Consider the following 115,343-nt stretch of genomic DNA (forward strand, 5'->3'; position numbering starts at 1 on the left):
AAGGCCGGTTCGATTCCATGGGCGAGCCGGCCAACGACGCCGACCCGCACCGAGCCATGGCGGCCGAGTCGGCGCCCGACCAGCCCGCGCCCGACCAGCCCGCGTCCGGCGTGGACCGGCCCGGCGCCGACCCATGGAGCACAGCCGACACACCGCAAACGCCCCCGGGGCGTGAGTTGTTCGGCGGGGTACCCGAAGCGGCCGGCGAGGTCGGAAGAATCGACGTGGCCGGATCGGTTGGGCTTGGGTCCCGGGGCGGGTCGGCGGCGGGCGAGGTCGGGGCGCCGCGCTCGGGGCAGGCTCCGTTCGGCTCGGCGGGTGGGTCACCCGGCGACGTCGGCGGCGACGCAGGTGGATGGATCGCGCTCGGGTCCGGAAGCGACTCGGCCGGCGAGGCCCACCGGACGCGCGAAGCCGAGCAGGCCGGCGCGGCGCACGAGGCCGACGACCCCACCGACGCGGGCTCCATCCGTCCTGCCGAACCGACACCACGGTGGCGGCGCGGCGGCCGAAAGGCTCCGGCGCGGCGCCGGCACAGTGCCGGGCCCTATGGCGGTGGGCTGCGGGCCGGGCGGGGGCTTTTGGTCGGGCTGTTTCGGGAGCGGCGGGGGGCGCTCGGGTGGGTTCTCGGGTGGTCGGTGGTGGAGGGCGTACCGGCCCTGTTGTCGGGGGCGTTGCTGGCCGCCGCGCTTGATCGGGGGTTCTTGGCCGGGCGGACCGGGGTCGGGTTCGTGTTGCTCGGGGTGCTCGCGCTGGCGATGTTGATTCGGGCCGCCGCGACCTACGCGATGTTTCCGCATCTCGCGGCGGTCGTGGAGCCGATTCGGGACACGTTGGTGCGGCGTGTGGTGTCGTCGGCGATGGTCGACGCGACCGCCGGGCGCCCCGGCGCGGACGCGGCGGTGGCCAGGCTGACCGAGCAGGTGGAGAGCGTCCGCAATCTGACCGCGTCGCTGCTGCGTACGCTGCGCCAGCTCGGTGTGACCATCGTCGCCGCGCTGTTCGGCATCGCGCTGCTCGCGCCCGCGTTGCTCCCGCTCGTACTGATCCCACTCGGCCTCGCCGCGTGGTTGTTCGTCCGCCTGCTGCCCCCGCTGGCCCGTCGCCGGCGCGCTCTCGTGCTGGCCGACGAGGAGATCGCCACCCGCACCGGCCGGGTCGTCGCCGGACTCCGGGACGTGGTGGCGTGCGGTGCACAGGACCGGGTCGTGGCCGAACTCGGCGCCGCCGCCGACGCCCAGGCGCGCGCGGCCGGGCTGCTCGCGCGCGCCTCCTCGGTACGCCTGCTCGTGGTCGCCCTCGGCGGCCAACTCCCCCTGCTCGCCGTGCTGATCGCGGCCCCATGGCTGGTCCGGCACGGCACGCTGAGCACCGGCGAGGTGGCCGGCGCCGCGCTGTACCTGGCCCAGCACCTCGAGCCCGCGGTACGCGCCGCGACCGCGACCGTCGGCGGCTGGTTCCTGGAGCTGCTCGTGGTCGCCGGCCGGCTCGCCCAGGCCGGCGCGGCGACCCCGGCCCCGGTACCGGCGCCCCGCCGCGCGCCCGCCCCCGATGGGGCCGGCGGTCTGGTTCTGGACCGGGTCGGCTTCGGCTACGGCCCGTTCGCCGAGCCGGTGGTACGCGACCTGTCGATGACCGTCACCGCCGGTTCGCACCTGGCCGTGGTCGGCCCGAGCGGCATCGGCAAGTCCACCCTCGCCGCCCTCCTGGCCGGCCTGCTCACCCCGGACCACGGCACCGTGCGGCTCGCCGACACCCCGCTCACCGCCTGGCCCGAGCCCGCCCTCCGGGCCGCCGTCGCGGTCGTCCCGCAGGAGGCGTACGTCTTCGCCGGCTCCGTACGCGAGAACCTGAGCTACCTCGCCCCGAACGCCACCCGCGCCGAACTCGACCGCGCCGTACGGCTGGTCGGCGCCGCCGAACTGGTCACCCGGCTCGGCGGCCCCGACGCGCCGATCACCGACCCGGGCGCGCTGTCGGCCGGCGAGCGCCAACTGATCGCGCTGGCCCGGACGTACCTCTCCCCCGCCCGCTTCGTGATCCTCGACGAGGCCACGTGCCATCTGGATCCGCCGACCGAGGCGCTCGCCGAGGCCGCGTTCGCGACCCGGGCGGGCGCCCTGGTGGTGATCGCACACCGGATCGACTCGGCCCGCCGGGCGGACCACATCCTGCTCATGGACGGCAACCGGCCGACCCTGGGCACCCACCACGAACTGCTCGCCGGTTCACCGCTGTACCGCGACCTGGTCGGCGCGTGGGAGCAACGACCGGCCGAACCGGCCGACTGGTTCGAGAAGCCCGCGCCGGACCGGGTCTGATACCTCCGGCGCTCCTGGCGCCCCTGGCACTCCGGGCACCTCTGATACCGACCCGTCCGCCCCCACCCGACCGCCTAACGCGACCGCCTCACGCGCCGTCCAGGATCTCCTTGAACCCGTACGGCTCGTGCGGCCCGAAGAACAGTTGCTCGACCACACCCACGCCGACCCGTCCCGCGCCGGTCAGTTCGGTCACCCGGATCACCTGCTGCTGGTGCTGCCGGTCGAACGCGAGCGGGTCCACCGTGGCCAACTCCCAGCTCTCGTAGCCGACTTTCAGCTCGCCCTGCCATACCGCGTGCCCCCACTCGGAGTGCAGATAGCCGAGCCCGGCGAGCAGCCCGCGCGTACCGACCGGCTCGATCCGGTACCCGAACGGCTCGCCCGCATCGTCCGTCATGTGGAACTCGCCGCCCGCGATCCGCCGGGTGCCGGGCACCCAGGTGAGCGCGTGGTGATGCGGCGTCAGTTTCGCGAACGCGGGCTCGTCCTCGGGGACCGGTACGGCCGCCGGATCGGGCAGTTCGCCGAGCGGCGTGGCGGCCACCCGTTTGCCGTCGACGTGGTACATGTGCCCGTCCGCGCGCTCGAACGAGGCCCACAGGCTGACCTCGTCCGCCCAGTGGATCGGCGTCCACAACCAGAGGAGCGGGTTGACCGGCTTGGGCGCGCCGGCCTCGCGCTCCCCGACCGGGCGCACGCCCCACGAGCGGTCCCGGGTGCCGAGTGTGGTCGCCGGGTCGATGGCCAGGACCCGGCCGCCCGGCAGGGTCACCGTGCCGGACCAGACGCCGAGTTGGGTCAATCGGGTCGAGTCCATGATCACGTGATGCCCGTTGCGGGTGGTGGTGCGTTCCTCCTCGATCGCGGCGGCGCGCGCGGTGAAGGTCAGGTCGCAGCCCAGGCCGTGCTCGTTCGGCTCGACGTATACCCGGAGCACCTTGAGCGGGGTGAGCACCTCGATGCCGACCGGACCGACGGTGAGGTCGAACCGGTCCAGCGGGGCCCGGCGGGACGCGTGCAGGCTGTGCTGGACGCCGTCCACGCTGATCGTGAAGTGCGCGTCGGCGACGAACCGGTTCGGGTAGAGCCCGTGCGAGAAGGCGAAGTAGAACGCGCCGTCGCGGTCGTAGCCGTTGAACCAGTAGCGGTCGTACGCGTTGCGGTCCGAGGTGGCGGGCGTGGCCACCGGTTCCGGGGTCTGGTGGATCGGGAAGTCGTCGGCGGAGGTCAGCACGGGGAGCCCTTCTCGATGCGGATGCGGGACGAGGGACGGCCCCTCGTGGCCGCGACACTCGACACGTGTCGACGGCGCGGGTGAAAGAGGCGGGACCGGGGACGATTCCGCCCGCCGGCCCCGCGCTCGTCGATCAGCCTGAACGAGTACGGATCAGCGCAGATTTATGCCGATCACCGCTAGTCGGCACCAATCCGCGCCAATAAGCGCAGATCGGTGCAGATCAGCACAGCTCAGCGCGGGTCGCGCTTGAGGAAGAGCAGGTCGTCGGCGGTGTAGCCGGCGCCCAGCTTCTTGTCCGCGTAGTGCGCCGAGAGCACCGAATCCAGCTCGTCCGGCGTGAAGGTGGCCTGCTTCGAGTCGAACTTGGCCTGGAGCGTGGGTCGTTCGATCACCGCGACGAAACCGCCGTGGACCACGAACGCCTGCCCGGTGACCTGCTCGGCGGCCGGGCTGGCCAGGTAGGCCACCAGCGGCGCGACATGCTCGGGCGCCAGCGGGTCCAGCTCACCCTCGGCGAGGTTGTTCGCGCTCTCCCCGAATACGTGCGTGGTCATGCTCGTGCGCGCCCGCGGGCAGATCACGTTGGCCCGTACGCCGTACTTGACCAGCGCATTCGCGGTGGACATGGTCAGGCCCACGATCGCCGACTTGGCCGCCGCGTAGTTGGGCTGCCCGGCGGAACCCGCCAGCCACGCCTCGGACGCGGTGTTGATCACCCGCGCGTACACCGCGCCGCCGGTCGCCTTGGACTTCTCCCGCCAGTACTTCGAGGCGTGGTGGGTGGTGTTGAAGTGGCCCTTGGCGTGTACCGCCAGGACCGAGTCCCACTCCTGCTCGGTCATCGAGAAGATCATCCGGTCGCGCAGGATGCCCGCGTTGTTGACCACGATGTCGATCGAGCCGAAGGTGTCGATCGCGAGTCGGATCAGCCCACCCGCCGCCTCGAAGTCGGAGACGTCGCCGCGGTGCGCGGCGGCCTTGCCGCCGGCCGCGACGATCTCGGCCACGACGTCGTCGGCCGGGTTGGGGCTGCCTTCGGGGGCGAAGTCGTTGATCACGACCGCCGCGCCCTGCTTCGCGAGTTCGAGGGCCTCGGCGCGGCCGAGGCCGCGGCCGGCGCCGGTGACTACGGCGACCTTGCCATCCAGCGACGTGGTCATGCGGATGCTCCCGTGGGGTCGAGGTTGTTTGTTGCGGTCGCGGGTTGGTCGGCTCGGGCATCGGTGTGCCCACCCGCCCACCCGTTATCTCGGGTGGGCGGGCTGCGGATTACGGCGCCGCCTGCTTGAGAGTTTTCAGAGGGTGACGATGGTGCGGATCGACTCGCCGCTCTTCATCAGGTCGAATGCGTCGTTGATGTCGGCGAGCGTGAGGCGGTGCGTGATCATCGCCTCCAGGTCGAGCCGACCGGCCCGCCACAGCTTGGTGATGCGGTCGTACTCGGAGACGATGTCGCCGCCGCCGTAGATGCTGCCGATGATCCGCTTCTGGTCGAAGAACAGCTCGAACATGTTGAACGAGACGTTGTCGTCCATCGCGCCCGCGCCGACGATGATCACGTCACCGCCGCGGCGGGTGAGTTCGTACGCGCTGCGCGCGGTGAACGACTTGCCGACCACCTCGAAGACGTAGTCGAAGCCCTGGCCGGCGGTCAGGTCGCGCTTGGCGTCGGCCGCCTGGTCCGGGGTGATCGCGTGCGTGGCGCCGAACTGCTTGGCCCACGCGTGCTTGGACTCGGCCGGGTCGATCGCCACGATCGCGGCGGCACCGGCCGCGCGCAGCCCCTGGATCACCGCGATGCCCACACCGCCGGCCCCGATCACCGCACAGGAGGCGCCGGGCTCGATCCGCGCGCTGTTGAACACCGCGCCGACGCCCGTGGTGACCCCGCAACCGATCAGCGCGGCGATCTCGTAGGGCACGTCGTCGGCGACCTTGACCGCGCACGGCGCGGCGACCACGACCTCCTGGGCGAAGGTGCCGGTGCCGGTGAAGCCGTACGACGGGGTGCCGCCGAAGGTGAAGTTCTGGTTGCCCGCGTTCATGAAGCCGGCCAGGCACAGGTTGGACTGGCCGCCGCGGCAGTAGTTGCAGGTGCCGCACGGCGGCGCCCAACAGATGATCACCCGGTCGCCGACCGCGACGGTGCTCACGCCGTCACCGACCTCGACCACCTCGCCGGCGCCCTCGTGGCCGGGTACGAACGGGGCGGGCTGGGGCAGGACACCGGTCATCGCGGACAGGTCCGAGTGGCACACGCCGGTCGCGTGCAGCTTGACCCGCACGCGCCCCGGGCCCATGCCCACGGCCTCGACGTCGTCACGGACATCGAGCTTGTCCTGGCCGGTCTCGTGCAGAACCGCTGCGCGCATGGGGGCTCCCTCGTCGTTCCTGAACCAATACTTGGCCCGGTCAAGAACTATAACTTGTTCTCGTTTTGACTCAAGACCAATGACACGGTCAAGGTATCCGCCCCCGCCACGAGACGAAAGACGTGGGCCTCCCCCAACGAAACCTCCCACCCGAACGTGACGGTCGAAACCAGGAGGGGGTGAGGACCGCCGGCGGACCGAATCGCCCGGCCCGGCCCGGCCCGACCGGCCATGTGCCCGGCGCGCAGAGACCCGCGCCGGGCACGTGACACGCCGTCAAGAGCTGCCGTCAAGAGCTGTATTCGACCACCGTGTCGGAGAGGACGGTGGCGTTGTCGCGTTCCACGGCCGAGGTGTTGATCAGGAGTTTGCCGTCCTCTTCCCAGACCCGGATCCGCATCGTCTCGCCCGGGAAGAAGATGCCCGCGAACTTGGTGCGGTAGCGCTTGACCCGGGACACGTCGCCGCCCAGGACGTGGTCCACGATCGCCTTCAGGGTCAGGCCGTACGAGCACAGGCCGTGCAGGATCGGGGTGTCGAAGCCGGCCGCCTTGGCGAAGTCCGGGTCGGCGTGCAGCGGGTTCCAGTCGCCGGACAGGCGGTACAGGAGCGCCTGGTCGGCACTGGTGGGCACGTCGATGGTGTGGTCGGCGGCCCGCTCCGGTACGTCGATGTTCGTCACCGGCCCGCGCTCGCCGCCGAAGCCGCCCTCACCGCGGACGAAGATCTCCGCGCGCGAGTCGTACAGCCTGGTGCCGTCCTCGAGTTCGGCCGAGGACTCCAGCACGATCACCGCGGCCTTGCCCTTGTCGTAGACGTCCGCGACCCGGCTGGTCGCCTTGACGCCCTTGGCCTTGGCGGGCAGCGGGTTGTGTACGACGATCTCCTGCCCGCCGTGCAGCACCGCGCGCAGGTTGATGTCGATCCCGGGCAGCGCGGAGAGGCTGCCGCCGACCTTGGTGCCGGCCACGGTGGCGAACGTGGGCAGCACGTGCAGGTTCTTCTCGTACGTGTAGCGCAGTTCGTCCGCGTCGATGGCGGGTGTCCCGGCCCCCAGGCCCAGGTGGTAGAGGATCACGTCCTTGTTCGACCAGGCGATCTCACCCGTACGGGGCTCGGCTCCGGTGGCCTTCGCGACATCGATCGGCATGACGTCTCCTCCTGCTGCTAGGACTGCTGGGACTACGGTTCGGAACTGGCGGGCGCCGCGCTCGCCTCGACGACTTCGCGCCTCGACGACTTCGCGCCTCTGCGACTTCGCGACTCTGCGACTCGGCGACTCGGCGACCCTGCGGCAACCTTGGCAAAACTAGAACTCGTTCTTTTTATCTGCAATGATCGACCATTCGCCCGGCCGACGCCAGGGCATACGTCACCACGGGAGCCGTCATGACCGCCGCCGCCCCGGAACCCGCGGACGCCCCCGAGCCACCGCCGCCCGTGCCGGACGACGTGTTGCGCGAGTTGCGCCGGACCTGGACGCCGCGACCGGAGCCGGAAAGCGCCGGACGCGCGGCCCGACATCGCCTGGCCGAGGCGACCCGCCGCCTGATCGAGGCGGTGAAGTCGGTCGACCCCGAAGGCGCCGAGGGCACGCTGGAAAGCGTAGCTGACGATGTATCAGATTTGGCCGACCGGATCGCCGCGCTGGCCCGAGTGGGCGAGCGCACACCGACCTCCCGCGACCTGGCACTGCACGAGCGCGGCCCGCTGGTGGGCGCCGCCAACCCGCTCGCGCCGCCGATGCAGATCACCGGGGACGGGCCGCTGGTGCGTGCGCACGTGACGTTCGGCGCGGCGTACGAGGGGCCGTACGGGCGCGTACACGGGGGCTACGTGGCGGCGGCGTTCGACGAGGTGATGGGCTGCGCCCAGTCCGGCGCGGGGGCACTCGGGATGACCGGGTGGCTGACGGTGCGGCTGCGGCGCGCAACGCCGCTGTACACGCGCGTCGACTACGAGGCGGGCGTCACCCGGGTCGAGGGGCGCAAGGCGTGGGTCACCGCCCGGTCGTACGCGGAGGGGGTCCTGGTCGCGGAGGCGGAGGCGTTGTTCATCCGCGCGGCGCGAACGTGACCCGGCGTCGGGAGCGGACTCCTCTGGTCCACCGCCCCCGACGCCGGGTTGTTCAGCGATCGGCGGCGACTACTTGAGCGCGATCCGGTCGAAGAGGATCAGGCCGTCCTCGAACAGGGCCAGGCCGTCGACCTTGGCGTTCTTCCCCTGGACCGCCGCCGCGAACGACTTCTCGTAGGCGAAGAACGGGACGTCCTTGACGATCTCGGCCTGCACGGTCTGGTACGCGGTCTTGCGCACCGCCGGGTCGTCGGTGTTGCGGGCGTCGTCGAGCGCCTTGTCCACGACGGGGTTGTTCCACTTGGTGCGGTTCTCCGACCCCTTGGAGTGGGTGAAGTTGTACAGCACCGGCTCCGGTTCGTCGAAGGTGATCACGAACTCCGAGGCCTGGAAGTCGTTGTTGATCATCACCTTCTGGATGTACGCCGCGCCCTCGAGGAACTCGGTCTTCATCGTGATGTTCTTCATCGCGCTGATCTGGGTGAGCCAGTACTCGGCGGTGAGCCGCGCGCTGGCGCTGCTGTTCGTGGTGTAGGTGAAGCTCAGCGGCTTGCCCTCGGCGGCCAGCTCGTCGAGCAACTTCTGCGCCTCGGCCCGGTTGTTGGTCGCGTAGACCGCGTCCGGGTTCGCGAACGGCGACGCGGGCTGGAACAGGCCCTTGAGGGTCTGGCTCGGCGAGCCCTGGATCGTCTGGTTGCGGTCGTCCGGGTTCATGATCAACGCGAACGCGCGGCGTGCGCGCGGGTCGTTGAACGGCGGCTTGGACGTGTCGAACATGGTCATGAAGCCGCCGCTCTTGGGATCGAGCGTGACCGTCATGCCGTCCTTCCTGGCCTGCTCGGTCGACGGGAAGTGCGCCGTCGTCATCAGCTGGGCCTGACCCGAGGACAGCGCGGCCAGGCGCTGCTTCTGGTCCATCACCGGCTTGAAGATCAGCTCCTTGAGGGCTGGCTTGCCCTGGCCCCAGTAGGAGGCGTTCCGCTCCAGGGTGAGCTGCGAGTCGCGCATCCACGACTTGAGCTTGAACGGGCCCGCGCCGACCGGCTTTTGCGCGAACAGCTTGGGGTCGGCCCGGATCGCGGTCGGCGAACCGATGAACGCGAGGTTGTGCGCGACGACCAGATCGAAGTGGGCGTTCGGCGCGGGCAGCGTGACCTTGACGGTCTGCCCGTCGACGGCCTCGAACTTCATCCCCTTGACCGCGGTGTACTGCACCGACCGGTTCGCCGGGTCGGCGTGCCGCTCCCAGTTGAACTTGACCGCCTCGGCGTCCAGGGCGGTGCCGTCGGAGAACTTCACGTTGGGCTTGAGCTTGATCGTCCAGACCGAGTTGCCCTCGACGGCGGTCGCGCTCTCGGCGATCTGCGGTTCGGCCTTGCCGGTCTTGGGGTTGATCCAGAAGAGCATGTCGAACACGGCCGCGGCCTGGTTGCCGCCGGTGAGGGAGGACACCGTGGTCATGATCGGGTCGATGCCCTTGGCCTCCTGGGTGATGAGCACCGTCATCGAGCCGGAGGCTCCGCTGCCGGAGTCGTCACCACCACCGCACGCGGTGGCGCCGAGCGTCAGGCCGACGAGGCCCGCGACCACACCGGAGCGGCGCAGCAGGCGGGTTTTGAGGGGTGTGGAGTTCACGGTTCGCACGGGACGCTCCTGCGTTCGGGAAGCACAAGGCACGCCGTCCCGGGAGCGGGGTGGCGTTTCCTTGATCCAGACGTGGATGTACGGCCAAGGTAGGGAGATATCTGACGCCCCGTCAAATAACAATTCCGCACCGTCCGTGACGGTACCGCACCCCCAACCCCCAAAATCAACCAGCCAAAGTGACACTCCGTCAGGAACCCCGCACCGGGGGGTGGGGGGTGGTTGCCACCCGGGTCGGCTTTGCTGGTTCACGGTTGGGGGGCGGTGGGCGGCTTGGCGTCGTGGCGTTGGGCTGGTGCGGTGCGGCCCTGGGTCCGTTCGGCGGGGCCGGGTCGTGGCGGGTGGCCGCCGTCTCGTCGTTGCACGTCCCCTCCGGGGCCGGGGTTTTGCTTGGTGCTCCGCATCCGTTGTTGCCCGTCCACTACGTGGCCGTCACTGCCCTGGACGGCTTCCCTGGCTCGTGGTCGGGGGCCGTTGTCCGCTTGGCGTGGTGCGGTTGGGCTGTTGGCGGTGTGGCCCTGGGTCCGTTCGGCGGGGCCGGGTCGTGGGGGTGGCCGCGGTCTCGTCGTTGCTCGTCCCCTCCGGGGCCGGGGTCTTTGCTTGGTGCTTCGCATCCGTTGTTGCCCGTCCACTACGTGGCCGTTACCACCCGGGTCGGCATCCCCCGACTCGCGGTCGGGAGCCGTTGTCCCGGCGGCGGCCCCCAGCGACCGGTGGCCATGCCGCGTCTCGCAGCCCCTCACGGCACCCGCCCTCTCCTCGGGACCGAAAACGGATCCCGACGAGACTCCCAAGGCTCGAGACGAAGCGCGACCTGCGGTTTTACCCGGCGCCCCGGTCTGCGCGGGCCGGCGAGTGCGGGTTTCGTGCTCCCCGAGCCGAAACCGAGGCACGACAAGGCAGAAAAGGCCCCACCCCGAAGGAGAACCGAGCACCGGAGACACACCCCGCCCGCCCAAGAACTCGAGCCGGCGCTCCACGTGCACACCGCAACACCCGCCACCCAACCCCAGCAAGGCCAAAACGCCTGCGCAGCGGCCGAACCCCCCGACGCCCCACGGACAACGGCCCCCGACCACGAGCCAGGGAAGCCGTCCAGGGTGGTAACGGCCACGTAGTGGACGGGCAACAACGGATGCGGAGCACCAAGCAAAACCCCGGCCCCGGAGGGGACGTGCAACGACGAGACGGTGGCAGCCGCCACGACCCGGCCCCGCCGAACCGACCCAGGGCCACCACGGCACCAGCCCAACACCACGACGCCAAGCGGCCAACCACCCCCGACCGCGAGCCAGGGAAGCCGACCGGGGCAGTGACGGCCACGTAGTGGACGGGCAACAACGGATGCGAAGCACCAAGCAAAACCCGGCCCCGGAGGGGACGAGCAACGACGAGACGGTGACAGCCGCCACGACCCGGCCCCGCCGACCCGACCCAGGGCCACCACGGCACCAGCCCAACCCCACGACGCCAAGCGGCCAACCGCCCCCGACCACGAGCCAGGGAAGCTGCCCCGGGCAGTGACGGCCACGTAGTGGACGGGCAACAACAGATGCGAAGCACCAAGCAAAGACCCCGGCCCCGGAGGGGACGTGCAACGACGAGACGACGGCAGCCGAGCCCAAGTCGGCCGAGCCGGACGGGACAAGCAGTCCCCGAAGCAGGCCCACAAACCCGGATCGGCCCAGCCGTACTGGACAGCACCGGCCACGTAGCGGACGGGCAGCACGGGCGCGGAGCGGCCCACAGCGCAGCAACACAGCATCACCCCGCCCCAGGCCGCACATCAGCTCCGCGCCCACGACCCGATTGCTCCGCCCCACCCCACACAGGGCCAGACCTGCGCTCCCCGTCCGGCTCCCACCGGCTCGGCGCTCCGCTCGGATTCCGCGTGCGTGCCGCAGATCAGCGGGCAGCGCGCTCGATGAGGCGGACCCAGGCGGCCGGGTCGAGGGTGATGACCGGGGAGTCGGCGACCTTGCTGTCCCTCACTCCGACAGTGGCTCCCAGAACGGCAACCTCGACGCAGTTTTCTCCTCCGCTGTGGGTGCTGGCCGTCCATCGCTTGCGAGCATCCATGACGTCTCCAGTGTGGCCGGCGCGTTCTACAGGGCGGGCCCGCGCGACCGGGTTGAAGGTAATCACCGGGAGTTGGTGACCTTGCCGCCCCTTACCCGGACGGCCGCGCTCGGAGATGCGGACTCGACGCGTGAGCCGTCACCTCGACCGCCGTGCATAGGGCGCGCCTCCGCTCGTCGATGCGTTCGGGCGTCGCCTGAGAGGACAGCGCCATCATCGACAGACGCTCGAAGGCCGTTTGAAAGAACATCACCTCGTCAGGGCTTTCCACCAGTAGAGAGTCGGTCAGTTGTTCCAGCCAAGCGACCGTCCGACCGGGCGAAACTTCCAGGAGCAGGCACGGTGAGGGCAGGACGAACGCCGCGTCGAGCGGGAGAACCTGAACGGACACCTGGGGGTGCTGCGACGTCAGCATCAGGAGGTGCTCCATCTGGCCACCCAATACGGCGAGTCCCCCGATCGGCTGGTAGAGCGCGGCCTCCGAGATGACGAACGAGGCGGGCCGGCCTGACCACAACAGCCGTTCCGAACGCTGCATTCTGATCCGCATGCGCTCGTACGCAACCGCGCTCCGGACCGTCGGCAACCGCATCTGGATCGCCGAAAGCGCATAGGCGGGTGACTGGAGTAGGCCGGGAATCATCAGCGTTTCGTAGCATCGCAGCGAGATCGCCTGCTGCTCCAGTGGGAGAAGCCGATTCAGCCGCTCCGGGACGTTGCGGGGGCCGTCCGCCTCTCCCTGCCCGAGAGCAGCGACAGTCGATGGGGCCACCGCCGGGGGCCGGACCGAACCCAGGTCGTACGGTGCCTGGAAGCCGAGGGCCTCCATCGGTTGTCCGAACATTGCAACGAGCACGCGACGCGCGCCGGGTGAGGCCACGGCGGGTGGGCCGACTCCCATCGACGCACCTGGCGCGGCGAGACGGAGGTCTTGATCCCCAACTCGCGGGCCGCCTGTTCGTATGCCTCGGCAAACATCTCCTGCGAGTACCACTTGCGTTGATGGCGTGCGGAGATGAACGCCGGATTGCCCGGCCTGTGCAAGTGCTTCACGGCGGCCCCAAGGTGGTCACCAACCACACGTTAACGAACCTGATCGACGCATTTGGCCGGTTCACGCTATCTCTACTCGTTGCGGGCGACGTCGGGGTCATGGACGAAGCGCCTTGAGCGTCAAGTCGACCAAGCTGTCCGCGTATTCGTCGGTCAACGGCCCGGAGCGGAGTAGCCAGCGTTGGTACAGGGGGGCGTAGAGGAGTTCGAGGGCCAGGTCGAGGTCCAGGTCGGGGGCGATTTGGCCGGCTCGTTGGGCGCTGCGTAGGCGTTCCTTCTTGGCCTCGTCGACGGGCGCGGCCATCTTTTCGTGGTAGAGCCTGGCGAGCTTCGGGTCGTTGATGATCTCGGCGTTGAGGGCGCGGACCGGGGCCTCGAACTCGGGGTTGGCGAACTCGGCGACGGTCTCGCGCATCAGGAACTTCAGGTCGGTCTCCAGGTCACCCGTATCGGGGAGCACGATCCCCTCCCCCGGGTCGCTCAGCGCCAGGAACGCCTCGAAGACGACCTCGCCCTTCGAGCCCCACCAGCGGTAGATGGTCTGTTTGCCGACACCCGCGCGGGCCGCGATGGCCTCGATCGTGAGCTTGGCAAAGCCGAGTTCGGAGACCAACTCCCGGGCGGCGGTGAGGATCGCGCGACGGGACTGCTCGCTGCGGCGGGACGGGTCGGGCTTGGCGGCGGTGCGGTCGGTGGTCATGCGGCCAGTCTAGCCGATCCGCGAGACGATACGTCTCGTATTGACATCGGAGCCCGAAGCGTGCATCCTGGATTTACCACGAGACGAACCGTCTCGTCTCATCATGAAATCCCGACCGGCGCCCTCCGCCGGCTACCGAGCGAGGTGAGCCCGATGTCCGCCGAGCCGTCCATCAAGCCGTCCATCAAGCCGTCCACCGAGCCGCGCACCATCCGACACACGCTGATCGACCCCACCGATGCCGACAGCTACGTCCACCACGTCCATCACATCCATGCCGACGCCGAGGAGCCCATCACCATGACCACCTCCCCCTCCACCGCCACTGCCACCGCACCCACCACTGCCCCCGTCACCACCCCCACCACCCCCGTCGATCGTGAGCCTCGGGTCTGGTTCATCACCGGAGCCTCCCGGGGGCTTGGGCGGGCCTTTGCCGAAGCGGCGCTCGGGGTGGGTGATCGGGTCGTCGGGGCGGCGCGGGATGTCGTGCCGTTGGCCGAGCTCGTCGCCAAGCACCGTGGCCGCTTCCTGGCCCTGCCGCTCGATGTGACCGATCGCGGTGCGGTGTTTCGCGGTGTGGATCGCGCCGTCGCCGCGTTCGGCCGGCTCGACATCGTCGTCAACAACGCCGGCGCCGCCCTGATCGGCATGGTCGAGGAGGTGACGGAGAAGCAGGCCCGGGCGCACTTCGACGTCAACTTCTTCGGCGCACTGTGGGTGAGTCAGGCCGTACTTCCGCACCTGCGCAGGCAACGTTCGGGGCACATCGTCCAGATCGGTTCGATGGGCTCGGCCGTCGGCTTCGCGTCCACCGGTCTCTACAGCGCAGGCAAGGCCGCCCTCGACTCGATCACCGGCGCCATGGCGATGGAGGCGGCGGCGTTCGGGGTGCACGTGACTCTGGTCCAGCCCGGTGGTTACGAGACGACACTGTTCACCAACGGCCTGACGCTGACCGCCGAGAACAGGGCCTACGCACCGCTCCGTGCCGAACTGGCCGCGATGTGGGCCGATTCGAAGGACGCCGATCCGGCCAAGGCCGCCGCCGTGCTGCTTCGAGTGGTCGAGCCGGCCGAACCGCCCCGGCGGATCATCCTGGGCGGAGTGGCCTACGACATGGTCGCGGACCTGGACCGAGCCCGCCGAGAGGAGTACGAGCGATGGGAGGCCCTGAGCCGCGAAGGCGACTGACGACCCGGGGCGCGACGAGCGGGCGTCGCACACGATCCACTCATTCGAAATCCACTGGTTCGGAATTGGCTCCTGACGGCAAGCCACTTCGCCAGTACCGTCGGCAGCATGGGTTCAGAACGTCGCGGTTTGATCCTGGGCATGGCGGCCTACCTCATGTGGGGCCTCTTCCCGCTCTACTGGCCGCACCTCAAGCCGGCCGGTGCGGTCGAGGTCCTGGCGCATCGCATGGTCTGGTCGCTGCTGTGCATGATCGTCCTGCTCGCCGCCCTCCGACAGTGGTCGTGGATCCGCGAACTGCTGCGCACACCCGGCAAGTTGATCTCGGTCACGCTGGCCGCGGTGATGATCTCGATCAACTGGGGCACGTATATCTACGGCGTCAACCACGACCAGGTCGTGGAGACCTCACTCGGCTACTTCATCACCCCTCTGGTACTGATCGGCATCGGCGTCGTGGTGCTCGGCGAGCGGCTGCGGCGGGTCCAGTGGGCGGCCGTCGCGATGGGGGTCGCGGCGGTGGTGGTGCTGATCGTCGCGTACGGCCGGGTGCCCTGGATCGCCCTGACCCTGGCCTCGTCGTTCGCGACCTACGGCTACATCAAGAAGCGGATGAACCTGCCCGCCACCCACTCGATGGCGGCCGAGACGGCCGTGCTGTTCCTGCCCGCGCTGGGCTATCTGACCTGGTTGGCCTGGACCGGCGACGGCACGTTCGGGCACGAGGGGACCCCGCATGCACTGATGCTGACGACCACGGGCCTGATCACCGTGGTCCCGATGTTGTGCTTCGCGGTCGCCGCGAACAGCGTGCCGCTGAGCACGATCGGCATGCTGCAATACCTGGCACCGGTGATCCAGTTCGGCATCGGGGTCGCGGTCTACCACGAGCCGATGCCCGGTGCGCGGTGGGCGGGCTTCGGTCTGGTGTGGATGGCGCTGGCGATCCTGACCTACGACGCGATCCGCCAGTCGCGACGCAATCGGGGCGTCGTACCGCCGGCCGCGCCCGGGTCCGGGTCCGCGCCCGGGTCCGAGGACACCGTCGAGGCGGCCGAGCCCCGCGCGGTTCCGATCACCGTCGTGCCCGAGCGAGAGGCGGCTCAGTGAGCGTCGAACAGTTGCGACTGGCGGTCTACCGAGGCTTCGCCGACACCGGACGAGCACCGTCGAACGCCGAGTTGGCCGCGACGTTGGGAGTGTCGGAACTCACCGTCCGTGCCGGGCTGTGGGCCCTGCACGAGCAGCGGCACATCGTGTTGCGCGACGACGCGATCGTGCTGGCGCATCCGTTCAGCTCGGTTCCGCTGGGTTTCTCGGTGATGGGCCGTCGGACCCTCTGGTGGGGCGGTTGCGCGTGGGATTCCTTCGCGCTGCCGCATCTGGTCGGCGAGGAGGTCCTGGTGGCCACCCGGTGTCCGGGCTGTGACCGGGCACTCGCGTGGAACGTGGGCACCGAACAGCCGCCGAAGGGCGACGAGGTGGCGCACTTCCTGGTCCCGATCACGATGTTGTGGGACGACGTGGTGCACGCGTGCGGAAATCAGCGACTGTTCTGCGACGAGGGCTGCGTGGACGCCTGGTTGGCCCACACCGGCCAACAACGCGGCTACGTCCTCGACCTGGCCACGCTGTGGCGCCTGGCCGAACACTGGTACGAGGGCCGCCTCCACCGGGGCTACGAACGCCGCGACCCGACCACGGCGGCAGCGTACTTCGCGTCGGTCGGCCTCAAGGGCAGCTTCTGGGGCCTCTAGCCCTCCTAGCCCCCAGTCCCCCAGCCCCCCAGCCCCAGTTCCCAGTTCCCAATCCCAGCCTCTAGCCTCAAGGAGGTCGAAACCGGCGGCAGCCCCCCGGTCTTGACGATGCGTCAGCGCATCGTCAGGCCGGTCGTCGCCGGCCGGCGCCGGCCAGCACCCGCCGTCGCCCGCCGTCGCCCGCCGTCAAGCCCCGCGAGGGCGGCCGGCAGCATGGCCGCATGGATGTGCTCTCCCACCTCGCCTCGTTCGCTCTGGTCGCCGGGCTGCTGACGGTCGTTCCGGGGCCGGATACCGCGATCGTGCTGCGGGCGGCGCTGGTGCGGGGTAACCGGCACGGGTTCGCCACCGCACTCGGCATAGGGTCCGGGACGCTGGTCTGGGGTGCCGCCGCGGCGGCCGGTGTCTCGGCGGTGCTGACCACCTCGCGGGTCGCCTATACGAGCCTGCGGATCGTCGGCGCCTGCTATCTGTTGTGGCTCGCCTACGGGCTGCTCCGCGCCGCGTGGGTCAACCGATACACCGATGCCGACGTCCCCTCGGCGGCCGGTGCCGAGTCCGCGCGCGGTTTGTGGTCGGCGTGGGGACGCGGCGTGCTCACGTCGTTGACCAACCCGAAGGTCGGCGTCTTCTACATGGCGATGATCCCGCAGTTCATCCCGTCCGGTGTGCCGCATCTCGCCTTCGGCATACTGCTCGCGCTCGTCCACGACATCGAGGGCATGGTGTGGTTCGCGGTGATCATCCTCGGCGCGAACACCCTGCGTACGAAGTTGCGCATGCCCCGCGTCCGCCGCACGCTCGACGCCTCCACCGGCACCCTCATCGGCGCCTTCGGCATCGGCCTCGCCGCATCCGACAAATGATCAACTCCTCGCGTGATCAACTCCCCGCGCCGACCCCGGCTTCCGCCACCGGCTCCGTCACCCACGTCCGTCACCGATCGAGCAACCCAAGAATGTGCGCCCGTCCCCGATCGCCGAAGGCCGCCTCCAAGGACTTGCGGTCGGCCTCGGTGAACAACCGATACGGGCCCTCCCTGCCGGCGCGCCACCACAGCGGGTCGGGGTCGGTGTACCAGGCCTGGCGGACCAGGACTCTGGTGAGGATCTTGTTCGTGCTGGTTTGGGGTAGCGCCGCGGCAATCCGGATGTAGCGCGGATGCCAGGCCCCGGACAGGTCGGCTTGGCCGGCCAACCAGTCGGCGAAGCCCGTCGGGTCGAAGGTCGTGCCCTCGCGCAGCACGAGGGCCGCCATCGCCTGATCGCCCGCCGCCTCGTCGGGCACGCCGTAGACCGTGGCGAGCGCGATGTCCGGGTGCCGGGACAGGATCCGGGTGATCGGGGTCGCGCCGAAGTTCTCGCCGCCGACGCGCAACCATTCGCCGCTGCGGCCGGCGAAGAAGACCAGGCCGTCCTCGGTCCGGAAGGCCAGGTCGCCGCTCCAGTACCAGCCCTCGCGCATCCGTTGCGCGGTCGCCGCCGGGTTGTTGTAGTAGCCCTCGAAGGATCCCGCGCCGCCGACGTTGACCAGTTCGCCGACCGCCGCCTCGACGTTGGTGAGCCGGCCCGCCGCGTCGAAGACCGCCGGCGGGCACTCCGCACGCGTGTCCGGGTTCAGGATCCGGATCTCGCCGTTGGGCCGCCCCAGCGCGCCCGCCGGCATGTCCGGGACCGGTACGAACGACAGCCCGCCCTCGGTCGAGCCGAACCCGTCCCGCACCGTGCAGCCGAACCGCCGGGCGAACCGCTCAACGTCCTGCGGCCCGCCCTCGTTGCCGAACACGCGCGTGAGCGGGTTGTCCGCGTCGTCCGGGTGCTCCGGCGTGGCCAGGATGTACGACAGCGGCTTGCCCACGTAGTTCGCGTAGGTGACCCCGAACCGCCGTACGTCCGGCAGGAAGCCGGACGCGGAGAACCGCCGGCGCAGCACCAGTTCGGCCCCGGCGGCGACGGCCGGTGCCCAGCACGTGATGATCGCGTTGGAGTGGAACAGCGGCATCGCGCAATACGCCACATCCGCACCGGTCAGCCGCTCCATCGCGACCACACTCGCCCCCTGCGCAGCGATCTTGCCCTGCGAGCAGATCACCGCCTTGGGATGCCCCGTGGTCCCGGACGTCAGGATCAGCATGAAGGTGTCCTCGACCCTCGGCCGCCCATCCGCCTCGGGCCGCTGCTGCTCGCCCGCCCCGGGCCGCCCATCCACCCCCGGCCGCTCGCCCACCGCCGACGGCTCGTCCTCCTCCACCGCCGGCCGCTCGCCCGCCCCCGGCAACTCGGCCCCCTCGTACCGCGCCAGCGCCGCAGCCCACTCCGGATCGTCCACGCACAACAGTCGCTCCGCCGGGAAGTCCGGCGCGGCGGTGCGCAACTGCGCCAGGTGTACCGCGTCGGTGATCACCAGCGAGCAGTCCGTGTGGTCGATGTCGCGGGCCAGTTCGGCACCGACCCGGGTCGGATTGAGCCCGACGATCACCGCCCCCGACAGCGCCGCCGCGCCCAGCAGCAGCGGAAACTCCGGGACGTTCTCCAGCATCACCCCGACGTGCCACGGCCGCCCCGCCGGCCGCAGCGCACGCAGCAGCGCCGCCCGCCGGGCCGACTCGGCCACCACCTCGGCCCAGGACCACACGCGGTCCTCGGCGCGCAGCCCAACCCCCGGGTCGGCCGCCCGCGCGCGCAGCAGTTCGTCCAGGGTGGTGCTCCAACGTCCCGACACGGCACGGCTCCTGACGGACAGACACACGTACATGGCACGATCAAGCTTCCGCTGCGCAACCTAACCCGGGTGCGCGCGGATCGGAAGACGGGCCAAGATCGATACCGGACCGGAATCGGACCGGTCGTGGCCTCGCTTGCCCGCACGTGACGCGTCGGACAGATTGAAGCCGTACGCATCGGGGGAGGCAGGCATGGACATGAGTATGGATTCGGGCATACCAGGCAGAATTCGCAGCGCACTTTTTCTTGATTTTGACAATATTTACAGCGGGCTGCGGGAGACGGACCGCGCCTCGGCGGAGATTTTCGCCCGCAAGCCGTCCCAGTGGTTGGAGTGGTTGGAGAACGAGGCGATCGAGCGTGGTCTGCGCCGCTCGTTGCTCGTGCGCAACTGTTACCTCAACCCGGTCATGCACGACCGCTACCGGGCCTTCTTCACACGTTCGGCGTTTCGCGTCATCGACTGCCCGCCGCTGACCGGCCGGGGCAAGAACAGCGCGGACATCCACATGGTGATGGACGTATTGGACACGCTCCAGCACTCGACCAGGTTCGACGAGGTGATCATCATGAGCGCCGACGCGGACTTCACGCCCGTCCTGCTGCGGCTGCGCAGTCACGACCGACGCACCATGGTGATCGCCAGCGGTCCGGCCGCCCAGGCCTATGTGGCCGCCGGCGATGTGGTGATCAGCGACCAGGAGTTCATCGAACGGGCACTGCGCGACGAGATCGACGTGGCGCCGGCCGACGAGGGGGTGCGCGAGCAGGTGATGGCGCACGTACGGACCCAACTCGGCGGCTCCGACGAGCCGATCGTGCTCGCCACGCTGGCCCATTCCGTACTCCAGCAGGTCGGCCGCGAACAGGTCACCCGCACCCGCTGGGGCGGCGCGGCCACCTTCTCGTCCCTGCTCGAACTGATGCTGGAGCAGGGCGCCGACGAAAAGTTGCTGATCAGCCGGGTCCCACCCGGATACATCTACGACCGCACCCGACATCAACCCCCCTCCGCCCGCCCCAACGGTCAGGGCCGGATGGACCACGTACGCGAGCCGGTCCGTGATCTGATCGACCGGGTGGCCACGGTCACCGGTGCGCCCAGGTTGGCCCCGGAGGAATACCACGTGCTGTTCGAGGAACTGCACGCCGAGGTCAGCGAGAACGGCTTCCAGGGCAACCAGACCTCCGGCGCGGTCCGCGACCGCTGCGCCGAGCGTATGCAGACCATCGCCCGCAAGGCCATCGCGTTCGTCACCACCGGCCTGGTCTATTCCGGCTACTGGTCCTCCACGGCACACCCGGTGGCCTCCGCCGACGACCTGGCCGCCGCGTTCCTGCGCAACGTGGAAACCCTGTGCGCCAACGCCCGCCTCTACCTCAGCGAATCCGAACGCACCCTGCTGGCCGAGTGGTTGTCCGGCCCCACCTCGGCCCCCCGCCCGACCCCCGGCCCCCTCACCATCGTCCCCGGCCCGGGCGGCGCCTGACCCGCACCCGACGGGCGGCGTAGGGCATGTCTGCAAACCCCAGGCACGCCGCCCGTCGGGACCGATCGCTCGGATCGGATGTGACTGAATGATCGGGTCGGACGGGACCGATCGCTCGGATCAGAACTGACCCCTGCGGTACAACCCCACCACCGCCGCGCCGCCCAGGCCGATGTTGTGGGTCAGCCCGACCTTGGCATCGGAAACCTGGCGGGCGTCCGCCAGACCGCGCAGCTGCCAGCTGATCTCGGCGGCCTGGGCCAGCCCGGTGGCGCCCAGCGGGTGGCCCTTGGAGATCAGCCCGCCGGACGGGTTGACCACCCAACGGCCCCCGTACGTGGTGGCGCCCTCGGCGACCAGCTTGCCGCCCTCCCCCTCGCCGCACATGCCCAGCGCCTCGTAGGTGAGGATCTCGTTGATCGAGAAGCAGTCGTGCAGCTCGATCACGTCGACGTCCTCGATGCCGAGCCCGGACTGCTCGAAGACCTGGCGACCGGCCGCCGCCGACATCGGCTTGCCGACCACGTCGATGCAGCTGTTCGAAGCGAAGCTCGCCTCGGTGTCGGTGGTCATCGACTGGGCCAGGATCTCGATCGCCTGGTCCTCCAGGCCGTGTTCGCGCACGAAGCGCTCACTGACCACGAGCGCGGCGGCGGCCCCGTCCGAGGTGGGCGAGCACTGCAACCGGGTGAGCGGGGCGTGGATCTCCTTGGCGCCGAGCACCTCGTCCAACGAGTACTCGACCTGGAACTGCGCGTACGGGTTGTGCACCGAGTGCCGGTGGTTCTTGACCCCCACGTGCGCGATCTGCTCGGCGGTGGTGCCGTAGCGGTCCATGTGTTCGCGCGCCGCATTGCCGAAGATCTGCGCGGTCGGCGGCGCGGTCATCGAGAACCCGTACGCGTCGCCCATGATCTTGTAGTGCCGCGCCACCGGCGAGGTGGAGAAGTCGCCCTCGCCGCCCCCGCCGAGCGAGCCGCGCTTCATCTTCTCGAAGCCGATCGCCAGCACGCAGTCGTTCAGCCCGCCCGCGACGAACTGACGGGCCATCATCAACGCCGACGAGCCGGTCGCGCAGTTGTTGTTCACGTTGTAGACCGGCACCCCGGTCAGCCCCAGCTCGTACACCGCACGCTGCCCGGCCGTGGACGCCTGGAAGCAATAACCGACCGGCGCCTGCTCGACCTTGTCGTAGCCGACGCCCGCGTCCGCCAGCGCCTTGCCGCCCGCCTCCTCGACCATGTCCCAGTACTGCCAGTCCCGGCTCTCCGGCTTCTCGAACTTGGTCATGCCGACGCCGACGATGAACGCCTTTTGTGCCATGGGTGAGCTCCCCAGTAAGTGAATGAAGCAGGAAACGGATCCGGATCCGGGAACGAGAACGAGAACGAGAACGGGAACGGGAACGGGAACGGGAACGGGAACGGGAACGGGAACGGATCCGCGAACGGGAACGGGAACGGATTGCTTCGCTTACTTCTCCACCGGCTGCGGATCCCGAGGCAGGCCGAGGATACGTTCGCCGACCACGTTGAGCTGGACCTGCGTGGTGCCGCCCGCGATGGTCAGGCAGCGGCTCATCAGGAAGCCGAACGCCGCCTTCTGCCCCTCGCCCTCGTCCACCGCGCCCAGCGGGCCGAGCAGTTCCAGGGACAGCTCCGACTCGCGCTGCTGATGCGGCGTACCGACCAACTTGCGCACCGACGCGCCGGCGCCCGGTTCCAGACCGGACAACCGGGCCAGCGTGGTGCGCAGTTCGATCAGCGCGAGCGAGGACGCCTCGGCCACCAGGGCGCCGAGCCGCTCGCGGAAGCCGCCGTCCACGAACTCCCCCGCCGGCCCGTTCACCGCCGCGACCAGGTTCGCGATGCCCGCGCCGAACGAGCTGCCCGCGCCCATGTGCACCCGCTCGTTGCCGAGCGTGTTGCGGGCCACCTGCCAGCCCTCGTCGACCCGGCCGACCACCATCTCGTCCGGTACGAAGAGGTCTTCGAGGAAGATCTCGTTGAACATCGCCAGGCCGCTGATCTCCTTGAGCGGCCGGATGTCCAGACCGGCCGCGGCCATGTCCACGATGAAGTAGGTCAGCCCCTCGTGCTTGGGCTTGTCCGGCGAGGTACGCGCGAGCAGGATGCCCCACTGCGACTCGCGGGCCCGCGAGGTCCACACCTTCTGGCCGTTGATCAGCCAGCCGCCCTCGGTCCTGGTCGCGCGCGTGGCGATCGCTGCCAGGTCCGAGCCCGCGCCCGGCTCGGAGAACAGCTGGCACCACTGGATCTCGCCGCGCAGCGTCGGCGGCGCGAACCGCTCCTGTTGTGCCTCGGTGCCGTAGGCGATCAGTGACGGGATCACCCAGTTGCCCATCGTGATGTCGGGCAGCCGTACGCCGAGCGCCTTCATCTCCTGCTGGATCACCAACTGCTCGACCGGACCGGCCCCGATGCCGTACGGCTTGGGCAGGTACGGCGCGGCGTAGCCCAGCGGGGCCAGCCGGGCGCGCTGCTCGGCGCCGGACTCGCCGGCCACCTCGGCCAGGATCGCCCGCGCGGTATCCCGCAGGCCCTCCGCCTCGGCGGGCAGGTCGAGCACCAGCTCGCGACGCGCGCCCGCGCTCGCCAGCTCGGTCACCCGCAGCCGCCAGAACGCGGCGGGCCCGGCGTACTGACGCAGGGTCAGGCCGCGCCGCAGGTAGATGTGCGCGTCGTGCTCCCAGGTGAAGCCGATGCCGCCGAGGATCTGTACGCAGTCCTTGGTCGTGGTGAAGGCCGCCTCGATCGCGTAGGTCGCGGCGATGGCGGCGGTCAACGACCGGGTCGGCGCGTCCGAGCCCGCGTCGAGCGCACGCGCCGCGTCCCAGGTGACCGCGCGCGACTGCTCGACCCGGACCAGCATGTCCGCGCACAGGTGCTTGATCGCCTGGAATTGGCCGATCGGGCGGCCGAACTGCTCGCGTACCTTGGCGTATTCCGTCGCGGTGGTCAGCGCCCACGCGGCCACCCCGCAGGCCTCGGCGGACAGCAGTACGGCGGCGTGGTCGCGGACCAGCTCCGCATCCACGCCGGCCAGTACGCGGCCGGCCGGGACCAGTGTGTCGAGGGTGATCTCGGCGCTGCGCCGAGTGGGGTCCACGCTCTTGAGTGCCCGAGCCGTCACCTGTGCCGCGTCCACCACGACGAACACCTGCGTGCCATCCGCGCGCCGCGCGCCGAGCACCAGCACATCGGCGAGCGCGCCGCCCAGGATCGGCGTGGCCACGCCGCTCACGCGCAGGCCGCCGGCCGCCTCCTCGGCCGCCACCAGCGTGCCCGGCGTGCTCGCGACGGCGCCGATCAGCGTGCCGTCGACCAGGCCGGGGAGCAGTTCCTTGGCCGCTTCGCCGCCGTCGGCCTGGAGCAGTGCCGAGGCGAGCACCGTCGGCAGGTACGGACCGGGCAGCATGCCCTGGCCGGCTTGCTCGAGCGCGACGGCGGTCTCCACCAGGCCGTAGCCGGCGCCGCCGAACTCCTCCGCGACGTGCATGCCGAGCAGGCCCTGCTCGGCGAGACCGGCCCAGTGGGCCGGCCGCTCCTCGCCGTCCGCCTCCAGCACCCGGCGTACCTCCGTGATGGGTGCAACACGTTGCACCCATCCGCGTACCGATTCCGCCAGGGAGCGATGCTCCTCCGTGATGCCGATGGCCATATCGCGCCTTCCTTGATTTCCGCACGACTTCCGTGACTCGGTCCAGTACTTGCGATAGTAGAACCCGTTTCAATTAATCGGGACCCCGAGATCGCCTCGAAGGCTCGGATGTGGCCCCCGACACGGTGCGGCGGGCGGGACTGCGGCAGCATGGGCGGGCCGGCCGGTCCGATCGAGGAGATCCCAGGATGAGCAACACCATCGACCCCGCCGTGCGGGCCGCCTTCGAGGCCGCCACCGGATTCATGCCCGCCGACGAGGGCGACGCGCTGTACGCCGCGGCACGCGCGGCGGCCGAGGTCGGCCCACTGGTCGAACTGGGCACCTACTGCGGCCGATCGACGATCCTGCTCGCCGCGGCGGCCCGCGCCGCGGGCACCGTGGTGGTCACCCTCGACCACCACCGGGGCTCCGAGGAGCAGCAGCCCGGGTGGGAGTACCACGACCCGACCCTGGTCGACCCCGAGGTCGGCGTGATGGACACGCTGCCGAGGTTCCGCCGCACGCTGTACCGAAGCGGCCTGGAGCCATACGTGGTGGCCCTGGTCGGCCACAGCCGGGTGATCGCCCCGCTGTGGAACACCCCGGTGGGCCTGGTCTTCATCGACGGCGGCCACACGGAGGAACACGCGCAGGGCGACTACGAGGGCTGGGCCCCACACGTCGCCCCCGGCGGCCTCCTCCTGATCCACGACGTGTTCCCGAACCCGGCGGACGGCGGCCAGGCCCCGTACCGGGTCTACCAGCGAGCGGTGGCCTCCGGCGCGTTCGAGGAGGAGACGGGCGCGGGAGCGGGCTCACTGCGAGTGCTGCGGCGGGTGGGGACGGGGATCTGAGGGCGGCGGGACGGGGCGGGGCGGGCTGGAGGGGGGATCCGGGGGCGGGCCGGCGATCTGAGGACGGGCGCGACGGGCGTTGAGGGAAGGCGGACCCGGGGCCTCCGGGGCGGGGGCGCGCGTGCGGCCGGGTGGCGGGGCTGCGGGCTGCGGGCTGCGGGCTGCGGGCTGCGGGCTGCGGGCTGCGGGCTGCGGGCTGCGGGGCAACCATCCGGGGGCACGGGCGGGTTCGCTGCGCAACCGGGTTCGGGGGGCGCGGGCGTTCCGGGTCCGTTCGGCTCCGTCGTGGGGCTGGGTTGGTGGGTGGTTGGCCCTGGGTCCGTTCGGCGGGGCCGGTCGTGACGGCTGTCACCGTCTCGTCGTTGCTCGTCCCCTCCGGGGCCGGGGTCTTTGCTTGGTGCTTCGCATCCGTTGTTGCCCGTCCACTACGTGGTCGTCACTGCCCTCGACGGCTTCGCTGGCTCGTGGTCGGGGACGGTCGGCCGCTTGGCGTCGTGCGGTTGGGCTGGTGTGTGGTTGGTCCCGCGTCCGTTCGGCGGGGCCGGGTCGTGACAGCGGCCACCGCCTCGTCGCTGCACGTCCCCTCCGGGGCCGGGGTCTTTGCTTGGTGCTCCGCATCCGTTGTTGCCCGTCCACTACGTGGCCGTTACCACCATGGTCGGCATCCCCCGACTCGCGGTCGGGAGCCGTTGTCCGTGGGGCGTCGGGGTGTTCGGCCGCTGCGCAGGCGTTCGGGCCTCGCTGGGGTTGGGTGGCGGGTGTTGCGGTGCGCAAGTGGAGCGCAGTCTCGGGGTCTTGGGTCGGGTGTGTGTCCGGTGCTTGGGTTTTCGGCATGGTGCGCGGCCTTTTCTGCCTTGTCGTGCCTCGGTTTCGGCTCGGGGAGCACGAAACCCGCACTCGCCGGCCTGCGCGGACCCGGGCGCCGGGTAAAGCCGCAGGTCAGGCTTCGTCTCGAGGCTTGGGAGTCTCGTCGGGATCCGGTTTCGGTCCCGAGGAGAGAGTGGGAGCCGGGGTGGGCTGCGAGACGCGGCATGGCCACCGACCGCCGGGGGCCGCCGCCGGGACAACGGCCCACGACCGCGAGTCGGGGGATGCCGACCAGGGCAGTGACGGCCACGTAGTGGACGGGCAACAACGGATGCGAAGCACCAAGCAAGACCCCGGCCCCGGAGGGGACGAGCAACGACGAGACGGCGGCCACCCCCACGACCCGGCCCCGCCGAACCGACCCAGGGCCACCACGGCACCAGCCCCACACCACGACGCCCAACCCGCCAACCGCCCCCGACCACGAACCAGGGAAGCCGACCAAGGCAGTAACGGCCACGTAGTGGACGGGCAACAACGGATGCGGAGCACCAAGCAAAGACCCCGGCCCCGGAGGGGACGAGCAACGACGAGACGGCGGCCACCCGCCACGACCCGGCCCCGCCGAACGGACCCAGGACCAACCACGACCGCAGCCCAGCACCCCGACGCCCAAGCGGCCGACCGCCCCCGACCACGAGCCAGCAAAGCCGACCCGGACAGCAACGGCCACGTAGCGGGTCAGGGGCCCGGCACGAACCCGCCGCGCCGTGCCGGACCGGGCTGGAATGGCCGGGGAGCGGGCGGAAGAACCGCAGGTCACGTGCCGGGGTGAGGTGGGACGGGGTGGGGTGGGCTGTGGCAGGCGCCTTACGAACCTGCTCGGGGCCGGTGCGGGCCAGGGGGTGCTCGGCGGTTGGTGACTGCCGGTGCCTGGGGTGATTGGGGTGATTGGGGTGTTGTGGCGGATTGTGGTGCGTGTCCGGGCTGCGGGTGGGCGGTGCGTTCGGGGTGGTTGTGGGGGCGTCAAGGGGGATTCGAGCCGGATTCGATGTTCGATAGCAATCGGATCCGGTCTCGCGCGGGTGTCGTTTGCTGGGAGAATGCCCTTCCGGGAAGGACGCGGGGGGATCTGCATGCCCGATCAACATCAGCACGACGACCGGCCCGGCGAACCCGGGGCGGGCGCCGAGCAGTTCGAGACCGTCTGGGATCGGGCCGCCAATGGCGGCGTGGGCGGCTGGGTCCGTCGCCGGGTCACCACCGCCACCGCCACCGCGCCGACGGAGCCGAACCCGAGCGCCCCGCCGCGTCCGTACCATCAGCCGACCGTGCACCTCCCGGTCGCGACCCCGCCGGCCCCGGGCCCACCGGGACTTGGCCAATCGGGACTTGGCCAACCGGGACCCGGGCAACTGGGCCCCACCCATCCCGCGCCGAACCATCCCGCACCCGGCCAACCGGGCCCCGGGCAACCGGGCCCCACCCATCCCGCGCCGAACCATCCCGCACAGGGCCAACCGGGCCCCGGGCAACCGGGATTGGGCCGGCCCGAGCCAGGACAACCCGAGCCAAGACAACCCGGACCAGGGCATCCGGGATACGGACAGCCACAATACGGACAGCCGCAATCCAGGCATCCGGGATACGAGCAGCCGCAATACGGCCAGCCAGGACCAGCCCCACTCGGACCCGGCCGGCCCAACCCCAACCCCAACCCCAACCCCAACCACCCCACCACCGCCCCCCTCCCCCCGGAAGACCAGGACACCCTCGACAGCCCCGCCGCCGCTCGTGGGCTTCCCGCCGGACCGCCGCCCCCCGGGTGGCCCGTTTCGGCACCGCCGCCGGTGCCTCGGCCCCCCGCGCAGCCCGTACAGCCCATGCAGCCCGCGCAGCCCATGCAGCCCGGCGGAGCAGGACCCGCCGCCGGGGACTGGTTTCAACATGAGCGTGGGCCCTCGCCGTTCCCTCCCGGTGGCACCTTCGCGGACGCCGCGCGCACCCCCGTGCAGGGTGTCCCCGGGGCCTACGGCAGTCATGGTGTGCCGCCGGCTCGGGATGTGCCGGCCGCGCCGGAGTGGTATCGCGGTGCCACCCCGCCGCCGCCCGGGCCGTTGTCGCCGACGCCGCCCGGGGCCGGCTTCGAGCGCACGTTGTTGTACATCGTGGTCGCCGTCGTGTTCGTGGCCGCGCTCGGCGCGCTGTTCGCGCTGCACCCGTGGACGGACGACAAGAACAACAAGAACGACAAGAGCGACAAGACGCCCGCCGCACACGCGTCGGCGAGCGGCGGGCAGTCCGCGTCCGGCACGCCGACCGCCGCCGGCGGCCAGTCCGCGCTGCCCCCGGCCACCCCGCCCCCGGCGCCGGCCACCCCGCCGAGCAGCCAACCGCCCACCACCCCCGCGGCGGACCCCCGGACCCAGGCCGCTGCGCTGGACGCGCTGCTCGCCCGCAGCGGTTCGTCCCGCCAGTCGGTGATCGACGCGGTGAACAACGTCGGCGCCTGCTCGGCCCTGCCCGCGTCGCGCGCCGCGCTGCTCGACGCCGCCGCGCAGCGCGACCAACTGGTCACCGGACTCGACGCGATGCACTTCGACGGCGTCCCCGAACTCCAGGCCGCCGCACCGACGTTGCGCACCGCGTGGACCGCGTCGGCACGCGCCGACCGGGCCTTCGCCGCCTGGGCGCAGTCGGCCGCCGACGGCGGTTGTCCGGGCACCCAGGCGCTCTACGACGACGGCGCCACGATCAGCGCCGAGGCGTCGACCGCGAAGAAATCGTTCGTCACCACCTGGAACGACATCGCGTCCCGGTACAGCCTCACGTCCAGGAGCGAACTTGACCTCTGACCGCCGCGACGACCGCGGCCGTCCCGACGACTTCGGCGATTCGTCCCCCGCGCCGGGTGCCGACCCGTTCGGCCGGCCGATCTCGCACGAGGCCCGTCTGGCAGCCGCCCGCGCCCGGTTGCGCTGGCGCCGTCGGATCACCCTGACCGTGGGCGCGCTCGTCCTCGCCGCCACCGGCATCACCACCGTCGCGGTGGCCTGGCCGAGCGGCCACGACACCACCCCCGCCGCCGCCACGCCGAGCCTGCCGGGCAACGGCAACTCCCCGACCGATTCGGCGAGTCCGCCCCATGCCCCGGCCGCGGCCGACGGCGCGCCCGCCCCGATCGCGACCACCCCGGCCGACGACCACCCACCGGCCGCCCCGCCGACGAACGACCCGTCGACCGCGGCCGGCCCCCCGCCGGCCCGCGCCGGTACCACCGGGCTGCCGCTGTCCGGCCGGATCGTGATGATCGACCCCGGTCACAATCCGGGTAACGGAGGCCACTCCCGCGAGATCAACAAGCAGGTGTACGCGGGCGGCCTGACCAAGGAGTGCGACACCACCGGCACCGAGACCGACAAGGGCTACACCGAGGCCGAGTTCACCCTCGACGTGGCACATCGGGTCAGGCGGCTCCTGGAGGCCCAGGGCGCCACCGTGCGCTACGCGTGGGAGACCGAGGCGTGGGGCCCGTGTGTGGACGAGCGGGCGGCGCGCGGCAACGCGGCCGGCGCCGACGCGATCGTGTCCATACACGCCGACGGCGGACCGGCCGGCGGGCGCGGCTTCCATGTGATCCTGCCCGCGTCGGTCAAGGACGGAAAAGTCGACACCACGGCCATCCTGGCCCCCTCGCGCGCGCTCGGCAGCATGCTCTCCGCCGCCTTCCGAGCGGCCACCGGAAACGGCCCGGCGACCTACCTCGGCACCGACGACGGCCTGGTCACCCGCTCCGATCTGGGTGGGCTGAACCTGTCCACCCGACCCAAGGTGTTCATCGAATGCGGCAACATGCGCAACGCCTCGGACGCCGCGCAGTTCACCGATCCCAACTGGCGCGAGCGCGCCGCGTCCGGCATCGCGACCGGGATCACGGCCTATCTCCTGAAGGGGACGTGAGCCACGAGTCGCGCGTCCCCTAGGGTCGTTCCGACCGTCCCCGCCGCCGAGCGGCGGTGCCGGTCCCCCCGGCCGCCTCCGCGCGCGCCACCGCGCCGGACCGTTCCCGGCCGGACCACCGATCACCGAGGGCCGCGAGACGCGAGCCGCCCGATCGGACCCGGCGCACGCGGGCCACGCACAGCACGTCGATCGTCGCTCCCGCGCCGTCGGCGGCACGTCCCCCTCCGTACCGCCCAAAGGAGAAACGTTGAACCGGAAAGGGATCACGAGGGGCGACGCGATCGTCATCCTCGCGATCGTCCTGATCTTCATCTTCTCGTTCTTCAAATACTACGAAGTCAGCGTGTCCTTCCCCGGCGGCAGCAGCGGCAGTAGCGGCAGCAGTGACGACGGGGACGTGTTCGGCGGCGGACGCGGCAGCGAGTCGCACACCTGGAACGCCTGGACGGTCAACTTCTACCCGCTGATGCCGGCCGTGGTGCTGGTGCCGCTCCTGGCCGTACTGCTCCTGGTGATCGGCCGGTTCGTCGGCCGGCCGGACAAGCCGATCCTGGGCCTGGCCCCGCGTCAGTGGGCGATCGCGTTCGGCGTCACCGGCGCGTTCAGCGGCTTCTTCGCCCCGTTCGGCGCGGGCGGGATGATCGGCGACATCGTCAAGGACCTGGGCACCGCGCGCTACTCGATCGACTCCGGTCCCACCGTGTTCGCGTGGCTGATGATGGTGGCCGGGCTGATCGCGGCACTGTTCCTGATCATCGGCGATCGCATCCCGAGCCTGGCCGCGCCGTTGTTCAGCCCGGTCCCGCAGCACCCGTGGGGCTACCCGCCGCCCGGCACCGGCGGCTACCCGGCGCCGATCGACCCGAACACCGGTTTCCCGATGGCGGTCGACCCGAACACCGGCTTCCCGATGGCGGTCGACCCCGGCACCGGCTTCCCGGTGCCGAACGCCACCGGCGGCTACCCGCCGCCCGCCTACCCCGCCCCGCCGCAGCCGACCGGTGTGGCCGCCGGCGCGCCGATGGTCGGCGTACCGGCTATCCAGATGCCGGACACCCCGGACGCCCCCGGCACCGCCGCACCGCAGGCGCCCGCCGCGGCCGGGCCGAATCCGCCGGAATTCGCGCAGTTCTGGTTCGCCGTCCCCGAGGCCCGCCCGCTGGCGCCCACCGAGGGGCTGTCCAAGGAGCCGGTGGCCACGCTGCAGACCGGCCAGTGGTACCTCGCGGTCGCCCCACACCCGGGCGGTGTCCTGGTCGAGGCGGACGGCGTTCGTGGGGTCCTGAGCGACGTCTCCGGAATCCAGCGCGGAGAATGACGGTACGTCAGCCACGGTGCCGGTGCGGCCGACCGCACCGGCACCGGGCCCCGACGCAGCAGGCGTATGTCCAAGCAGTACGAAAGCCCCGTCAGGGAGGAGCACGATGCCACGCAAAGGCGTCACCCGAGGTGATCTGATCGTCACGGTGGCGGCGATCGGAGTTCTGGTCTTCTCGTTTCTCCCCTGGTACACGGTGACCGCCAAGGGCAAGAGTCTCACCGAGGGAACCACCCACTATTCGGCGTGGATCGGCGACTTCACCCCGCTCGCGCCCGCCGTCGTCCTGCTGTCCTCGATCTCGCTGGTGCTGTTGCTGATCGGCCGGTACACGATCCGCCCGACCTCGCCGCAGCCGACCGAGATCCAGTTCGGCGGCCTGGCCTTCCGACAGTGGGGCGTGGCGCTTGGCGTCGCGGCCGCGTGGAGCGGAGTGTGGGCCGTGCTCGGCCCGGACGGCGGCTACGAGAAGTTGGCGAACACCGCCCAGCGGATCGCCCGGGCCAACGGCGACGCACAGGCGACGGTGGACGCCGGACACGGCTGGGGCGCCTGGGGGTTGGTCGGCTTCGCCGTACTCCAGGCGTTGTTGCTGCTGACGGTCGACCGGATCGGCGGGCTCAACGTCCCGCTGGTGCGCCCGCGCGAGCAGAACTGGGCCGGCTACCCCGGCGGCGGCTTCCCCGGGGCGCCCGGCGGATATCCGCCCGGCCCACCCGGCACCGGCGGCTTCCCGGTCCCGCCGCCCGTGGCACCCCCGGTCTATGGTCCGTCGGGCAACACTCCCCCGCCGCAGACCCCGTCGATGCAACCGCCGCCGATGCAGCCACCCGCCGTACAGCCGCCCGCGGTCCAGCCGCCGGTGCTGCTGTTCAAGACGGACGCGCCGGAGCCGGCCCCGCCGGCCGGCATCGGGGCGGACGCCGCGGAATCGGCGCCGGTCTCGACGTCGGCGTCGACCTCGGGGGCAACTTCGGAGTCGGGCGACCCCGGTACGTTCGAGCAGTATTGGCTGGCCGTTCCCGAGCCGAGGCCGCTGTACCCGCTCGACCGTCCCGGTGATTCGGTGGCCACGTTGCACCCGGGCATCTGGTATCTCGCGGTCGGCGCGCGCGACGGCGGAATCGTCATCGATATCGACGGCCTGCAAGGTGTGTTGGCGGATCTGACGGGTATTCAGCGTGGCGAATAGACATCTCTGAAAAAATGCCCACATACGGCGCGTCGTGTGGGGTCGGGGTACAGATCGTTCCCCCGTCTGGCACAGTGTCCCCGGACCAATGCACCGAGGACGCGCGGGGGCGATGTCGGTGGCACGACTTGGGTCGCCCCCGTACGCTGTCGGCGCCCATCCCCCTCGGGAGGAGTATCAGTGGACGTCAGAAAGCTTTCGCGTGGCGACGCGGTCATCGGGGTCGCCGCCGTGCTCATCTTCATCTTCTCGTTCCTCGACTACGTCGGTACCAAGAGCGGCTACGCGGCCCGAGGCATCGACTACAGCTGGAACGCCTGGTCGGGCACGCTGGCCCCGATCGTCTTCGCGGTCGTGCTGACCCCGATCCTGGCCGGCGCGCTGTTCGTGCTCGGCGGGCTGCTGCCGCAGTTGAAGGACAAGCAGATCCTGGGCCTGACCGCCCGCCAGTGGGCGGTACCGCTCGCGGCGGTCTCGCCGATCAACGCCCTGTGGTCGATCGGGCACGCCGACAACGGCGTGGAGATGAAGTTCGGCGGGATCATGATCATCCTGCTGGTGATCGTGCTCAGCGCCGCCGTGATCGCCACCGCGGTGGTCCCCGCCCTCCAGGCGCCCCTGCTCGGCGCGGGTGGTCCGGCGCCGGCCCCGCAGGGCCAGTACGGCGCTCCCCAGGGTCAGCAGCAGTACGGCGGCGCCCCCTACGGCGGCCCGCAGGGTCCCCAGGGTCCGCAGTCGTACGGCGGCGCCCCGCAGCAGGCCGGCTTCGGCGCCCCGGCGCCGCAGGGTCCGCAGGGCGGCTTCGGTGCCCCGCAGGGTCCCGGCGCCCAGCAGCCCACCCCGGGCAACCCGCCCGCCGGCGCCCGCGCGCCGTTCCAGCCCTTCTGGTTCTCGGTGCCGGACTCGCGCCCGATGCTGGACGAGCACACCAACCAGGAGAAGGGCGTCCTGAACACGGGCGTCTGGTACCTGGCGGTGGCCGAGCACCCCAACGGCCTGCTCGTCGAGGTCGACAACGTGCGCGGCGTGCTCCAGAACACGATGGGCATCCAGCGCTCGTGACACCGGTGCTCCCGAGGAACCGGTAGCAGTGGCACCAGGCAGGTAGTAGTAGAGGGCTTTCAGGCAGGGCGTCGTCCGGACCGGACGGCGCCCTTTCGCCTGTCCGGGAACGGGATGGGGAGTCGGCCTCCCGCAAAACTAAAACGTGTTCTACCCTGCGGTGGCGGCGCGCGGTGCGTCTCCGTGCGGTTCCGTGCGGTTCCGTGCGGTTCCGTGCGGTTCCGTGCGACTTCGTACGACTTCGTGGAGGTAACGCCATGCGGCTGGGTCTGACGTTCGGGTACTGGGGCCGCGGGCCGGCCGCCGGCTTCGTCGAACTCGCGCAGGAGGCCGAGCGCCTCGGCTTCGACGCGGTCTGGACCGCCGAGTCCTGGGGCTCGGACGCCTTCACGCCGCTGACCTGGATCGCGGCCAACACGTCGCGGATCCGCCTGGGCACCGCGGTCACCCAGATGACCGCGCGGACGCCCACCGCGACCGCGATGCACGCGCTGACCCTGGACCACCTCTCGGGCGGGCGGATGATCCTCGGCCTCGGTCTCTCCGGTCCGCAGGTGGTCGAGGGCTGGTACGGCCGACCGTTTCCGAAGAGCCCGCTGACTTTCACGCGCGAATACGTCGACGTGATCCGCCAGGTGCTGCGCCGCGAGGGCCCGGTGACGGCCCGGGGCCGCTACGCGCAACACCCGTACGCGGGCGAGGACGGCACCGGACTCGGCAAGCCGCTCAAGTCGATCACCCACCCCCTCCGCGCCGACCTGCCCGTCTTCCTCGGCGCGGAGGGCCCCAAGAACGTCCATCTGACCACGCAAATCGCGGACGGCTGGCTCCCGTTGCACTGGGCCCCGACCCGGCCCGAGGTCTACGCGGACGCCCTGCGCGACAAGCCGGCCGGCTTCCGGATCGCGCCGATGGTGCAGGTGGCGCTGGGCGACGACGTGGCGCAGGCGATGTTCCCGATCAAGGCGGCGATGGGCTTCTACGTGGGCGGAATGGGCGCGAAGAACAAGAACTTCCACGCGGACCTGATGCGCCGGTTCGGCTACGCCGAGGAGGCGGACCGGATCCAGGAGTTGTTCATGGCCGGCGAACGGAACGCGGCGATCGCGGCCGTACCGAGTGCCTTCGTCGACGAGATCGCCCTGGTCGGCCCGGCCGACCGCATCCGCGAACGATTCGCCGCCTGGGCCGCCGACCCGCACGTCACCGAGATGATCGTGACCACCCGCAACCCCGAGGCGCTCAAGCTGCTGGCGGACCTCGCGAACTGAGGCGGCGGGGCAGGCGGGTCGGCGGGTCGGCCTAAGGTGCGGCCGTCATGCACAGTTCCAGGGCGCGCGACGGGAGCGGGTAGTAGATCGGCGAACGGCCGGGGCAGGACGTCGCGTTCGTACCCGTGCCCGTGGCCGCGCGCACCTCGTCGATCCTCAGCCGGGCCGGGCGGTCCGGTGGGAGGGGGCCCTGGCACGGCACCAGCGAGGCCAGGAAGGCCCATTGGCGGTTGTCGCGGGTTTCCGCGGGTACACACTCGCCCGGGTGGAAGATCCGCTCCAGGCACAGCGCGGGCACCCCGGCCGCGACCGGCCAGCGGCCGCGCCCGTCCGTACTCATGCAGTCCGCCGGGCCGCTCGTGGCCGAGGTACGCGCCAACACCCGCTGCCGGGCCGCCGGATCCTCGCAGGGCAGCGTGCGCGGCGCGGCGGGTTGCCACCCGGGCGTACCGTCGCTCGCGAAGTCCACACAGCCGCCCACCGGCACGCTCGCCACGAAGGCCGCGACCGGATCGGCGCCGGCCGAGCCGGCTGGGCGTGCTCCCGCCGCACCCGCCTTGCCGCGATCCCCGTCCTCGCGTCCACGCTCGTAGGCGACGCCCGCGAGCGCCCCGCCCACGAGCGCGATCACCACCAGCGCGGCGACCAACAACCAACCGGCGCCGCCTCGTTCGTACGGCTCGGACGGGCCGGGCAGATGGTAGCCGTCGGCCAGATCGTCGCTGTCGTCGAGCCGCGGGACCATCGCCTCGACGATCCGGGCGAGTTGCATGGTCTCGGCGGCGGCCGATTCGGCGGACTCGGCAGGCTCGGCGGACTCGGGGGCCTTGGGGCCCTTGCCGGACTCCAGGGTCTCGCCGGACTCCGCAGTCTCGACGGGTTCGGCGGCCTCGGCGGTCTCGGCGGGCCTTGCCGGCTTCGCGGGCTTGTCCAGCCCGACCTTGTCCCCGACCCAACCACCGCCCGCAGAACCGCCCTTCGCCGTATCGGCCGGTCGATCGGCGAGCGACACCGTCGGCGGATCGCCGACCAACCGCCCCCGCCGGTGATACGAGTCGATCAACTCCAGCGCGGCCCCCGGCAACCACGAGGCGGCCCCGTAGGCCCCCTCCCGCGCCGCGAGTTCGGCGGCCGACCCGTCGAGCAACTCGCGTGCCGTGGGCCGGGCTTCCGGATCACGGACCAGACACGAGCGGATCAACTCGACGAGTTCGTCCGGTACGTCGGCCAGGTCCGGTTCACCGGTGGCCACGCTACGCCGGATCGCCGCCTCGTCCGCACCCGAATGCGGCGCACGTCCGGTCGCCGCGAAGCACATCAGCGCGCCGAGCGCGTAGACATCCGACGCCGACCCCGCGTCCTCGCCGCGTGCCTGCTCGGGCGCGAGGAAGCCGGGCGCGGCAAGCGGACCACCCGCGCCCTCGATCCCGAATCCGGTCACCCGCGGCCCGTCCGAGGCCACCACGACCTGCGCCGGCCGCAAATCGCCGTGCACGAGCGAGGACTGATGAATCGTCACCAGCCCCTCGGCGATCCCGACGCCGAGCCAGCGCACGGCGTCCGGCGGCAGCGGACCACAGGAGATCACCAGATCGGCGAGCGACGGCGCCGGCACGTACGCCGAGGCCACCCACGGATTCCGGGTCGCCCCGCCGCTGCCGAGCACCTCGATCACCCCGGGCCCACGCACCTTCTGCGCCCGCTTGATCCCACGCTGCTCACCGAACAACATCCGCACGGCCATCGGCCGCCCGGCACCGGTCCGCGCCAGATACACCCAGCCGGGACTACCGGCGCCCAGCAACCCGACAACCGTATAAGGACCAACCCGATCCCCCGGCCCCAACCCAGCCGTCATACCCACCCTCGTAACCCAACCAACCCGGCCCCCACCCGCAAACCCTATTGCCGCCGCGACCACGCCAACGACGCAGGTTCGAAGCTCATCCGGCGCTCGGGCACGGGCTTGTTCGTTCCACGGAATACAAGCCGCAAACCCGGAGCAACCCAACGCCCGCGACCCGTCCGGCGTTCGAGGACAAATTCGAGGACAAAAAAGCCACCGCCCCGCTCAACGCAGGCCGGTCAAAGCGGGCCGCTCACCGAACGCAACCCGATCCAGCCCGTCGGGCGCGCCCGAGGACCGCCACCTCAAACCCCGTCGACACACAGCTCCGAGCCACACCGCACCTGAGCCGGCGACAACCCCACCGGCAACCCGTCCCCCGCGAACCCCGCGTGCGCCCCACCGAAGACCGCCGTCGTGGCCGGCTCGCCGCCCAACGCGGCGGTGGCCAGGATCATCGCCCCCGCCGTCCACGCGGTCCGCTCCACCGGCCAGATCGCATCGTCCTCGAACACGTACCCGGTCCAGTACAGACCGTCCTCGTGCCGCAGCCGCTGGATCCACGAGACGATCTCCACGGCCCGATCGCTCTCGCCCAACGCCCAGAGCGCGATGGCCAGTTCGCAGCTTTCCGCGCCGGTCACCCAGGGCCGGTCGGAGACACACCGCACGCCCAGATCCGGCACCACGAAGGTGTCCCAGCCGTCCTTGATCCGCTCGTCCGCCGCCGGCCCGCGCAACGCGGTGCCCAAAATCGGGTAGTACCAGTCCATCGAATAGCGGCTCTTGTCCAGGAACCGCTCCGGATGCGAGAGCACCGCGTGCCCCAGCCGCCCGGCCGCCAACTCCCAGTCGGGTTGCGGCTCGCCCAGGTGCTCCGCGATCGCGAGCGCGCAGCGCAGCGCCTGGTACATGCTGGCCGACCCGGTGAGCAGCGCGTCCGGCACCGCGACCCCGCGCTCGTCGCGCTTCCACCGGATCTCACCGCCGGGCGCCTGCAGGTCCAGGATGAAGCCCATCGCCGCGCGCAGCCCCGGCCACATCCGGACCAGGAACTCCTCGTCCCCGGTGAGCAGATGGTGGTGCCACAGGCCGACCGCCAGGTAGGCCGTGAAGTTGGCCTCCTTGTTGCGATCGGTGACCGCGCCGTCCACGTACGCCGCGTACCACGAGCCGTCCGTCTCCTGCCGGCTCGCCAACCACCGATACGCCCGCCCGGCCTCCTCGTGCCGCCCGGCCACATCGAGCGCCATCGCCGCCTCGGTGTGGTCCCACGGGTCCAGATGCCCGCCGACGAACCACGGGATGGACCCGTCCGGCCGCTGCACGGCGGCGATCCCGTCGATCGTCGCGGCCACCTGGTCGACGGTCAACACGCCTTCCAGGGCCAGCAGTTCGAGCCCCGGCTCGGGGCCGCGGCGGCGGCCCGCGAGGCTCATGCGCCGGCTCCCTCGAGGTCGGCGTCCGCATCGGCGAGCGCGTCCGCGCCGACCGGGCGCGGCTTGGTCGCGTAGACCACCAGGCTCTTCCCGATCAGCGGATCCAGCGCCTTCTCCGCGAGCCGCGTGGCCAACGGCCGCTTCATGATGTCCCACACCAGCAGCTTGTGCCACGCCCGGACCGGCAGCGCCTTGTCGTTGTCCACGCCGACCGCGCACTTGATCCACCAGTACGGCGAGTGCAGCGCGTGGGTGTGGTGCGTCCCGTACGGCCGCAGCCCGGACTCCCGGATCCGGGCCTGGAATTCGTCGCCCTTGTAGATCCGGATGTGCCCACCCTCGACCTCGTGGTAGGCGTCCGACAGTGCCCAGCAGATCTTCTCCGGCCCGTAACGCGGCACCGTCATCGCGGCCAAGCCACCCGGTTTGAGCACCCGGAACAGCTCGCCGAGCACACCCTTGTCGTCCGGGATGTGTTCGAGCACCTCGGAGATGATCACTCGGTCGAAGCTGTCGTCCGGGAACGGCAGCGCCAGCGCGTCCCCCACGATCGCCTCGGCCCGCGCGCCGGCCGGGACCTCACCGGCGGCCAGCATCGACGCGAACATCGCGTCCACCTCGGCGATGTCCTTGGCGTTCTGATCGAGCGCGACCACGTCGGCGCCGCGCCGATACGCCTCGAAGGCGTGCCGGCCGCCGCCACAACCCATGTCCAGGACCCGATCCCCCGGGGCCAGGGGAAAGCGGGAGAAATCCACGGTGAGCAAGTCGGCGACTCCGTCTCGTAGGTGCGCGAACCGGTTGCGGGGGCGGCCGGCGGGATGGGCTGTGGTCAGCGGTTTCTGGATCCGACGCGAGGCGCGCCCGGCGACGGCGACGACGGCGCCCGGCGGCCGAACGGCGAGCGCCCGAGCAGTACGTCGCTGGCCCGCTCGGTCAACCCGAAGCGCCCCGCGGCGCCCGCACTCGGCGTGCCGGTGCCCGCCGCCAACGCCGCCCGATAGCGCTCCACAGTACGCGCCGCGGTGTTGCGCCAGGTGAACCGTTCGAGCACCCGCGCCCGACCCGCCTCGGCCAGCCGGGCGCGCAGTTCCGGGTCCCCGAGCAACCGGTCGAGCGCCGCACGCAGCGCCTCGGGATCGCCCGGCGGCACCGCCAGACACGTCACCCCGTCCGGCCCGGCCACCTCCGGGATCGCTCCGCCGGTCGTCGCCACCAACGCCGTACCGCACGCCATCGCCTCGGCGGCGGGCAGCGAGAAGCCCTCGTAGAGCGAGGGAACGCACGCGATCTCGGCGCTGCGGATCAGCTCCACCAACTCGTCGTCGCTCAGCCCGGACACGAACCGGATCGCCGAGGTCAGCCCGAGCCGGTCGATCGCGCGCAGTACCGGCCCGTCGCCCCTGGGCCGGCCGACCACCACCAGTTCGACGTGATCGTGGCCCGCGCGCAGCTTGGCCAGCGCCTCGACCAGGTGGATCAGGCCCTTGAGCGGTACGTCCGCACTCGCCGTGGTGACGATCCGACCCGGCACCTTCGGCACCGAGGGGTCCGGCGCGAAGCGGTCGGTGTCCGCACCCACCGGCACCACGGTGACCCGGCTCGGCGATACGCCCAGGTGGTCGACGATCTCCGCCTTGGACGAGCCGGAGACGGTGACCACCTCGGCCAGCCGGGCGGACACCCGCTTCTGCATGGTGGTGAACCCGTACCAGCGGTGCAGCGTGGCCTTGCGGCGCAGCGTGGTCGCCTCGCGGATCTCCAGCGCGCGGTCCACGGTGATCGGGTGGTGGATCGTGGTCACCAGCGGAAAACCGAGTCGGGGCAGCGCGAGTTGCCCGTAGCCCAGCGTCTGGTTGTCGTGTACGACGTCGAACTCGCCGCGCCGGGCGGCCAGGTGTCGCCACGCGCGCAGCGAGAAGGTCAGCGGTTCGGGGAAACCCGCGGTCAGCATGCCGCCGACCTCGAGTACGTCGATCCAGTCCCGATACTCGCGCAGCGCGGGCATCCGGAACGGATCCGGTTCGCGGTACAGGTCCAGGCTGGGCAGTGTGGTGAGCTTCACGCCCTCGTCCACGACCGCGTACGGCGGGCCGGAGATGACCTCGACCTCGTGTCCGAGCCGGGTGAGCTCCCTCGACAAATGCCGGACGTAAACTCCCTGTCCGCCGCAGTACGGGTCGCCGCGATACGCCAACAGGGCGATTCGCAGGGGTCGCTCCGGGGAGGTCCGCGCCGGGCCCACCTGGGTATCCACAGCGGTTGCGGTCTCCCGAATCACGAATGGCCCCCTATCGCTGCCCTCGTCGGAGCATAGTAGTCGCGTAATCTAGAACAAGTTTCAGTAACTGCTCGTCGGAGACCAGCCAAGATACCGCCGGGTACCCACTGCGACGGGCACTGCGTGACCCGTAACACACCAGCCGGCGGACCGCCGCGCATCGAGAGGCTGACATGACGACGTACACGAAGGCCGACCGGGCGCCGCTGACCGAGCGGCAGGAGGCCCGCCGCCGCCGGATCCTGCGCGCGACCACCCAGCTGGCCGCGCGGGGCGGTTACGAATCGGTGCAGATGCGCGAGGTCGCCGAGCTGTCCGAGGTCGCGCTCGGCACGCTGTACCGCTACTTCCCGTCCAAGGTGCATCTCCTTGTGGCGACGATGTACGACCAGCTCGATCAGCTGCACGCCCAGCTGCGCCGCCGCCCACCCCGAAGCGCCGGCGCGCGCGAACGTGTGGTCGACACCCTGCTTCGCGCCTTCAAGGGCATGCAGCGCGAACCACACCTGACCGAAGCGATGATGCGCGCCCTCCAATTCGCCGACCGCTCGGTGGGCGCCGAGGTCGACACGGTCAGCCGAGAAACGACGGCCATGATCCTCGAGGCCATCGGCGGCGAAGACCCCCCGACGGAGCCCACCGCGGAAGACCTGGCGGTAATCCGGGTGATCACCCACACCTGGCACTCGTCCCTGATCGCCTGGCTCAACGGCCGAGCCTCGATCGCCCAGGTCCGCACCGACATCGAAACAGTCTGCCGCCTGATCCCGGAAAACTGACCGGGCTGCTTCGGGGCGACCACGCGAAACTCTTCCCGGATTGCCGCACAAAAATTACTCTGCGCTGGCCGAAAATGTTCCCGACACGTTTCCCGGCCCGTCGTCCATTTCACGCCGCCGGATATCGAAGCGGAAGACGTCATTCCGATGACGGATCCCGAACGGGCAGTGCGTGACGCTCAAACGTGTTCTTCGTCCTGGGCACACTTTCCATTGCCCGACATACTGGCGACCGGCCAGCCAAGGACATTGTTGGTTGGCGAATATGGATCTTGGAGCCCGAGGGGAAAAATGAAAAAACCACGTGTACTTGCGACTCTGCTACTTGCCCTTTTTGCCATTCTTGCACCGATGTCGCCGGCGCAGGCATCCGTCTCCTCTGCTGGTATTCCCCTCTCCAGTGCGGAGAATGCCCCGAGTTCGGCAAGCACGCGCACCGCGTTGTCCGACTGTCCCATAACCTTCAATCAACCCGGACCGGCGCCTGCCATCTACATGTGCGGCACCAAGGTGATCCCGGTCCCATGGAGCGACGGGCGGTGGGAATGGTTCCTGGTCGGTTCCGACGGAAGGGTTTGGCATTCGTGGCAGTCCGCCCCGGGAGCGGGGTACTCCACATGGGAAACCCTCGGTGGAAGCCACGACGTCATCGGCGGTGTGTGGAACAACCAAGGGGTCATCAGCGTCCTTGGTAGCGACGGTCGCCACTGGTGTGACAGGTGGGTCCCGTCGACTCCGGGCTGGAGCGACTGGTACGCCTGCTAGCTCCCCCCTCGCGATGCTTTCCGCCGAGGGAGCCAGGGTTACTTAAATCATTACCGAGTCGACCCCTTGCCGGCTTTTTCGTGCGCCCACCCAGGCGAAATCCGGATATCGGTCGGGGGACGCGGCGATTTCATCGCCGTCGACACGATCGCCGGGACGGCCCCCGAGCGCGAGTGGGCAGCGCTCGGGGGCCGTCGATTCGGGGTGGCTACCGGCTATCGGCTATTTGCTGCCGGTTACGGGCGCAGCGGGCCCTCGCAGGAGTATGTGGAGGTGGCCGCGCGGCCGTTCGTCCAAGGCTGGGGCTGGGCGAAGTGGCAGTTCATGTCGGCCAGGTTGTTGAGGGCGGCACCGGCCCTGGTCAGGATGAAGTAGTCGACCGTGGCGGCCGTGTCGTTGTGCATGCGGCCCGGGTCGGTGGAGGTGATGTTCGCGGTGATCGCGCCCGTGCAGGTGAAGCGCGGGTGGTCGTCGCGGAACGCGGTGCACGCCGTGGGGTTGTTGGCGGTGGATTGGTAGAAGGCCTGCTGGATCTGGGCGGGGGTGGTCGCGGTCAGTTGGGCAGGCGGGGTGTACTTGGCCGTCGGGATGATCAGGTTGTCCACGCCCGCGATCTGCTGGTCCAGGTACTTGTCGAACTCGGCCTGGTAGGTCGGGCCGCTCACCCGGTTCAGGAAGGCGTCGAAGCCCGCTACGTCATTGCTGCGCAGGTGGGCGTACATCTCGGTGAGCAGCTCGGGGTGGTCGCGGCCGAGCATCGAGAAGAACGAACCGGCGTAGGCGTAGTAGCGGAAGAAGTAGCCGGCGTCGTCGTACTTGAAGTGCAGCGTCTCGTTGACCGAGGGCCGGGTTCCGTACTTCGCCACGTCCGAGACGATCTTGGTGACCAGGGACTTGCGCAGCTTGACGCCCTGGTCGCGGGTCGAGCCCGCCATGTACTCGGCCATGCCCTCGTCGAAGGCGGTGGTCCGGTTGTCCGTGTACCAGGGCGCATCGCCGAAGTAACCGGGCACCGCCCAGCGGCCGTTGAGGTAGTGCGTGTACTCGTGCCGGAACAACTCCTCGAGCTGGAGCTGGGAATCGCGTGGCACCACCCGCTGGTAGGTGTAGAAGGTCGCGCCGCGCTCGATGTACATCCCGCCGTTGGACACCGAAAGGTCGTACAGGAACGGCTGGTAGCTGTGGTAATCGGCCATGCTCGCGTAGAGCCGGATGGTCAGCTTGTGGTTCGAGTCGCCGGTCAGCGGCTGGTCGGTGCCGATCGTGCGGAAGAACTGCTCCTTGACCTGCTTGGACGCGTAGTACAGCTGCTCCACCGTGGCCCGGTCGAGCGAGGTGTGCACCTCGATGTCGCCCTGGTCGAAGGTGTACGTGTTCGGGAAGACCGCCGCTTCGACGTCGGCCTTACAGACCCCGGCGGCGTGGCAACTGCCGTAGGTTTCCAGCGAGTGTGCGATCTCGTTCCACGGCACCGACCAACGGCCGTACCAACCCTCGGTGTCGGTGAGCAGAGTGCTCAGTCCGGCCACGGTTTCGGCGGTCAGGCTCGGGATCCGGCCGAGTCTGGCGTACTCGAAAACGCCGTTGCGGAGCAGCCCGGACAGGCTCGGGGTGTTCAGGTTGCGGTAGCCGATGAACGCCTTGAGGCCGGCGCGGTAGGCCGGGTCGGCCTGGACGGCGGCGATGAAGCCGGCGTCCCCGTTGTAGATGCCGTGATAGGCGACGGTCTGCGCGTTGACCACCGCGGCCGGTCTGCCGGGGGTCTGCCACGCGTTGGTGGTGCCGTCCATGTCGCGGAACACCCGGGTCAGCAGCGGCAGTTGGTGCTCGCGGACACCCTCGGTGTCGATGCTGATCAGCAGTTCGCGCAGCAGCGCACCCGAGGTCGGGGTGACGTCGAACGCGTGCGGCGCGGCCCGGAAGGCGTCGGCGGCGGCACTGATCGCGGTCGTCACGGCGGGTACGCGCAGGCCGAGCGAGGGGTTGTTCCAGTCGAGGTAGAGCGCGGCGTGGGTGAAGTACCAAAGCTCGTACAGGTGTGCCGCGTCGGTGCCGTCGTAGGTCGGGGCCAGCGCGGTGATCCGGGCCAGCACCGCCTGGAGGTGAGCCGGCGTCAGCACCCGGGCCAGCTCCGGGGTGTACGTCCAGAGGTAGCCGCGCAGGCAGTCCGGTCCGACGTCGGCGCGGGTCAGGAAGTCGGCCAGGGCCTGCGGGGACAGCGTGGAGAACTCGGCGAGGGTGCAACCGGGCGGCAGCGCGGCGGTAGCGGCCCGCAGGTGTGCGGGTGGGCCGAGCGGGAGGTCCGCCGGGGACGGGCCGCGACCGATGGGCTTCGTGTAACTCCCGTCGAGCGGGCCCGGACCCCGGTCGGGGCCGGGCTCGGGCGGCGCGGCGATCCGGTCGACGTCGTCGGCCGCATCGTTGGTCGCGCTGTTGGCCGCGTTGTTGGCGAGCGGGGTATTCGCCTGCTGCGCCCGGGAGTTCGTAGTCGGGGCGGAGGCGGCCGAGGCCGTCGACGAGGCTGCGATCGGCAGGACACCGACGGCCAGTGCCAAGAGGGGGACGCTTGTGGCAAGCCACTTCTTGCGGCGTGCGTGAGTGCTCATGTACGGCCCTTCGGGCGCGGGGTGGGCCACGGTCGGCGGCCCACGTCATCGAGAACACGACGCCGAGTACCATTGCACATGTCACAGGTGACATCCAGATGAAATCCCCGCCAATCGCGGCCAACTCGTGGGGTGGATAGCGGAATTGCCCGCTACCCTCCCGAACTCGGCATGCGCCGTGGTTTGATCCGTCACGCAGAATCCCGTGATGCATTCCTGGGCGGTGGGTTGTGGCACGAGACGAATGCCCGGTGTGTGGACGGGAGTTGCCCGGATCGGGTGGTGGACCCGGGCGAACGGCGGTGTACTGCTCGGCCGCCTGTCGACAGAAGGCGTACCGCTCGCGCCGGCAGGCCGCGCAGGGCGGCCCCGGCGCGGTGCGCATGCTGATCGCCGAGATCGACCACCGGGTGCGCGGACTGGTCCCGGAGAAGCCCGAACTGTTCCATGCCGACGTGCTCGAACTCACCGCTTCCGTGGACCGGTTGGCCCGGCTCACCCGAACCGCCCTGGAGGCCGCGCAGGCCACCGAGCCGGACCCGTCGGACCTGCTCGACCGGCCGGACCGGTGGGACCCATCGGACCCGCCGCACTCGTCGGACCCATCGGACCCATCGGACCCGCCGGACCCATCGGACCCGCCGGAGCACAGCGTCACCCGAGACGAGATGACGCAATCACCCCCGGACCCCGAGCTCGACCCGATCCGCGCCGGTGACGAATGGGCCTTCGCCGCGTTGGTCGAGCCGTATCGCCGGGAACTCCACCTGCACTGCTACCGGATGCTCGGCTCCTACGACGAGGCCGAGGACCTGGTCCGGGAGACCCTCCGGCGCGCGTGGCACGGGCGAGCCGGCCTCGCCGGTCGGGCCGCCGCGCGGGGATGGCTGTATCGGTTCGCCACCCGCGCGTGCCTGGACTTCCTGCGCCGGGCCGAGCGCCGCCCGCAGACCCACGGGCCGTCCCCGATCCCGACCGCCACCGAGGTCGCCGCACCAGCGATGCCCGCGTGGTTGCAGCCCTATCCGGACCACCGACTCGCCGACTCGGTGGCGGCCGACACCATCGACCTGGCGTTCGTGGCCGCGCTCCAACACCTGCCGCCCCGGCAGCGGGCCGCGCTGATCCTGCGGGACGTACTCGGCCTGCCGGCGGCGGAGGCCGCAGCGGCCCTGGCGACCGGAGTCGCCTCGCTGGACGGTGCCCTCCGGTGGGCCCGCCCGGCACTGCGCGAACGACTGCCCGCGTGCCGCGCCGGGTGGCCCCGCGACCAGGACACCTCGGCAGTCGAACAGGGCCTCCTGGAGCGGTACATGGCCGCGACGGCGCACGCCGACCTCGCGACGCTCGCGGACCTGCTGAGCGAGGACGTACAACTGACCAGCCCGCCCACACCGACCCGGCTCGGCGGTCGGGAGGCGCTGCTCGCCCGTCTCGGCGCCGCCCTCGATCCCGCGTCGCCGACCTGGCCGGGCCACCGCCGGCAACTGCCGACCAGGGCGAACCGGCAGCCCGCGCTGGCCGCATACGTCCGGCACCCCGGCACCACGGTCCATCGTGCCCACGGCCTGGACGTACTGCGGATCGCCGACGGCCGGATCGTCGAGATCACCTCGTTCGAACCGCACCTGTTCCCGGCCTTCGGCCTACCGCCCACCCACCGACCTTTCCCGGCGAACCCGTGACCATCGGCGCCCGAACGACTACCGTCGGCCGCAGGCGCCCCGAGCCGTGCCAGTGGCCGTCCCGGGCGCGCTGCTGAAGGTTCTTCATGCCCAGTGCACGGCAAGGGAAGCGGAGGCTCGCGTGGTCTACAGTCAGCCCGGCCAACCGGACAGCATCGTCAATTTCGAACCCCGGTACGACAACTACATCGGCGGCAAGTGGGTACCGCCCGTGCAGGGCCGGTACTTCGAGGACATCACCCCCGTCACCGGGCAGCCGTTCTGCGAGGTGGCCCGCTCCACCGCCGAGGACGTCGAACTCGCCCTGGACGCCGCGCACGCCGCCGCCGACGCGTGGGGGCGGACCAGCGTCACCGAGCGGTCGCTGATCCTGCTGCGGATCGCCGACCGGATCGAACAGCACCTCGAACGCCTCGCGGTCACCGAGACGTGGGAGAACGGCAAGCCGGTCCGCGAGTCGCTGGCCGCCGATCTGCCGCTGGCCGTCGACCACTTCCGCTACTTCGCCGGGGTGATCCGGGCCCAGGAAGGGTCCATCTCGCAGCTCGACGAGGACACCGTCGCCTACCACTTCCACGAGCCGCTGGGCGTGGTCGCGCAGATCATCCCGTGGAACTTCCCGCTCCTGATGGCCACCTGGAAGCTGGCCCCGGCGCTCGCGGCGGGCAACTGTGTCGTACTCAAGCCCGCCGAGCAGACCCCGGTGAGCATCCTGGTGCTGATCGAACTGATCGCCGACCTGCTGCCGCCCGGCGTGGTCAATGTGGTCAACGGCTTCGGCTTCGAGGCGGGCAAGCCGCTGGCGAGCAGCAACCGGGTGGCCAAGGTGGCCTTCACCGGCGAGACCACCACCGGCCGACTGATCCTCCAGTACGCGTCGCAGAACATCATCCCGGTAACCGTCGAACTCGGCGGGAAGAGCCCGAACATCTTCTTCGCCGACGTGGCCGACGAGGACGACGACTTCTTCGACAAGGCGATCGAGGGATTCGTGATGTTCGCCCTCAACCAGGGCGAGGTCTGTACCTGTCCGTCCCGGGCGCTGATCCACGAGTCGATCTACGACCGGTTCATGGAGCGGGCGTTGGCGCGGACCCGGGCGATCGTGCAGGGCAACCCGCTGGACCCGGCGACCATGGTCGGCGCGCAGGCGTCCAACGACCAGCTGGAGAAGGTCCTGTCCTATCTGGACATCGGTCGGCAGGAGGGCGCCGAGGTCCTGATCGGCGGCGCACGCAAGGTGGTCGAGGGCTTCGAGGACGGCTACTACGTCGAGCCGACCATCTTCAAGGGCAACAACGACATGCGGATCTTCCAGGAGGAGATCTTCGGCCCGGTGGTGTCGGTGACCACCTTCCGCGACGACGCCGAGGCGCTGCGCATCGCCAACGACACGCTGTACGGGCTCGGCGCGGGCGTGTGGACCCGGGACGCCACCCGGGCCTACCGGTTCGGCCGGGAGATCAAGGCCGGCCGGGTGTGGACCAACTGCTACCACGCCTACCCGGCGCACGCGGCGTTCGGCGGGTACAAGGCCTCCGGCATGGGCCGGGAGAATCACCGGATGATGCTCGGCCACTACCAGAACACGAAGAACATGCTGGTGAGTTACTCGGCGAAGAAGCTCGGTTTCTTCTGATGACGGAGGTCGCCGGGCCGGGCGGGGCGACCGGGACGACCGGGGTGCCGAAGGTCGCGATCACCGTCGAGGCCGCCGACCTGGTGGCGGAACTGGCGGCCGAGCACGGGCCGTTGTTGTTCCACCAGTCGGGGGGTTGTTGTGACGGCTCCTCGCCGATGTGTTACCCGCGTGAGGAGTTCCGGGTCGGGGACGCGGACGTACTGCTCGGCTGGGTCGCCGGGCAGCCGTTCTACATGTCGGCGGCGCAGTACGAGTACTGGCGGCATACCCACCTGACCGTGGACGTGGTGCCCGGTCGTGGTGGCGGGTTCTCGGTCGAGGCGCCGACCGGTCGGCGATTCCTGATCCGCTCCCGGGTGTTCACCGACGGCGAGGCGGCGGCGCTGGCGGCGGACCCGGTCACGCGGGGCCGAAGGCACTGAACGATTTACACCGCCGAGCGATGCACGCCGCCGCCGAGCGGTCGACGGCAGTCGACGGGCGACGGCACCGAACGAGCGACGGCCGGGCCCGTTCACGCCTGTTTGCACACGGAAACAGGCGGCGGACGGCCCGGCCGGGTCGGGCCGGGCGGGGGTCAGTCCTGGCGGCGGCTGTAGCGCATGCCCAGGATCAGCGTCGCGGCCAGCAGTACCGCGATCACCGCGGCGATCGTGTCCCGCAGGGTGTGGTCCTCCGGGCCGTCGATCAGGTTGCTCGTGTTGGTCATGTCCGGGGTCGGCGTCGCCGCCGGGCCGGTGGCCGCGAGCAGGTTGGGCAGGTCCAGGCCGCCGAACGTGGTCACCGTGCGGTTGGTCGCCTTGGCCGCCAGGATCAGCGACGCGAGTCGGCTCGGGTCGTTGCCCGCCATGTTCTTCGCGCCCGCCGCGAGCCAGTCCGCCGCGGCACCGGCCTCGGCCGGGTGACCGGTCGCGGACAGCGCCTGGACGGCGGCCACCGTCGCGTCGAAGTCGGTCGGCCCACCGAGGTGGTTGCCGCCCGCCTGCAACTTGGCGATCAGCCACGCCGCGCCGGCCTGCGCGGCGGCCTGCCGGTTCGGCTCGGCGCCGGGGCAGTTCAGCGGGGTGACCGCGATCGAGGGGGCGGCCACGGTCGGTTGGGTGCCGTACCCGAGTGCGAGCACCGCCCGCCCGGTGAGCAGCGGGTCGACCGGCGTGCCGCGACCGGCGGTGAACGCGCCGCGGTCCGGCCCGGGTGCGGTACAGCGCAGCTGGCTCGCACCGAGCGCGTCGGTGGGCGTGCGGCCCTCCGGCGCGCGGAGCAGCTCCGGCGAGGTGCCGGCGGTGACGAGCGCGCTGGTCGCCGCGGCCGTCGCGGTCGGGTCGCCGACCGCGTTCGGACCGGGCGAGGCGGCGAACGAGCCGTCGGCGAGCTGCTTGGCCCGCAGCCAGTCCACGCCCCGCGCGACCCGGGTGTCGTAGGTACGCAGCGCGCGCAGCGCCTCGATCGCGGTCGCGGTGGCGACGGTGTCCTCGCGGTTGGCGTCGCACGCGGCGGCCGGGTCGGCCCGATACGCGGTGAAGCCGCCGTCCGCGCACTGCTGGCCGAGCAACCATTCGATCGCGCTCGGCGCGGGCTGGGTCTGCGCCGAGGCGAGCGCGAGGACGGCCAGCGACTGGCGGCGGACGCCGTCCGTGCTCGGATCGGTCTTCCCGTAGAGCGCGGGTGGCACCGGGGTGTTCTGCGCCTTGGCCGTCTTGGTGTACCCGACGCCGGCCGCATGCGTCGCCACGCGCGGCGACGGGTCGCCCAGGGCCGCCCCGAGCGCGCCGCCGGGCGGCGTCGGCGTGGCGGCCGCAGCCACACCCCCGGTCCAGACCGAGCACAACAGCGCCGTCGTGAGCACGGAGGCCGCCGCGGCGCGCCCGCGGCGTCGGGGGGTGGGCATGCAGTGCCTTTCGCTGAGCGCTGAGCGGATCGGACCGCGGAACCGACCCGTCGGGGGTCGGTACGGACCCGTCGAGAGTCCCGGCCAACCCTACCCGGGCGTCCCGCCGGCCCCGTGGGTCACCGGGCCGGGGGCGGTCCACCGAGTGGTCACCGGGCCGTGTAGCGCACCGGGTCGCCGCCCGGCTCGGCGGTCGCCCGGCCGCGCTTGACCAGATGGCGCAGATGCGCGGCGGCCTCGCTCAGCGCCAACTGCCGGTTCTGCGCGCCCAGCTGCGCCCACGGACGGTTCCAGTCCATCCCCTCGGCGATCTGCCACAGGGTGAGCGAGTCGGCGCGCAGCCGGGCGTGCAGCGCGGCCAGTCGGTCCTCGTGCAGCGCGGCCACCTCCGCCGCGCGCCCCGCCGCGTCGGCGAACACGTGCTCGTGGGCGGGCAGTACGCCGGTGATCGGCAGTCGGGCGACACGTGTCAGCGATGCCAGGAAGTCGCCGAGCGGGTCGGCCTCCTCGGCGTCGTCGTAGAGCCCGATGTGCGGCGTGATCGAGGGCAGCAGGTGGTCGCCGGAGAGCAACCGGCCGTCGCCGCCCTCCAGGTGCAGGCAGACGTGGCCCGGGGTGTGCCCGGGCGTCCACACGGTACGGACCGCGCGCCCGGGCGCGGGGGCGAGTTCGCCGTGCACCAACTCGCGGTCCGGCACGGCGTAGCGCAGTCGTGGGCGCGGGCTGCCGTCCGTGCTCGCGCTCGCGTCGCGGTGTTCGGTGAGCGCGTCGAGGGCCTCCTGCGGTGCGCCGGCGAGGGTGAGTACCTCCAGGTGGTGGCGCAACCACGCGGCGCGCGGCGCGTCGTTGATCATCCGTACCTGCTCGGCGTCCGCCGCGTGCAGCGCGACCCACGCGCCGGAGGCCTCGCGCACCTTTTCGGACAGGCCGTGGTGGTCCGGGTGGGCGTGGGTGACCAGGACGCCGTGCACGTCCTCGATCCGGGTGCCGACCTCGAGCAGGCCGTCGACCAGGGCCCGGTGGGAGATCGGGTCGTCCCAACCCGCGTCGACCAGGACCGGACCGGCGTCGGTCTCGAGCACGTAGACGAGCGTGCAACCGAGTGGATTGTTCGGGATCGGAACCGGGACGGTCCATACGCCGTTACCCAGATCGGCGACCCGGGGCGAGGGGGGAGTGGAACGGTTGGTCGCGGTGGTCATCGGCGGCCTCCTTCTCGACGGTTCTCGAAGTGGCGCCGCCGGGGTCGATGGCCTGTCCGACTCCGATGATCACCATGGAACACGTTCTCTCATACACCAGTTCGCCACTGAAGTGAGGGGTCGTCAGATCGAGGTCCGACACGTACGATCCTTGTCTGTCAACAGATGAGACTCCAGTCTCATTCGAGCCGGGAATGCGTTGTTACCGCATCGGCAAACTGATATCTGTTCTAGTCAGAGCCAGTCGAAGTGCTGCGCACCGCCCGCAAGCCGCACCCAGAAGCCCCTGTATCGCGCAGCGTGTGTGCACGCCCGCACCGAGGAGGACCGTGATGACGGATATCGTGGAGCACAGCCAACTGGTCATCGGCGGACAGCTGGTGGACCCGCTTGGCACGGACACGATCGAGGTCGTCTCGCCGCACACCGAACAGGTCATCGGGCGTGTTCCGCACGCCTCGACCGCGGACGTGGACGCCGCGGTCGCCGCCGCGCGCAAGGCGTTCGAAGAGGGCCCGTGGCCGCGGATGTCGCTCGACGAGCGGATCACCATCCTGGAGAAGATCCGGGACGGCTTCATGACCCGGTCGCAGGAGATCGCCGAGGTGGTCGGCGCGCAGAACGGATCGCCGGTCGGCTGGGGGCTGTTCGCCCAGGCCATCGGCGCCGGGATGATATACGACACAGTCGCCAAGATCGCCCGCGAGTACCAGTGGGAGGAAAAGCGGGCCGGCCTGCTCAACCCGCTCCTGATCCGGCGCGAGCCGGTCGGCGTGGTGGCCGCCGTAGTGCCGTGGAACGTCCCGCAGTTCGTCACCGCGGCCAAGCTCGCGCCGGCGATCGCGGCCGGTTGTACGGTCGTGCTCAAGCCGTCGCCGGAGACCCCGCTCGACTCGTACATCCTGGCCGAGATCTGCCGCGAGGCCGGGCTGCCCGACGGCGTGCTGAGCATCGTGGCGGCGGACCGCGAGGTCAGCGAGTACCTGGTCGCGCACCCCGGCATCGACAAGGTCGCCTTCACCGGCTCGGTCGGCGCGGGCAAGCGGATCATGGAGGTCGCCGCGCGCAACCTCACCCGGGTCACCCTGGAACTGGGCGGCAAGTCCGCGGCGATCATCCTGCCGGACGCCGACCTGGAGCACACGGCGACCACACTGCTCCCGAACTCGTATATGAACAACGGCCAGGCGTGCGTCGCGCAGACCCGGATCCTGGCCCCGCGCAGCCGCTACGACGAGATCGCCGAGCGGTTCACCGCGTGGGTCGGCGAACTCAAGGTCGGCGACCCGATGGCGGCCGACACCCAGGTCGGCCCGCTGGTGGCTCAGCGGCAGCAGCAGCGCTCGTTCGACTACATCCGGATCGGCCAGGAGGAGGGCGCGAAGCTGCTGATCGGCGGCGGCCGGCCCGAGGCGCAGGAGACGGGCTGGTACGTCGAGCCCACGCTGTTCGGCGACGTGGACAACTCGATGCGGATCGCCCAGGAGGAGATCTTCGGGCCGGTCGTGGCGCTGATCCCCTACGACGACGAGGCACAGGCGATCGCGCTGGCCAACGACTCGGACTTCGGGCTTTCGGGCAGCGTGTGGACCGCGGACATCGAGAAGGGCATCGACGTGGCTCGGCGGATTCGCACGGGTACGTATTCGGTGAACACGTTCGGGCTGGACTTCTTCGGGCCGTTCGGCGGGTTCAAGAACTCCGGCATCGGGCGGGAGTTCGGTATCGAGGGGCTGGGCGCGTACACCGAGGCGAAGACGATAGCGCTGCCCGCGGGGTACGACGCGCAGATCTGACCGTTGCGGGCGAGGCCAGGCCCAGTGCGGCCGAGCGAAAGAGGTGTACTGATGGGTGATCGCTGGCGCGTCGAGGTCGACCGGAGCGTCTGCATCGGATCGGGCATGTGCATCGGCAGTGCCCCGACCGACTTCAAGCTGGACGCGGGCCGCCAATCGCATCCGCGAGCGGAGGAGTTGGACGGCTCGGACGCGATCCTGGAGGCGGCCGAGAGTTGCCCGGTGGAGGCGATCTCGATCATCGAGGTCGGCACGGGGAAGACGGTGTTCCCACCGGACTGACCCGCCCGGACCGACCGACGGCCCCCTAGCACTGCCCACAACGCGCGCGGGGGCCGTCGCGTTCAGGAGCAACCATCCGGCGGCACCGGCCACGAAAGGCCGTTCGGCTCGCCGCACCACACGGTTTGGGTGCCGTCGGGACCGATGTCGAGGCCGAACACATCGAAGGCCGGCCGACCGGCGGACGTCCACCAGGACCAGGCCGCCGCCACCTCGTCCCAGAGGCGTCGGGGCCCGTGTTGGCGAACCCGGAAGGTTTCGAGTTGCCGACCGTCGTAGTCCACCGTGGCCCACGAGGTCAGTGCGTCGTCCCAGATCCACAACCGGGATCGAAAGTCGTCGTCCTCGGTGGGGTCGTCGTTCCAGTGCGTTCGCAGCCCGGGCAACACCAGGCCCATGACCGCCTCGGCGGGCCTGTCGCCGCCCGCGACGTCCCAGGGCGACAACGTCGTGGTGCCGGTGTCGGGGGCGTCGCCCGCCCGGACCACGGTCGTGACGTCGCGGACCCGCGAACGCTGGCCACGCATCGACATGAACGCACCGCCGTGCGCGAATCGACCGCGTGCGCCGCCATCCTGATGCGGCGTCAGGACAAGGTTCCCGTACGTGGCCCAGGCAGTGGCCCACGGCGTCACAATCAGGCCGCCCGCCCCCGCCTGCCCGAGCCACGCGCTCGGGACCCGGGCCACCGAACAGGTGCTGACGATCCGGTCATACGGCGCCCCCGCGGCCCACCCCTCCGCCCCGTCGCCGGCCACGACGGTGGGACGGAGCCCAAGCGCGTCGAGTCGCCCACGTGCCTCGGCGGCCAACCCCGGGTCGACCTCCACCGTGACGACGTTGGCCCCACCCAGGCGATGGGCCAGCAGACCGGCGTTCCAACCACCCCCGGTGCCGATCTCCAAGACCCGGTGACCGTCCGCCACATCGAGGACCAGGAGCATGGCAGCGACGATGGAGGGTTGCGAGAGTGACGACGAGGGCCAGGCCGGTTCCCCCGACTCCGGCTCGCGGCCGTCGCGCACCTGAATCACCGCCGGCGTGTCCGACCAGGCCAGGTCGTTCCAGCGATCGTGGTCGGTGGCCCGATCACATGGCGTGTGATCGGGCAGGCCGTCGGCCAGTTGCAGCCAGACGACATCCGGAAGGAACGCGGCCCGGGGAACCTGCTCGAACGCATCCCGCCACGGGGCAGGCAGCGGCCCGGTCACCCGCTCCACGAGCCGAAGCAGTCCCGCAGGGGCCCGCTCCGTGGCCTCACTCGTCACCGATTCACTTGCCCTTCTTGGGCGTTCCGGGGTTCGGCGGCTTGTCCGGCAGGATAGGCGGCGGAATCGGCCGGCCGGGTTCGTTCCCATCCCGTTCGACGGGGCTCGGGGCTCGATTCCGTGCGACCCCAGCCCACTTGCCACGCCACCAGTCACGAGGAACCGCAAGTCGCCATCCGAAGAAGGCCGGGACGACCCTCCGGTGGCCCTCGAGACGAAGCCCGTCCCCTTCACCCGTACTGCCACCGGCAAAGCAAGAAGCCCCCGGCTCCCGGGACTTCCTCCTACACCGCTACCGCTTGAGCGTACTCACCAACTCGCCCCACGCAGCGAGACTGACCTGCAAGTGGCCACGGCCCCGATCCTTGGTGTCTCGCACGCCGGTAGAAGCCGGAAGCGGAGCCACCTCGACACAGGATGCATCGCCGTTTGAATAGCGCGACTTGCGCCACGCATGGTTGTCAAGGTTCACAGGACGTCCAATCTTTCCATGATCATCCGCCGAGAGTCCTCTTTGGAGTTTGCCCCCGAGCACTGGCCACCCGTGCCTGGGGATCATCCCCTTCACTCGTACTGCCACCGGCAAAGGCAAGAAGCCCCCGACTGCGGAGGCTTCTTGGTTCATCCTTACCGCTTGAGCGTACTGAGCAACTCGCACCAGGCCGTCGGACCGATCTCCAAGTGGCCACGACCCCGATCCTTGGTGTCACGTATGCCGGTGCACGCTGGAAAGCGTCCTACCTCAACACAGTTGTTGTTGTCCATGCTGTAGCTCGCGGTCCGCCACGATGCCCGCTCGTCGATCTCAGTCACTTCAGTTCTTCCAATCTGACCTTGATCAGGTCACGACTTTCCGGGCCCGACAAGCACGCCCCGGCCGTGTGGTCCAACTTCCGCCGATAGCGCGCCACGTCCCTCGGCGTCTCCTTGAAGATGGCTCCGTCCTGGTACTCGATGTACACAACGGCCGGGTCCTGGGGTCCGGTGAACTCCAAGAGCGAAACTTCTCCACCCACGAAGAACGGCGACACAAAGGGTGCGATCCGGATGGTTACGTTGTCCAGGCTACTCAGTCTCAAGAGGTGGGCCAACTGGTCGCGGTGTACATCCACCGAAGCGATTTGCGCATGTAGGAGTGCCTCGGAAAGCAGCGCCGTATACCTGACCGGCGCATCTTCGGTGAAGATGCGCTGCCGCCGCGCCCGGATGTCTACGAGCGCAGACGCGTCGTCCGGGTCGGTCACGAATGGACTGATTTCGAATGTTGCCCGCGCATACCCCGGTGCTTGAAGAAGTCCCGGTATGGCGCTGCTTGTTGCCGTAACAATCTGAGTCGACTGGCTCTCCAGGGAGATGCGCTCTTGGTACGTCGTCGTCAAGATGTCCGCGTACCCGGCCCACCATTGCACGCCCGACGAATCCTCCAGCCACGCCTCCATGGCTTCAAGATCGGCATCCGGGATTCCGTACAAGGCGCCAAGCTTGAGGAGATCCAGGCGACTCAAGCCCGACTTGGCGTTTTCGATCCGGCTGACTTTGCTGCCGTCCCAGCCAAATTGGGCAGCAACCTGGTCAAGAGTCAAGCCGCTTTGCTTGCGACGCTCTTTGAGTGCGGCGCCCATACGTCGGCGCGCGTATCCCGGCGTTGCAGCCATCGCGACCTCCTTCCTGTCGTAGTACATGGTGCCGGCCGCTCCGGCGAGCACCGTCCTACATAGGTGACCACCGTAGTGTGTGATGCAGATTCCTCCGCAAACTTGCACAGCAGTTTGGGACTCTGTCAGTGTGGGGGGTGTCACGAATGCCCACCTCTCCGTGATCTTCACCAGTCACGCCCAGGGTTGAGCACGCCGCCATCCGCAGGCGAGGAGTACTGGCATGCATCAGATCCAGTCAGAGCCGGCAGCAGCAACACCCGCCAAGGGAGCGTGGATCCGAGACGGACTCAGCGGCCTCTGCGGAGTCTGCGAGTCCACCACCGGCCAAATCGTCTGCGCCCGCACCCTCGCCGGCACACCGTTCACGGCCCGAGCGGGTGACGTGCGGATTCTCTCGCCTTCGGCGGCGGCCGAGGCCGTCTACACCCCACCCGTCGGACCAACCAGAGGAACGCCCATGACCGGCACCGGAGATCAGCCCACCATCCGCTTCACCTCGCCCTCGGACCACGTCGCCGAGTTGGCGCCGGCGATCGTGTCGCCGCAACTGGGCGTGGAGGGGCCCGAGTTCGTGGTCGGCGACCCGGTGCGGCGGAGGGGTACGCGGTGGCGGGACAGCGGGGAGATCATCGGCATCCGGTGTATCGACGCCGGGCCGCTGTACACCGTTCGTCGCTGGATGGACCGGAGCCTCTACGACGCCACGGCCGCCGAACTGTTCCACGACCCCGACGAAACCCCGCTCCGGGATCCTGACGGAGCGTCATGACCAGGTGGGCGGGTACTCGATTCCAGGCGACGCCCGCCCACCTGCCACACCACCAGACCAGTCACAAAGGACGGCAAGGTGCTGCACGAAGAATACCGGGACGACCGCCAGGCGGTCTTGGCGGCGCGGGACGCCGATCCAACCCTGATCGCACGACTTCGCGAATCCGCCTCCGTGGCCGCGCAGTTGCCTGCAGAACACCTCGGCGCGCCAGGCACGGAGAACGATGCACCGCCGGATCGGCCCGCTCGCGTATACCCGGGCAACTCCGAGGCCACGAAGAAGGGCCTGCCCGTCACCGACACCACACCCCCTCGCCGGTACACGTGGGCGGAACTCCCACCCTCGCTGCAAGCTGCCGTCATCCGGGCGGTGGGCGATGTACATGCCGTCGAGACGCCCCCCGACCCGTGGACGAGTTCGTTCGCCGCAGTGCTGACCACGGATCGCACGCGGGTTTTCGTCAAGGCCGCAAACCGGGTCGACAACCCGAAGTCCGCCGAGAGTCACAAGCATGAAGTCGCGGTGGCGCGGATGGTGTCCCAAATCCCGACCGCGCACCTGCTGGACGCCCTGGACGTCGACACCTGGTCGGCGCTCGTGTACCAAGCGGTCGACGGACGGCCCGCGAACTACGCGCCGGGATCGTCCGATCTCACCCTGCTGGCCACCGCAATGCGAACCATCAACAGCACCCGCTTCGACCTCGACCTCGACCTCGATCTCGATCTCGATCCCACCGAACGCCTACTCCCCACCCTCGGTCAACGCCTGGCCGGCCACCTCGATGACGCAGGTCGCGCCCTACTGCACGGCTCCACGCTGCTACATCACGACCTGTCGCCCGCGAACGTGAGCGTTGTCGACGAAGTCCGGGTGGTGTTCCTCGATTTCGGCTGCGCGACGATCGGACCCGCCTGGGTCGACGGCGCGGGCCTGTACATGTGGCTGCGCCAGGCCGGGCATTCGGCCGCCGCCGCCCACCGATGGGTGCTCGAATCGTGCCCGAGCTGGCCTGCCACCTCACTCGCCGCACGACGCGCCTTCCTGCGCGCCGTACGGGCGGAAAACCTGCGCCCGGCAGCCGAGTTCGACATGTGGACCGAACTGTTGGATCCGACCGAGACCGCCCCACGGGGACGAGCGTGATAGCGACCACGAAAAGCCCGTGGCACCCCAGTGGCAATGCACGACCGGTAGACAGCACGTCGGCGTAGACAACAGAGGCAACGCCGTACGGCACACCAAGCCACCAAGCCACCAAGCGCCCGAATCGGAACAACCGGTGCCCCGGCACGAGCTTCCCTGGTCGAGAGCCAGGGACGCTCGTGGGCCGAGTCATCCGCCCGGCCGGTCGGCGATCGAGCCCTCGGGGCCCGGGTCGGCCCGCTAATCTGGGCCGTATGCCGCGCTATGACTACCGCTGCCGCGCCTGCGGAAGCACCTTCGAGCTCAACCGCCCGATGTCCGCCGCCAACGACCCGGCCACGTGCCCCGACGGCCACGACGACACCACGAAGCTGCTGTCCACGGTCGCGGTAACGGGCGCCGCCACCGCCCCGCGCCCCACGGGCGGCGGAGGCGGAGGCTGCTGCGGGGGCGGCTGCTGCGGCTGACGCCGGGCCCGGCGGGCGGCCACTGATCCGGTCAAAGTCCTCAGCGGTCAGCACTGCCCGATGGGACGACCCATTGAGTCGGTTGTCCGGTGAGGGTGGCGATCATGTCGAAGTCGCCGTCGTAGTGGAGGACAGTCAGGCAGTGTTGTTCCGCAGCGGCGGCGATGAGCAGGTCGGGGAGCGAAAGAGCCCGGTGAAACCCGGCGTTGAGCGCGTGGCGCTGGATCTCCAGCGCGCGGGTGAAGGTCTTCTCGTCACTGCGCACGTAGTCAAAGGCCTGCAGCCAGGTGCTGATCCGAGTGGCTTCTGCGGTATCCCGGGCCAAGTGGATCATCTCGTACTCGGTGGGTTGGCATACGGCGAGGAGGTAGCGCTGGTGGAGGGGCTTGATCACCTCCTTGACGTTCGGCTTCGTCCAGCGCGCGAGGGCCGACTTGTCGATCAGGTAGCGATCCTGCATCAGGCGGCCTGGCCGCCGTGACGCTTGAGGGAACCGTCGGAGTTACGAGGCCCGGTGTTCTCGACGATCTCGCTGAAGTCGAGTTCACCGGCATCCATGGCGTCGAAGAACTCCTGGCGCAGGTGACGCTTGACGGCGTCCTCCATGGCGAGGCGTACAGCCTTGGCCTTCGTTTTGGTGCCGAAGATGCGCATGGCCTCGGCAACCATGTCGTCGTCTAGGTCAATGACGGTTCTGGCCATGCTGTCATTCCTTTCACAGGCGATCCTGGATAGGCGAAACGATACCACCATCATGCTGATGTCGATATCATTTAGCTCATGGGGTCGACTGCGATTCAGGCCGGCCAGGGCACAGGGCGCGATCAATCGGCCCGGCCGGCGATCGAGGCCAACTCCGCCGGGACGTCCTTGTCGCATTCCCAGCGGGCGAGTGCCGCGCGGTCCAGCAGGGCCACCCCCGCGCCCGCCGCCAACCCCGCCGCCTTGGCCGAGAAGCAACCCGCCGTTGTCGCGAGGATCAACGCCCCCTCGCGGTCCGCCCCCACCGCGCTCACGAACTGCTCGACCACGCCGCCCGCCACCGCGCCCGGGCCGTCGGCGGCACGACACCGCACCACCGCCGCCACGCCGTCCCCACGCGTCGCGTGCACGTCGACCGCGTACGCGTCCTCGTCCACCCGCACCGTGGCCACCTCGGCCAGCCCGTCCCGCGCGCACAACTCGCCGACGTGCTCGGCCAGTCGGGCCGGGTCCATCCGGTCCAACCGCGCCTGCGCGTCGCGCAACGCCGCGTCGTCGCCGCGCTCGGCCGGCTCGTCCGCCCTCGGCCGATAGCCGCCCAGCCAGATCGCCGAGGCCAGCACCGCCGCCGCGCAGATGTAGACCACCATCATGTCGTCGGACTGGTCGACCCGGACGCCCTCGAGCACGAACCAGACACCGATGGCGAGGAGTTCAAGCCCGGCGACCAGGATGGCCAGATTGAGGTAGGCCCTCACCGTCGTACGTGCCATGTCCGTCGTCCCCCCGGTGACGCTGCCGAACGGCGCGACCGATCGGCCCGCCGTACCGTCGTTCCCCTGTCGCTGTGCCGACGTATGGGCACCCCGCCCGGTTCCCGACCCCGACAACAACCGGACACCCTACGAAACGAAGTTCACGCACCATCCGGCAGGTTGGTCCAACCGCGCCCATCCGCCCGGCCGTACCACCCGCTCGCGGCCGTCGTACCGCCGTCCACGGGGATCAGATGGCCCGTCACATACGACGATGCGGCACTCGCCAGGAAGAGCACAACCTTCGCGTAGTCGTCGGGTTCGCCGAATCGCGCCAACGGCACCCACGAGCCGATCAACGCGGGGTCGCGATCACGCAATTTCGCCTCATATGTCGTCTGCGGCGTGTTCGCCATGTCCGGCGCGATGGCGTTGACCCGGACCCCCTTGCGCGCCACGTCGACCGCGAGACTTTTGGTGAACGCGATGATGGCGGCGTTGTACGCGGAGTAGACCGGGCAACCCGGGATCCCGCGCAGCGCCTCGACCGTCGACACGTTCACGATGCTGCCCGAGCCGCGCTCGATCATCGCCGGGAGCAGTGCGTGTGTGACCCGCAACACATGCTCGAAGTTGATCGCGTGCAGCGCCCGCCACTCCTCCTCGGTACTGCGCAGGAAGGTGGTCGAGGGCCGGTAGTCGCCGACGTTGTTCACCAGTACGTCCGCCCCACCGGCCGCCGACGCCGCGTCGCGCAGCCGAGCCACCGTGGCCGGCTCGCGGATGTCGCCGAGGACGACCTCCACCCGCCCGCCGGCCGCCTCGATCTCCGTCCGGGCCTGCTCGGCCCAGTCCGGGTCGAGGTCGTTCAGGACGACCAGGGCACCGGCGCGGGCCAGCAGCCGGGAGACCCCGCCGCCGATCCCCGCGCCGCCTCCGGTGACGACCGCGACCTGACCGGAAAGGGGTTCGGGATCGAGCATGCGTAGTGCCTCCTCGGCAAATGTGACGGTGCGTCAGATCTGCGCATGCTCCCCCAGCAGAGCCGCGAGGTCAACCGCCGAGTCGACCGACGAACCACGCCGGCCCGGTCGCGACCGGCCGGTCTATGCGTTCGAATGGATTCGAGAGAGAGTGTCGCTGTCGCCGAACCGGACACACCCGGCAACGCCTTGCAACACAAAGCAGCACAACGCAGCACAACGCAACAAAAAGCAACACAGGGCAAGACAAGGGCAACACAAAGCAACATGCCGCCACAGCACCGCCACAGAGGGGATCACATGGACATCGCGGTCGAGGACGTTCCCGCGCAGCACCGCTTCGAGGCTCGGGTCGACGGGGCTCTCGCGGGCTTCGCCGAGTACATGACCACCGACACCCTGATCGTGTTCACCCACACCGAGGTGGACCCGAGCTTCGAGGGCAAGGGCGTCGGCGGCGTACTCGTCCGCAGCGCACTCGACCTGGTCCGCGCCGGCGAGCACAAGGTCCTGCCGCTGTGCCCGTTCGTCAAGGCGTGGATCGGCAAGCACCCGGACTACTTCGACCTCGTCTACGACGCCCCACCGAGCAAGGTCACCGACTGACGGTCACCGACCGACGGGCGGTCCCCGACCCGACCGATCCGAGTTGATTCGCATGAGCACCGCTCCAGGCCCTGCCCCAGGCGCCACCCCCGGTCCCGATCGAGGCAAGGAGTATTCGGCCGAGGACATCGTCGTCACCTTCGACACCAAACGCTGCCTGCACTCCCTGGAGTGCGTACGCGGCCTGTCGCAGGTCTTCGACACCGACAAGCGCCCCTGGATCGACCCGTCGAAGGCCCCGGCCGACCAAATCGCCGAGGTGATCCACCGCTGCCCCAGCGGCGCGCTGCACTACACCCTGACCGGCGGCGCGCCGGAGACGCCGATCCACCCCACCCGGGTGCACGTCGTCGCCGGCGGCCCGCTCGTCCTGCACGGCCACATGCAGATCACCAACACCGACGGCACCCACCGGCACGAGACCCGCGCCGCGTTGTGCCGCTGCGGCGCGACCGGCAACGCACCGTTCTGCGACGGCAGCGCCGGCTGCGAACTGACCGGCCGGGACTGGGGCCAGGACGACTGAACAGGGAAACCGAGCAGGCAAACCGAGCAGGAGAACGGCACAAACGAAACAGGAGAACGGAACAGGAGAACAGAACAAGGAAACGGAACAGGAGAACGGGACAAGGAAACGAGACAAGAGAACCGAACAACCGGACCTCGGTTGGGCGCACACCGACCCCCGCCGTAGGCTCGACTCCCGTGAACAGCCTGCGCATGATCGACAGCTGGCCCGTCGGGAAGGCCGCCGCGGCCGTGGTCACCAGGGACGGGGTGGTCAAGGCCGAGCACGGCCCGGTGGACGAGCCGTTCCGGCTCGCCTCGGTGACCAAGCTGCTCACCGCCTACGCGGCACTGACCGCGATCGAAGAGGGCGCGATCGAGCCCGGCGACCAGGCCGGGCCGCCCGGGTCGACGATCCGACACCTCCAGGCGCACACCTCGGGGCTGGCCTTCGACGAGGACCGCGTACTCGCCGGTCCCGGGCGCAAGCGGATCTACTCGAACACCGGCTTCAACCTGCTCGGCGCCACCATCGAGAAGGCGTGCGACATCCCGTTCGGCGAGTATGTCCGCCAGGCGGTCTTCGTCCCGCTCGGCATGACCGAGACCACGATCGGCGACTCGCCCGCGGCCGGCGGCGTATCCACGGTGCGCGACCTGACCCGGTTCGCCGCCGAACTGCTCGCCCCGCGCCTGCTCGCCCCGGAGACGGTCCGGGAGGCCACCAGTGTGGTCTTCCCCGGCCTGGACGGCGTACTGCCGGGCTACGGCACCCGGCGGCCCAACGACTGGGGCCTGGGCTTCGAGATCCGCGGCAACAAGTCGCCACACTGGACCGGAACGACCAACTCCCCTGCCACGTACGGCCACTTCGGCGCGTGCGGGACGTTCCTGTGGGTGGACCCGGAGCTGGACGCGGCGTGCGTGTGCCTGACCGACCGCGAGTTCGGGCCGTGGGCGGCCGAGGTGTGGCCGGTGTTCAACGACGCGGTGGTGGCCGAGCTGCGCTGAGCCCGGGGTCCGCTGCGCCCGGGACCCGGGGAACCGGCGAACCGGGCCGCCCGGCCCGGCAGTTGACCGGGAGCCCGAAAACCGGCTCACCCCTTCGCCGCGCCCGTCCTGCGCCGCGCCGGCCCGCCGGGCGCCTACCGTCGAAGCGTGTTGTTCTCCGTGCTCGCGGCGCTGGCCGCCGCGCTCTGTTACGGCGTCGGGACCGTATTGCAGGCCCTGGGCGCACGACGGACCGCGAGCGGGGCCGGGCTCGATCCGCGCGTCCTGGTGCGCGCGCTCGGTCAGTGGCCGTTCCTGGTCGGCACCGGGCTCGATGTCGTCGGCTACGCCTGCCAGTTCGTCGCCCTGCGGGCGCTGCCCATCTTCGCCGTGGAGGCCGCGCAGGCGGCCAATCTCGCGGTCACCGCCGTACTCGCCGTCCCGGTCCTGGGCGCCAGGCTGCACGGCCGGGAATGGGGCGCGGTCGCCGCGGTCTGCGCCGGTCTGGCGCTACTCGGTATCTCCTCGGGCCACGAGGGCCCCGCGCACACCCACGTCGCGTTCCGCTGGTCCCTGCTCGGCTGCGTCGCGCTGCTCGGCCTGGCCGGGTGGGGATGCGCGCGGCTGGCCGAGCCGTGGCGCGCACGCCTGCTCGGCCTGCTCGCCGGACTCGGCTTCGGCCTGGTCGCGCTGGCCACGCGGGTGCTCACCGACCTGTCCTTTTCGGCCCTGGTCGGCAATCCCGCGAGCTACGCGCTGCTGGTCGGCGGCGCGCTGACCTTCCTGCTGTACACGGTCGCCCTCCAAGGCGGCGCGGTCACCTCGGTCGCCGCCGCCCTCGTGGTCGGCGAGACCGTACTCCCCGCCGGCATCGGCATCGCGCTGCTCGGCGACCACAGCCGTCCCGGCGCGTACGGTCCGCTCGCCGTCATCGCCTTCCTGGCCGCCGTCGCCGGTGCCATCGCGCTGTCCCGCTTCGCCGAGGGCGGGCCGGACGACCCCAGGTGAACCCCTGAAGACCCCGAAACACCGCCGGCCCCCGTCGACATCGCGAACGGGAGCCGGCTCCACGACCTGCCGCGACCGGGTGAGTCCCGATCACGGCCCGATCACTCCTCGGGTTCGATGATCTGGTAGTCCAGCTCGCCGATCGAATGCGCCAGTTCGGCCGGGGTGTACACGGCACCGTCGTAGACGAACGCGGGCTCGATCGCGGTCTCGGTCTGCCCTTCGGCGGTGGTGTCGAGCACCACGATTGCCCAGCCGATGACGGGGCACAGAACGGGCTCTTCGCCGGCCTTGGTCACCTCGACGTCCCACCCGGGTTCGGCCGGGGCGAGACTGACGACGCTGCGGCGGGTGTAGCGCATGGCGGGGCTCCTCGGCTGCACGGTAACCGGCGTTCGGCGCCGGTCCGAGCAAGCCTATGGTGCCGGTGTGACGGTTGGGGTCACGGGGCGTGTGCAGTACGGCGGCCGGCCGGGTAGGGGTCCGCGGCACGCACCCAGGAATGCCCGCGCCCCCGTGTCTGTTGTCAGGCACGTAGCAGCGACGTACATGTACGTACACGCATCACGGGGCTCGAACCGTTTGGGAGGACGCATGGCCACGGTCGCACTGACCAAGGAGAACTTCGAAGAGGTCGTGTCCGGCGACGGACTGACCGTGCTCGACTTCTGGGCGTCGTGGTGTGGACCGTGCCGGTCCTTCGCGCCGACGTTCGAGAAGGTCTCGGAGGCCACTCCGGACGTGGTGTTCGCGAAGGTGGACACCGAGGCGGAGACCGACCTCGCGCAGGCTTTCTCGATCCAGTCCATCCCCACCGTGATGCTCGTTCGCGACGGCGTCGTGGTCTTCTCGCAGCCGGGCGCGCTGCCCGAGGCCGCGCTGGTCGACCTGATCAAGCAGGCACAGGGGCTGGACATGGACGAGGTCAAGCGCAAGATCGCCCAGGGCTGAGCTCGCGTTCGCGTCGGTGAAATGTCCGGCTCGCCAGATTTTGCACCATCGCGGCGACAGAGGTTCACTGGAGGGAACGAGAGGGGTCCGACGGAGATAGACGCGGAGAAGCGGTCGAACGCAGGCCGCGCACCGCGCAATCAGGATCCGCGAGAAGTGGATGGACCCCTCTCGATTCGGCCACCCCACACGGTGGTTCGGTGACTGCGGTCACCTGGAGCAGGCGACACGGAAGCCCGCCGGACACGATCCGGCGGGCTTCCGGGCTGTCGAACCGGCTGCCGGAACCCCTCGGGCACGATCCGGCCCCGGCCTCCGCGCTGCCGAACCGGCCATGGGAGCCGGTGGGATGCGATCCGGCAGGCTTCCGGGCTGTCGAACCGCTCACCGCAACCGGACGAATGCGACCCGGTGGGCTTCAAGCCCGATGGGCTTCAAGCCGGCGGGCCCGCCTACCGCAACTCCTCGAATCCGACCCGGCGAGCTTCCGGCCCGCCGAACCGGCTGCCGGAGCCCGGCGGATCCGACTCGCCCATCGCAGCCCGGCGGATCCGACCCACCCACCGGTTCACGCGGGCGGCCCTGAAGCGGGCGGCCCCGACATCGGCCACCCCTGCGACGCAGCCGCCGGTCGCGCCCGCAGGTGCCCCCGCAGGGCGGCGATCTCGCCGCGCAGCCGCTCGGATCGGGCCGGTTCGGCCGGGTCCGCGCGTGGGATCCGCCCGGCCACCAGCGCGAGTTGGGCATTCTCGATCTCGCCGATCAACACCCGGGTCGGGCGCGGATGTGGGCCGTTGCGTACCTGCCGACGCCGCAGCCGGCGCGGCAACAACTCGGCCTCCACCGGCCGGATCGCGCCCGTCGCCGCCTCCTCGGCGGCCACCTCGCGGAATCGGGCCAGGTAGTGTCGCCGGGCGGACCGGTAGACCAGCAGCGCGATCACCAGGTTGGCCGCGACCTTGGCGAGCGTCCCGCGCCAGCCCGAGGGCACCGGCGCGTTGAAGAACCAATGCATCGCCATCGCGAGCAACCAGCAGCCGAGCGCGGTCGGCACCCGCCGTCCGAGCGAACGGCCGTCGCGCGCTACCAGGTAGCCGATCCCGGTGCCCGCGACCGCGCTCATCGCCCAGTGCGAACCCCACCCGGTGATCCCCACCCGGGCCACGAACGAGGCGTCCACCGATGCGCCCGGATCGGTGGCCCCGTCCAGCAGGATGGTGTTCAGCGCGTACAGCAGGTTCTCCATCACCTGGAAGCCCAGGCCGACCAACGCGCCGAAGACCCAGCCGTCGATCGGCGCGCGGATCACCCCGGCGGCGATCAGCACGAGCAGCAGCACGCCGCACAACTTCAGCGTCTCCTCGTTGACCGGCGCGGTCGACGCCGCGCCCCACGCGTCGGCGAAGTCGACCCCACGGGTCTTCGCCCAGATCCCGCCCAGGCCGCTGTTGGCCAGGATCGCGCAGCCGGTCGCGGCGGTCATCCCCCAGCCCACGCAGGCGATCGAGGCCCCGTGCGGGGGCGCGACCACCGGCCGGATCCGCCGCGGCAGCAGGTAGCCGACGCCCAGGGTGAGCAGCAGCAGAAAGCCGGCGAGCGCCGCGGCGGCCGGGAACACCCGTACCGCGTCCCGGTATTCGTACACGGTGACGCCGAGTCCGAACAGGCACGCGAGCAGTGCCACCACCATGGCGATCGGCGCGAGGCGCTCATCCGGCGGGCGGACCACGACAGCGGTCATGCGGCCTCCTCGGTGAACGTCAGCGAACGCAATACGTCCTGCACCGGCGGCCACTGCGCGGCGGCGGTGGCGGGCGGCGCGAGCGCGATCAGCCGGATCGCGAAGGTGTTCCCGGGGCCCGGATAGATCACCGCGCGCCCGATGTCGCCGCTCTGGGTCAGCGTGCCGACCAGGCCCCGAGCCCCTGCGGCGGCGATCGTCGGCCCGGCGGCGCCCAGTCGGGCATGCCGGTCGGCCACGCGGACGGTGTCGCGCAGCCCGGTCCACAGCGCGTCCGCGTCCTCGGTACGTGGCAGCGAGAGGTACGCGACCGACAGGTCCACGTCGCCGTGCCGCAGTACGAACACCTGCGAGGGGGTGGTCGCGGCCTGGTCCAACGTCCACCCGGGGCCGACCCGGAACCACGCGTAATGCCGGTCGTCCGGCCCGACCCGAAACACCGTGCCCGCCCGGATCCCCTTGTCGCCGGCGATCGCCGAGTCGATCAGCGACCACCCGCCAACCAGCAGCACCAGCACGGCGACGACCGCGAGCGGACCCCACCAACGAGCCCGCCGCGGCCCGGGGAGGATGCGGGCGTCGGTCATGTCTCCAAGGTCCGCCGAACCCCGGAATCCCGCCCGACGAACATCGGCCGTCGGGCGGAATCGGTCCCTCGAAAGGGTTGGCCGCACCGCGCGGGCGGTTGAGCCGTCCTGCTCGAACCGGTGCTACAGCCCGAATTCCACCGGCACCAGGTCGAGCGCGAAGCACGCGTCGCGGACCACGGCCTGCTCGGTCTTGTCGAAGTTGCCGTCGGCGCCGCCGATGACGATGCCTATCTGGATCACCGCGCGCGCCTCGGTCGGCTTCTTCTTGACCTTGGCGATGTCCTGGAGCACGGACACCTTGCCCAGCTCGAAGTCGGCGGTGAGCTTGGCCAGGTAGGCCTCGAAGCGCTGTTCGAGGTCGCTCGCGGCAAAGTTGCGCAGCACGTCGTTCGTGGTGATCAACGCGGTGACCCGGGCCCGCTCGGCCGGGTCGATCGAGCCGTCGGCCGCGGCGACCAGGGCACACATCGCCATGCTCGCGTCCCGGAACCCGCCGCTCTTCAACTCGTTCTTCTTCGCCTCCAGCTGCCCCTGCATCGTCTGGGCCGACTGCTTGAACTTGTCCCACAGAGCCATCAGGATCCCCCCTGCTTCTCGAACGTGTAGGTATGTAGGTATCGAGTCCTCAATCTACATACTCGTAGAAATCTCCCCACGCCGTGGGTGCAGAATCAATTCTGCTACTGCCTCCTCCCCTCACCTCTCCTCCCCTCGCAGGCAGCGGTCCGCACTCACGCCCCGCGCAGCGTCGCGGCGTAGTTGCGGTTCAAGGTGTCGGTCGAGGCGAACTCGAGCGTGCCGTCGGCCACGATCGACAGGACCGCGTCGTTCCTGGTGCAGAAGCCGGCGCTGTCCGGTCGAACGCCGCCGCCCAGCACGATCCTGGTCCTGGTGAACTCCTTCAGACTCATCGGCGCCTCGCACATCACCCCGTTGTAGCGGTTCAGGTAGGTGACCCGCCCCACCAAGTCGCCGGTCCGGCCCTTGTTCAGCGTGATCGCGATCTTCGCGGGCACACCGGGATCCATGGTCTCCGGGAACTGCCCCTCCCACTTGTGCGCGAACTCCACCGGAAGCTCCGCCGGGGTCTTCGCAGCCGGCTTGTCCTTCTTCTCCTGCTTCCCGAGCCCCACGGTCGCGTACAAGGTGCCCGCCGCGACCGCCGCGCCGAGCAGCAGGATCAGCGGGTACTTCCACCACAACCCGCGCCGCCCCTTGGCCCGTTGCGCCCCGCCGTCGGCCGGCTCCGGCTCCGGCCCCGCCGCGAGCCTGGTCTCCTCCATCCCCGCCACCCGGGTGAGCTCCACACCGACGACCCGGGTCGGCGCGGCGTCCTCGGTCTCGGCCGGCTCCAGGTCGAGTTCCAGCAGGTCCACCGCCCGCCGAGCCGTCGTCTCCACCACACTGCTCGGCAGCCAGCCCGGCACGAACAGCGTGCGCGGATTGCCCTCGGGCGCCAGCGCGGTCACGATCTGCCCGGCGGTCGGCCGCGCGTGCGGATCCTTCTGCAGGCATGCCTCGATCACCAGGTGCATCGAATACGGCACCCGGGACAGATCCGGCTCATGGCCGATCACCCGGTACATGTGCGCCTGATCGTTGCCCTCGCCGAACGGCCCGACCCCGGTGGCCGCGTGAACCAGGACCGAGCCGAGCGAGAACACGTCCCCGGCGGGCCCGACCTCCAGACCGTTGGCCTGCTCCGGCGACATGAACGCAGGCGAGCCGATCGACACACCCGTCGTGGTCAGCGCGGTGGCGTCGGCGGCTCGGGCGATGCCGAAGTCGATCACCCGGGGGCCGTCCAGGCCGAGCAGTACGTTGGAGGGCTTCAGGTCGCGATGTACCAGCCCGGCGTCGTGTATCGCCACCAGCGCCGCCGCGAGCCCGGCGCCCAACGCGCGAACCGCCTCCTCGGGCAGCGGGCCGTGCGTACGCACCGCGTCGTGCAGCGACGGTCCGGCCACGAACCGGGTGACCAGCCACGGCCGCGGTGCCTCCGCGTCGGCGTCCAGGACCGCCGCCGTCCACGGCCCGCGCACCCGCCGGCCGGCCTCGACCTCGCGCCGGAAGCGCACCCGAAACTCCGGGTCGTCGGCCAACTCGGGCCGCACCACCTTGACCGCGACCAGCCTCCCGCGCGCACCGCGCCCGAGGTACACCCGCCCCATCCCACCCGAACCGAGTTGCCGCAGCAGCCGATAGCCACCGATCTCGACCGGATCCTCCGTCGCCTGCACCCGCACTCCACACCCCCGTCGGGTCGAGACACCCGCCCGAAATTCCCGTCCCCGAAGAATACGATCACCGGAAATCGGCCGTCGCGGTCCGGGGCCGCGAGGCCTCCGCCGGCTGCCTCGAACCACCACGTGGCCGTCGAGAAATATCCCGCCTCCCCCGTAACACCCGTCCTCGCCCGAGCGTGCATATGCCGACCGACGAACACCGGACGCGACGAGAACGGAGGCACCCGAGGGCGATGTCGAGCACGAACCGCGAAACGGATGCCGAACGAAGAGCCGAGTTCGACGCCTTCTATCTGGCCACCTCACAGCGGATGACCGGGGTGATCTACGCGCTGACCGGCAACCTCGCGGACGCCGAGGACGCCGTCCAGGAGGCGTACTCCCGCGCCTGGACCCGCTGGGCGACGCTCACTGCGGCCGGGGATCCCACCGGGTGGGTCCGGGTAGTCGCGCGGCGGATCGCCGTCGGCAACTGGCGGCGGGCGCGCAACCGGATGCGCGCGCACTTCCGACACGGCGAGGCCACCCCCGCGCCGGCGACCTCCGCCGACCATGTCGCGCTGGTCGCGGCGCTGCGCAAGCTGTCGTCCGGGCGGCGCGAGGCGATCGTGCTGTTCCACCTGTGCGACCTCACCGGGGCCGAGGCCGCTGCCGAACTGGGGATCAGCGAGGGCGCGTTGCGCACCCGACTGACCCGCGCGCGCGAGGAATTGCAGCACCACCTGAGCGAGCCGGCCCGGGTGGAACAGCCGAAGACGGCGAAGCGGACGAAGAAGGAGACGGCGAGGGCATGAACGACCACAAGCACGACGAGGTACTGATCGACCGGCTGCGCGACCTGGCCGGCGGCGCCGAGGCGGCGGCGACCCTGGCCGCGCCGGAGCGGGTCCGCTCCCGGGGTACCCGCAGGCGCAATCGGGTCCGGATCGTCGGGGCCGGCGCGCTGACCGCGTGTGTGGTCGCGGGAGCGGCCTGGGCGGCCCAGCCGGGCGAGACGGCGCGCCACGACCGGGTGGGACCGGCGGCCGGCGGGCCGGCCACAACACCCGCCAACCCGGTGACGCCGCCTGCCGGTGGCGGGTGGATCGGCCTGATGGACCATTCGTATCTGCCAGTGGTGGCAGGCGTGGACTGGTCGATCCGAGACAATCTGGGGATGCCGGGCACGTCACCCGAGACCATGGCGAACTTGTTCGGTCCATGTGCGTCCATCTCGCTGCGTGGGGGCCTCGCCGGTAGCTACGGGCAGGTGAGCACACCGGCCGGCAGCCACGTCAAGACCTACGTGGGCGACGCATACGCCTCGAACCGCTCCCCGCAGGATGCCCGGGACGAGGTACTGCGGACCTACACCGCCTGGCAGGCCACCTCCTCCTCGTGCCTGACCCGGGTACCGAGCAACGTGCCCGGTACCGACGTGTGGTCCTGGTCGAGCGGTGGCAAGAAGGGCACGCTGCTGACCACCAATCGAGGCAGCGCGCTGGGCTGGATCGCGACGGAGATGGTCGCGGGCGACCCGGACTATCCGCTCCCGGCCGAGGTCGGCCCGGTGCTGATGGACAAGGCGGTTCACCCCGACGGCGAGCCGTTGCCTGGGATCACCGGGGCACCGCGGACGCCGAAGACCGGCCAGGTACCCGATGCCGGGCCGACAACCGGGAAGTAGCGCAATACGGGCCCGGCCGATCCGGCCGGGCCCGTCAACCGACCGTGAGCCTCAGCCCGCCAGGGCGCTCTTGGCCTTCCACTGGTCGTAGGTCAGCTGCCAGTTGCCGAATCCGTTGCCCGGTTCGGTGGTTTCGGTGTTGGACGAGCCCTTGACCACGACCGGGTCGCCGACCTGGACCCGGTTGAAGAACCACTCGGCGTCCGGGACGGTCATCCCGACGCAGCCGTGGCTGGTGTTGGTCACGCCGATGTTGTCGGTGTTCCACGCGGCGGAGTGGAAGAAGGTGCCGGAGGAGGTGAAGTGCACCACCCACGGGACGTCCGGGAGGTTGTAGCTGTCGCCGAGGCCGACCGTGGTCGAGTCGAGGGTTTCCTTGGCGTTCTTGTTCAGGATCACGTGCGTGCCGCCGCGCGTGGGGAACTCGTTCGAGCCGGCGGACATCTTGATCGTCTTGACCGCCACGCCGTCCTCGAGCACGGTCAGCCGGTGCTTGGGGATGTCGACCTGTACGACCCGGTTGGTGCCGACCGTGAAGGTGCTCTCGTAGTCGCGCGTGAAGTAGGTGCCCGGGCCGCTGGCCACGCCGCCCAGGTCCGCGTTGAGGGTGATCTTCGTACCGCTGGGCCAGAACTCGCGCGGGCGCCAGTCGACCCGGTCCTTGCCGGACTGGTCCTTGGTCCAGCCCCACGAGCCCTCGACGTTGGGGGTGGTGGTGACCTTGAGGTTGCGCTCGACCTCGGCCTTGTCCTTGACCGCGTAGTCGAACATCACCGACACCGGCTGGCCGACGCCGAACGTGCCGCCGTTGGCCGGGCGCAGTGTGACCTTGTTCACGGTGTCGGCCTTGAGGGTGCCGAACTTGCTGGTGACCGGGGTCTCCACGCCCTTCTTGTCGCGCGTGGTGGCGGTCACGGTGTACGCGGCGCTCGGCACGGTACGTGTGGTCGACGTCCAGGTCCGGCCGTCCGGTCCCGTCGTGCCCTCGATCGCCCGGTTCTGCGCGTCCACGATCCGGACCGAGGCCAGCGTCCCGGAGTCGGCGGTCACCGTGATCGGCTTGCCGGGTGCGACCCCCTGGGTGCCGTCCGCCGGATCCACCGTGACCCGTATCGGTGTGTCCTTCGCCTCATTCCCGCCGGTGCCCGGTTTCGCCTGCGCCGCATCCGTTTTCGCCGCCTTGTCGGCCCCTCCCGAACCGCATCCCGCGAGCAGGACGGCCGCCGCGGCGAGCGGCAGCGCGATCACGCGAATTCCCTTGCGGGAGCCGGATATCAGGGGCTTTCGCACGTGCGGACCTCACGAACTTGGGCGAACGGGAATCGTTCAACAGTAACAATGCGGATCAATTCCCCGTTCCCTGGCGCGATGTGACGGTGTCGACACCGCTTCCGTGCAACCGCTCGCCTCGGGACGACGCGAAGCCGCGCCCGGGAGGAATTCCCGGACGCGGCTTCGGAGTTCACACTGCGTCGGCGCAACGGTGCGGCAACTGCCCGCGGTCGCGACTACGCGGCTGCGGTACGCCGGCGCGGGGCGCCGGAGCCGCCGCCGGTGGAGCCGGCACCGGTCCGGCCGGAGCCTGCGGAGTTGCCGCCGGCCACGCCGGACGGACGCCGCCCGGTGCCACTGCCGCCGCCCTGGCCGGGACGCCGACCGCGACCACGACCCCCGGAGGAGCCGCCGCGCCGGGGCGCCTCGGAGACGGGCGAGGAGATCACCACGGGGATGCCCGAGGGCACCTGCGCGCCGGTGACGCGCGTGAGTTCCTCGTCGCCCGAGCGGACCTGGATGGTCTCTGGCTCGATACCGGCGATCATCATCAGCCGGGCCATCTCGCGGCGCTGGTTCGGAGTGACCAGCGTCACGACGCTGCCCGACTCGCCGGCGCGCGCGGTCCGGCCGCCGCGGTGCAGGTAGTCCTTGTGGTCGGTCGGCGGGTCGATGTTGACCACCAGGTCCAGACCGTCCACGTGGATCCCGCGGGCCGCGACGTTGGTCGCGATCAGCGCGGTGACGTGCCCGCTCTTGAACTGCTCGAGCGTACGGGTGCGCTGCGGCTGCGACTTGCCGCCGTGCAGCGCCGCGGCACGGACGCCGCTCTGCAACATCTGGCGGGTGAGCCGGTCCACCGCGTGCTTGGTGTCCATGAACATGATCACCCGGCCCTCGCGCGCCGCGATGTGGGTGGCCGCGGTGTGCTTGTCGGCCTCGCTCACGTGCAGCACGTGGTGCTCCATCGTGGTGACCGCGCCCTGCGACGGGTCCACGGAGTGCACGACCGGGTCGGAGAGGAAGCGCTTGACCAGCCGGTCGACGTTGCGGTCCAGGGTGGCCGAGAACAACATCCGCTGGCCGTCCGGCTGCACCTGGTCGAGCAGCGCGGTGACCTGCGGCATGAAGCCCATGTCGGCCATCTGGTCGGCCTCGTCGAGCACGGTGATGCCGACCGCGTCCAGACGCGCGTCGCCGCGGTCGATCAGGTCCTTGAGTCGGCCCGGGGTGGCCACCACGACCTCTGCGCCGTTGCGCAGCGAGCTGGCCTGGCGGCCGATCGACATGCCGCCGACGACCGTGGTCATCCGCAGCTGGACCGAGTTGGCGTAGGGCATCAGCGCGTCGGTGACCTGCTGGGCCAGCTCGCGGGTGGGCACCAGGACCAGGGCGAGCGGCTGCTTGCTCTCGGCTCGCCGACCGGCGATCCGGGCCAGCAGCGCGAGGCCGAAGGCGAGCGTCTTGCCCGAGCCGGTACGCCCGCGACCGAGTACGTCCCGGCCGACCAGCGCGTTGGGCAGGGTGGCCGCCTGGATCGGGAACGGCTCGGTGACGCCCTGTCGGGTCAGCGCCGAGAGCAGCGGCTTGGGCATGTCCAGCTCGGCGAACGAGCCGACCGCGGGCAGCGACGGGGTGGTGCTGACCGGCAGCGCGAACTCGGCGACGGGCGCCGCGGTCATCGGCTTGCGCCGGTTGCCGGACGGGGCGCCGCCGCGACCGCGGCCGGAGCCGCCGCCGTAGCCGCCGCCACTGCGGCCGGAGCTGCCACCGGCGCCGCTGCGGCTGTATCGGTCGTTGGAACGGGGGGTGCGATTCATGGAGAACCTTCCTCGATGCGGCGCGTATCGAGGACGTCTCCGCGGCGGGAAGCCGCACAAGGAGTCGCAAGAACGAGCCGGACTAGCTGAACTAACTGAAAAGAGACACGACGTGGTGACTCGGGTCACTCGCGTCGAGATACTGCGCAACGGTCGGGCGCCTGCCGAAGAGCGGCGGCCGATGTGCCGGACCGTGCGAGGCCGCGCGACGAGGTCGCGTCGGGCAGGGTCCTGAGCGGCGGATGCCGGGCATCCGCCTGGGTGGTGCACCGTGCTCGCGCGGTTCGGTCGAACCGGCGGCCACGGGAAGGGCCCGCACCTTGCGGCGCGGGCCCTCGCTGCGCGGCCGAGGCCACGCCCATGAGTCAAGGTCAGACGATGTTGATGTTCTCCGCCTGCGGGCCCTTCTGGCCCTGCGTGACGTCGAAGGAGACCTTCTGGCCTTCCTGAAGCTCACGGAAGCCCTGAGCGTTGATGTTCGAGTAGTGGGCGAAGACGTCGGGGCCGCCACCGTCCTGCTCGATGAAGCCGAAGCCCTTTTCGCCGTTGAACCACTTCACGGTGCCAGTAGCCACGTATCTTCCCCTTCGGGGCAGTACCGGGATCTCGCACCCTGCGAAACCCGAAGCGTTGCTGATTACCCCGCCCGGAGTTGGACACCGGAAAAACAAAAGTGCACCTGTTGGCTACAACCAGCAGGCGCACAGAAAATTCCATGGGAACCACAGCAGCAATTAACGTTAGCACGCCGACGGACCGGGCCGGCGGGAAACCTTGGATCTTGTGCCGGCCCCGGACCTCGGGCATCCGCTGCGTCCTCGGATGCGACCATGGACGCTCCTCCGTCCCTCCCCAGTTCCCCGAAGGGTTCGCGTGTCCTCCTCCGCCTCCGGCCTCCCCGCGTCCGACGACTCGGCCCAGCCGAGCCCCCTCTCCCCCACCGGAACCCCCCTCAGCCTGGAGGACATCAGCGCGGTCGGTGGTTGCGGCGACGGCTGCGGCTGTGCCGGCGGCGGCATCGACATCGACGCCGAGGTGCTCGACGCGTTCGTCACCGAGCGGGTGCTGCGCCGCCTGGAGACCGAACCGGCCTTCCTCGCCCGGTCCCTCGCCGCGCTCGCCGCCGCCGACGACATCGACGCCGAACTGGCCGAGGAGATCGAGGAGTTGGAGTCCGACCCGGTACTCCTGCTGGATGTCCTCGGGGCCGGCCGGGAGACGTTGGCGGAGATGGAGTCGGACGCCGTCGTACTGCTCTTCCGCTACGTCATCGACCACGTCGCGCTCGGCCCGGACGAACTGCCGCTGGAGGAGCGGGTACAGATCGAGTGGCGGGTGCCGCCGGTTCAGCGCTGACCGCTGCGACTGCCGCCCGACGGCTCGGCGGGCCCGTTCCCGGCGACCTCCGCTGCCGCGAACGGGCCCGGCGCCGGGACCGGGGCGGGGACGGGGACGGGGGCGAATCGTCCGGTGAACAGGAAGCCGGACCCGAGCCCGATCAGCGCCGCCGAGACGTGGCCGATCGTGGTGAAGTCCGGCAGTTCGCCGTACCACTGCGCGGACGAGAACGGGTAGGCCAGGCAGGCAAGCGCCCACCACGGCCGCATCCGTCCGGGCAGCAGCGTGGTGACCGCCGCTATGGCCGCCATCGAGGCGTAGCTCACCCCGTAGTCGAGCGTGTGCCGGGTGTCCTCGGGATAGGTCCCGGCATGGATCGCCACGATCAGCACCACAGCTGTGACGAGCGTCGCACCCACGTGTCCCAGGATCGTCACGCCGACCGCGCGCAGCGTGCCGATCCGGTGCTCCAGGAACGCCATGCACACCCCGAGCCCGAACCCGATGGTCAGCACATTGCCCGTCAGCGTGCCGTGCACGTCCGCCACCAGCAGGCTGCCCGCGAGCGCGCGCAGCGGATGGTGGTCCAGGTTGTCGAGGTTGGTACTGATCTCGTCCAGGAGCCGGTCCGACGCGGTGGCGGACATCAACCACCCGACCACGATCCCATTGATCCCGAGCAGGATCAGTACGGCGAAGGTCGCCGGGCTGCGTCGCGGGTAGCCGACCAGGCTCCGCAACGGGCTCGTGGGGATCCGACTCACGGTGTGCTTCTCCTTGGGCCGGCGCGGGGACGCGGGCGCGAAAGCACCATGCTGCATCACGAACCGGGTCTCCCGTGGGCCGGCCCCCGAATCGGCTCGGGCGACGATTCGGTGGGCGCCGAAACGAGCGGGCCCTAACGTTCGGCCCGGAAGACGCGTCCGCCGCCGGCGAGACGCCCGAAGGCCGGCAGCGCGAAGGGGTCCCTCACATGTCGGACGTACGTCTTCACCCGCACCCGACACCCGCAGTCGATCGGCGGGCCGTCGCGGCGGCCGGTGTAACGGTGTTGCTGTGGGCATCCGCGTTCGTGTCGATCCGCAGTGCCGGCGCGCACTTCTCGCCCGGGGCACTGGCGCTCGGCCGGATGCTCGCGGGGTCGCTCGTGCTCGCGGTGATCCTGGTGATCCGCCGCGAGGGTGTCCCGCCGCGCGCCGCGTGGCCCGGGATCGTGGTCTCCGGGGTGTTGTGGTTCGGGCTGTACATGGCGGTGCTCAACTGGGGCGAGCGCAAGCTGGACGCGGGGACGGCCGCGATGGTCGTCAACATCGGGCCGATCGTGATCGCGCTGCTCGGCGGGTGGTTGCTCGAGGAGGGCTTCGGGTCCCGCCTGCTCGCGGGTATCGGGGTCTCCTTCGCGGGTGCGGTGGTGGTGGGCCTGTCCATGTCCGACGGCGGTGGGGCACCGCTGCTCGGGGTGGGGCTGTGTGTGTTGGCCGCGCTGTCCTACGCGGGCGGCGTGGTCGGGCAGAAGCCCGCGCTGCGGCACGCCTCGGCGCTCCAGGTCACCGCGTACGGCTGCTTCGTCGGCGCGGTCTGCTGTCTGCCGTTCGTCGGCCGGCTGGTCACCGAGACCGCCGAGGCGCCGCCGTCCGCCACGCTCGAGGTGATCTATCTCGGCGTCGTCCCGACCGCCCTGGGCTTCACCACGTGGGCCTACGCCCTGGCCCGCACCACCGCCGGAAAGATGGGCAGCACCACGTACGCGGTCCCCGCCGTCGTGGTCCTCCTGGCCTGGCTGTTCCTGAGCGAGGTCCCCGGCCCCCTGACCTTCCTCGGCGGCGCCCTGTGCCTGACCGGCGTCGCCGTCTCCCGAGGCGGCGCCCGCCACCGGACCACGACGGCTCCGCCCGGACGGGCCTGAAGGGTTGTGGCGGTGCGGGGCGCGACGCGCGGTGTGTGGCCGGCGTCGCGGCATCCCGGCGAAGCACCCACCGCCGGTCGCGTCGGCGGTGCCGCCTCCGGCGTCGGATGCGGCAGGATCGCGGGCGCTGGTGGTCGGGGTCAAGGGGATGGAGTGGCGATGGTGGGGCGGGTGTTGGCGGGGCGGTATGAGCTCGTCGAGCAGCTCGGGCGCGGTGGGCTCGGGCGGGTGTGGGCCGCTCGGGATCCGGCCGAGGGGCGGGATGTGGCGGTCAAGGTGCTGCACGGGCCGCCGGACGACTCGGCCGCGGAGCTGTTCCTGGCCGAAGTGCGGGCCGCCGCCGGGCTCGACCATCCCGGCCTGGTGCCGATCCTCGACGTCGGGCGGGACGTGGACGGCACGCCCTTCCTGGTCACCGAGTTGCTCACCGGCCGCGACCTGCGCACGGTGTTGCGCGCCGGGATGCCGGAGCCGGCCGACGTGGTGCGCTGGGCGGTCGAGGTCTGCGCCGCGCTCGGCCGGCTGCATCGGGCCGGCCGGGTGCACGGCGACCTCAAGCCCGCCGACCTGTTCCTCGCCGCCGACGGCCGGGTACGTGTCCTCGACGTCGGCCTGGCCCGCCACCTCGCCGCGGTCGGCTCGACCGGCACCCGGTTGCTCGGCACGCTCGCCTACACCGCCCCCGAGCGACTGCGCGGGCAGCCCGCCGACGCCCGCGCGGACCTGTACGCACTGGGCGGTGTGCTCCACGAACTGCTCACCGGGACACCCCCGTTCGGTACGGGAGACCCGGCGGCCACGGTCCGCGCCCAGCTCGAACAGGCCCCGGAGCCGCTCGATCGACGCCGCTCGGACCTCCCGCCTGGCCTGAGTCGACTGGTTCTGGACCTGCTCGCCAAGGACCCCGCGCAGCGCCCGGCGGACGCGGCCGAGGTGGCCCGCCGACTGACCGAGCCGCCGCCCGTCCCGGCAGCCCGCCCGGCCCCGCCCGCACCGCCCCTGATGGCCCCACCGCCGGTACCACCGCCCCCGCCGAACTTCGCCCCGGGGCCGTTCCCCGTCCCGCCGCCGTTCCCGGCCGCCACGGACGCCGACGACGAGCCCGCCCTGCGCCGCGCGGTCGCGGCCGGCGATCCCGAAGCCGCCGTGCAACTCGCCTACCACCTCGCCGACACCGGCCGGGCGGCCGAGGCCGAGCAGCTCTACCGCGACGCGCTCACCCGCAACCACCCCGAGGCCGCGCACGACCTCGCCGACCTGCTCGCCGCGCACGAGCGGGCCGCCGAGGCCGAGGACCTCTACCGCCGCGCGCTCGCCCAGGGCCACCCCGACGCCGCCAACAGCCTCGGCCGACTGCTGGTTCGGCTCGGCCGCCCGGCGGAGGCCGAACCGCTGTTCCGGCACGCGGCGGCCCGGGGCCACGACGACGCGCCCAACAACCTCGGCCTGCTGCTCGCCGGCATCGGCCGATTCGACGAGGCCGAGCCGCTGTTCCGGCACGCCTACACACAGGGCCACCCCGACGCGACGCTCAATCTGGCCGGACTGCTGGGCGCGCGCGGCCGGGTGAAGGAGGCCGAGAAGCTCTATCGCCGGGCCTTCACCGAGGGCCACCCGGACGCCTCGATCGGCTTCGCCGGCCTCCTGGAGCAGCGCGGTCGCACCCGCGAGGCGGAGGAGATGTACCGCCGCGCCCTGGCCGAGGGCCACCCGGCGGCGGCGGCCCGACTCGCCCGCCTGCTCGACACCCTCGGCCGAGGCCACGAAGCGATGTGGCTGCGCTCGTAGGCCGAACGCCGCGGCACGGCCCGCCCGACCACACCGAAGTCGCCACGCCCGGCCCCCCGATCGGGTCCCGGTGCGGTGGCCGGCGCGGCGGATCGCGCGGCGCCACGACATCGACTCGACTCGTCACGCGGCCGACATCGCGCCGAGGCACCCTCGGTCCGCGCGCGCTCGGCCGCGGCCCGCCATGCGGCGACGATCTCGCCCGAGCGTCCGGAGGTCCGAGCATCCGAGTGACACCCCGGAAGCCCGCGAGTTCGACAACCCACCGGCCGGCGAGCCCGCGAGCCCGCGAATCGCGCCCTCGCGCCCCTAACGGCCCATCACCTCTCGCAGCTTTGGCCCGATCCGAGTAGATGTCCGCATTTGATGGAACTGGCACGGGACATACGGCCACGCCACACGCAGGAGGAAAGCACCGATGTCCCAGTCCGCCGAGCAGGTCCCGCCCAGGCGCCGGTTGCGGCTCGCCCTGGCCGTTGTACTGGTCGTGCTCGCCTGCCTGTTGACCCCCGCGGCGGTGACCGCCGCATGGGCGGACGACGAGATGGGCGATACGGATCGTTTCGTCGCGACACTCGCGCCGCTGTCCTCGAACGCGGCGGTACAGGACGCGGTGGCCGCGCGCGTGGCCACCGCCACCGTCCAGGCGGTGGACGTACCAGGGCTGACCGACGCACTGCGCCAGGCCCTCGGCCTCGGGCCGAACAACGGCTCGGGACCGGTCTCCGGCTCGATCTCGAACCTGCTCACCGGGGTCGCCGACGACGCCGCGAAGGTGTTCGTGGCCAGCGACGCGTTCCCGGTCCTGTGGCGCGACGCGCTCCGCCTCTCACACGCCTCCGCGCTGCGCGCGTTGGCGGGCAGGACCGACGGCGCGCTGACCTCGACCAAGGGTGAGGTCGTCCTCGATCTCGGTCCGGTGGTCGATCAGGTCCGGCGCAGCCTGGTCGACCAGGGCTTCTCGATCGCCGCGAACATCCCGAGCACCAACGAGCGGTTCGTGCTGCTGCACGGCGACGGGCTGCGCAAGGGGCAGGCCGTGTTCCGGCACCTGGACACCGCCGGCACCTGGCTGCCGATCCTGGTCGTCGTGCTGTTCGTGGTGGGCGTGCTCGTCGCTCCGCGCCGCCGGCGGGTGATCATGTGGGCCGGCGTCGGCACCGCGATCGCCCTGCTCGTCCTCGGCATCGGCCTCTATGTCACCCGCCGGATCTACCTGGACGACCTGCCGCCCGACGTCCCCCGAAACGCGGCGGCGGCCGTCTACGACGCGCTGGTCCGCTTCCTCCGGGAGACCACCCGCACGCTCGGCATCGCGGCCGTGGCCGTCGCGATCGGAGCCTTCCTGGCCGGCCCCGCCCGACCGGCCCTGGCGATTCGCCGCGGCCTCGCCGTCGGCCCGGACACGGCCGGCACCCTGCTCGCCCGGACCGGCCTGGGCACCGGTACGCCGGGCCGCTTCGTGGCCGCGCATCGGGGACTGGTGTTCAGCATGGTCGGCGTCCTCGGCGGCGTCTGGCTGGCCTGGTGGAACCACCCGACCGTGTCCTCCGTACTGCTGATCATCGTCGTAGTCGTCGCGGTGGTGGCGCTCCTGGAGGTGATCGCCGCGGCCGGCACCCCGGCCCCGGCCGGGGTCGACCCGCCTCAGGCCTGACCGGAGGTCTGCCCGGTCCGCCGGAACTCGGACGGGGACTGCTGCACCCGCCGGGAGAACAGCCGGGCGAAGTAGGCCGGATCGTCATAGCCGACGTTGCGCGCCACCTCGTGGATCGACTGGTCGGTGGACAGCAGCAGTCGTTTGGCCCGGGACAACCGGGTGCGCACGATGTATTCCTTGGGTGTGGTCCCGGTGGCCCGCTGCATCTCGCTGCGCAGCCCCGCCTCGTCCAACCCGAGCCGCCGGGCGTGCTCGCCGACGGTGAGCGGCTCGGTGGCGTGTTCGTCGAAGTAGCGCACCACCCGTGAGCCGTCCTCGTCGACCCGGATCGTCTTGAGGTCGATGATCAGTTGGTGGACGATCGCCGAGGTGACCACCTCGCGGTTCGGCGCGCCCGGCTCCACCGCGGTGAGCAGCCGGTCGAAGCCCTGGCGCAGCGGCCGGACCCCGCCGAGCGACATCACCGGCTCGGCCCGGTCCAGGAAGCCCAGGTCCTCGTAGGCCGCCGCCGTCGGCCCCTCGAACAGCACCCAGTGCTCGCGCCACCCGGTCGGATCCGGGCTGTACGCGTGGTACTCGCCGGGGAAGAGCAAAAACGCCGCGGGCGCCTGCACCGGGATCCGCGGCGCGTGCCGATTGCCGAACCGGAACCAGCCCGATCCGCCGGTGATCAGGGTGAGTTGGTAGCAGCCGAGCACACGCCCCTCGAACTGCATTGCGGTCACCTGCTGCCAGCCCACGCCCAGGCACACCAGGCCGAGCCGCTGGTGCTCCTTGGCGGGTGTCAGGTAGCGGGCGAAGATCATGGTGCGCCGATCGTACGGCCGCCGGCGCCGGCCGCGAAGGGGTTCCTCACGCCTTCACCCCACCCGCGACCAGGTCGGTGCGCCAGAACCGCTGGAGCGACCAGAACGCGGCGACCAGCGGGATCACCGACACCAGTGCGCCGACCACGACCAGGTTGGCGTGCGGCTGGTTGGGGTCGCTGTTCCAGGCGTTCAGGCCGAGGGTGACCGGCCACAGGTGTTGGTTGTTGAGGGTGATCAGCGGCAGGAAGAAGTTGTTCCAGACGGCGACCAGTTGGAACAAAAAGATGGTCACCAACGCGGGCGACATGATCCGCAGCCCGATGGTGTAGAAGATCCGGAACTCGCTCGCGCCGTCGAGCCGGGCCGCCTCGAGCAGTTCGTCCGGCACCGACGCCTCGGCGTAGGTCTTGGCCAGGAACACCCCGAACGGGCTGACCGCCGCCGGCAGCAGCACCGCCCACACCGTGTCGACCAGGTGCACCTTGGACAACATCAGGTAGATCGGCAGCGCGAGCATCGGGGTCGGGATCAGCACCGCGCCCAGGATCACCGAGAAGATCGCGCCGCGCCCCCGGAACCGGTACTTGGCCAGCGCGTAGCCGGCCAGCGCGGCCAGGAAGGTGGCCACCACGCCGCCGCCGACCGCGTACAGCACCGAATTGAGCACCCAGCGCAGGAAGATGCCGCCGTCCTCGCTGAACAACTGCCGCAGGTTGGCGCCCAGGTTCCAGTCGGCGAACCAGAACCCGTTGCTCGCGAACAGGTCGCTGGACGACTTGGTCGAGGAGACCAGCAACCACCACACCGGCATCAGGAAGTAGGTCGCGACCAGGAACAGGAAAGATGTGGTCAGCACCTGCGAACGCACCGGCGTGGTCCGCCCCTTGCCCGCCTTCGGGGCGACCGGCGCGGCCTGTTCGCGAGCCTGGGTCAGCGTCGTCGTCACAGCGAGGACCTGCCGTTCGTGAGCCGGGCGGAGAGCTTGAGCACCGCGAAGGACAACACGCAGGTGCCGAGCGCGAGCAGCACCGAGACCGCCGCGCCCTGGCCGTAGTCGTTGTTCTCGACGGCCTTGTGGTACGCCGACATGATCGGCGTGTAGTCGGCGTCGAGCGACGAGGTCAGCGGTCGCAACACGCGCGGCTCGGTGTAGAGCTGAAGCGTCCCGATCACCGAGAACACCGTGGTCAGCGCGATCGCCGGGGCGACCAGCGGCACCTTGATCCGCCACGCGGTGCGCCACGGCCCACAACCGTCCAACTCGGCCGCCTCGTACAGCTCCTGCGGGATGGCCTGCAGCGCGGAGTAGATGACCAGCATGTTGTAGCCGGTCCAGGTCCAGGTGACCACGTTCGCGATCGACCAGAGCACCGCGTCCTCGCCGAGGAAGTCCGACGGCAGCCCGACCGCGTCGAGCATGCTCACCACCGGGCTGGAGCGCGGCATGTACAGGAACGCCCACAGGATGGTGGCCACCACGCCGGGGATCGCGTAGGGCAGGAAGTAGGCAGTCCGGAAGAAGCCCTTGAGGCGGGCCGACTTGGCGTCCAGGAGCAGCGCGAGCAGCAGCGCCAGGCCGAGCATCACCGGCACCTGGACCACGCCGAACAACAACACCCGGCCCACGCCGTGCCACAGCGCGTCGTCGTGTAGCGCCTTGGTGTAGTTCTCGAACCCCGCGTAGACCCGCTTGGGCGGGGTCAGGCCCAGGCCGGAGCGCTGCATCTTGTGCAGGCTCTCGACGATCGCGTAGCCGACGGGGACGGCGTACATCGCGGCGAACAGCACGCCGAACGGCGCGAGGAAGATCAGGGGTGCGGACCGCCGGCGCTTGCGCCGCGGGATCGGTGCGCTCAAGGGCGGGCTCCCGGTGGATGGAACGGGTGGGTGGGGCCGAACGGCGGGGTGCCCGCCGCCCGGCGCAGGGTGGCGCGCGGACGGCGGGACACGGGTACGGACTGCCTGCGGCGTCAAGGGTGGTGACGGCGGGTCAGCCCGCGGCGGCCTTCAGGCCCTTGTCCTGGATGGCCTTGATCGTGGTGCCCTGGACGCCGGTCAGCGCGTCGGCGAGCTTCCCGTTGCCGGCGCCGGCCTTGCCGACCCGGTCGGTCAGGTCGGCGGAGACCTGGGTCATCGTGGGACCCCACTGCCAACCGGTCGGCGCCTGGGCGGCGGATTCCTTGAAGACGTCGTAGATCTTCGTGTTGCCGAAGTAGGCGGACGGCTGCTGCATCGCGTCCAGGCTCGCCCCGGCGGTGGCCGCCGGGTAGATGCCCGCGTCCTTGACCAGCGTGCTCAGGCTCGCGGGGTCGCTGCTCATCCAGTCCGCGAAGGTGACCGCGGCCTTGGTGTTCTTGCAGCCCTTGAGCACGGCCGTGCCGGAGCCGCCGATATTGCCGGTGCTCTTCCCGCTCGCGTCCCACTGCGGCATCGGCGCGACCGCCCACTTGCCGGCGGCGTCCTTGGCGTTCTCCTCCAGCAGCGCGGTGAACCACACCGGGCCGACATAGCTGGCCACGCTGCCGTCGCCGAAGCGCTTGTACCAGTCGGGCGTGAAGGTCGGGTCGGCGGAGACCACCTTCTTGTCGAGGAGTTGTTGCCAGTACTCGGTGACCTTCCGGGTGCCCGGCTCGGTCATCGACACCTTCCAGGTGTCGCCCTCGGGCTTGAACCAGCTGCCGCCGTTCTGCCAGGCCATCCCCGCGTACCACCACGGGTCGTTGCCGCCGAACGCCGAGTAGGCCACCGACGGGTCGGCCGTGTGCACCCGGTCCGCCTGCTGCGCGAACTCGTCCCACGTCTTGGGCGGCGTCAGACCGTTCTTGGCGAACACGTCGGTGCGGTAGAACATCGCGACCGGGCCGGTGTCCACCGGGATCCCGTACGTCTTGCCCGCGACGCTCATCTGCGACCAGGCGCCGGCCGAGTACTTCGACTTGACCGCCGCGGCGTCCTTGTCCACGTCCTGCAGCGCGCCCTCGACCAGGAAACTGGGCAGCGTCTCGTAGCCCATCTGGGCCAGACACGGCGCGTTGTTCGCCTTCACCGCGGCGAGCATCTTGGCGTAGCCGCCCTTGGAGCCCGGCTCGACCTTGTTGTAGTTGACGTGGATGTCGGGGTGCGCGGCGTTGAACGCGGTGACCGCCTTCTCGTAGGCGGGATTCCAGCCCCAGAAGTCGAGCTGCGCCGTACCGCCGCCCTGCCCCCCGGACGCCTTGTCGGTCTTGTCGCCGGAACCGGAACCGGAATCCGAGTCGGAGCCGGAGCCGCAGGCGGTGAGCACGGTCAGGGCCGCGATCGTGGCCGCGACGGCTGCGCGGCGGGCCGTCCGGCGGCCTGGGCGCGGGCTGGGTCTACCCCACATGAGGTGGCCGTCCCTTCGGGAAATGGGCAGGGCTCGACGGAGCCCGGCGAGTGGTCGGAGGCGGTGAGGCTGTCTTGGCCGCCGATCATGTGCCCTGCCCGACAAGGCGTCAACGGGTTGCCGCCGCACTCGTACTTTTGTCGAGATGATCCGCGAGAAAAGTCCAAGTCCACCGTCACCGAATGGCAAGGTCGGTGAACCGGAGAGTATCCACCCTGGTCGGAGCCCCTCGACGGTGGTCCGACGGGCGCAGAAAAGTCCACGCTGTCGTCGAGAAGAGTGCTTATCGAGGCCACGCACCTCGTGCACGATGATCCGGTCCCACCGCACGGATCTGCCCGAGGAGTGTCTTGACCACCCCCAGCCTCGTCCCGAGTCGAGACGGATTCACGCTCGACGGCAGGCCGTTTCGGATGCTCTCCGGTGCCCTGCACTACTTCCGCGTCCACCCCGAACAGTGGGACGACCGGCTGGCCCGGCTGCGCGGCCTGGGCCTGAACACGGTCGAGACCTACGTCGCCTGGAACGTGCACGAGCCCACCCCCGGGCGGTTCGACTTCACCGGCGGGAAGGACCTGGTCGCGTTCCTGCGCGCGGCCGAGCGGCACGGGCTCAAGGCGATCGTCCGGCCCGGCCCGTACATCTGCGCCGAGTGGGAGTTCGGCGGCCTGCCGGCCTGGCTGCTCAAGGACCCGGGGATGCGACTGCGCTGCTCCCACCCGCCGTTCCTGGCCGCGGTGGATCGTTATCTGGACGCGGTGATGCCACTGCTGGAGCCACTGCTCGCGGAGCACGGCGGGCCGGTGATCGCACTGCAGGTGGAGAACGAGTACGGCAGCTACGGCAACGATGTCGCGTATCTGCGGCATCTGGTGGACGGGTTGCGCCGGCGCGGCGCGAGCGGGTTGTTGTTCACCTCGGACGGGCCCACCGAGCCGATGCTCCAGGGCGGCACGGTGGCCGGTGTCCTGCCCACGGTCAACTTCGGCTCGCGGGTGGACGAGTCGTTCGCGATGTTGCGCCGGTGGTCGCCGGACGGGCCGCCGGTGTGCATGGAGTTCTGGAACGGCTGGTTCGACCACTGGCGTGATCCACACCACGTACGGGACGCGGCGGACGCGGCGGCGGTCCTGGACGAGATGCTCGCGGCGGGCGGCTCGGTCAACCTGTACATGGCGCACGGCGGCACCAACTTCGGCCTGATGAACGGCGCCAACGAGCACGAGGGCGGCTACCGGCCGACGGTGACCAGCTACGACTACGACGCGGCGATCGGCGAGGCGGGCGAACTCACGGATAAGTACTGGGCGTTCCGCGAGGTGATCGGCCGATACGCGCCGCTCCCGGCGGAACCGCCCCCCGCACTCGCCCCCCGCGTCGCACTCGGCGAGGTGGCGTTGCCGTCGGCGGCGGCGCTCCTGGCGCACGTCGAGGACCTGTCCGCGCCGGTCTACTCGCCGAGCACGCTGACCATGGAGGAGTTGGACCAGGCCTATGGCTTCGTGCTGTATCGCACGTGGGTCAGCGGCCCGCGCGACGCGGCGCCACTGCGGGTGGACGGACTGGCGGATCGGGCCCAGGTGTTCCTGGACGGCGTCCCGGTGGGCGTCCTGGACCGCAGCGAAGGCGGCTCGCCGTCCTGCGAGTTGGCGATCCCCGCGGGCGGGGCGCGGCTCGATCTGCTGGTCGAGAACTGCGGCCGGATCAACTACGGCCCCGGGCTGGCCGATCGTAAGGGCATCACGGGGGGCGTCCGACTCGAACGCCAGACCCTGTTCGGCTGGCAGATGTACCCACTGCCCCTCGACGCCCCGAACGGCCCGACCCTGCCGGACGCGTCCACCCCGATCCCGACGAACGTCCCGGCGGTCCGCTCCGGCACGTTCGAGGCATCGACCGTCGGCGACACGTTCCTCCGCCTCGACGGCTGGACCAAGGGCCTGGTGTGGATCAACGGCTTCCTGTTGGGCCGCTACTGGAGCAAGGGCCCACAGCGCACCCTGTACGTCCCGGCACCGGTCCTCCGCGCGGGCACCAACACCATCACAATCCTCGAACTCCACGGCCCGGGCCCCACGCACGTCACCTTCACCGACACCCCGGACCTGGGCGAACCGGCGGCTGCGCCGATCGCGTAGGCACCGGGCGGGCGAGCGGGCGGCCGTCCTCACACGCCGGACGGGCTGGGTGTGTCGGCCCGCCCGGTTGCGGCAGTAACGGTGCGCCGCCGACCGGCCTGCGGCCTGGCGTCCTCAGGCGCCGGACGGGCTGGGGGTCGGCTTGCCCAGTCGTGGCGGCGGCCACGGGTCGCTCGGGCGGCCTGCGGCCCGCTGGTCCTCAGGCGCCGGACGGGCTGATTTGGTGGGCCGATGCTCTCGGCCCGTCCGGCGTGTGAGCTCGCGCCTGGTCGTGGTGGCGACCGCGTGCCGCCGGCCGGCCTGCGGCCCGCCAGTCCTCAAGCGCCGGACGGGCTGGGGGGGTCGGCGTGCCATGCCGCCGTGCGGGTCCCCTGGCGGGATGGCGGGGCTGCGGCCTGCTGTCCTCAAGGGCCGGACGGGCTGATGTGGTGGGCCGACACTCTCAGCCCGCCCGGTGGCTACGCGATCGGCGCAGCTGAGGGCTCGCCCCTGGTCGTGGCCACCGAGCGGCCTGCGGCCTGCTGTCCTCAAGGGCCGGACGGGCTGAGAGTGCCGGCTCGCCACATCAGCCCGCCCAGCGATCGAGGACAAGAGCGGGCCGCAGGCCGCCCACGCCGCCAAAGGCCCCGCGGCGATGCCGCCACCCCGACCACCCCAGCCCATCCCGCGCCTGAGGACCAGCAGGCCGCACGCCCGCCGCCACGCCAAAGGCCCAGCGCGGCGATACCGCCACCCCGACCACCCCAGCCCGTCCGGCGCCTGAGGACCAGCAGGCCGCAGGCCGCCCACCCCGCCAGAGGCCCAGCGCGGCGATACCGCCACCCCGACCACCCCAGCCCGTCCGGCGCGTGAGGACAAGAGCGGGCCGCAGGCCGCCCGCCCCGCCAGGGCCCCCGCACCGCGGTGCGCCACGCCGCCGAATGTGTCTCGACCCGTCCGGCGGAGTTGTGGGCGCGGGGTGGGAAGTGGGGGGTTACGGTGTGGTGTGGGTCACAGCTGTGGAGGGTGGGGTGAAATGTGGGTTGTGGGCTGACTGGGTGTCAGGAGGGCTGAGGTTGGGGGGAGTTGGTGCCTGACTGTCCGTCAGTTCAGATCTGATTGTGCGTCAGATGTCTTTTGGTTAGCGGCAGTTGATCGCATTCCGGGTCGTCGAACCCGGTCCGACGGAGCTAATGTCGGTCGGGTTGCCACGCTCGAGAAGTGACCCGGCCGGACCAGGGGCGGGGACGCGACACCTCCCCGGGGAGCCTTTCAGTGGCCTTGGCGGGGACCAGGGATGAGGACCTCATGGCCATCGCGCTACCAGTACGGGCCGCCGACGATCCGTTCGGCACCGCCCCGACGCCGACCCGCGCCGTCTACTCCGGACGCGCCGCCGCGGCACCGCGCACGCTCGTGGACATCCTGGACGCCACCGTCCGGGCCCACCCGAACGAACCCGCCCTCGACGACGGCCGGCGCACGCTCACGTACCGCGCCCTGGCCGCCGAGGTGGACACACTGCGCCGCCGGCTCGTCGAGGCGGGCGTCGGTGTGGGCGACCGGGTCGGCGTACGGGTGCCCTCCGGGAGCAACGACCTCTACGTGGGCATCCTGGCCGTGCTGGCCGCCGGCGCCGCGTACGTGCCGGTCGATGCCGAGGACCCGGACGAGCGGGCCGAACTGGTGTTCGGCGAAGCGGGTGTGCGGGCGGTGCTGGGTGCCGAGCGTGAGCTTCGGGTCGTCGACGCAAGGGACATGACCGGCGAGCCCGCACCGCCCGCGCCGCCCGCCCGGCCCGGGCCCGACGACGACGCCTGGATCATTTTCACCTCCGGGTCCACCGGCAAGCCCAAGGGCGTCGCCGTCACCCACCGCAACGCCGCCGCCTTCGTGGACGCCGAGGCCGGGCTGTTCCTCCAGGAGGAGCCGATCGGGCCCGGCGACCGGGTGATGGCGGGCCTGTCGGTCGCCTTCGACGCGTCGTGCGAGGAGATGTGGCTGGCCTGGCGGTACGGCGCGTGCCTGGTCACCGTGCCCCGCTCACGCGTGCGCTCCGGCGCCGACCTCGGTCCGTGGCTGGCCGAGCAGGAGATCACCGTGGTGTCCACGGTGCCCACACTGGCCGCGCTGTGGCCGAGCGAGGCGCTGCTCGACGTGCGGCTGCTGATCTTCGGCGGCGAGGCATGCCCGCCCGAGCTGGTCGAGCGCCTGGTCGCCGAGGGCCGCGAGGTGTGGAACACGTACGGCCCGACCGAGGCCACCGTGGTCGCCTGTGCATCCCTGCTCACCGGCGCAGGACCGGTCAGGATCGGGCTGCCCCTGGACGGCTGGGAACTGGCCGTGGTCGACGCCGAGGGCCGTCCCGTCGCGATGGGCGAGAGCGGCGAGCTGGTGATCGGCGGCGTCGGCCTGGCCCGCTACCTGGACCCGGCCAAGGACGCGGAGAAGTACGCCCCGCTGGAGTCGATGGGCTGGGCCCGCGCCTACCGCAGCGGCGACGTGGTCCGCGCCGACCCCGAGGGCCTGGTCTTCGTCGGCCGCGGTGACGAGCAGATCAAGCTCGGCGGCCGGCGGATCGAACTCGGCGAGATCGACGCGGCGCTCCAGGCGCTGCCCGGGGTGATCGGTGCGGCGGCGGCCGTGCGTACCGTCAAGGGCGGCAATCAGCTCCTGGTCGGCTACCTCGTCACCGGCGAGGGCTGGGATCGGGAGGAGGCGGTGCGTCGGCTGCGGGCCGAGCTGCCCGCCGCGCTGGTGCCGCGACTCGCCCCGGTCGCCGAGTTGCCCACCCGTACCTCCGGCAAGGTGGACCGGGACGCGCTGCCCTGGCCGCTCGCCGACGCGGCGGACGTCGGCCCCACCGAGCAGCTCTACGGCACCGAGGCGTGGCTCGCCGAGCAGTGGACCGACGTGCTCGGGATCGCCCCCGACACCGCGCAGGACGACTTCTTCGCGATCGGCGGGAACAGCCTGGCCGCCGCCCGGCTGACCACCCTGCTGCGCGAGCGCTACCCCGCGGCGGCCGTCGCGGACATCTACCAGCAGCCCACGCTGCGCAAACTGGCCCGCCGGCTTGAGCGCTCGGCGCAGGACGCGGGCGCGATCCGCAAGGTGGCCCCGACGCCCACCCGGGCCCGGGTCGCCCAGCTGCTCCTGCTGATCCCGCTGTTCACCCTGGTCGGCCTGCGCTGGACGGTCGGCCTGCTCGCGCTCGGCAATATCGCCGCCTGGTTCGGTGACTACCCCTTCGCGCCGACCGCGTCGTGGTGGTGGGTCGCGGCCGGCTGGGCGGTGTTGTTCAGCCCGCCGGCCCGGGTGGCGATCGCCGCGGGTGGCGCCCGGGTGCTGCTTCGCGGGCTGCGTCCCGGAACCTATCCGCGCGGCGGCGGCGTGCATCTGCGGCTGTGGGCCGCCGAGCAGCTCGCCGATGCCAGCGGCGCGACCGCGCTGTCCGGCAACTGGCTGGTGCGATATGCCCGCGCGCTTGGCGTCAAGGTCGGCAAGGACGTCGACCTGCACTCGTTGCCCCCGGTCACCGGCCTGCTCAAGCTCGGGCGTGGTTGCGCGGTGGAGGCCGAGGTGGACCTGTCCGGCCACTGGCTGGACGGCGACCGCCTGGAGATCGGCACGATCAAGATCGGCGCGGGCGCGATCGTGGGCACCCGCAGCACCCTCTTCCCCGGCGCCCGGATCGGCCGCTCTGCCGAGGTGGCGGCGGGCTCCGCGGTGACCGGCAATGTGCCGCCCAGCAGGCGCTGGGGCGGGGTGCCGGCGGTTCGACTCGGCAAGGTGGACCGGCACCGATTCGGCGACCGGCCGCCGCGCAAGGTGCAGTGGGCAGTGCTGTACGGGGTGAGTGGGCTGCTGCCGAACCTGCTTCCGGTCGTCGCCGTGCTGCCCGTACTGCCGATCCTCGGCGCCTTCGTGCACCCGGGCGGCGGCCTCGGCGCGGCGCTGACCGGCGCGCTGCTCGCGCTGGTGCCCGCCGTGGCGGCGTTCGCGCTGGTGTACGCACTGTCCATCGTGGTGTTGGTGCGGCTGCTGAGTCTGGGATTGCGGCCCGGGTATCACCCGTTGCACGGCCGGATCGGCTGGCAGGCGTGGACCGTCACCCAGCTGATGGACCTGGCCCGGGAGAAGTTGTTCCCGCTCTACGCGAGCCTGTTCACGCCGGTCTGGCTGCGCGCGCTCGGGATGAAGGTGGGCAAGGGCGTCGAGGCCTCCACGGTGCTCGCCCTGCCGAGCCTGACCACCGTCGGCGACGGGGCGTTCCTGGCCGACGACACGCTGATCGCCTCCTACGAACTCGGCGGCGGGTGGATCCGGATCGGCGCGGCGGAGATCGGCGAGCGGGCGTTCCTGGGCAACTCGGGGATGACCGCGCCGGGCCGCTCGGTACCGGCGCGCGGCCTGGTCGGCGTGTTGTCCGCGACGCCGAAGAAGACCAAGAAGGGCGGCTCGTACCTGGGCATGCCGCCGATGCGGCTGCCGCGCTCGGCGGACGTCGCGGACCAGGGGCTGACCTACGACCCGCCCGCCCGGCTGCGCTGGGCCCGCGGCCTGGTCGAACTGTGCCGGGCGATCCCGGTGTTGTGCTCGGCGGCCCTCGCCCTGGGCACCCTGGTCACGCTGGCCTGGCTGGGCACGTACTCGCTGATCCTGGCCGCGCTGTTGTCCGGCCCGGTGCTGCTCGCCTGCGGAGTGCTCGCGTGTGTCGTGTCGATCGTGGCCAAGTGGCTTCTGGTCGGCCGGTTCCGCCCGGTCGAACACCCGCTGTGGAGCGGCTTCGTGTGGCGCAACGAACTCGCCGACACCTTCGTCGAGGTGCTGGCCGTACCGTGGTTGATCGGCCGGGTGCCGGGCACCTCGGTGCTCAACGTATGGCTGCGCGGGCTCGGCGCGCACATCGGGCGCGGGGTGTGGTGCGAGAGCTACTGGCTGCCGGAGGCCGACCTGGTCACCCTGGAGGACGCGGTGAGCGTGGGGCGCGGCTGCGTACTCCAGACGCATCTCTTCCACGACCGGATCATGCGGATGGATACTGTGATCCTTCGCGAGGGCGCCACCCTGGGCCCGCGCGGGATCGTACTGCCGGGCAGCACGATCGGGGCGCGCAGCACACTGGGCCCCGCCTCGCTGGTGATGCGCGGCGAGACGGTCCCGGAGGACACCAGTTGGCTGGGCAACCCGATCGAGGCATGGCGACGGTAATGCGTTTCGAGGCGGACGCGCGGGATACGGCCCGTCCCGAGGCAGTGGGCACGACGGGGACGGAGCACGAATCGGTGAGCGATCAGGGGCCGCGCTCGGCCGCCGGGGAGGGCTCCGGAGCGGGCTACTTCGCCACGCACGGCGACCCGCGCTATCGGGTACATCGCTACGAACTGGCCCTGGACTACCGGCCGGGCCCCAACCGGCTGGCCGGCACCGCCCGGATCGGCGCGGTGGCCGGGGAGCGGCCGCTGCCCGAATTCGCGCTGGACCTCGCGGACTTCCGGCTCGGCCGGGTGCTGGTGAACGGGCACCGGGCGCGCTACACGCACCGCGCGGGCAAGCTGCGGGTGCGCCCGGAGACGGCGATCGGGGCGCGGGCCGCGTTCACCGTCGAGGTGCACTACACCGGCAATCCCAAGCCGGTACGCAGCCCGTGGGGCGGGGTGGGCTGGGAGGAGTTGACCGACGGCTCGCTCGTGGCCGGCCAGCCGATCGGCGCGCCGTCCTGGTTCCCGTGCAACGACCGGCCCGACGACAAGGCGGCCTACCAGATCTCGGTGACCGCGCCGTCGGTGTACACCGTGGCGGTCAGCGGCCGACTGCTCACGCACAGCACCGGGGCCGGCAACACCACGTGGGTCTACGAGCAGTCGGCGCCCACCGCGAGCTACCTGGTCAGCGTCTCGATCGGCCGCTACGACACCATCGGGCCGCTGGAACCACACGCGGGTGTCCCGCAGTTCGCGCACGTGCCGGGGCGCCTGGTGCCGCGTTTCCTGGTGGACTTCGCCCGGCAGCCGGAGATGATGACGCTCTTCGAGGAACTGTTCGGGCCGTATCCGTTCGGCGAGTACACCGTGGTGGTCACCGACGACGAGTTGGACATCCCGATCGAGGCCCAGGGGTTGGCCACGTTCGGCGCGAACCACGTGGACGGGGCGCGTGGCGCGGAGCGATTGGTCGCGCACGAGTTGGCGCATCAGTGGTTCGGGAACAGCGTGGGGTTGGCCGACTGGCGGCACATCTGGCTCAACGAGGGTTTCGCGCGCTACGCGGAGTGGTTGTGGGCGGAGCGGTCCGGGGGGCGGAGCGCGGCCGCGCAGGCCGCCGTCGAGCATGCGCAACTGGGCGCTCTGGCACAGGACTTGCTGCTCGGTGCGCCCCGACCGAAGCTGATCTTCGACGAGCGGATCTATGCCCGGGGGGCATTGACCGTACATGCGGTGCGCTGCGCGCTCGGCGACGCGGACTTCTTCGCGATGTTGCGGGACTGGGCCACCGCGCATCGGCACGGGGTGGTCACGACGGAGGACTTCACGGCGCATGTGGCCCGATATGCCGCGCGACCGTTGACCGAGCTGTTCGACGCGTGGTTGTACGACGAGGTGTTGCCGCCGTTGCCGCAGCAGCAACGGCGCGGGCGACTGGGGTGGCCCTGGGCGACTTCGGGATGAGGCGGCATACGCTGCGGGGAGTCGAGCGGGAGAGGAAACGTTGCGATGACCCAGGGCGAGACCACGAACCGAGGGTGTGCGGTGGTGACGGGCGCCAGCAGTGGGATCGGCGCCGCGACCGCCGTGCACCTGGCCGGGCTGGGCTATGACGTCGTGCTCGGCGCGCGGCGCAAGGATCGCCTGGACGAGGTGGTCGCCCGGTGCGGCGGACGGGCTCGGGGGCTGCCGCTGGATGTGGCAGACCCGACGTCGGTCGCGGCGTTCGCCGACGCGGTCGAGCGGTGCGACGTGTTGGTCAACAACGCGGGCATCGCGCGGGGCACGGAGTCGGTGGCCGAGGCCGACGAGGCGGCCTGGACGGCGATGTATGAGACCAATGTGCTGGGCACGTTGCGGGTGACCAAGGCCTTCCTGCCACTGCTGATCGCGTCCGGCGACGGGCAGGTGATCACGATCGGCTCGGTCGCGGGGCGGGAGCCGTACGAGGGCGGTGCGGGGTACAACGCGGCCAAGCACGCGGTGACGGCGATGACCCGGGTGTTGCGCCTGGAATTGCGTGGGCAGCCGGTCCGGGTCTGCCAGATCGACCCGGGCATGGTGGAAACCGAATTCACCCTAAACCGACTCGGCGGCGACGCGGCCGGCGCGGCGGCGGTCTACGCCGGGATGACGCCGCTGACCGGGCAGGACATCGCGGAATGCGTCGGGTGGGTGGCCACCCGGCCCGCGCACGTCAACATCGACTCGATGCTGGTGCTTGCGCGGGACCAGACGTCGGCGCGGGTCGTACACCGGACCTGAGCCCGACCCGGGCGGGCGTCCTCAAGCGCCGGACGGGCTGGGAGGGTCGGCGCGCCACGCCGCCGCGCGGGTCCCCTGGCGGGGTGACCGGCCTGCGGCCCGCTTGTCCTCAAGCGCCGGACGGGCTGGGAGAGTCGGCCCGCCACGCCGCCGCGCGGGTCCCCTGGCGGGGTGACCGGCCTGCGGCCCGCTTGTCCTCAAACGCCGGACGGGCTGGGAGAGTCGGCCCGCCACGCCGCCGCGCGGGTCCCCTGGCGGGATGGCCGGCCTGCGGCCCGCTTGTCCTCAAACGCCGGACGGGCTGGGAGAGTCGGCCCGCCACGCCGCCGCGCGGGTCCCCTGGCGGGGTGGCCAGCCTGCGGCCCGAACGGCCCATGGCCGCCGCCACGATTGGGCAGGCCGACCCACCAGCCCGTCCGGCGCCTGAGGACGCCAGGCCGCAGGCCCGTCGGCGGCGCACCGTCACCGCCGCAACCGGGCGGGCCGACACACCCAGCCCGTCCGGCGCTTGAGGACAAAAGCGGGCCGCAGGCCGGCCACCCCGCCAGAGGCCTCGCGGCGGTGCCGCTACCCCGACCAGCCCAGCCCGTCCGGCGCGTGAGGACCGGCCGGCCGCAGCCCGGCCACGCCACCGACGCCCACCGAGAGCGCCGCGAGATGCGTCGGTTCGGCGATCACCTCGATCTCGGTGATCCGGTCCGACTCGACGGCCAAGCGCAGCGGCGAGTGCAGCGGCAAGCCCAGCGACACCCGCAGCGCCACCCGCAGGCGGCCCCCCGGCGCGATGACGATGCCCGGGCGCCCGTCGATCAGGGCCACCTCGCCCAACCGAGACCGGCGGGTGAACAAGCGGGTCTCCTCGGCCACCGCCCGCGCACCCCGCACCTCCCTCCGCGCCTCGGGCCGCACCGCGAAGCCGTCCGCGTGCCGGACCACGTCCGGCGCGAGCAGCCGTAGCAGCATGTCCAGATCGCCCCCGCGCGACGCCGCCAGGAACGCCTCGACCACCGAGTAGTGCCGGGCCAGGTCGACCGCGTCGAGCGTGGCCACCCCGCGCACCCGGCCCCGAGCCCGGCTGGCCAACTTCTTGCTGGCCACCTCCGTACGCCCCACCACCGGCGCGATCTCGACAAATGGCACGGCAAACAGATCGTGCAGCACGAACGCCACCCGCTCCGCCGGCGTCAGCCGATCCAGCACCACCAGGAGCGCCCGCCCCACCGACTCGGCCAACACCGCCTCGTGCTCGGGCTCCGTGCCTCCCGGGCCCTCCGGCAGCGCGGTCAGCGGCTCCTCGCCCCGGTTGCGCCGCAACCGCAGCGTGTCCAGGCAGACCCGGGCGACCACCGTGGTCAGCCAGCCGGCCAGGTTCTCGACCCCGTCGACCCCGGCCCGATCGACCCGCAACCAGGCCGCCTGTACCGCGTCGTCGGCGTCGTCCAGCGAGCCGAGCATGCGATAGGCGACCCCGCGCAGGTGCTCGCGATGCGCCTCGAAGCGCACCGCCAAACCCTCGTGTCCGTTCATGGTCACCTTTCCGATCGGGCGGCAGTCAAAGAGGTGACGAGCCACTTCGTACGGCGCACCCATCGGCGAGGAACACCAACGGAAACAACAGCCGAGTTTAGCGACGCGCCCCCACCCCCACCCGTCCAGGAGCCCCCCATGAAGTTCTTCCGACTCGACTCCAGCATCCGAGTCGAGGACTCGGTCACCCGAGCCCTCGCCGACCTCGTCGAGGCCGAGTGGACCCGCGCCCATCCGGACGCCGAGTTCGTCCGCCGCGATCTGGGCCGCCGGCCCCTGCCCGCGATCTGGCCCGCCGCCGCGGCCGGCCTGACCATCGCGCCGGATGCCCGTACCGACGAACAGCGCGTCGCCGCCGCGCTCGCCGCCGAGCTGACCGACGAGTTCCTGGCCGCCGACGCCTACCTGATCGCCGTACCGATGTACAACTTCGGCGTGCCCCAGCAGGTCCGGCACTGGATCGACCTGATCATCACCGACCCGCGCGCCGACGACGTCAACCTGCCGATCGTGCCCGGCCGCCCCGCCGTATTGGTCGAGGCCACCGGCGGCGGCTACAGCCCGGGGACTCCGCGCGAGGGATGGGACCACCTCACCCCCTACCTGCACCGGATCCTCGGCGACGTCTGGGGCCTGGACGTGCTCACCGTCCGGGCCGAACTCACCGCCGCCGACACCAACCCGGCGATGACACACCTGCGCCCGCTCGCCCGGCAAACCCTCGCCGAGGCCCGGACCACGGCACAGGACCACGCCCGCACCGTGGCCGAACGCCTGCGCGGCGTGCCCTCCGATCAGCCGGCGGCCGAGTTCGGCACCCGATTGAGCGCCGCCACCCGGTAGCCGGTGATCCGACCGGCGAGTTCCGCGTCCGACGCGCATCCGGCCCGCGTCCGGCGCGCATCCGGCGCACATCCGGCACCGGAACGCAGCGGCCAGGCGATCGCCACCGCGCCGGCCGGGACGCACGCGCTGGGGCTCGCACTCGACATGCCGGCCGGTACCGCGCTCGGCGGGCTGATCGGGTGGCGGGCCGGCTTCGTCCGCGTGGCCCGCTCCGCCGCTCTGCCCCGGACCGCCTTCGGGCTGCCGGCCGGCGCGTTCCCGACCGTCGTACTCGCCCGCCGAGCCGGCTTCCCCACTCCGGCCGGCGGGACGACCGACCCGCGACGAACGGGCGCGATACCGGCGGAGCCGGCCGGGACGAGCGGGTGCCGGCGGCGTCGCGGGCTGCCCGAATGCCGGGTCGCGAACAAATTGGGTACGGATCCGGTACACCTGCGGCACACCCGCGACCGGCTGCGGACAACGGGCGGACCTCGGCGTTTCCGGCGCCGCCGAAGTCCGGCGAACGGACCGCCGTGCTCCCGAAACGATCCGGCATTCGGCCGCCGGTCCCCCGGTCCGCGCGAGCCGGCGTGGCCACGATCGCGGCTGGATATGCTCAGAGGCGACCGGATCCCCATTCCCGGCAGCACGTGTGTCCAACACCGAGTTCGGCACGTCGAGTTCAGCACGTCGCGGGCGGCGCACCGGCCGGATGATCGGTGCCGGCCGCGCCACGGGGGGAGCCGCACCGCGACCGCTTCGTTCCGTACCTCGGGAACGGCCGCGATCGAGCGGGGAGTTCGACGTAATCAAGGCGACGGATCCGAATCGGGCGGATCCGCCTCCACGGGAATGGCTCCACGGGATCACGGTCGTGAAGCGCACCGGAGGCACCACCTTCCCCAAGGAGGAACCGCCAGATGATGCACCAACCCCGTTGCATAGGAACCCCGAGATGACCGCCTCGCCTCGGCCGGACGAGGCGCACGGCACCGAACTCCCCGGACGAGTACTCGATTCCCCGGTCGGCGAGGGTCGACCCGGCTTACCGTCGGTGGCCGCCGCCACCGGCGGGCCCGCCGAACCGCCGCACCCCCGGCCGATCGGCTCGTACCACCGGGAGCTGGGGCTGACCCTCTACCGGCTGCGCCTGGAACGCGGACTCTCCCTCCGCGCCCTGGCCCGATGTCTCGGTTACAGCTCGCACAGCGCGTTCGCCGACTTCGAGAAGGCCCGGCGGATGCCCGGTGAACCGCTCCTGGTCGCCTACGAGCGCCTCTTCGAACTGCCGCTGGGACCGTTGGTCGCGTTGCGCACGCAGGCGTTGGCCGAACGCGCCGCGTGGTTGACCGCGATCCGGGAGAGCACGGTACTGGGTACGACGCCGACCGTCGGGACAGCCACGCTCCACCCCTCGGCGCGGTCGCCCGTTCCGGCCACCGCGCCGCCGCCCGAGCCGCCGGGCACCGCTCCGACCGGCGTCCCGAGTGCGGACGTTACGCGCGTCAATCCGAGCGCACGGGACGCATCGAAGGCAGCGGACGCCTCGGACGCCTCGGACGCCTCGGACGTACGCAACACCCGCAACACCCGCAACACCCGCAACGCACCGGACGCGCGGGACGCACCACCCGTCCCGACCAACCCGGCGAACCTGCTCGCGAGAGCACGACGCAAGCCGAAGCCGGCCGGCGGCCTGGCCGGTCTGGGGGCCGCGGTGGCCCACCTGTTCGGCCGCCGGCCGAGCCGGCCCACCGAGCCCAGGAGCGCCGCGCAACGGTGATCGTCAGCGTCGCCGCCCTCCGCCCCGGCGAGGCCGACGCCCTCGACGACACCGACGCCGGCAACGGCACCGGCACCGGCAGCACCCGCCCGGCCCGCGGCACGGCGCTCCCGCCGTGCCGCGGGCCGCGTCTCGGACCGGTCCACTCCCGTACGGGGTCTGTACCCGACCCGTTCCGGACCTGGTCCAAGGCGTCGTGCCGGCCCGGCGCCCGCTGTTAGAGATGTGTCGATCCCGGCGAACACCGGCGCCGCGACGGTTCGCAGTCGCTCGCCGAACGAGGTCCCGGGAAATCACCCGCCGAAGGAGGTGAAGAACATGAAGAAGATCGCCATCCGCAAGGCCGGCTCGGTCCGTCTGACCAGCGCCGCGGCGATGTACGGGGGCGCCCCGTGCTTCCCGATTCCCACCTGGCCGTTCTAGTCGACGGCTCGGCGTGATCGCCCGGCGACGGATCCGGCCCAGCTGCGGATCCGTCGCCGGCCCACGGCCACGCCACGACGCCCCACCCTGCTCGCTCCACCCGCTCCACCCACCCCGCTCGCGCCACCCGCCCCGCCCGTCGTTCGCGTCCGTCGTTCGCGTGGAGGAACCATGCCTGACAGGTCGGCAACGACCGAGCCGGCTCGGGAGTCGGCCCCGGAAGCCGGCGCACAACCGCTCGCCTTCCACGTCCTCAGCTTTCAGCCCGAGGGCGACGAGGTGACCGTCGGCCGGTTGGACGACGGGGAGTTCGTGGTCCTGCCGGCGGACGGCGCGGCGCTGTTGCGCCGGTTGTACGACGGCCGGCCGCCGAGCGAGGCCGCCGATTGGTACCTGGCCACCTACGGCGAGTCCGTCGACATCGCCGACTTCGTCGCCGACCTGGGCGAACTGGGCTTCCTGCGCGCCCGGGACGGGTCCGCGCCCGCGCCACCGGCCCCCGTGCGCTGGATGCGCCTGGGCCGCGCGGTCTTCTCCCCGTTCGGCGCGGCCGCGTTCCTGGCGTTGCTCGCCGGGTGGGTGATCGAGATGGTGCGCTCGCCCGATCTGGTGCCCAGCTACGAACACCTCTTCTTCACCCGCTACATGTCGGTGATCGCGGTGACCCTGTTCGCCGCCCAGATCCCGCTGATCCTCTTCCACGAGGCCGCACACGCCCTCGCCGGCCGCCGACTGGGCCTGCGCTCGCGGTTGTCCATCGGCCGGCGGCTCTACTTCGTGGTCTTCCAGACCACGATGGACGGCCTGGTCGCGGTCCCCCGGCGCAAACGTTTCCTGCCGATCCTCGCCGGGATGCTCACCGACCTGGCCGTACTGGCCGCCCTCGCGCTGATCGCCGACGCCACCCGCGACACCGACGGCGACTTCTCCACGACCGGTGCCGTGTGCCTGGGGATCGCCTACCCGGTACTCCTGCGCCTGATCTGGCAGGGCTGGTTCTTCCTGCAGACCGACGTGTACTACCTCGCGGTCACCGTGCTCGGCTGCTTCAACCTCCAGGTCACCTCGAAGCAGCTGCTGGCCAACCGGTGGAGCCGGGTGCGCCGCCGGCCCGCCCGGCACGACCCGCAGCAGTGGCATCCGCGCGATCGGGCCGTGGCCCGCTGGTACTCGAACGTGATGCTCGTCGGCTACGGCATCGCGCTGGCCACGCTCGCCCTCACCCTGCCGCCGATCGCCGGCCGGGTGATCGACAACGTGGCCGGCGGCGGATCCGGCGGCGGGCTCCTGGACAGCGTGTTGTTCCTGCTGATGGCCACGGGTGAACTCGGCGTCGCCTGCGGCCTCTACCTGCGCGAGCGCCGCGCCCGGGAGCAGCGCGCGCCGACCGCGCCGGTGACCTGAGCCCGCTCGGCACTCTCGGGTCGCCCATCTCCCCCCGTTCGGCCACGACACTTCCCTGGAGCACACCTTGTCCGCTGACTCGTCCGTGCCCGAGGGCACCGCCCGGCACCTGGTCCTGGTCGGGGACCGACGCCGCGACCGCGCCGCACGTCGCGCCGAACTCCCCTTGCCCACCGCCCTGCTGCCCGCGATCTCGGCACATCGCCGATTGCGCGGACCGTACACGTTGGCCGGCACCCTGATCCGCGCGCTCGGGCCCGACGCACTGCGGCGGCATCCGGAGCTGGTCACCGCGCACGAGGTGGAAATCCTCACCGTGGCACCCGAGTTGCGTACGCTGATGCCGGCCAGGCTGGAGACACTGACCTCGCTGGCCGCGCCCGAGGAGCGCACCCGGTTCCATTCGGCGCTGCGCACCCGGCGCATCGCGCACGGGTTGCTGGAGTTCGTCCGCGAGCTGCTGGCCGCCGACGCGGCCGGGACCCGCTCCCTGGTGATCGAGGATCTGGACCACGCGGACCCCACCGACCGGGAGTTCGTCGCCGTACTGCTGCGCCGGCTGGACCCGGCGTTGCTGACGGTGCTGGTCGGGGCGAGCGCCGGGGTACTCGTGCCGAGGGTGCCCGACCCGCGGGTGGAGCCCGGTACACCGGCCGGCGAGGATCTGCCCGGCGTACTGGCCCGGCACTGCCGGCGGATCGACGCGGCGCCGGTGCGGCTCCGGGCCCCGGACGAGTCCGCCGCCGCGTTGGCCGCGCGTTATGTGGCCGACGACGGTACCGACGACGACCCGTTCGTGCTCGCCGCGTACGAGAGCCTGCCCGCCGCCGAGCGGGCCGCGCTGCACGATCGCCGTGCGGACGAACTCGTGGCCGGCGCCGAGCGCACCCACGGCCTGGGCGCGCTCCCGTACCACCGCGAGCATGGCGGCGATCCGCGCAAGGCCGGCGTGGTGGCGCTGGCCCAGGCGATGGACGCGTGCCTGCTGGCCGGCTACTACGACGCCACCCTCGACTTCTGCGCGCGTGGTCGGGCGCTCGTCGACTGGCGCGAACTGCCGGACTTCTGGTGGCTGTTCACCGGCAAGATGCCCACGTCGTTGTCCGCCCTCGGCCGGGTGGCGGAGACCGAGGCGATCTGCGACGAGGCTCGCGCGCGGTCCCGGAAGCCGGCGGTGCACATCCAGTGCGCCTACTCGACCGCGATGCTCTACACCCGGCACCGCAATCCCGGCCGGCGCGACCACGAGCGCGCGCTGGGCTGGATCAACGAGGCGATCGCGCTGGCCTCGCTGCTGACCGACCCCAAGCAGCGGGCCTTCAACACCGTCTTCCACAACAACGCGCTCGCCCTGATCGAGGGTCACCTGGGCCGGCCGGAGGCCGCGTTGGAGCTGGTCACCGCCGGCATCGCGGAGTTGGACCGGGACCTGGGGGCCGACGAACACCACCTGCACCGCTCGGTGTTGCGCCACAACCGGGCCACGGTGCTGACCGGACTGCGCCGGTACGACGAGGCGTTGGCGGACTACCGCGAGGTGATCGCGGTCGATCCGTACTACCCCGAATACCACCTGGACCTGGGCAACCTGCTCCGGCTGATGGGTCGTGAGCAGGAGGCGCTGGCCGAGTACGAGACGGCGCTGCGGCTGGGGCCGCCGATTCCCGAGGTGTTCTACAACCGGGCGGACATCCGGACCGAGGCGGGCGACTACGACGGGGCACTCGCGGATCTGGACTACGTACTGGAGTTGGACCCCGATTTCCTGGACGCGTATGTCAATCGGGCCGGGTTGGTGCTGGATCTGGGCGATCCGGACCGCGCCGAGCAGGACGCCTCGGCCGGGCTGACCCGGGATCCGGACAACCCGCATCTGCTGGCCGTACTGGGCCGGGTACACGCGGAGCGGGCCGAACACCCGGCGGCGCGGGCGGCGTTCGATCGGGCGTTGCGGGCCGACCCGGATCTGACTGCGGCGTTGTGCGGCCGGGCGGGGGTGGCGTGCCAGAGCGGTGACGTGGAGGTGGCGATGGCCGACCTGGCACATGCGGTCGAACTGGCCCCGGACGACCCGGCGGTGCGCTACAACCGAGCGTTCGTCCTGCAGCGCGTGGGCCGTTGGCACGACGCACTGGCCGATCTGGATATCGCGGCGGCGCTGGTCCCGGACGACGAGGACATCCGCGCGGCCCGGGAGGAGTGCCTGGCCCGGGTGCCGGCGGCGTCCTGATCGGCGGGGGTGCGGAGGGAGCGGACGCGGTCGGTGCCACCGCCCACCTGCCACACTCGCCGATCTTCCGGTAGCCGGGCCGGATCCGGCCGGCCTGGCCGTCGGGTCAGAGTGCGACGACCTTGAGCATTGTGACCACCAGGACGCTGCTGCTGATCTCGTATTCGGTGATGGCGCCTGCGAGGCACGCGGAGCGGCGGTCCTTGTTGCCTCGGATGGGGTCGCCGTGGGCGTAGGGATGGCGGGCCATGTCGCCTACGGCGGCGTCGAAGCGGCGGCGTAACGGGGTGGGCATGGCGTAGTAGTCGGTGCGGGCTCGGTCGGAGTACTGCACGTAGTGGCAACTGCTCATGGCTGCACCGGGTTTCCGTGGACGTCGACGACGCCGGTGAGGTCGCCGGACCGGATGCGGTCGGCGTCGGCTTCGACGCGGGCACGTTCGTCCGGGGGGATGGCCCAGTAGACGGCCAGGGCGGCGACCTGGCGGAGGGGGGCGTTGCCGATCTCGCGGTCGAAGTCGGCGCGTCGGTGTTCGGGGAGGGCGGCGCGGATGTCGTTGAGGGTGCCGGGGAGTTCGGCGGGTTCACCGTCGACGGTGGTGGTGATGGTGGGCCGGTCGGGGTCGCGGAGCTCGTCGGTCATGGGGTCAGGGTGGCAGCGCGGCGGGGGTGATCGACAGCGGGCTTACCCGGGCGGAGTAGACCCCCACCATCGGCCGCACGCCGGTGCCGGGTTCGGTGCCGGCACCGAACCCGTCCGGTTCGGTTCGGTTCGGTTCATCCGCGTGGGAGCTTGACGCCCGCGCCGAAATCAACTTTTCCTGTCTCCATGGCGGAATCGACCCCGAGCGTTCTCGATGTGTTGACGTCGTCGATGGGAGCACTCCCCGTGTTCGACATCGCGTACTTCCTGCCGTGCGGCACGGTGAAGGACAGAGTGCTGAAGCACGACCTCCTGCACGTGCTCCTGATCGACCGGGCGTGGCCGGTCACCTTCCGATTCGAGGACGAGTACTGCGCCGCCGTCGTCCAGGCGGTCTTGATGAAGGACAGCCGGGTGTCGGCACGATCCGTGTCGCGGAACGAGCCTCCGGCTGCCGCCTCCGTGCCCAGCCTGGACGAGATCCGGGGGGTGACCATTCCGAGCGTGGTGGACTTCCTGCGGTATGCGCTGGTCCGGCTCGACCTGCGGGTTCCGGACGACTTCCGGCTGCCGGACGAGGACTTCGTCAGGGCGCACTACCGATTGGGCCTGCGCTTCGCGGGCGAGTTCCGCACCGAGTTCGGCGAGGACTACGCGTCGGTACCGGCGGAGGTGTTGAAGGACGTCCCCTTCGCGGACGTGGCCCGGGGCTTCCGCCGGGCGACCGAGGAAACCACTGAACACCACCGGAGACCGCGGTACCCCGGCCCCGGCCCGCTCAGCCCGACGTCGCCACCGCCTCCTCCCCCCGAGGCGTCTCCTCGGCCGAGGCCGACCGCGATCTCGCGTCCCGGCGGTCCAGCAGGCTCAGTACCGGCGCCGTCATGATCGTGGTGACCAGCGCGACCAGGACCAGCGCGGCGAACAGTTCGTCGCCGACGATGCCCGCCGCAAGGCCGATGTTGAGTGCGATCAGCTGCATCAGCCCCCGGGCGTTCATCAGTACGCCGACCCGGACCGCCACCGGCCCGGATTCGCCGCGCAGCCGGGCCGCCGCCCAGCAACCGCCGAACTTGCCGACCACGGCTAGCAATACCGCCGCCGCCCCGAACGCCGGCACGGACGGGTCGGCGAACACGTCGACCCGGGTGTTCAGGCCGGAGTAGGTGAAGAACATCGGTACGAACACCACCTGGGTCACCGACTGGGTGGTCCGCACCAGCCGTTCGGCCGCCGCGCCACGCGGCATGGCCATACCGACGCAGAACGCCCCGAACACCGCGTACAGGTCGATGACGTCGGTGAACCACGCGGCGCCGAACAGCACCACGACGACCAGCAGGAGCCGGGTGTCGTCGCCGAGACCGGGCCGGTTCACGATCCGGTCCAGCAGGCGACGTCCCACCAGGAACAGGACCGCCACGAACAGCAGCGAGCCGCCGACCGTCTTCAGCACCGGCGTCACCTCGCCCGAGGCCCCGCCCAGCACCCCCGCGAGCATGATCCAGGCGAGCGCGTCGTCGGTGGCCCCGGAGGCCAGGGCCAGCGAGCCGAACCGGGAGCCGGCCAGCCCACGTTCGGTGATGATCCGGGCCAGCATCGGAAAGGCGGTGATCGCGAGCGAGACGCCGACGAAGGCCGAGGTCACCCAGACCGATACCCCGTCGACGAAGATGCCGACGTGTCCGTGCGCCGCGAGGGTCAGGCCCATGCCCAGCACCAACGGAATCCCCACACCGGCCGCCGAGACCGCGACCGCGGTGCCGGCCAGGCCGCGTCCGGCGTGCGCCCGGAACTCGTATCCGGCGGCGAACATCAGTGCCACCAGGCCGATTTGCCCGGCCACGTACAACACCGGCTTCAGCTCGGCCGGGAACACCTCGGCGGAGACCCCCGGAGCGAGCAGCCCGAACAGGGACGGGCCGAGCAGCACCCCGGCAATCATCTCGCCGACCACGGGCGGCTGGCCGAGTCGGCCGACCACCACGACGACCAGCCGGCACGTCAGCAGGATCACCACGACGGCCAGGAAGAAGGCGGGCGCGAGTTCCGAAGGAGTCATCGCCTCACCCCTCTCGGCGGCCGGCGGAAACGGAGCCGGTAGGGCCGGTAGGGCCGGTAGGGCCGGTAGGGCCGGTAGGGCCGGTAGGGCCAGTGGGCCCGGTAAAACCGGCCGACGCGGCGGCGAAGTAGCCGCGGCACAACCCCTGCCGACGGGCGTCCCAGACCATGTAGCTGCCCAGGACCAGCTGGGTGAGGCTGCGCGGGACGGCGGCCCAACGATCCGCGAGTCGCATCACCGCGAGCCGGACCCGAGGACGGGCCGCCGGGCGGGCCGCCGGATCGGTGCCATCGCCGCCATCGCCGCCGTCGCCGCACGGCGTCAGCAGGCACGGACCCCGGTTCGGCAACGAACGGGTGTGCTGCGCCGAGGAGTCGAGCCGAAAGCGGCGCAACGTCTCCTCGGCCGCGACCCGCATGGTCAGCGACGCGAAGCCGCGGGCGGGACACGGCCGGTTGGCGGTGACCCCGAACGGAATGAACGTGGTGGGCCGGGTGTCCGGGTCCAACCACCGGTCGGGGTCGAACGTGCCCCCGCCGGAGCCCTGGTACTCGGGGTAGTTGAACAGCAACACCGAACCGGCCGGAATCGGCTCCCGCCCCTCCCGGACGATCTCCCCCGAGGTGATCCGGTGCGCCACCCCGAACAGCGGGAAGTGGTGCAGCGTCTCGTCGATCACCCGGTCCAGGAAGTCCGGATCCGCCGCGCCGGCCCGCAACCGGTCCTGCACCGGCGGATGCGTGGCCAGCGCAAGCAACACATGAGCCATCGCCTCCGACATCTGCACCACGGCGGTGTTGAAGAACGTGCCCTGCAGGTAGTACGCCTGCTCCTCCCGGTCTAGCGAGGCGGGCAGCGGCCCGGGCGGCGGGTCGTCGGCGAGCCGGTCGCGCAGATGGTCGGTGAGCGCGGCACGCCGGTCCAGGTGCCGCAGGCCGGTGCACTTGATCGAGCCGACCACATCGTCCGCGTTGCCGACGATCAGGTCCCTGACCGGGCGCGGGCACGGCTCACGGAAGACCACCTCGTAGTAGACCTCGGCCCAGACCGGCATCATCAGATCGCGCAGCCGTACCCGATGCACCCCTGCCGGCCCGTCGAGTTCGTCGAGTTCGTCGAGCACACCGCGCGTACAGCGGGCCACCAACTCCGTCCACTCGGTACGCGAGACCCCGGCCAGGATCCGCCGAGTGGTCCTGGCCACGTCGTCGTAGCGCGGTCCGGGTTCCAGGTGCTCCTGGTGCACCTGCGGGCCGGGCGCGAGCCAGTACCAGAACAGGTCGGACAGCGCGGCACCCCGACTGCGCCCGTCGGCCGCGGGATGCCCGTACACCTGCCTGAACTCCTCGGCAGGCACCTCCCGTCCGGGTACCGGGATGCCCTCCTCGCCGCCCACCCGGGCGAAGATCCGCACGCGCAGCGCGACCACCCTCCCCGGCAGCCAGTAGGGCAACGCCGCCACCAGCGCCACCGCCGCGCCGGTGACCGCCCATCCGCCGGCCCTCACACGACCACCCCACCGAAGCCGAATCGGGTGTCCGCCCCCGGCACCACGGCGGGCCCCGGCGCGGGACCCCACCCGGGCACCCGAACCAGATCGGGGGTGAGTTCGGCGAGCCCGGACGCGCCGCACAGGGCCAACGCGTCGTCGAGTTCGTCGCGCAGCAGCTCAAGCAGCCGGCGTACGCCCTGCTCGCCGCCCTCGGCCAGCGCCCACATCACCGGTCGGCCGATGCCCACCGCGGACGCCCCGAGCGCCAGCGCCTTGACCACGTCGGTACCCCGCCGGACCCCGCCGTCCAGCACGACGGGGACCCGCCCCGCCACCGCCGCGACGATCTCCGGCAGCAGCTCCAACGTGGCGGGTACGGTGTCGAGTTGGCGACCGCCGTGGTTGGACAGCAGCAGCCCGTCGATCCCGTGCCGAACCGCGAGCCGGGCATCCTCCGGGTGCAGCACACCCTTGAGCAGGATCGGCAGGTCGGTGGTGTCGCGCAGTCGGTCGAGGTGCGCCCAGGACAGCTCCGGGGACATCGCGATCTGACGTACGTGCCCGTGCTCGCCGTCCCGCAGGTCCACCAGGTTCTCGCAGCGCAGTCCGGCCGGCAGATCGTGGAAGCCGTTGCGCCGATTGCGCTCTCCGGCACCCAGCACCGGGGAGTCCACGGTGACCACCAGCGCGGCACACCCCGCGTCCCCGGCCCGCCGGACCAGCGCGTCGGTGATCTCCGGGTCGGGCTGGAGGTAGAGCTGAAACCACAGCGGCGGCGCCGGCTCGGGCGCGACGGCGGCTCGGGCCGCGTCGGCGATCTCGCCCACGGCCACCGTGGCTGCCATCGAGACGATCATGATCGCCCCGGCGCCGGCCGCGGCCCGGGCGGTGGCCGACTCCCCCACCGGATCGACCAGTTTGTGGAAGGCGGTCGGCGAGAGCAGAATCGGCAGCCCGGCCCGGCCGCCGAACAGCGTGATGCCCAACTCCCGTACGGCGCTGCCGCGCAATACCCGGGGTAACAGCTGCAACCGGCCGAACGCCGCCTCGTTGGCCCGCACGGTGATCTCGTCGCGCGCCCCGCCCGCGATGAAGTCGGCGTATACGGGGTCGAGTTCGGCACGCGCCGCGGTCTCGAAGTCGTGCACGGTGAACCGCACGCCGCTCACCGCCCGAACTGCGCGGACTGCCCGGACTGCCCGGACTGCCCGGACCTCCCGGCCGGGCTCGGCCGACGGTCGAGGTCTCGGGCGAGGCTGCGCGCGAGGAACTCGGCGAGTGGGGCGTGGTGGACCTGCGGGTGGTCCCACTCGTTCTCCAGATTCTCCGCCATGTGGTGCGTGCCGAGCAGCGCACCATCCCGGAAATGGCGGATCACCGGATGCAGGTAGGCGGCATCGAGGGCGTCGTCGACCGAGTTCTGCGCGGTGCGACGCTGCGTGATGTCGAAGGGGTCGACCCGGTCGTGGTCGGGTCCGTACTCCAGGGTGACGGTGAACCAGTCGCCGGCCTCGGTCGGTCGGTTGTCCCGCACATACGCGACCGGCACCTCCTCGCGGTAGTACGCCGCACCACCGGCCGGTACGACGATCAGGTCCCCGAGTACACCGAACTGCTGCCACAGCGCCGAGCTGCGATTGACCCTGGCCAGCACGGCATCGGCCAACCCGCCGGGGTCCGCCACCAACGCCCGCCGCGGCCAGGGCCGGTCCTGATGACGCTCGTCGAGAATGCGGCTCAACGCCCGGACGGCGTACCGGAAGCCGTGGATGAAGCCACTCGTGGATTTCTTGAAGTCACGCTGCTGCATCAACGTGCCCGCGAAGTACAACCCGGGCACGTTCACCGACTCGTACGCCGAGGACAACGCGGCAAACCGGTCGTCGATGACCAACTCCGGCCGACACTCCGGGTCGAACACCGAGGCGTCGAACCCGAAGCCCGTACACACGATGACCCGGTCGTAACGCAGCTCCTTCACCACCTCGTCGGCCCGAGAAAAACCGAACCGAACCCGATAACCCCCGCCGCCGCCGCCGCCGTCCCCGCCCCCGCGCCCGCCGCCGCCGTCGCCGTCCTTCGCCACCGACAGCACATGCCCATCGAGCAGCGCATTCTGCGACTTCAGCTGATAGGTATCGAGAAAGTTGTTGTTGACCGCACGCAGATGTCCCACGAAGTGGGTGTTCCAGGCCATCCGGATGGAGTGCGGCCCGGCCACATGGATCACCGCCGCGGTCTCGACGAGGTTGTCCGCGGTCTCGAACGCGGAGTTGCCCTTGCCGAGGATCAGCACCCGCTGATCGGTGAAGTCCTCGGGATCCACGGACACAACGGAGTAATCCTCGGCGGTCTCGATGCCCGGGACGTCGGGGGTGTTGGGCCGAGTCAGCCCGGTGGCCATGACCAGTCGCCGGGCACGATGCTCCACCCCGCGCCGATCGGTCACCACGAACCCGCCATCAGCGTCCCGCCGAATCCGCTCCGCCCGGGTGTCATACGCGATGTCCAGCTCGAACGTTGCGGCGAAGTCGGCCAGATAGCGCACCAGATCGTCGGCATCCGGAAAGTAGCGTCTGCTGTAGCGGGTGAACAACAACTCCGGATCCGGCGACAGCAGCGAGTTCCAGTCCATCCGCAGGTTCAACTCGGGATCGTCGGTGCCGGTGTGCACCTTGTTGATCGAGATGAGCCTGCGATGCCGGGGAAAGGTCCGAAAGAACGTGCCCGGCGCCGAGCCGCTCTCCAAAATCCGGTAGCGGTGCCCCGCTCCCCGAAGCAACTGCCCGAGCTGCAACCCGGCGGGCCCACCCCCGACCACCAGGTAGTCGAGCGGTTCACGGCCCGTGTCGTGGCCGGCAGGTACGAAGTTCACGGAGCTCTCCTTCCGCTCCGGGCGAGCACGCACCCGGAGACCGATGGGGACGGCATAACGGAGAGTGCAATCGCGCAATCGCGCCGGCCATCGAACATCGGCCGAAGCGCCATGGGAAGGGGGCCGCACGGGGATTCGTTGAACCCTCAAGCACCACGGTAATAACGAGCCCCCACCCGAGCAACAGCCCCACGGGAGCCGACCAGGAGACGACTGGGAGCCGACCGGGAGACGACCTGCCCAACCAAGCGCAGCACAACGCGGCGGACGACCCCGAAGAAAACCCGTGGCCACAAGCAAAAAGAGGCGCCCAACCCGCGAGTTCCCGCAGGTCAGCCGCCTCTTCAAAGCCCGAGCCGGGCTACATATCCGGTGGGCACAGACAGACTCGAACTGTCGACCCCTGCTTTGTAAGAGCAGTGCTCTAACCAACTGAGCTATGCGCCCGGATGCGAGAGGACAGCCTATCGAATCCCCGGTAGTGATTCGTGCCGTCGCAACGTGGAGCCGGTCACTTCGTCCTCCTCAACCCCCGACGTCCTCCTCTGCGCGCGCCCGACCCGGCCCCGGCAGGCGCCCGACCCGGGTGCGCCGACCCCACCCGGGGTCGGTGGGCCCGCCGCGTCATCCGGACGTGGTCCCGGCCCCCGCAGACGGTCGGAGCGCCGGCCTGTCCGGGGTCGGCACCCGGCCGGGCACGGTCGGGGCCCCGGTCAGGCTCCCGGTCGGGATCGGATCGGCGGATCCGGACTGGTCCCGGAACCCGCCCACCTGCGCCCGCGCGATGCGATTGACCTCCGGATCGACCCAGATCCGCCAGTCGGCCATCCTGGCGAGGTCCTTGAGCCGGCTCCCCGGCAGCACCGGCTCCTGCGCTCCGGCGCCGCCCCCCTCGGGGAACAGGGGCAGCTCCGTCACCGAAATCTCCACACCGTCCGGACGCACGAGATGCACCGACCATTCGGCGGGCCCCAGCGTGGTTCCGCCGTCCACCGGCGGGCGTACCGGGATTCCCTGGCTGACGTATCCGCGCGTACCACCCTGCTCGACGAACGAGGCGCAGGTGACCAGGGTCTGTGTGTCGGCCGGGCACGGCAGCTCGGTGACCGGCCGAGCGCTGGTCGCCACCGTCACCGTCAGCAGGAACCACGCCTGGCCGACCACCACCCGCACCGTGGCGGACGCCCCCACCCGGGTGGGCGGTTCGCCCGCCTTCGAGCCGATCCGGCCTCCGGTGGGCTCCTGCGGTTTCCCGCCCAACGGCGTCGCCAGGAGCACCCGCACGATCTCCTGCGGCGAGATCGGCTCCATCCCCACCGGCGCGGAAATCGTCGGTACGTGCTCGACGCTCCCACCCGGCGGCGTCGGACCCCTGGTCACCCCCGCCGCCGCCGGCGCGCTCTTCGACGCGCCGTCCGTCGTACTCGACGCCGCCACCAACCCGGCGCCCGCCAGGGCCGTCACCACCACGGCGGACGCCGCGATCCGCATCCGCCGGACCCGTTTCATCCGTCGACCCCGGGTGATGCCGCCCGCGACCAGGCCCACGGGCAGGACCAACTCCGCCGCCACCCGCATCGCGGCGGCCAGTTCCTTCTCCTCAGATCCCGGGGATCCCATCGACCTGCCGTCTCCTAGACATCGGTGTCAACCACATGTCGCGCCCGGACCCACCCGGCGCCCACCCAACAGATAAACGCGCTGAGCCCCTCGCTCCGTCACGCGTTTTCTCCCGGAACATGAAGTCCGTGGTATCCGAGGGGAGTTGGGTGCGGGGGGAGTTGGATCCGCACCCCAAGGTATGCGCGCCATCCCCACCACCGCGACCGACGGAGTCCACCGACCCGAGACTGATGATTCCGCGCCACTTGGGGAGTCTCCCTTGCATACGTAAGACCACACACAGGAAGAGGTGGCCCGATGACCGACCCACGCGACCCACACAGTCAGCGCGAACTGCGCGAACTGCTGAAAATCCACGTCGACAAGGGCGCACTCCCGGGCGCCGTCGCGCTGATCGCCCACGGCGACCGCGTCGACGTGGCGGCGGTCGGCTCCCTCGACGCCGCCGGCACCACCCCGATGACCCGCGATTCGATCTTCCGCATCGCGTCGCTGACCAAGCCGCTGATCGCCGCCGCCACGATGTTGCTCGTCGACGACGGCCGACTCGCCATGGACGACCCGATCGACCGATGGCTCCCGGAGCTGGCCGCGCCCGAGGTCGTCCGCACTTCGACCGGCCCGATCGACGACGTGGTCCCCGCCGCCCGACCGATCACCGTGTTCGACCTGCTCACCTTCCGGGCCGGGTACGGCTTCCCCGCCGACTTCACGCTGCCCGCCGTCGGCCTGCTGTTCGCCGAGCTGAAGCAGGGGCCGCCGGAGCCGCAACTGGTCGCGCCGCCGGACGAGTGGATGGCCACGCTGGCCCGGATCCCGATGCTCCACCAACCGGGCGAGGCCTGGCTGTACAACGCCTGCGCGGACATCCTGGGCGTACTGATCGCCAGGGTCGCGGGTCGCCCGCTGCCCGACTTCCTGGCCGAGCACCTGTTCGCACCGCTCGGCATGGTGGACACCGGATTCGCGGTACCGCCCGCCGACCTCGACCGCTTCGCCGGCTACTACCGCCGCAACCCGACCGGCGGCCTGGACCTGGTCGACGCCCCCACCGGCCAGTGGAGCAGCCCGCCGCCCTTCCCCTCCGGCGCCGGCGGCCTGGTCGCGACCGTCGACGACCTGTACGCCTTCGCCCGCCTGATCCTCGGCGAGGGCACCGTCGACGGCCGACGCGTCCTGTCCCCCGAGTCGGTCCGCCTGATCACCACCGACCACCTGACCGCGGCCCAGCGCGAGGCGTCCCGGCTCTTCCTCGACGGCCAGGGCTGGGGTTTCGGCGGCACGGTCGACATCGAGCCGATCGACCCGTGGAACGTGCCCGGCCGCTACGGCTGGCTCGGCGGCACCGGCACCGCGGCCCACGTAACGCCGACCACCGCCACCACCACGATCCTGCTCACCCAGGTCGAACTCACCGGCCCCACCCCGATCCCCCTCATGCGCGACCTGTGGCAACTCGCCACAACCGCCTGACCGAAAACCGCAGTGCGCGCTGCGGGATCCACCTCCAAAACCCGCGCAACGCATCACAGTCAGAGCTCTGTCCGAAGAACGCGGGGCCCCTCAGGGGACCGAAAACCACCCTTCCCGGCTGTCACGCGGACGGAACCATAGATTTCGAGTGGTGATCGAATGACGGCGTGGGCCCGCACGCACTCGACGTGCCGGCCCACGCCGCCATGGAGCGATCCGGACGCCCTGGGATCCCGGATCCGCTCCCGATCAGTGCGACACCGAAGTACCGTCTGTGGGGCGGCAACCAGGTCGCGGGGCGAGACGCGGCCGGCCGCGCGACGGCTTCGCCCGAGAATTGTCGAGGTTGAAGCTTTGAATTCGACGGATGAAGCAATCGGCTACTCGATACTCGGCGGCGGTCTGGCCCTGGGTATTCTCGCCTGGTATTGCGCGTACGTGGCGGCCGTGACGTTCTACCGGCGCAGTCGCGCGAAAGATGATTCGACGGCCGCGCTGACCGGTTTTTTCGTGGGGATCGCCGCGCTCTTCGCATGGCCGATCACGATCCCCTGGTGGCTGTACAACAGACGGTCCCTGGCGGCGCAAAAGCCGGGCCCCCCTGCGGCGACCCCATCGCCGGCACCGATCGGACTCGGGCTCGATGCCGATGGGCGGGCCGGCGAGTCGCCGACTCCATGACCATCCGAACCGACCGAACCCCCCACCGTCGTCCCGGGAATCGCCGCGCCACCCACAAGCGTTCCGGTCCGACCACCACACCATCCCCAGCCAAGGCGCTGCGCTACACCGCCTGCTCTGCCGACCCCGCCGGCGTCGTCCTGGACACAGGCACCCTCACCGACTCCGAAATGCCAACCATCGCCGGCGAACACGCCCCCGCGTCCGAGTCTCCGACGTCGCCGTCCCGCTTCCGCTCCGCGAACCCGGATCCAAACCCGCTCCCGGCCTCGGACCCGCTCCCGGCCCCGGCCCCGGCCCCGGCCCCGGCCCCGGCCCCGGCCCCGGCAGGTTAACCCCCGCTCAGCCCACCTCCCCATGAAACGCCCGTCGATACGCGTCCGGCGGCACCCCCACCGTGCGGTTGAAGTGTCGGCGCAGCGTGGTCGCCGTCCCCATCCCGGTGCGGGCCGCGATCCGCTCGACGCTGTCGTCGGTCACCTCCAGGAGTTCCTGGGCCCGGCGGATCCGCTGGGTCAGCAGCCAGCGCAGCGGCGTGGTGCCGGCCACCGCGCGAAAGTGCCGATCGAGAGTGCGCGTACTCATGTTGACCCGCCGGGCCAGGTCGCCGACGCTCAGCGGCCGGTCCAGGTTGGCGATGGTCCAGTCGAGCAGTTCGGCAAGCCGGTGGTCGCCCGCCTCCGGCACCGGGCCGGGGATGAACTGGGCCTGCCCGCCCGGCCGATGCGGCGGCACCACCAGGCGCCGGGCCAGCGCGTTGGCCGCCGCGGTCCCGTGGTCGGTGCGGACGATGTGCAGGCACAGGTCGAGCCCGGCCGCCTTGCCCGCCGAGGTGAGAATCGAGCCGTCGTCGATGTAGAGCACGTCCGGATCGACCCGAACCAGCGGGTATCGGGCGGCCAGTCGCGCCGCGTGCAGCCAGTGTGTGGTGGCCCGCCGATGGTCGAGCAACCCGGCCTCGGCCAGTACGAACGCGCCCGTGCAGATCGACGCCACCCGCGCGCCGGCCTCGTGCGCGGCCCGGACCGCGTCGACCAGATCGGCCGGCGGCTTCTCGTGCACGCTCCAGCCGCCCGGCACCACCACGGTGTCCGCACCGACCAGCGTGTCCAGACCATGCGGGGTGTCCGTGCGGAACCAGCCGCCGAAGCTCACCGCGCTCGGCGCACACACCACGAACTCGTACCAGGGGTCGACGATGTCGGAACGGTCGATGCCGAAGACGTCGCACGGCATGGCGATCTCGAAAATCGAGACCCCTTCGGTCACGGCGAGCGCAACGGTGGGCATGTCGGAAAGTGTACGCATGATGGCGTTCGCGTCACTCGTGATCGCCGTACGCCCCCGCCACGCTGGGTGCCGTGCCTACACCGATCCCGACCCGAAGCCCCAAGCCGACCGGAAACTCCCAGCCGACCGAAGACTCCCAGCCCACCGGAGACTCCCAGCCGATCGGAAGCTCCCAACCGACCGGAAATTCCCAGCCGACCCGCACCACCCCCATCACCCCCCGCGCCTGGTGGGGCGCCGCCCTCGCGGTCGCGGCGGTCGGCTGGGGCGCGAACCAGTTCGTCCCGCTCCTGCTGCTCTACCGGCACCGCCTCGACCTGTCCACCGCCACCCTCCAGGCCATCTTCGGTCTGTACGCCCTCGGCCTCGCCCCCGGCCTGCTGCTCGGCGGCCCGATCTCGGACCGGTACGGCCGCCG

94 protein-coding genes and 1 tRNA gene (1 of these 95 only partly in view) are annotated in these 115,343 nt (G+C 71.1%); 46 read left to right on the plus strand and 49 right to left on the minus strand.

Annotated elements, in window-relative coordinates; all coding sequences use genetic code 11:
* Positions 1-641 precede the first annotated feature (641 nt).
* Positions 642-2,321 (plus strand): ATP-binding cassette domain-containing protein, encoded by a 1,680-nt coding sequence (locus ABIA38_RS10360; RefSeq protein ID WP_424638222.1) that lies wholly within the window; start codon positions 642-644, stop codon positions 2,319-2,321.
* 88 nt (positions 2,322-2,409) lie between these two features.
* Here ABIA38_RS10360 and ABIA38_RS10365 read toward each other — a convergent pair whose 3' ends face one another.
* The 4 genes from ABIA38_RS10365 to ABIA38_RS10380 form a co-directional block, all read right to left on the minus strand.
* Complete coding sequence (locus ABIA38_RS10365) at positions 2,410-3,558, minus strand: hypothetical protein (protein ID WP_424638223.1); 1,149 nt, start codon at positions 3,556-3,558, stop codon at positions 2,410-2,412.
* Positions 3,559-3,791: 233 nt separating this feature from the next.
* Positions 3,792-4,721 (minus strand): 3-oxoacyl-ACP reductase, encoded by a 930-nt coding sequence (locus tag ABIA38_RS10370; RefSeq protein WP_424638224.1) that lies wholly within the window; start codon positions 4,719-4,721, stop codon positions 3,792-3,794.
* 135 nt (positions 4,722-4,856) lie between these two features.
* Complete coding sequence (locus tag ABIA38_RS10375; protein ID WP_424638225.1) at positions 4,857-5,933, minus strand: Zn-dependent alcohol dehydrogenase; 1,077 nt, start codon at positions 5,931-5,933, stop codon at positions 4,857-4,859.
* Between the two features lie 289 nt (positions 5,934-6,222).
* Positions 6,223-7,083, minus strand: coding sequence for a MaoC/PaaZ C-terminal domain-containing protein (locus ABIA38_RS10380; protein WP_424638226.1), 861 nt, complete (start codon positions 7,081-7,083; stop codon positions 6,223-6,225).
* A 239-nt stretch (positions 7,084-7,322) separates the two neighbouring features.
* On the opposite strand from ABIA38_RS10380, the gene ABIA38_RS10385 reads away from it, so the two are divergent.
* Positions 7,323-8,009, plus strand: coding sequence for a PaaI family thioesterase (locus ABIA38_RS10385; RefSeq protein WP_424638227.1), 687 nt, complete (start codon positions 7,323-7,325; stop codon positions 8,007-8,009).
* Between the two features lie 69 nt (positions 8,010-8,078).
* Here ABIA38_RS10385 and ABIA38_RS10390 read toward each other — a convergent pair whose 3' ends face one another.
* The 4 genes from ABIA38_RS10390 to ABIA38_RS10405 form a co-directional block, all read right to left on the minus strand.
* Entirely contained in the window at positions 8,079-9,644 is a 1,566-nt protein-coding gene (locus tag ABIA38_RS10390; RefSeq protein ID WP_424638228.1) for an ABC transporter substrate-binding protein, read from the minus strand.
* 1,914 nt (positions 9,645-11,558) lie between these two features.
* Positions 11,559-11,798, minus strand: a complete 240-nt coding sequence (locus ABIA38_RS10395; protein ID WP_424638229.1) for a DUF397 domain-containing protein — start codon at positions 11,796-11,798, stop codon at positions 11,559-11,561.
* A 25-nt stretch (positions 11,799-11,823) separates the two neighbouring features.
* The gene (locus tag ABIA38_RS10400; RefSeq protein WP_424638230.1) at positions 11,824-12,561 is read right to left on the minus strand and encodes a DUF5753 domain-containing protein; all 738 of its coding nucleotides are present in this window, start codon (positions 12,559-12,561) and stop codon (positions 11,824-11,826) included.
* A 321-nt stretch (positions 12,562-12,882) separates the two neighbouring features.
* Positions 12,883-13,485 carry a TetR/AcrR family transcriptional regulator gene (locus tag ABIA38_RS10405; RefSeq protein WP_424638231.1) on the minus strand — a complete coding sequence of 201 codons (603 nt, stop codon included), beginning with the start codon at positions 13,483-13,485 and terminating at the stop codon, positions 12,883-12,885.
* A gap of 153 nt (positions 13,486-13,638) precedes the next feature.
* Between ABIA38_RS10405 and ABIA38_RS10410 the strand changes: the two genes are divergently transcribed.
* The 4 genes from ABIA38_RS10410 to ABIA38_RS10425 all read left to right on the plus strand — a co-directional run bounded on the left by ABIA38_RS10410 (position 13,639) and on the right by ABIA38_RS10425 (position 17,302).
* Positions 13,639-14,679, plus strand: a complete 1,041-nt coding sequence (locus ABIA38_RS10410) for an SDR family NAD(P)-dependent oxidoreductase (protein WP_424638232.1) — start codon at positions 13,639-13,641, stop codon at positions 14,677-14,679.
* Positions 14,680-14,787: 108 nt separating this feature from the next.
* The gene (gene rarD / locus ABIA38_RS10415; RefSeq protein WP_424638233.1) at positions 14,788-15,789 is read left to right on the plus strand and encodes an EamA family transporter RarD; all 1,002 of its coding nucleotides are present in this window, start codon (positions 14,788-14,790) and stop codon (positions 15,787-15,789) included.
* Positions 15,786-16,436 (plus strand): organomercurial lyase, encoded by a 651-nt coding sequence (gene merB / locus ABIA38_RS10420; RefSeq protein WP_424638234.1) that lies wholly within the window; start codon positions 15,786-15,788, stop codon positions 16,434-16,436. The genes rarD and merB overlap by 4 nt, the downstream gene beginning before the upstream one ends.
* Positions 16,437-16,657: 221 nt before the next feature.
* Positions 16,658-17,302, plus strand: coding sequence for a LysE family translocator (locus tag ABIA38_RS10425; RefSeq protein ID WP_424638235.1), 645 nt, complete (start codon positions 16,658-16,660; stop codon positions 17,300-17,302).
* A 70-nt stretch (positions 17,303-17,372) separates the two neighbouring features.
* Here the strand turns inward: ABIA38_RS10425 and ABIA38_RS10430 are convergent, their stop codons facing one another.
* Positions 17,373-19,157 (minus strand): AMP-binding protein, encoded by a 1,785-nt coding sequence (locus ABIA38_RS10430; protein ID WP_424638236.1) that lies wholly within the window; start codon positions 19,155-19,157, stop codon positions 17,373-17,375.
* A 193-nt stretch (positions 19,158-19,350) separates the two neighbouring features.
* Here ABIA38_RS10430 and ABIA38_RS10435 point away from each other — a divergent pair, with 193 nt between their 5' ends.
* Positions 19,351-20,649, plus strand: a complete 1,299-nt coding sequence (locus ABIA38_RS10435) for an NYN domain-containing protein (protein WP_424638237.1) — start codon at positions 19,351-19,353, stop codon at positions 20,647-20,649.
* A 120-nt stretch (positions 20,650-20,769) separates the two neighbouring features.
* Here ABIA38_RS10435 and ABIA38_RS10440 read toward each other — a convergent pair whose 3' ends face one another.
* Both ABIA38_RS10440 and ABIA38_RS10445 read right to left on the minus strand, forming a co-directional pair.
* Positions 20,770-21,972, minus strand: coding sequence for a lipid-transfer protein (locus tag ABIA38_RS10440; RefSeq protein WP_424638238.1), 1,203 nt, complete (start codon positions 21,970-21,972; stop codon positions 20,770-20,772).
* A gap of 150 nt (positions 21,973-22,122) precedes the next feature.
* The gene (locus tag ABIA38_RS10445) at positions 22,123-24,330 is read right to left on the minus strand and encodes an acyl-CoA dehydrogenase (RefSeq protein ID WP_424638239.1); all 2,208 of its coding nucleotides are present in this window, start codon (positions 24,328-24,330) and stop codon (positions 22,123-22,125) included.
* A 188-nt stretch (positions 24,331-24,518) separates the two neighbouring features.
* On the opposite strand from ABIA38_RS10445, the gene ABIA38_RS10450 reads away from it, so the two are divergent.
* From ABIA38_RS10450 to ABIA38_RS10480, 7 genes are all read left to right on the plus strand, one after another.
* Complete coding sequence (locus tag ABIA38_RS10450; protein ID WP_424638240.1) at positions 24,519-25,166, plus strand: class I SAM-dependent methyltransferase; 648 nt, start codon at positions 24,519-24,521, stop codon at positions 25,164-25,166.
* Between the two features lie 2,690 nt (positions 25,167-27,856).
* On the plus strand, positions 27,857-28,828 hold the full coding sequence (locus ABIA38_RS10455; protein WP_424638241.1) for a hypothetical protein: 972 nt from the start codon (positions 27,857-27,859) through the stop codon (positions 28,826-28,828).
* Positions 28,818-29,933: an N-acetylmuramoyl-L-alanine amidase gene (locus ABIA38_RS10460; RefSeq protein ID WP_424638242.1), complete on the plus strand. Its 1,116-nt coding sequence runs from the start codon at positions 28,818-28,820 to the stop codon at positions 29,931-29,933. Before ABIA38_RS10455 ends, ABIA38_RS10460 begins: the two co-directional genes overlap by 11 nt.
* Positions 29,934-30,183: 250 nt before the next feature.
* Positions 30,184-31,254, plus strand: a complete 1,071-nt coding sequence (locus ABIA38_RS10465) for a hypothetical protein (protein WP_424638243.1) — start codon at positions 30,184-30,186, stop codon at positions 31,252-31,254.
* A gap of 106 nt (positions 31,255-31,360) precedes the next feature.
* Positions 31,361-32,446, plus strand: a complete 1,086-nt coding sequence (locus ABIA38_RS10470; RefSeq protein WP_424638244.1) for a hypothetical protein — start codon at positions 31,361-31,363, stop codon at positions 32,444-32,446.
* A 180-nt stretch (positions 32,447-32,626) separates the two neighbouring features.
* Positions 32,627-33,508 (plus strand): hypothetical protein, encoded by an 882-nt coding sequence (locus tag ABIA38_RS10475; RefSeq protein ID WP_424638245.1) that lies wholly within the window; start codon positions 32,627-32,629, stop codon positions 33,506-33,508.
* 257 nt (positions 33,509-33,765) lie between these two features.
* The gene (locus ABIA38_RS10480) at positions 33,766-34,779 is read left to right on the plus strand and encodes an LLM class F420-dependent oxidoreductase (RefSeq protein WP_424638246.1); all 1,014 of its coding nucleotides are present in this window, start codon (positions 33,766-33,768) and stop codon (positions 34,777-34,779) included.
* A gap of 31 nt (positions 34,780-34,810) precedes the next feature.
* Here ABIA38_RS10480 and ABIA38_RS10485 read toward each other — a convergent pair whose 3' ends face one another.
* The 4 genes from ABIA38_RS10485 to ABIA38_RS10500 all read right to left on the minus strand — a co-directional run bounded on the left by ABIA38_RS10485 (position 34,811) and on the right by ABIA38_RS10500 (position 40,321).
* Complete coding sequence (locus ABIA38_RS10485; protein ID WP_424638247.1) at positions 34,811-36,637, minus strand: serine/threonine-protein kinase; 1,827 nt, start codon at positions 36,635-36,637, stop codon at positions 34,811-34,813.
* A gap of 293 nt (positions 36,638-36,930) precedes the next feature.
* On the minus strand, positions 36,931-38,064 hold the full coding sequence (locus ABIA38_RS10490) for a prenyltransferase (protein ID WP_424638248.1): 1,134 nt from the start codon (positions 38,062-38,064) through the stop codon (positions 36,931-36,933).
* Complete coding sequence (locus tag ABIA38_RS10495; protein ID WP_424638249.1) at positions 38,061-38,831, minus strand: class I SAM-dependent methyltransferase; 771 nt, start codon at positions 38,829-38,831, stop codon at positions 38,061-38,063. The genes ABIA38_RS10490 and ABIA38_RS10495 overlap by 4 nt, the downstream gene beginning before the upstream one ends.
* Before the next feature lie 65 nt (positions 38,832-38,896).
* Positions 38,897-40,321 (minus strand): glycosyltransferase family 4 protein, encoded by a 1,425-nt coding sequence (locus ABIA38_RS10500; RefSeq protein ID WP_424638430.1) that lies wholly within the window; start codon positions 40,319-40,321, stop codon positions 38,897-38,899.
* A 197-nt stretch (positions 40,322-40,518) separates the two neighbouring features.
* Between ABIA38_RS10500 and ABIA38_RS10505 the strand changes: the two genes are divergently transcribed.
* The gene (locus ABIA38_RS10505) at positions 40,519-41,124 is read left to right on the plus strand and encodes a TetR family transcriptional regulator (protein ID WP_424638250.1); all 606 of its coding nucleotides are present in this window, start codon (positions 40,519-40,521) and stop codon (positions 41,122-41,124) included.
* A 1,001-nt stretch (positions 41,125-42,125) separates the two neighbouring features.
* Here the strand turns inward: ABIA38_RS10505 and ABIA38_RS10510 are convergent.
* Positions 42,126-44,495, minus strand: coding sequence for a collagenase (locus tag ABIA38_RS10510; RefSeq protein ID WP_424638251.1), 2,370 nt, complete (start codon positions 44,493-44,495; stop codon positions 42,126-42,128).
* A 302-nt stretch (positions 44,496-44,797) separates the two neighbouring features.
* On the opposite strand from ABIA38_RS10510, the gene ABIA38_RS10515 reads away from it, so the two are divergent.
* The 3 genes from ABIA38_RS10515 to ABIA38_RS10525 all read left to right on the plus strand — a co-directional run bounded on the left by ABIA38_RS10515 (position 44,798) and on the right by ABIA38_RS10525 (position 48,244).
* Positions 44,798-46,180, plus strand: a complete 1,383-nt coding sequence (locus ABIA38_RS10515) for an RNA polymerase subunit sigma-70 (RefSeq protein WP_424638252.1) — start codon at positions 44,798-44,800, stop codon at positions 46,178-46,180.
* 121 nt (positions 46,181-46,301) lie between these two features.
* Positions 46,302-47,819, plus strand: coding sequence for an aldehyde dehydrogenase (gene adh / locus ABIA38_RS10520; RefSeq protein ID WP_424638253.1), 1,518 nt, complete (start codon positions 46,302-46,304; stop codon positions 47,817-47,819).
* On the plus strand, positions 47,819-48,244 hold the full coding sequence (locus ABIA38_RS10525; protein ID WP_424638254.1) for a DUF779 domain-containing protein: 426 nt from the start codon (positions 47,819-47,821) through the stop codon (positions 48,242-48,244). Before adh ends, ABIA38_RS10525 begins: the two co-directional genes overlap by 1 nt.
* Before the next feature lie 155 nt (positions 48,245-48,399).
* On the opposite strand, the gene ABIA38_RS10530 is transcribed toward ABIA38_RS10525, so the two are convergent.
* Both ABIA38_RS10530 and ABIA38_RS10535 read right to left on the minus strand, forming a co-directional pair.
* The gene (locus ABIA38_RS10530; RefSeq protein ID WP_424638255.1) at positions 48,400-49,710 is read right to left on the minus strand and encodes a hypothetical protein; all 1,311 of its coding nucleotides are present in this window, start codon (positions 49,708-49,710) and stop codon (positions 48,400-48,402) included.
* Positions 49,711-49,859: 149 nt separating this feature from the next.
* Complete coding sequence (locus tag ABIA38_RS10535) at positions 49,860-50,912, minus strand: MBL fold metallo-hydrolase (RefSeq protein ID WP_424638256.1); 1,053 nt, start codon at positions 50,910-50,912, stop codon at positions 49,860-49,862.
* A gap of 332 nt (positions 50,913-51,244) precedes the next feature.
* Between ABIA38_RS10535 and ABIA38_RS10540 the strand changes: the two genes are divergently transcribed.
* Complete coding sequence (locus ABIA38_RS10540) at positions 51,245-52,708, plus strand: aldehyde dehydrogenase (RefSeq protein ID WP_424638257.1); 1,464 nt, start codon at positions 51,245-51,247, stop codon at positions 52,706-52,708.
* 51 nt (positions 52,709-52,759) lie between these two features.
* Positions 52,760-52,990, plus strand: a complete 231-nt coding sequence (locus tag ABIA38_RS10545) for a ferredoxin (protein WP_424638258.1) — start codon at positions 52,760-52,762, stop codon at positions 52,988-52,990.
* A gap of 62 nt (positions 52,991-53,052) precedes the next feature.
* Here ABIA38_RS10545 and ABIA38_RS10550 read toward each other — a convergent pair whose 3' ends face one another.
* From ABIA38_RS10550 to ABIA38_RS10565, 4 genes are all read right to left on the minus strand, one after another.
* Positions 53,053-54,258: a methyltransferase domain-containing protein gene (locus ABIA38_RS10550; RefSeq protein ID WP_424638259.1), complete on the minus strand. Its 1,206-nt coding sequence runs from the start codon at positions 54,256-54,258 to the stop codon at positions 53,053-53,055.
* 292 nt (positions 54,259-54,550) lie between these two features.
* Positions 54,551-54,883 carry a DUF397 domain-containing protein gene (locus ABIA38_RS10555; RefSeq protein ID WP_424638260.1) on the minus strand — a complete coding sequence of 111 codons (333 nt, stop codon included), beginning with the start codon at positions 54,881-54,883 and terminating at the stop codon, positions 54,551-54,553.
* Between the two features lie 2 nt (positions 54,884-54,885).
* Positions 54,886-55,071 carry a DUF397 domain-containing protein gene (locus ABIA38_RS10560; RefSeq protein WP_424638261.1) on the minus strand — a complete coding sequence of 62 codons (186 nt, stop codon included), beginning with the start codon at positions 55,069-55,071 and terminating at the stop codon, positions 54,886-54,888.
* Complete coding sequence (locus tag ABIA38_RS10565) at positions 55,068-55,940, minus strand: helix-turn-helix domain-containing protein (protein ID WP_424638262.1); 873 nt, start codon at positions 55,938-55,940, stop codon at positions 55,068-55,070. The genes ABIA38_RS10560 and ABIA38_RS10565 overlap by 4 nt, the downstream gene beginning before the upstream one ends.
* Positions 55,941-56,373: 433 nt before the next feature.
* Here ABIA38_RS10565 and ABIA38_RS10570 point away from each other — a divergent pair, with 433 nt between their 5' ends.
* The 3 genes from ABIA38_RS10570 (at position 56,374) to ABIA38_RS10580 (ending at position 58,301) form a co-directional block, all read left to right on the plus strand.
* Positions 56,374-56,685 carry a hypothetical protein gene (locus tag ABIA38_RS10570; RefSeq protein WP_424638263.1) on the plus strand — a complete coding sequence of 104 codons (312 nt, stop codon included), beginning with the start codon at positions 56,374-56,376 and terminating at the stop codon, positions 56,683-56,685.
* 78 nt (positions 56,686-56,763) lie between these two features.
* Positions 56,764-57,834, plus strand: a complete 1,071-nt coding sequence (locus ABIA38_RS10575; protein WP_424638264.1) for a phosphotransferase — start codon at positions 56,764-56,766, stop codon at positions 57,832-57,834.
* Positions 57,835-58,088: 254 nt separating this feature from the next.
* Positions 58,089-58,301 carry an FmdB family zinc ribbon protein gene (locus ABIA38_RS10580; RefSeq protein WP_424638265.1) on the plus strand — a complete coding sequence of 71 codons (213 nt, stop codon included), beginning with the start codon at positions 58,089-58,091 and terminating at the stop codon, positions 58,299-58,301.
* Between the two features lie 40 nt (positions 58,302-58,341).
* On the opposite strand, the gene ABIA38_RS10585 is transcribed toward ABIA38_RS10580, so the two are convergent.
* From ABIA38_RS10585 to ABIA38_RS10600, 4 genes are all read right to left on the minus strand, one after another.
* A complete protein-coding gene (locus ABIA38_RS10585; RefSeq protein ID WP_424638266.1) occupies positions 58,342-58,761 on the minus strand; it encodes a PIN domain nuclease in 420 nt (139 codons plus the stop codon).
* Positions 58,761-59,003, minus strand: coding sequence for a type II toxin-antitoxin system VapB family antitoxin (locus ABIA38_RS10590; protein ID WP_424638267.1), 243 nt, complete (start codon positions 59,001-59,003; stop codon positions 58,761-58,763). The genes ABIA38_RS10585 and ABIA38_RS10590 overlap by 1 nt, the downstream gene beginning before the upstream one ends.
* 122 nt (positions 59,004-59,125) lie before the next feature.
* A complete protein-coding gene (locus tag ABIA38_RS10595; protein WP_424638268.1) occupies positions 59,126-59,776 on the minus strand; it encodes a restriction endonuclease in 651 nt (216 codons plus the stop codon).
* Positions 59,777-59,919: 143 nt separating this feature from the next.
* Complete coding sequence (locus tag ABIA38_RS10600) at positions 59,920-60,741, minus strand: SDR family NAD(P)-dependent oxidoreductase (protein ID WP_424638269.1); 822 nt, start codon at positions 60,739-60,741, stop codon at positions 59,920-59,922.
* A gap of 267 nt (positions 60,742-61,008) precedes the next feature.
* On the opposite strand from ABIA38_RS10600, the gene ABIA38_RS10605 reads away from it, so the two are divergent.
* The 4 genes from ABIA38_RS10605 to ABIA38_RS10620 all read left to right on the plus strand — a co-directional run bounded on the left by ABIA38_RS10605 (position 61,009) and on the right by ABIA38_RS10620 (position 63,852).
* Complete coding sequence (locus tag ABIA38_RS10605; RefSeq protein ID WP_424638270.1) at positions 61,009-61,347, plus strand: GNAT family N-acetyltransferase; 339 nt, start codon at positions 61,009-61,011, stop codon at positions 61,345-61,347.
* 52 nt (positions 61,348-61,399) lie between these two features.
* Complete coding sequence (locus ABIA38_RS10610) at positions 61,400-61,873, plus strand: (4Fe-4S)-binding protein (RefSeq protein ID WP_424638271.1); 474 nt, start codon at positions 61,400-61,402, stop codon at positions 61,871-61,873.
* A gap of 179 nt (positions 61,874-62,052) precedes the next feature.
* Complete coding sequence (locus tag ABIA38_RS10615; protein ID WP_424638272.1) at positions 62,053-62,865, plus strand: serine hydrolase domain-containing protein; 813 nt, start codon at positions 62,053-62,055, stop codon at positions 62,863-62,865.
* Between the two features lie 147 nt (positions 62,866-63,012).
* Positions 63,013-63,852, plus strand: a complete 840-nt coding sequence (locus ABIA38_RS10620) for a hypothetical protein (RefSeq protein WP_424638273.1) — start codon at positions 63,013-63,015, stop codon at positions 63,850-63,852.
* Between the two features lie 101 nt (positions 63,853-63,953).
* Here ABIA38_RS10620 and ABIA38_RS10625 read toward each other — a convergent pair whose 3' ends face one another.
* Complete coding sequence (locus ABIA38_RS10625; protein WP_424638274.1) at positions 63,954-64,214, minus strand: hypothetical protein; 261 nt, start codon at positions 64,212-64,214, stop codon at positions 63,954-63,956.
* Positions 64,215-64,446: 232 nt separating this feature from the next.
* Between ABIA38_RS10625 and trxA the strand changes: the two genes are divergently transcribed.
* Positions 64,447-64,803, plus strand: a complete 357-nt coding sequence (trxA, locus tag ABIA38_RS10630) for a thioredoxin (RefSeq protein ID WP_424638275.1) — start codon at positions 64,447-64,449, stop codon at positions 64,801-64,803.
* 568 nt (positions 64,804-65,371) lie between these two features.
* Here the strand turns inward: trxA and ABIA38_RS10635 are convergent.
* The 4 genes from ABIA38_RS10635 to ABIA38_RS10650 form a co-directional block, all read right to left on the minus strand.
* Entirely contained in the window at positions 65,372-66,544 is a 1,173-nt protein-coding gene (locus tag ABIA38_RS10635; RefSeq protein ID WP_424638276.1) for a PrsW family intramembrane metalloprotease, read from the minus strand.
* Positions 66,541-67,131 carry a hypothetical protein gene (locus ABIA38_RS10640; RefSeq protein WP_424638277.1) on the minus strand — a complete coding sequence of 197 codons (591 nt, stop codon included), beginning with the start codon at positions 67,129-67,131 and terminating at the stop codon, positions 66,541-66,543. Before ABIA38_RS10640 ends, ABIA38_RS10635 begins: the two co-directional genes overlap by 4 nt.
* A 123-nt stretch (positions 67,132-67,254) precedes the next feature.
* Entirely contained in the window at positions 67,255-67,710 is a 456-nt protein-coding gene (locus ABIA38_RS10645) for a tellurite resistance TerB family protein (protein ID WP_424638278.1), read from the minus strand.
* A gap of 155 nt (positions 67,711-67,865) precedes the next feature.
* Positions 67,866-69,374, minus strand: a complete 1,509-nt coding sequence (locus ABIA38_RS10650) for a serine/threonine-protein kinase (protein ID WP_424638279.1) — start codon at positions 69,372-69,374, stop codon at positions 67,866-67,868.
* Between the two features lie 239 nt (positions 69,375-69,613).
* Between ABIA38_RS10650 and ABIA38_RS10655 the strand changes: the two genes are divergently transcribed.
* Both ABIA38_RS10655 and ABIA38_RS10660 read left to right on the plus strand, forming a co-directional pair.
* The gene (locus ABIA38_RS10655) at positions 69,614-70,174 is read left to right on the plus strand and encodes an RNA polymerase sigma factor (RefSeq protein WP_424638280.1); all 561 of its coding nucleotides are present in this window, start codon (positions 69,614-69,616) and stop codon (positions 70,172-70,174) included.
* Positions 70,171-71,046, plus strand: coding sequence for a hypothetical protein (locus ABIA38_RS10660; protein ID WP_424638281.1), 876 nt, complete (start codon positions 70,171-70,173; stop codon positions 71,044-71,046). The genes ABIA38_RS10655 and ABIA38_RS10660 overlap by 4 nt, the downstream gene beginning before the upstream one ends.
* 51 nt (positions 71,047-71,097) lie before the next feature.
* On the opposite strand, the gene ABIA38_RS10665 is transcribed toward ABIA38_RS10660, so the two are convergent.
* The 3 genes from ABIA38_RS10665 to ABIA38_RS10675 all read right to left on the minus strand — a co-directional run bounded on the left by ABIA38_RS10665 (position 71,098) and on the right by ABIA38_RS10675 (position 74,713).
* Complete coding sequence (locus tag ABIA38_RS10665; RefSeq protein ID WP_424638282.1) at positions 71,098-72,294, minus strand: Ig-like domain-containing protein; 1,197 nt, start codon at positions 72,292-72,294, stop codon at positions 71,098-71,100.
* A 260-nt stretch (positions 72,295-72,554) separates the two neighbouring features.
* Positions 72,555-74,138 carry a DEAD/DEAH box helicase gene (locus tag ABIA38_RS10670; RefSeq protein ID WP_424638283.1) on the minus strand — a complete coding sequence of 528 codons (1,584 nt, stop codon included), beginning with the start codon at positions 74,136-74,138 and terminating at the stop codon, positions 72,555-72,557.
* A 371-nt stretch (positions 74,139-74,509) separates the two neighbouring features.
* Positions 74,510-74,713 carry a cold-shock protein gene (locus tag ABIA38_RS10675; protein WP_020554660.1) on the minus strand — a complete coding sequence of 68 codons (204 nt, stop codon included), beginning with the start codon at positions 74,711-74,713 and terminating at the stop codon, positions 74,510-74,512.
* 298 nt (positions 74,714-75,011) lie between these two features.
* Here ABIA38_RS10675 and ABIA38_RS10680 point away from each other — a divergent pair, with 298 nt between their 5' ends.
* Complete coding sequence (locus ABIA38_RS10680) at positions 75,012-75,494, plus strand: hypothetical protein (RefSeq protein ID WP_424638284.1); 483 nt, start codon at positions 75,012-75,014, stop codon at positions 75,492-75,494.
* Here ABIA38_RS10680 and ABIA38_RS10685 read toward each other — a convergent pair.
* Positions 75,485-76,240 carry a rhomboid-like protein gene (locus tag ABIA38_RS10685; protein WP_424638285.1) on the minus strand — a complete coding sequence of 252 codons (756 nt, stop codon included), beginning with the start codon at positions 76,238-76,240 and terminating at the stop codon, positions 75,485-75,487. The two genes, ABIA38_RS10680 and ABIA38_RS10685, sit on opposite strands and share 10 nt — an antisense overlap.
* Before the next feature lie 209 nt (positions 76,241-76,449).
* On the opposite strand from ABIA38_RS10685, the gene ABIA38_RS10690 reads away from it, so the two are divergent.
* The 3 genes from ABIA38_RS10690 (at position 76,450) to ABIA38_RS10700 (ending at position 80,827) form a co-directional block, all read left to right on the plus strand.
* The gene (locus tag ABIA38_RS10690; protein ID WP_424638286.1) at positions 76,450-77,382 is read left to right on the plus strand and encodes a DMT family transporter; all 933 of its coding nucleotides are present in this window, start codon (positions 76,450-76,452) and stop codon (positions 77,380-77,382) included.
* Between the two features lie 159 nt (positions 77,383-77,541).
* Positions 77,542-79,170: a tetratricopeptide repeat protein gene (locus ABIA38_RS10695; protein ID WP_424638287.1), complete on the plus strand. Its 1,629-nt coding sequence runs from the start codon at positions 77,542-77,544 to the stop codon at positions 79,168-79,170.
* A gap of 418 nt (positions 79,171-79,588) precedes the next feature.
* On the plus strand, positions 79,589-80,827 hold the full coding sequence (locus ABIA38_RS10700; RefSeq protein WP_424638288.1) for a hypothetical protein: 1,239 nt from the start codon (positions 79,589-79,591) through the stop codon (positions 80,825-80,827).
* On the opposite strand, the gene ABIA38_RS10705 is transcribed toward ABIA38_RS10700, so the two are convergent.
* The 4 genes from ABIA38_RS10705 to ABIA38_RS10720 all read right to left on the minus strand — a co-directional run bounded on the left by ABIA38_RS10705 (position 80,818) and on the right by ABIA38_RS10720 (position 85,003).
* Entirely contained in the window at positions 80,818-81,636 is an 819-nt protein-coding gene (locus ABIA38_RS10705) for an AraC family transcriptional regulator (RefSeq protein WP_424638289.1), read from the minus strand. The genes ABIA38_RS10700 and ABIA38_RS10705 overlap by 10 nt on opposite strands.
* Before the next feature lie 46 nt (positions 81,637-81,682).
* Positions 81,683-82,585 (minus strand): carbohydrate ABC transporter permease, encoded by a 903-nt coding sequence (locus ABIA38_RS10710; RefSeq protein WP_424638290.1) that lies wholly within the window; start codon positions 82,583-82,585, stop codon positions 81,683-81,685.
* Complete coding sequence (locus ABIA38_RS10715) at positions 82,582-83,448, minus strand: carbohydrate ABC transporter permease (RefSeq protein WP_424638431.1); 867 nt, start codon at positions 83,446-83,448, stop codon at positions 82,582-82,584. The genes ABIA38_RS10710 and ABIA38_RS10715 overlap by 4 nt, the downstream gene beginning before the upstream one ends.
* A gap of 181 nt (positions 83,449-83,629) precedes the next feature.
* Positions 83,630-85,003, minus strand: a complete 1,374-nt coding sequence (locus ABIA38_RS10720; RefSeq protein ID WP_424638291.1) for an ABC transporter substrate-binding protein — start codon at positions 85,001-85,003, stop codon at positions 83,630-83,632.
* A 413-nt stretch (positions 85,004-85,416) separates the two neighbouring features.
* On the opposite strand from ABIA38_RS10720, the gene ABIA38_RS10725 reads away from it, so the two are divergent.
* From ABIA38_RS10725 to ABIA38_RS10740, 4 genes are all read left to right on the plus strand, one after another.
* A complete protein-coding gene (locus ABIA38_RS10725; protein ID WP_424638432.1) occupies positions 85,417-87,141 on the plus strand; it encodes a glycoside hydrolase family 35 protein in 1,725 nt (574 codons plus the stop codon).
* A 1,287-nt stretch (positions 87,142-88,428) separates the two neighbouring features.
* Positions 88,429-92,334 carry a Pls/PosA family non-ribosomal peptide synthetase gene (locus ABIA38_RS10730; protein WP_424638292.1) on the plus strand — a complete coding sequence of 1,302 codons (3,906 nt, stop codon included), beginning with the start codon at positions 88,429-88,431 and terminating at the stop codon, positions 92,332-92,334.
* Positions 92,334-93,791, plus strand: a complete 1,458-nt coding sequence (locus ABIA38_RS10735) for a M1 family metallopeptidase (RefSeq protein ID WP_424638433.1) — start codon at positions 92,334-92,336, stop codon at positions 93,789-93,791. Before ABIA38_RS10730 ends, ABIA38_RS10735 begins: the two co-directional genes overlap by 1 nt.
* A gap of 45 nt (positions 93,792-93,836) precedes the next feature.
* Positions 93,837-94,592: an SDR family oxidoreductase gene (locus ABIA38_RS10740; RefSeq protein ID WP_424638293.1), complete on the plus strand. Its 756-nt coding sequence runs from the start codon at positions 93,837-93,839 to the stop codon at positions 94,590-94,592.
* 567 nt (positions 94,593-95,159) lie between these two features.
* On the opposite strand, the gene ABIA38_RS10745 is transcribed toward ABIA38_RS10740, so the two are convergent.
* Complete coding sequence (locus tag ABIA38_RS10745; RefSeq protein WP_424638294.1) at positions 95,160-96,119, minus strand: sigma-70 family RNA polymerase sigma factor; 960 nt, start codon at positions 96,117-96,119, stop codon at positions 95,160-95,162.
* 138 nt (positions 96,120-96,257) lie between these two features.
* Between ABIA38_RS10745 and ABIA38_RS10750 the strand changes: the two genes are divergently transcribed.
* The 4 genes from ABIA38_RS10750 (at position 96,258) to ABIA38_RS10765 (ending at position 102,787) form a co-directional block, all read left to right on the plus strand.
* Complete coding sequence (locus tag ABIA38_RS10750; RefSeq protein ID WP_424638295.1) at positions 96,258-96,962, plus strand: FMN-dependent NADH-azoreductase; 705 nt, start codon at positions 96,258-96,260, stop codon at positions 96,960-96,962.
* A gap of 940 nt (positions 96,963-97,902) precedes the next feature.
* The gene (locus ABIA38_RS10755) at positions 97,903-98,730 is read left to right on the plus strand and encodes a helix-turn-helix domain-containing protein (protein WP_424638296.1); all 828 of its coding nucleotides are present in this window, start codon (positions 97,903-97,905) and stop codon (positions 98,728-98,730) included.
* Positions 98,731-99,324: 594 nt separating this feature from the next.
* Entirely contained in the window at positions 99,325-100,557 is a 1,233-nt protein-coding gene (locus ABIA38_RS10760; protein WP_424638297.1) for a hypothetical protein, read from the plus strand.
* Between the two features lie 67 nt (positions 100,558-100,624).
* On the plus strand, positions 100,625-102,787 hold the full coding sequence (locus ABIA38_RS10765) for a tetratricopeptide repeat protein (protein ID WP_424638298.1): 2,163 nt from the start codon (positions 100,625-100,627) through the stop codon (positions 102,785-102,787).
* A gap of 106 nt (positions 102,788-102,893) precedes the next feature.
* Here ABIA38_RS10765 and ABIA38_RS10770 read toward each other — a convergent pair whose 3' ends face one another.
* Positions 102,894-103,139, minus strand: a complete 246-nt coding sequence (locus ABIA38_RS10770) for a hypothetical protein (RefSeq protein WP_424638299.1) — start codon at positions 103,137-103,139, stop codon at positions 102,894-102,896.
* On the minus strand, positions 103,136-103,429 hold the full coding sequence (locus ABIA38_RS10775; protein WP_424638300.1) for a hypothetical protein: 294 nt from the start codon (positions 103,427-103,429) through the stop codon (positions 103,136-103,138). Before ABIA38_RS10775 ends, ABIA38_RS10770 begins: the two co-directional genes overlap by 4 nt.
* A 186-nt stretch (positions 103,430-103,615) precedes the next feature.
* Here ABIA38_RS10775 and ABIA38_RS10780 point away from each other — a divergent pair, with 186 nt between their 5' ends.
* Positions 103,616-104,317, plus strand: a complete 702-nt coding sequence (locus ABIA38_RS10780) for a hypothetical protein (RefSeq protein WP_424638301.1) — start codon at positions 103,616-103,618, stop codon at positions 104,315-104,317.
* Here the strand turns inward: ABIA38_RS10780 and ABIA38_RS10785 are convergent.
* The 6 genes from ABIA38_RS10785 to ABIA38_RS10810 form a co-directional block, all read right to left on the minus strand.
* Positions 104,208-105,491, minus strand: coding sequence for a cation:proton antiporter (locus ABIA38_RS10785; protein WP_424638302.1), 1,284 nt, complete (start codon positions 105,489-105,491; stop codon positions 104,208-104,210). The genes ABIA38_RS10780 and ABIA38_RS10785 overlap by 110 nt on opposite strands.
* Before the next feature lie 4 nt (positions 105,492-105,495).
* Positions 105,496-106,998: a cytochrome P450 gene (locus ABIA38_RS10790; RefSeq protein ID WP_424638303.1), complete on the minus strand. Its 1,503-nt coding sequence runs from the start codon at positions 106,996-106,998 to the stop codon at positions 105,496-105,498.
* On the minus strand, positions 106,995-108,143 hold the full coding sequence (locus tag ABIA38_RS10795; RefSeq protein ID WP_424638434.1) for an alpha-hydroxy acid oxidase: 1,149 nt from the start codon (positions 108,141-108,143) through the stop codon (positions 106,995-106,997). Before ABIA38_RS10795 ends, ABIA38_RS10790 begins: the two co-directional genes overlap by 4 nt.
* 5 nt (positions 108,144-108,148) lie before the next feature.
* Positions 108,149-109,858, minus strand: coding sequence for an NAD(P)-binding domain-containing protein (locus tag ABIA38_RS10800; RefSeq protein ID WP_424638304.1), 1,710 nt, complete (start codon positions 109,856-109,858; stop codon positions 108,149-108,151).
* Between the two features lie 373 nt (positions 109,859-110,231).
* Positions 110,232-110,305: transfer RNA gene (locus ABIA38_RS10805), tRNA-Val, on the minus strand.
* A gap of 177 nt (positions 110,306-110,482) precedes the next feature.
* Positions 110,483-111,478: a hypothetical protein gene (locus tag ABIA38_RS10810; RefSeq protein WP_424638305.1), complete on the minus strand. Its 996-nt coding sequence runs from the start codon at positions 111,476-111,478 to the stop codon at positions 110,483-110,485.
* A 300-nt stretch (positions 111,479-111,778) separates the two neighbouring features.
* On the opposite strand from ABIA38_RS10810, the gene ABIA38_RS10815 reads away from it, so the two are divergent.
* On the plus strand, positions 111,779-112,954 hold the full coding sequence (locus tag ABIA38_RS10815; RefSeq protein WP_424638306.1) for a serine hydrolase domain-containing protein: 1,176 nt from the start codon (positions 111,779-111,781) through the stop codon (positions 112,952-112,954).
* A gap of 354 nt (positions 112,955-113,308) precedes the next feature.
* Positions 113,309-113,635 carry a hypothetical protein gene (locus ABIA38_RS10820; RefSeq protein WP_424638307.1) on the plus strand — a complete coding sequence of 109 codons (327 nt, stop codon included), beginning with the start codon at positions 113,309-113,311 and terminating at the stop codon, positions 113,633-113,635.
* Between the two features lie 342 nt (positions 113,636-113,977).
* Here ABIA38_RS10820 and ABIA38_RS10825 read toward each other — a convergent pair whose 3' ends face one another.
* Positions 113,978-114,925, minus strand: a complete 948-nt coding sequence (locus ABIA38_RS10825; RefSeq protein ID WP_424638308.1) for a helix-turn-helix domain-containing protein — start codon at positions 114,923-114,925, stop codon at positions 113,978-113,980.
* Between the two features lie 71 nt (positions 114,926-114,996).
* On the opposite strand from ABIA38_RS10825, the gene ABIA38_RS10830 reads away from it, so the two are divergent.
* Positions 114,997-115,343, plus strand: the start of a protein-coding gene (locus ABIA38_RS10830; protein ID WP_424638309.1) for an MFS transporter. The gene runs 1,000 nt beyond the window's last position; only the first 347 of its 1,347 coding nucleotides appear in the window; its start codon is at positions 114,997-114,999; its stop codon lies beyond the right edge, outside the window.

The sequence above is a fragment of the Embleya sp. AB8 genome, from assembly GCF_049739465.1.
GTDB lineage: Bacteria > Actinomycetota > Actinomycetes > Streptomycetales > Streptomycetaceae > Embleya.

Coding starts and splice junctions, on each gene's coding strand:
- ABIA38_RS10505 (WP_424638250.1), top strand. CDS start 40,519: ATGACGACGTACACGAAGGCCGACCGGGCGCCGCTGACCGAGCGGCAG.
- trxA (WP_424638275.1), top strand. CDS start 64,447: ATGGCCACGGTCGCACTGACCAAGGAGAACTTCGAAGAGGTCGTGTCC.
- ABIA38_RS10480 (WP_424638246.1), top strand. CDS start 33,766: ATGCGGCTGGGTCTGACGTTCGGGTACTGGGGCCGCGGGCCGGCCGCC.
- ABIA38_RS10660 (WP_424638281.1), top strand. CDS start 70,171: ATGAACGACCACAAGCACGACGAGGTACTGATCGACCGGCTGCGCGAC.
- ABIA38_RS10565 (WP_424638262.1), bottom strand. CDS start 55,940: ATGTACTACGACAGGAAGGAGGTCGCGATGGCTGCAACGCCGGGATAC.
- ABIA38_RS10385 (WP_424638227.1), top strand. CDS start 7,323: ATGACCGCCGCCGCCCCGGAACCCGCGGACGCCCCCGAGCCACCGCCG.
- ABIA38_RS10510 (WP_424638251.1), bottom strand. CDS start 44,495: ATGAGCACTCACGCACGCCGCAAGAAGTGGCTTGCCACAAGCGTCCCC.
- ABIA38_RS10445 (WP_424638239.1), bottom strand. CDS start 24,330: ATGGCCATCGGCATCACGGAGGAGCATCGCTCCCTGGCGGAATCGGTA.
- ABIA38_RS10725 (WP_424638432.1), top strand. CDS start 85,417: ATGCTCTCCGGTGCCCTGCACTACTTCCGCGTCCACCCCGAACAGTGG.
- ABIA38_RS10410 (WP_424638232.1), top strand. CDS start 13,639: ATGTCCGCCGAGCCGTCCATCAAGCCGTCCATCAAGCCGTCCACCGAG.
- rarD (WP_424638233.1), top strand. CDS start 14,788: ATGGGTTCAGAACGTCGCGGTTTGATCCTGGGCATGGCGGCCTACCTC.
- ABIA38_RS10605 (WP_424638270.1), top strand. CDS start 61,009: ATGCCGCCACAGCACCGCCACAGAGGGGATCACATGGACATCGCGGTC.
- ABIA38_RS10405 (WP_424638231.1), bottom strand. CDS start 13,485: ATGACCACCGACCGCACCGCCGCCAAGCCCGACCCGTCCCGCCGCAGC.
- ABIA38_RS10540 (WP_424638257.1), top strand. CDS start 51,245: ATGACGGATATCGTGGAGCACAGCCAACTGGTCATCGGCGGACAGCTG.
- ABIA38_RS10750 (WP_424638295.1), top strand. CDS start 96,258: ATGAAGTTCTTCCGACTCGACTCCAGCATCCGAGTCGAGGACTCGGTC.
- ABIA38_RS10760 (WP_424638297.1), top strand. CDS start 99,325: ATGCCTGACAGGTCGGCAACGACCGAGCCGGCTCGGGAGTCGGCCCCG.
- ABIA38_RS10585 (WP_424638266.1), bottom strand. CDS start 58,761: ATGCAGGATCGCTACCTGATCGACAAGTCGGCCCTCGCGCGCTGGACG.
- ABIA38_RS10635 (WP_424638276.1), bottom strand. CDS start 66,544: ATGACCGCTGTCGTGGTCCGCCCGCCGGATGAGCGCCTCGCGCCGATC.
- ABIA38_RS10380 (WP_424638226.1), bottom strand. CDS start 7,083: ATGCCGATCGATGTCGCGAAGGCCACCGGAGCCGAGCCCCGTACGGGT.
- ABIA38_RS10690 (WP_424638286.1), top strand. CDS start 76,450: ATGTCGGACGTACGTCTTCACCCGCACCCGACACCCGCAGTCGATCGG.
- ABIA38_RS10580 (WP_424638265.1), top strand. CDS start 58,089: ATGCCGCGCTATGACTACCGCTGCCGCGCCTGCGGAAGCACCTTCGAG.
- ABIA38_RS10740 (WP_424638293.1), top strand. CDS start 93,837: ATGACCCAGGGCGAGACCACGAACCGAGGGTGTGCGGTGGTGACGGGC.
- ABIA38_RS10530 (WP_424638255.1), bottom strand. CDS start 49,710: ATGCCCACCCCCCGACGCCGCGGGCGCGCCGCGGCGGCCTCCGTGCTC.
- ABIA38_RS10590 (WP_424638267.1), bottom strand. CDS start 59,003: ATGGCCAGAACCGTCATTGACCTAGACGACGACATGGTTGCCGAGGCC.
- ABIA38_RS10655 (WP_424638280.1), top strand. CDS start 69,614: ATGTCGAGCACGAACCGCGAAACGGATGCCGAACGAAGAGCCGAGTTC.
- ABIA38_RS10370 (WP_424638224.1), bottom strand. CDS start 4,721: ATGACCACGTCGCTGGATGGCAAGGTCGCCGTAGTCACCGGCGCCGGC.
- ABIA38_RS10425 (WP_424638235.1), top strand. CDS start 16,658: ATGGATGTGCTCTCCCACCTCGCCTCGTTCGCTCTGGTCGCCGGGCTG.
- ABIA38_RS10745 (WP_424638294.1), bottom strand. CDS start 96,119: ATGAACGGACACGAGGGTTTGGCGGTGCGCTTCGAGGCGCATCGCGAG.
- ABIA38_RS10450 (WP_424638240.1), top strand. CDS start 24,519: ATGAGCAACACCATCGACCCCGCCGTGCGGGCCGCCTTCGAGGCCGCC.
- ABIA38_RS10455 (WP_424638241.1), top strand. CDS start 27,857: ATGCAGCCCGCGCAGCCCATGCAGCCCGGCGGAGCAGGACCCGCCGCC.
- ABIA38_RS10695 (WP_424638287.1), top strand. CDS start 77,542: ATGGTGGGGCGGGTGTTGGCGGGGCGGTATGAGCTCGTCGAGCAGCTC.
- ABIA38_RS10595 (WP_424638268.1), bottom strand. CDS start 59,776: ATGGCACGTACGACGGTGAGGGCCTACCTCAATCTGGCCATCCTGGTC.
- ABIA38_RS10570 (WP_424638263.1), top strand. CDS start 56,374: ATGACCGGCACCGGAGATCAGCCCACCATCCGCTTCACCTCGCCCTCG.
- ABIA38_RS10525 (WP_424638254.1), top strand. CDS start 47,819: ATGACGGAGGTCGCCGGGCCGGGCGGGGCGACCGGGACGACCGGGGTG.
- ABIA38_RS10645 (WP_424638278.1), bottom strand. CDS start 67,710: ATGGCTCTGTGGGACAAGTTCAAGCAGTCGGCCCAGACGATGCAGGGG.
- ABIA38_RS10485 (WP_424638247.1), bottom strand. CDS start 36,637: ATGACGGCTGGGTTGGGGCCGGGGGATCGGGTTGGTCCTTATACGGTT.
- ABIA38_RS10825 (WP_424638308.1), bottom strand. CDS start 114,925: ATGCCCACCGTTGCGCTCGCCGTGACCGAAGGGGTCTCGATTTTCGAG.
- ABIA38_RS10785 (WP_424638302.1), bottom strand. CDS start 105,491: ATGACTCCTTCGGAACTCGCGCCCGCCTTCTTCCTGGCCGTCGTGGTG.
- ABIA38_RS10400 (WP_424638230.1), bottom strand. CDS start 12,561: ATGGAGGCCCTCGGCTTCCAGGCACCGTACGACCTGGGTTCGGTCCGG.
- ABIA38_RS10545 (WP_424638258.1), top strand. CDS start 52,760: ATGGGTGATCGCTGGCGCGTCGAGGTCGACCGGAGCGTCTGCATCGGA.
- ABIA38_RS10810 (WP_424638305.1), bottom strand. CDS start 111,478: ATGGGATCCCCGGGATCTGAGGAGAAGGAACTGGCCGCCGCGATGCGG.
- ABIA38_RS10770 (WP_424638299.1), bottom strand. CDS start 103,139: ATGAGCAGTTGCCACTACGTGCAGTACTCCGACCGAGCCCGCACCGAC.
- ABIA38_RS10735 (WP_424638433.1), top strand. CDS start 92,334: ATGCGTTTCGAGGCGGACGCGCGGGATACGGCCCGTCCCGAGGCAGTG.
- ABIA38_RS10730 (WP_424638292.1), top strand. CDS start 88,429: ATGGCCATCGCGCTACCAGTACGGGCCGCCGACGATCCGTTCGGCACC.
- ABIA38_RS10700 (WP_424638288.1), top strand. CDS start 79,589: ATGTCCCAGTCCGCCGAGCAGGTCCCGCCCAGGCGCCGGTTGCGGCTC.
- ABIA38_RS10640 (WP_424638277.1), bottom strand. CDS start 67,131: ATGACCGACGCCCGCATCCTCCCCGGGCCGCGGCGGGCTCGTTGGTGG.
- ABIA38_RS10470 (WP_424638244.1), top strand. CDS start 31,361: ATGCCACGCAAAGGCGTCACCCGAGGTGATCTGATCGTCACGGTGGCG.
- ABIA38_RS10705 (WP_424638289.1), bottom strand. CDS start 81,636: ATGATCTTCGCCCGCTACCTGACACCCGCCAAGGAGCACCAGCGGCTC.
- ABIA38_RS10720 (WP_424638291.1), bottom strand. CDS start 85,003: ATGTGGGGTAGACCCAGCCCGCGCCCAGGCCGCCGGACGGCCCGCCGC.
- ABIA38_RS10670 (WP_424638283.1), bottom strand. CDS start 74,138: ATGAATCGCACCCCCCGTTCCAACGACCGATACAGCCGCAGCGGCGCC.
- ABIA38_RS10780 (WP_424638301.1), top strand. CDS start 103,616: ATGGCGGAATCGACCCCGAGCGTTCTCGATGTGTTGACGTCGTCGATG.
- ABIA38_RS10600 (WP_424638269.1), bottom strand. CDS start 60,741: ATGCTCGATCCCGAACCCCTTTCCGGTCAGGTCGCGGTCGTCACCGGA.
- ABIA38_RS10375 (WP_424638225.1), bottom strand. CDS start 5,933: ATGCGCGCAGCGGTTCTGCACGAGACCGGCCAGGACAAGCTCGATGTC.
- ABIA38_RS10775 (WP_424638300.1), bottom strand. CDS start 103,429: ATGACCGACGAGCTCCGCGACCCCGACCGGCCCACCATCACCACCACC.
- ABIA38_RS10490 (WP_424638248.1), bottom strand. CDS start 38,064: ATGAGCCTCGCGGGCCGCCGCCGCGGCCCCGAGCCGGGGCTCGAACTG.
- ABIA38_RS10555 (WP_424638260.1), bottom strand. CDS start 54,883: ATGAACCAAGAAGCCTCCGCAGTCGGGGGCTTCTTGCCTTTGCCGGTG.
- ABIA38_RS10610 (WP_424638271.1), top strand. CDS start 61,400: ATGAGCACCGCTCCAGGCCCTGCCCCAGGCGCCACCCCCGGTCCCGAT.
- ABIA38_RS10435 (WP_424638237.1), top strand. CDS start 19,351: ATGGACATGAGTATGGATTCGGGCATACCAGGCAGAATTCGCAGCGCA.
- ABIA38_RS10535 (WP_424638256.1), bottom strand. CDS start 50,912: ATGACCACCGCGACCAACCGTTCCACTCCCCCCTCGCCCCGGGTCGCC.
- ABIA38_RS10815 (WP_424638306.1), top strand. CDS start 111,779: ATGACCGACCCACGCGACCCACACAGTCAGCGCGAACTGCGCGAACTG.
- ABIA38_RS10440 (WP_424638238.1), bottom strand. CDS start 21,972: ATGGCACAAAAGGCGTTCATCGTCGGCGTCGGCATGACCAAGTTCGAG.
- ABIA38_RS10625 (WP_424638274.1), bottom strand. CDS start 64,214: ATGCGCTACACCCGCCGCAGCGTCGTCAGTCTCGCCCCGGCCGAACCC.
- ABIA38_RS10755 (WP_424638296.1), top strand. CDS start 97,903: ATGACCGCCTCGCCTCGGCCGGACGAGGCGCACGGCACCGAACTCCCC.